The sequence below is a fragment of the Gulosibacter sp. GYB002 genome, from assembly GCF_036577665.1.
GTDB classification, from domain to species: Bacteria; Actinomycetota; Actinomycetes; order Actinomycetales; family Microbacteriaceae; genus Gulosibacter; species Gulosibacter hominis.
In genome coordinates, this window is sequence record NZ_JARBDD010000008.1 from 172683 (window position 1) to 254845 (window position 82163).

Consider the following 82163-nt stretch of genomic DNA (forward strand, 5'->3'; position numbering starts at 1 on the left):
CGCCAGTATCACCACTTCGCGGGTTTTTTCATCGGCGAAGGCAAGCCATGAGCGCAGCTGTTCGGGCAGCGCTTCGGTCTCGTCTGCCAGGGTGTGCGGCACGTGAAAGAGCGACGTGGAGGTTGCCGCCGAAACCCGGGCCCCACCATCGCGCAGCTGCTCGAGCTTGCCGAGCGCGCGGTCAAGATCGGCACGCCAAATATTGTGTCCGTTAATCACTCCGGCAACCAGCTGCACGCGCTGCTCGTTCGCCGCTGCCGCCGGCGCCTCACCGTTAACGAGGTCAATACCGACGGCCTCCACTCCCGATTCCGCAAGCTGTGCGAAGCTCGCTTCGGGAAGAGCTGCATACGAGGTGGCGACAAAAATCGCGGGACGGTCGCTTGCCGCTGCCAGTTCGCGGTACACCTGACCGGCAAGCTTCCCCAGACGCGCCTGGTCGGCACCGAGCAGCTGTGAAACGAGCGCCGATTCATCCAGCTGCACCCACTCGGCACCCGCATCCCGAAGATCGGCCAGCAGTTCGCGGTACACGGGCACGAGGTCGTCGAGCCGGTCGAGCGGATCGAATCCTTCGGGTGCGGCATCGCTCGCCTTTGCGAGCGCGAGGAAGGTGACCGGGCCAACCAGCACCGGGCGTGTCACGTATCCGGCGGCTTTTGCCTCGCGCACCTGTTCGGCGCGCTCTCGATTGGCGTAGGCGAAATTGGTTTCGGGGCCGATCTCGGGCACCAGGTAGTGATAGTTCGTGTCGAACCATTTGGTCATCTCGAGCGCCGGATGCGTGGCGTCACCGCGCGCGAGCAGGAAGGCATCGTCGGTGGTCACGGTTTCGGCATTAATAGCGTCAGCGAAGCGAGCCGGCACCGCACCCACGGTAACGAGCGTGTCGAGCACGTGGTCGTAGGTTGACGAGTCTTCGGGGATGGATGAGTCGGTGCGTTCGAGCCCCGCCGCGGCGAGGGCTGCGCGGGCAGCGGCGCGTACTTCACCACGCACTTGTTCGAGCTCGTCGCGGGTGGTCTTACCACGCCAATATTGCTCGAGTGCGCGCTTGAGTTCGCGGTTGCGGCCGATGCGCGGGTAACCGAGGACGGTGCCGGTTGGGAATGACTGGTGCTGGATGGTCATGCTGTGCTTCTTTCAGATCGTTTTCGGCTGCGGTGCGGTCAGCTACCGCCGGATGCTGGTGGGATGCGCGCTCGGCTCTGTCGCCCGTGGCGTTCAGTGCGAGCGCATCAGCATTCGGAACGCTGCACTCGAGCTCGACTCGGGAACCGGGTCTTGTTTGGCCAGCAGGGCTTCAGCTCGCGCTCGATCAACTGCGCCGACGCGGCAGAGCAGTTCGACCGGTTCGCTGACTCGGTTTTGGGTGTAGAGGTGCAGCCCCGGAGCGCCCCCGTCGAGCAGGTCGTGACACATGGCGGTTGCCTGGGCGATCCCGAGTTCTTTGCGCGCGGCGTCACTGGTGCACGATTCGAGCGCGCGCTGCCAGCGCTGTGGCACCGGTTCACCGCTGAGCTGCGCCATGCGATTCAGTCGCGCGATCGAGGTGATCGGCATGATGCCCGGCAGGATGGGGATGGTCACACCGTGGGCGCGGGCACGTTCAACAAAACGCAGGTAATCGTCGGCCTCAAAAAACAGCTGGGTGATCGCGAGGTTGGCTCCGGCTGCTTCTTTGGCCAGGAGGGTGTTGAGGTCCTGCTGTTCGTCGCGAGATTCTGGATGCCCGGTGGGATACGCGGCGACCGCGATGATGCCGCCGCGGGCGTCCCTGACGCGCCAGCGTCCGTCGGTGGGAGTAACGCGTTCGAGTTCTTCGGGGATGCGGGTGCGTCGCACTCCGCGCACGAGTTGCGCGAGTTCGGCTCCGGTGCGGATTTCGCCGAGCCACTCATCCCCTTCCGCTTCCGCTGGCTTGTCACCGCGCAGGGCGAGGAAGTCGCGGATGCCGCGGTCGATGAATTCACCGATGAGCGCTGAAAGCTCTGCGGTGGTGGCGCCCACGCAGGTGAGGTGCGCGAGGGGACGCACTCCGGCGAGGTCTCGCACCAGTTCGAGCACGCCCAGCGACTCTTTCCGTGATGAGCCGCCGGCACCGAAGGTGACCGAAATGAACTCCGGCCCCAGCGCACCCAATTGGCGCGCAACATCCGGCATCCGCGCCGCGACGGCGGGCGTGCGCGGCGGGAATAGCTCAAATGAGAACGGAACGGCGGTCATGCAGCCACCGTATGGCGAGCCGCATCAGCTGCCCAGCCGAGCTGTCACAAAGCGCAGTTCAGCGTCACGCGACGTCACACTCTGACATCTACTGCGACAAAATGCGAGATGTGCTGTCGCCCTCACGGCAGGATGTTACGCGGCCCCGTCAAACATGCTGGTGACCGAGCCGTCCTCAAACACCTCGTGAATCGCGCGCGCAATGAGCGGCGCAATCGGCAGCACCGTGAGCGAGTCGAACTGCTTTTCTGCGGTGATGGGCAGCGTGTCGGTGACGACCACCTCGTCGATGCACTCGTTTGAGAGCCGCTCGATAGCCGGGCCCGAGAACACGGCATGGGTTGCCGCCACGACCACCTTCGAGGCGCCGTGGTCGCGCAGCGCTTGTGCGGCCTTGAGGATCGTGCCGCCGGTGTCGATCAGGTCGTCTACCATCAGACAGGTGCGGCCCTCGACGTTTCCGACGATGTCGTGCACGGTCACCTCGTTCGCCACCTTCGGATCGCGACGCTTGTGGATAATCGCGAGGGGTGCACCGAGTGCGTCCGACCAGCGGTCGGCGACGCGCACGCGGCCCATATCGGGCGAAACGATGGTGAGGTTCGGGTCGTTGCCGAGCTTTTTGCGGAAGTACTCCATCAGCACCGGCATAGCGAACAGGTGGTCGACGGGCCCGTCGAAGAAGCCCTGGATCTGGGAGGCGTGAAGATCCACCGACATGATGCGGTCAGCGCCGGCGGTCTTGAACAGGTCAGCGATCAGACGTGCCGAGATGGGTTCGCGCCCGCGGCCCTTCTTGTCCTGGCGGGCATATGGGTAGCAGGGCGCAACGACGGTGATGCGCTTGGCAGAGGCGCGCTTGAGCGCGTCCACCATGATGAGCTGCTCCATGATCGCCTCGTTGATCGGGGCGTCATGCGACTGGATCACAAACGCATCCGCACCACGCACCGACTCGCCGTAGCGGGCGTAAATCTCGCCATTGGCGAAGGTGCGGGTTTCGGTTTCGAGCAGCTCAGTTCCAAGCTCGTGCGCAATTTGCTGGGCCAGCTCGGGATGGGTGCGCCCCGCGATCAGTACGAGTCGTTTTTCACCGGGATGCATGATGCCAGACACGAATTACCGCCCCTATTTCGCTCGTCAACTGCAGTTTGCTGTCGTCTGCAAGATTAATAAAACCAGGTTACTCGCTTTATTCGCCCGACGTGCCGGATGCATCCTCGGCAGCCTTGGCAGAGTCGGAACCGGGCCGGTTTTTTGCCACCCAGCCGGGAATGTTTCGCTGCGGGGCCACGGTGATCACCAGGGCGCCGGCGGGCACATCCTTGCGGATGGTCGTACCGGCACCCGAGTATGCGCCGTCGCCAATCTCAACCGGAGCCACCAGCACATTGTCGGAACCGATCTTGACGTGTTTGCCAACCACGGTGCGATGTTTCGCCACCCCGTCGTAGTTCGCGGTGATCGTGCCGGCGCCGAGGTTCGAACCCTCACCAATTTCAGCATCGCCGACATACGAAAGGTGCGGCACTTTTGCGCCGGCACCGATGGCGCTGTTTTTGGTCTCAACGAAGGTGCCTACCTTCGCTCCGGCACCCACGACCGAGTTCGGCCGCAGATAGCTCCAGGGCCCCACGGTCGCCCCCTCGCCGATCACCGAGAGCGTAGCGTCAGTGCGTTTCACCGTGGCGCCAGCGCCAACCTCGCAGTCAACCAGCGTGGTGTCGGGGCCGATCACAGCCCCCTCGGCCACTGTGGTTGCCCCGCGCAGCTGCGTACCCGGCTGAATTTCCACGTCGGGAGCCAGGGTCACGTCGCGCTCAATGATGGTGGTGTCGGGGTCGACAATCGTCACACCCTCACGCATCCAGTGTTCGAGTACGCGACGGTTGTATTCGCGCGCGGTCGCACCCAGCTGCGCGCGGTCGTTAATTCCCTGTACGAGCCAGTTGTCGGTGACCGCCACCGCAGCAATCCGGCCGCCGTCGCCGCGGATCAGTGCGGCCGCATCCGTAAGATATTTTTCGGCCTGCACATTGTCGGTGCCGATGCGCGACATCGCATCCCGAGCCGCGGCTGCGGTAAAGGCATACACTCCGGCGTTGATTTCACGCACAAGCTTCTGCTGCTCGGTGGCGTCACGATCTTCAACGATCTGGGCAAACTCCCCGCTGTCATCGCGCAGCACGCGGCCGAATCCGGTCGGATCGTCATAGATTGCGCTGAGCATGGTGAGATCGTCGCGCCGGCTGCGGTGCGCATCCACCAGACGCCCCACCGTTACCGAGTCGAGCAGCGGCACATCGCCTGAGAGCACCACCACATCGCCGTCAAAATCGGCGGGCAGTGCATCCAAACCGGTTTCTAGGGCACGACCGGTGCCGGGAATTTCATCCTGATCGGCAATGATGGTGTTCGGTGCAAATTCGAGGATGGCTTCGGCCACCCGGTCGCGATCGTGGCGTACCACCGCAACTGTGTGCGCGGCACCGAGCTCTGCCGCCGTGTGCAGCACGTGTCCGATCATTGGCAGCCCACCGAGCTTGTGCAGCACCTTCGGCGTTTTCGACTTCATCCGGGTGCCCTTACCAGCGGCGAGGATGATCACGGCCAAGTTCTGATCGGTCATGTGGCTACTCCCAAGATCGTGTCATTGGCGACGGTACGCGGGCATTGAGTTGTAGCTCCTCCCCCAGGATTCGAACCTGGACCTCACGGCTCCAAAGGCCGTCGTGCTGCCGTTACACCAAGGAGGAATGTGTCGTGCCCGTATAGTCTGCCACGACTTCGCCGCAGGCGCCGAAAAACCGTCGGGAATAATAGAACTTATGTCTGAATTCAGCGGTCGGGATGCGGTCGACCAGATCGTCGCAGAGTGGGCCACCGTGCGTGGCGACCTCGATTTTTCGCCCCTCGAGGTGTTTTCGCGAATCAAACGCATCTCACGCCAGCTCGATGCCGTTCGCCGCACCGCTTTTTCGGCGGCGCAGCTCGAACTGTGGGAGTTTGATGTGCTCTCGGCGCTGCGCCGTGCCGGTCACCCGCACGCACTCACCCCGAAGCAGCTGATGCAAACCAACCTGGTTTCTTCGGGCACCATGACCAACCGCATCGACCGACTCGAACAGCGCGGCCTGGTGCGCCGCAGCGATGATCCCGCCGATGGCCGCAGCGTGCTCGTGCACATGACCGGCGACGGCATCGCCCGCGTTGACGAAGCAATTAAGCATCTGCTCCGGGCCGAGCAGTCGCTGCTCGAGCCGCTATCGCCGGCCGAACGCGAGGTTTTTGCCGACACCCTGCGCACGCTGGCAGTGCGGATCGCACCGAACGACAGCTAGCGCCCGCGATGCCTCCAGCGCGGCAGTTAGCTCCGCCGCGTGCTGTCAGGCAAACTAGACGCCTATGGTTCATCTACTTGGCGCCGAACATCTGCAGCTCGAATTCCCCACCAAAGCCGTCTTCGACGACGTCACCGTGGGAATTGCTGCCGGCGACCGCATCGGCATTGTCGGCCGCAACGGCGACGGTAAATCAACGCTGATGAAAATCATGGCCGGGCGGATGCAACCCGATGCCGGTCAAGTGACCGTGCGCCGCGACACCCGCATCGCCATGCTCGACCAGAGCGATGCGCTCGATCTGGATGACTCGGTGGGACACAGCATCGTTGGTGACCGTGACGAATTTGAGTGGGCCGGGGATGCACACATCCGCGACATAATTGGCGGCCTGGTCAGCGATCTCGATTGGGATGCCCGCATTGGTGACCTTTCGGGTGGCCAGCAGCGTCGGGTGGCGCTCGCGCAGGTGCTCATCGATGATTGCGATATTTTGATGCTTGACGAGCCCACCAACCACCTCGACATTGAGGGGGTTCACTGGCTGGCAAAGCATCTCAACGAACGCTGGTCGCCGAACGAGGGTGCGCTCGTGGTGGTTACCCACGACCGCTGGTTTCTCGACGAGGTTTGCACCCGCATGTGGGAGGTGCACGACCGCATCGTCGAAGAATTCGAGGGCGGTTATGCCGCGTATGTGCTGCAGCGTGTTGAGCGCGACCGGCAGGCTGCAATCGCCGAGCAAAAACGCCAAAACCTGATGCGCAAAGAGCTCGCCTGGCTGCGCCGCGGCGCTCCGGCGCGCACGTCAAAACCGAAGTTTCGCATCGAAGCCGCCAACCAACTGATTGCCGATGTGCCGCCGGTGCGGAATCCGATCGAACTACAGCGGATGGCGGTTGCGCGACTCGGCAAGGATGTGGTCGATCTTGAGAACGCCGCCGTTGCGTTTGGTGATCGGCAGGTGCTGCATGACGTTACCTGGCGGATTGCTCCGGGTGAGCGCACCGGCATTCTGGGAGTGAACGGCGCCGGGAAATCGACGCTGCTACGGCTCATTACCGGTGAGCTCTCACCCACTTCGGGCCGGGTCAAACACGGTAAGACCGTGCGCATCGCCACCCTGTCGCAGCAGCTTGACGAGCTCAAAGAGGTTGCTGACGACCGCGTGTTTGAGGTGGTGGGCCGTCTCAAGCGCACCTACACCGCGGCAGGCGACGAGATGACCCCCTCGCAGCTGCTCGAGCGGCTCGGCTTTACCAGCGCGCAATTGCAGACCCCGGTGCGTGATCTATCGGGCGGTCAAAAACGCCGGCTGCAATTGCTGCTGATTTTGCTTGACGAACCGAATGTGCTCATCCTCGACGAGCCCACAAACGATCTCGACACCGACATGCTCGCGGCGATGGAAGATTTGCTCGACACCTGGCCGGGCACGCTGCTGGTGGTGTCACACGACCGCTACCTGCTCGAGCGCATCACCGACCAGCAGTATGCGGTGATTGGTGGCACGCTTCGGCATCTTCCCGGTGGCGTGGATGAATATCTGCGGCTTTCAGCGCACGGCACCGCACCTGCGGCCCCCCAGGCGGGCGAGCAGGTTGCCGCTCCGGCAGCGGCCGATTCATCCCGGCTCAGCGGTGCCGAGCGGCGCAGCCTCGAAAAAGAGACCGCGGCCATTCAGCGGCGCCTCACGAAACTCGCCGAAGAATTAACCGCGGTGGATGCGAGGCTGGCCGCACATGACCAGTCAGATTACGAGGGGCTCACCGCGATCGGTCACGAGCGCAGCGCCGTGCAGGATGAAATCGATGAGCTCGAGTTGCGCTGGCTCGAACTTGCCGAACGGCTCGAAAACTAGGCTGCCTCAGAGCTCAATTTGTTCCTGCGCGAGCAGGGCTTCTTTGAGTTGTTTACGTGCCCGGTTGAGTCGTGAGCGCACGGTCTGCACCGGCACCTGCTGGTAGTCGGCGATCTGCTCGTAGGTGTAGTCGGCAAATTCGCGCAGCACCAGCGCCACGCGGAAGTCTTCACTGAGCGTTTCGAGCGCGCGCTGCACGCGATCACGCACCGCATTGGCTTCGGCGTGGTCGGTGTCGTCGGCGCGATCGAACACATACTCGGCGGCGTCTTCGTCGACAGTCACCTCTCGGCGTTTGCGGATAATCGCCAGTGCCGAGTTCTGTGCGATGCGGAACGCCCACGTCGAAATTGACGATTCGCCCCGAAACTTCGGCAGGTTTTGCCAGATCGCAATCAGCGTGTTTTGCAGGGCGTCTTCGGCGTCGGCTCGGTGCCCGCAGGTGCGCAGGCATACGGCCCAGAGTCGGTTTCGGTAGGGCTCAAGCAAGAGTGAAAAAGCGCGCCGGTCGCCCTGCTTCGCTTCGGCAAGCAGTTGGGCTTCATTGGCAGCACTCTCCATTGCCACTCCTGTCGTTCGCCTCTCGGCAGCTCAACACAATCGGAACAAAAACTAATAGTTGCGGGTTACGTTGAAAGATTCCAGAGTAAATATCCGTCTAGAGATTGACTCTCAGTCGCTTCTCGGCCAGATGCGGCGCACAGCTGCCTCTCCCGGCCGGTGCGCCTGCGCGGCAGCAGACCGGCCAGAAATATTTTTCGGATGCGGGGAACTTTTGGGTGTGGATGCGCATCCAATCTACGAATCAGCGAAAGCATCCACTACGACTTTGATTCGAAGGAGCAAACAACGATGAGCACCACCGACAGCGGCAACCCGAACGAGGCCTTCTACGGACACGACCCGGTTGCAGAGTCAACGAACCCCGACGGCACCAGCGCCAAGGCGTTCGATTTTGACGGTGACGGCAGCGTTGACAATGTTTACGCCGACACCACCGGCGACGGAAACATCGACACTCGATTTATCGATACTGACGGTGACGGCACCTTCGACTACGCCGACATTGACAGCGATGGCGACGGCATCATCGACACCACCGCCTACGACACCGACGGTGACGGCAAGCTCGATCTGGCTCGTGTCGACATTGACGGTGACGGTTATGCCGACGAAGAACACGCCATCGATCCCTACGGGCCCGACAGCTTCACCGACGCGAACGACATCAACAACCTTCCCGCGCCGCCGAACGAGCAGCCGCTCCCGTCTGACCCCACCGGCACCGGGGATGCCACCGGCGACTCGACTGACGGAGGCAACTCGGGCGAGCCGATCAATGACACCGACGAATCCAGTTACCTCGAAGGCCAGGTCGAGTTCGACACCGACGGTGACGGCCAGCTCGACGGCGCCCTGGTTGACGGCGATAGCGACGGCAACCTCGACACGATGCTGATCGACCACGACGGCGATGGCCTCGCCGACGAGGTGTGGATGGACACCACCGGCGACGGCACTTTTGACTCGGTTGGCCACGCCGACGGTAATGGCGAGATCAACGAGTTGGAAGACTTTGATGGTCCGGAAGTGTCGGATTTCGTCTAGACAATTTCGTAACCGCAATTTTCACAACCGCATCGGGCGCCGGAATTTCTGCTGAGCCGGGAACTTTCCCGGCGCCCGATGCATCACACTCAGTAGAGTCACAGATTTTTACCACCGGCGCGCACTGTAAGAGAGAGAACATCATGTCGGACCCCAATTCACCCCAGCTGGCAGACGAATCGTTCCTCGGCGAGGTGCCTTCGCTCAGCGATGAGCAGTGGGACGGCATGCTTGAGGACGCATTCATCGCACCCCCGGGAATGGCCGACCACCTCGTTGACCTTTTTGATGACCCCGCCGAAAACGACACCGCCGACTACGCCGATGATGCGATCGATCCGGATGTGATCGATAACGACGCGATTTTTGACCACGGACTCGAGTCGGGCACGGCGACCGATGCCGACCCCGTCGACACCGACCAGCGGCCAAGCGACGGCGAACCATCCCCCACGCCCGAGTCGACCGACGACTCGGCAGGCAACGGCTCGCTGCTCGACAGCGTCTTCGGCACTGCCGAGTTCAGCGACGACGCAGCCGGTATCGACACCGGCGAATTTGGCGGCGACCAGGCACTCGACATCGACCAGCCCAATTACGACAGCGCCGACCTTGGCGAATCGCACGACACCGACAACGATTTCGACACTCCCGGCGACGACTCGAACGCCTTCCTCGTCTAGCCGCCGCGACGTCTAACTACTGGCGGCTAGCTACTGACGTTTAGCTACTGGCTATCCGTTGAGGCGCAGCGCCAGGTTGGTGAATGAGCGGTCGAGCACCTGGTAGGCGTTCTGCCGCTCGGGGTATGGCTCAACTACAGCCGCGCGGCGGGCCTCTACCGACCATTTCAGTGCCCGGTCACGCAATTGCAGTGCCGTTGATGATGGCGGCATCGCGAGTTTTTCGGCATCGTTGCGCCCGGCGAGCTGGCGGTCGAGCATCCCAACCAGCGGGTGGTCAGGTTCGACCGCAGCCAGCCGTTCCAGCGCATCCAATTCATTGAGCGGATGCAATTCGGGGCGCAGCCGGGCCTCGGCCACCAGGTTACGCAGCGGTGGCGGTGCCCCGTTCGACCAGGCCAGCCGTTCGAGTTGTTCGAGTGCGCGACGGGTTTTTACATACGAGTAGCGCCCCACATAGCGCACCGCGAGCGCCCGGCGCAGCTGCTCAATTCCCGAGGCCTGCACGAGCCAATCGCTGAGGGCGCGCGCCCCCTGCTGAGCCGGGGCGCGTCCGTGACGCAGCCCATACTCACCGATCAATTCGACCAGGCGCTGCACTTCGCGGTTATAAATGCCCGGGGCGATGGCCGCATCCGGTTCGCCTCCTCGCAATTCGAGGTCGAGGTCATCCGCAGCGGCCAACTGCGCCAGCGAGGTGGCGTCGTCTTCTCGTACCAGCCCGGTGCGTGCCGCCTGCGCCATATTGCCGGCAATCGCCACCACCGTGCCGAGGTTGGCGCCGTGCTGCGAGGCAAATGTTTCGGCGCGTTGACGCGCCAGCTCGATGGGGTCGGCACTCCCCCAGGGTGTGCCGCCGAAGGTGTCGGCGTGGCTGAGCACTCCGATTGCGCGCGCGGCGTCTTCACCTGCTGTGTTGGTGATGCTCCCCCACTCGCGGAGGAATTCGAGATCGTCGCGCAGTGGCATATCCCGAAACACATAGACCAGCGCGTCGGCGGCCTGAGCACCCTCATGGCCGAGGATTTCGCGGCGGGTGGCTTCGGCGTGTTCCGTGGTGGTTGTGGCAAGCCCCGGGGTGTCGATGAGCGTCATATCGCGCAGCACTTCCGACTGCAAATAGACGATCGCGTGGGCAATATGTTCGATGGGTGCCGGCAGTGTGTCGGGCAGGCAGCCGTTTATGAGGTCAAAAGGCAGCCGCTGACCGTTGCGCAGCACGACTTCGCCGCGTTCGGGGCCACCAAAGGTGTAGTGGGTGGTTACTTTGGTACATTCCACGGCGCTGGTCGGTGCCACAACCCGACCGACGAGCGCATTTACCAGTGTCGATTTACCGGCTTTGACACGGCCAACCACCGCCAGTCGAATGGTGTCGTTAAGCGAGCGCCGCACCGAATCGGTGAGCTGTCCGGTGCCGGGGCGATCAACCCGATCAAATGCGTCACACAGTTCGTTAACTGCCCGGCGCATCCCCTCACTGGCGCTGATGGCACTCATGCGCGATCCGCAACCGCCACCGCGGTTGAAACCTTCCGGTAGGTTTTGGGATCGAAGTGGCGCTTCAGGTCTTCGATTTTTCCGTGATTACCGGAGGAGTCGTTGTCGAAGCGCACAAAAATACCGTAGGGCAGGTCTTGATACACGTAGTAATACGAGTAGCCCCCACTTCCCTGATCGAAGTCGCCCTCCCAGGTGGTGCCGCTCGCCTTACCGTCGAGGGTCCATTCACTACCCGAACCGCCGTAGCTGTTTTCGCCGTAGGCAATCGCGGTGTCGGCGCTGTCGAACTCGAGCAGGTGCAGTGATGCGTACGGCTCGTCATACCAGGTGCACTCGAGCGCTGTTTTTGCCTCGAAGTTCGACGAACGGCATGACGCGTCGTCGACCGGCACGATCCATTTGAGGGCTGCTTCCCCGGTGAGGGCTGGACAGTTTTTACCGGCTTCAGCGGTGGAATCGTCCCAGCAGGTGACTTTGCCGCTCGGGGCCGACCCGGCGCTCGGTTTTGAACCGCCGCCGAACAGGGCCACACCACCCCAGATAAGCCCGACGACCACCGCGAGCGCGAGAATCACGAGTCCGATTATGAGCGGCACATTACGCTTTTTGGTGGCAGGCTTTGCGGGCTGCGGTGCCGGTCGCCGATCGGCGGGGCGTGGCGCACCACCGCCAGGATGCTGCGAGGCTGGGCGCGGTACGTTTGGCCGCGGTGCCGGGCCGTTCGGACGCTGCCCGTTCGGTGAGCCGGGGTTCGGTCCAGGCGGTCGGGCTCCTGGAGCTGGCGTTGGCCGCTGGCCGGGCTGGCGCATCGGGCCGGTTTGTGCGGGAGCACCGCCGCCTGCCGGGTTCGGTCGGGTATGCGGCCCATTCGGTCGAGCGCCGCCGGAATGCTGCCGGGTTGGAGGCTGCCCACCGGGACGCTGCGCGCCAGGCCGCGGACCGTTCGGGCTCGGAGCACCCCGTCGCGGCTGTTGCCGGCCCGGAGCCTGCGGTGGTCGTCCGCGGCGGCCGGCGCCGGCCGCGGACACGTAGAGCGCGCCTTCGGCAGTGACCAGTTTGGGGTCGTCAAGCGTGGCGATCTGCAAATTCGTGCGCTCACGAATCATGCGGCTAATCGCCGGGGTGCGTGACGAGCCACCGGTGAGGTAGACGAGTGCCGGGCGTTCACCCGAGACGCGATCGAACACATCCTGAAGCAGCTTTGCGGCACGCTCAATATCGCCGGCAATCAGCCGCTCATATTCGCCACGGGTGATCGTCACCACCGCATCCTCTTCACCCAGGCTCACCGAAATATCGGCGTCGGGACGGGTGGAGAGTTCGGTTTTTGCGGCGGTTACCGCGCTGCCGAGCGCTGATTGTGCGCGCAGCTCGGCCATGGTGCGCGGCTGGTGCAGGCGATCGGCGAGCTCCTGGTGCCCGCGCGAGCGCAGTGTGTCGAGTGTCCAGTCGAGCAGGCGGGCATCAAAGGTGCGGCCGCCGAGCACCGGGTCGCCACCATAGGCCAATACCCGGTAGCCGACCGGTGATTGTGGTGCGCGTTCGAGCACCGCGAGGTCGAGCGTGCCGCCACCGAAATCGAATACCGCCACCCGCGATCCCGGTGCCGCCTGCTGGTTGCGGGCATAGTGTGCGGCCGCGGCGATCGGTTCAGAAACGGTGCGAATCGTGTCGGGCCTGAAACCGGCCGCGATCGCGCCCTTGCGCAGCGACTCGATCTGCGAGGGCGCCCAGGCGACCGGATGCGTCAGCCACACTTCCCGTGGCGGTTCATTGTTTTGCCGACGCAGCGCGGTTTCGCGCACGCTCGAATACACCTCGGTGATCAGATCTTCGGGGCTGACAATTTTGCCGCCGAGCACCACATCGCCACGACCAATCAGTGCTTTGGGGGTGCGCTCAAAGCCGTCGGGGTGTCGCAGCTGCGCGTTGAGCGCCTCGTCACCAACACGAAAGCCCGAGGGCGTCAGCACTACGGCCGAGGGCATGGTGATGCCACCATCAGACAGGCTCACCGGCCGAACCACACCGTTCGCGTCAATAGCGGCGGCGGTGTTCGAAGTACCAAAGTCGATGGCGAGTCGCCAGGTCATCGGCCGACGCTCCTCTCGTCGTTGTTATGGAAGTGGTTGAGTCACGTTGAATGAGCATACGAGGTTTGGATTACGGTTCGGTCTTTGACTGCGTTAGTCGTTCGACTTCCGCAGCTGCCGTACGTATCGCGTCCTGAATCTGTTCGATCTGCGGATTGAGCCGGCCAAGCCTCTGTCTCCGCTCAGATTCACTCGCTCGCCGCGCCGATTCGATGCGGTCAAGCTCGGCTTTCGCGGCGTTGGCGGATGCTTTCAGGTCGCGATCAAAAATTTTTTTTGCATCCGTTTGCACCACCTGCAGTACCCCGCGTACCGCCCGATCGAGCACCTCACGCAACTCAACCGTGGCGTCGTTAACGGTCTGCAAAAACGACTGCCGCTTTGCCTGCCGCCGCGCCAATAGTGCACCGAGGCTGCCCATAATCGACATGCCGACCAGCGCCGCCCCAACCGGTCCGAGTAGCGCGCCGAGGGTCAGTGAACCGATACCCGACCCCATCAGGGCACCCGAAAACAGTGTGCGAGGGTCGAGGGATGCGGCATTGTGTTCAATCGGAGCGCGGGGCTGATCACCCACCTCGGTGATGCGGCGATTGAGCTCACCAAAAAGCGCACGATGGGGATCCATACCGGCATCGGCGTAGAGTTCAGCGAGCAGCGCACCGGCTCGCTGTGCAATACCTGCAAGGGCCCGACGCACGTTCACTTCGAGGTCGGCGGCGAGTTCGTTGCGCAGCACCAGCGCCTGCTGGTCGCTAATTCCCGAACCTTTCGACTGCACCCGCTCACGCCAGTGCGCGGCAAATTCACGAGTGAGTCGGGAGTTTGCCGAGGTCAGTTCAACCCGCACGCGGTCGACCTGCGCGCCCCAGTCGTAGCGCGCATCTTCAAATGTGCGCAGCAGGTTTTCGCGGTGCTCTTTAATGCGTACGGCATCCTCGGGCGCCTCAACCGCACCGCCCAGCGCCTCGCGTTCGGCTTGCAGCGCGACAAGTGGCTGTTCGAGCAACGCCGCTCCCTGCCGCAGCGCGTTCAGTGTGGGTAGCTGGTTTGCGCGCATTAGCGGTGCCCGCAGTGCATCGGCGAGTTCGGGAACCCGGCTGGCCTCAAACAGGCGCCGACGCCGCTCGGGGTCGGCTTCGGCAGCGGCGCGTTCACCCCACGCCCCCGACACTGCGACCATAGGGATATTCGCCAGGCGCGGTGACCGGGCCGCGAGAATCTGCCGGTTTTCTTCAAGAATCTGGGCAGAACTATTGCGATACAGGTCAAGTTTGGTGACGGCCACGACCACCGATTCGACATGCTCGGCACAGTTCATCAAAAAATCGAGTGCGGGTTCGGTGATGCGTCCGGCCGCATCGGTTACCAGCAGCAGCACGCTCGCGTCACGTGCGCGTGCCAGCGCGCGCAGTGCGTAGGCTTCGCTCAGGCCGCCCGAACCGGGGGTGTCGACTATCGTGCATCCCTGCAAAAAACCGGGGCGAACTGCCTGCGATGCCTGCAGTGGGGCCGGATCGGCGTTCATCAGCACCGGCGAATCAAGCCGGATCCACGCCGGTAGTTCGGCAGCGAGGATACGCCGGCGGTTCGGCGGTTGCGGGAACTCGAGTTCGGCTTCTCCCAGCGGAAAATCATCGCTCGCCACCTCGTAGTTCACCGCCAGGGCGGTCACTGCGCTCGGCCCGGTGGGTGCCAGATTTGCCGTCGCCAGCAGCGAGTTCACCAGCGTTGATTTACCGCGGTTCACCTCGCCCACCACAACAATGCTCGGTGGCCGGCCGCGGGAATCGCGGATCATTTGTACGATGCCCGCGAACTCATCCTGGAGCCCCTGCTGTTTGGCCGCCTCGCCAAGTTTCCGAAAGGCAACGGTGGCGGGGTTCGGTTTGCGCGCGGGTTGACCAGTGTGGTTTGCGGCCGACGAACCGGGTTTTGCAGCGTCGGCACTGGAATTCATATCGATCACGCTACTTGGTTTTCGGTTGCGGCCGCTACTGAACGGATGATGTAACCGCTATCGGCCGCAACGATGATTTTGCCGGATCAGTTGTTTTGTGGGTCACCAATTAACAGCATCTGGTTGCCCCTTCGGCGGGGCTCGACACCTGCGCCACGCGGTGTCCGTCACCGCGTAATCGTTCGGCGATCGCGGCCGCGTCCTGGCCGTCGCGGGCGAGGAATGCCAGTGTTGGCCCAGACCCCGAAACAATCCCGGCAAGCGCCCCGGCACGCTCTCCGGCAGCCAGCGCTGCCACAAGCTCTGGTCGCATCCGCAGCGCCGGCGCCTGTAGGTCATTGACCAATTGCGGCGCCAACGCACCTACGTCTCCCGCGCGCAACGCCTGCAGGAGGGTCGGATCGACCTCGGGGGTCGGTGCCGGGCCGAGATGTTCGGCGAACTGGGCGCGATGCTCATCAAGCGCCCGATAGGCGGCCGGGGTCGAAATACCGCGGTCATTAAAACGCAGCACCCAGTGCAATTCGCCGCCAACCAGGGTGCGCGCGAGTTGTTCACCCCGGCCGGTGCCGATCGCGGCGCCGCCACTCACCGCGAATGGCACATCACTGCCCAGCTGTGCTGCCAGCGATTCGAGGTCGGTGCGGGTCAGGTTCGTCCCCCACAGCTCATTGCAGGCCACCAGGGTGGCCGCAGCATCCGCCGAGCCACCGCCCATACCGCCGGCGATCGGAACATTTTTTTTGACGCGCAGCCGGGCGCCGGCCGTGCATCCGGTTGCTTCGGCGAGCAGCTTTGCGGCCCGGATCACAAGGTTAGAGTCGTCGGTTACCAGATCGGCGACCGGGACCGCTGAGGCGGGATCAAATTCAAGCTGCAGGGTGTCTGCCGGCTCGGCGGCGACATACTCGTACAGCCCAACCGCCAAAAACACTGTCGCAAGCGGATGGTAGCCGTCGTCTGCGAGCGGGCCCACCGAGAGCGCAAGGTTGATCTTCCCGGGGGCACGGACGATAACTGCACTCATATTTCCACCCTAGGTGGGTGGCGCTGAGTGAATGGTGCTGCCCTATTCGGACAGCTATTCGCTATCACCCGGCAGCGTATCGATATCAACACGTGCCAGCGCCACATAGTCGTCGATCGTGAGCGCTTCACCGCGAGCGGTCGGATCGATACCGGCGGCCACCAGCGCCTGGCTCGCGGCAGCGGCCGAGCCGAAGCTTTGCGCGAGCGCCTGCCGCAGCATCTTGCGCCGCTGCGCAAAAGCCGCATCGACCAGCTTGAAAGTGCGTTCGCGCAGCTGCTCGTCACCGCGCACATCCCCTGCCACGAATGACACGAGCACCGAGTCGACGTTCGGCACCGGCCAGAACACCTTGCGGCCAACGAGACCCCGCGTCTGCCAATTGCCAAACCAGGCGGCTTTTACGCTCGGGGCACCGTACACGCGCGATCCGGGTTCGGCGGCGATGCGCTCCCCCACTTCACGCTGCACCATCACGACACCCCGGCGCAGCGAGGGCAGCAGCGGCAGCAGGTGCAGCAGCACCGGCACCGAGACGTTATACGGCAGGTTTGCCACCAGCGCCACCGGGTTGCCAACTACCTCGGTGACTTTGAGCGCATCCTGTTCAACAACTCTTAGCCTCGCCGCGGCGTTCGGCGCCATCGCTGCGGCCGTTTCGGGCAGTCGCTGCGCCAGGCGCGGATCTATCTCGATCGCGGTGACTTCGGCTCCTGCAGCTAGCAGCGCCAGTGTCAGCGAACCGAGCCCGGGCCCGATTTCGAGCACGTGTTCGCCCGGCGCAACCTGTGCGAGGCCCACGATGCGGCGCACCGTGCCGTGGTCGTGCACAAAATTTTGTCCGAGCTTTTTGGTGGGGTGCACATCGAGCGCGGCCGCGAGCTCGCGCACTTCGGCGGGCCCCAGCAGCTGCACATCATCGGCAAACTCGGTGCGGTCGTTCATCGGGTGCCTCGTGCGGATGCGGCCAGCCACTTTTTGCGAACCTCGGGATCGAAGGGGCCGTACAGATCGAGCGTGTTTTTCGCGACCTGAGCTGCCAGTTCGTCAGCGTCCATCCCCAGATGCGCGGCCATGAACCGCAGCGTGATGGGGATGAGATAGGGGGCGTTGGGGCGTCCACGAAACGGCATCGGGGTGAGGAATGGCGCATCGGTTTCAACCAGGATGCGTTCCAGCGGCGTCACCTCGAGGGCCTCGCGCAATTGCGGGGCATTTTTGAACGTCACCGTTCCGGCAAACGACAGATACCAGCCCTCATCTGCAGCAAGTTTCGCGAGCTCGGCATCGCCCGAAAAACAGTGAAACACGGTGCCGGCCGGCGCACCCTCGCGTTTTAGGGAGGCGACCACCTCGTCGTGCGCGTCGCGGTCGTGGATTTGCATCGGCAGGCGGTGCCGTTTGGCGAGCTCAATATGTGCCGCGAATGATTCGTACTGGGCGGAAATGCCATCAGCATCGGTGGTGCGAAAAAAATCCAGCCCGGTCTCCCCGATGGCAGCCACGCGCTCGTCGGCAGCGAGCGCATCGATCTGTGCGAGCGCCTCATCGAGGTTGTATCCGTCGGGCATGGTGCCGGCGGCATAACCCGGTGCTTCATTGGGATGAATGGCTACCGCTGCCAGCAGCCGAGGCTCGGCCTGCGCGGCCGCCACCTGCCAGCGGCTGGATGGCACATCGCCAGCAACGGTGATCGCCCCGAGAATATTGGCTTCGGCAGCGAGATCCATATGCTCGGCAACACTCAGGCCCACCTCGCCATCTTCAATCTGCAGGTGCGTGTGATTGTCATAGCAGGGTGTGCCGAGCGGCTCGGGCACCTCGGGGTATTTGAGTTCCCGGTGGTGGCCGGTCTCGGCGATGCTGCTGCGACGAGTGGGCGTTGCCAAAACTAGGCGTCCTGTTCGACGCGGGGGAACAGCGCCGGCAGCTCACCAACGGTGCCGTCCGATTTCCAGTTAAGAGCATCGGCGACGCGCTGGTCGCTGAGGTTGCCCTCAGCGTGCAGTGCCGTCCACAGTTTTTCGGCCGCGATCGGAATCACCGGGTGCAGCAGCACGGCCAGCACTCCGAGGCCCCACACAGCGGTGGTGAGCACCTGGGCGAGACGGTCGCGCTGGGATTCATCCTTGGCGAGGATCCACGGCTGCTGTTCGGTGATGTAGCCGTTAAGCGCATCCACGAGCTGCCATACCTCGGCGATGGCCTGGTCGACCGCGAACCGGTCGATTGCGGCTTCGGACTCGCGGATGCTGTGCTCGGCGAGCTGCTGAATTTCAGGGTCGGCTGAGATACCGGTTGGCAGGGTGCCGGCAAAATATTTGCGCACCATGGCCAGCACTCGCGAGGCGAGGTTACCGAAACCATTGGCGAGTTCGGCGTGGTAGCGAGCGTTGAGGTCTTCCCATGAGAATGAACCGTCCTGCCCGAGGTGGATGGCGCGCATGAAGTAGTAGCGGAACGCATCCGAACCAAACACATCGGTGATTTCGCTGGGTGCGATACCGGTGAGCTTCGACTTCGACATTTTTTCACCGCCGACCAGCAGCCAACCGGTTGCGAACACCCGCTGCGGCGGCTCGATTCCGGCGGCCATCAGCATCGCCGGCCAGATCACCGCGTGGAAGCGGAGGATGTCTTTACCGACAACGTGGTTGGCGGGCCAGTAGCGGTCGAATTTGGTTTCGCCCTCGTCGCCGTAGTTGAGTGCCGAAACATAGTTGAGCAGCGCGTCAACCCACACGTAGACGACGTGTGATTCGTCCCACGGCACTTTGATGCCCCAGTCGAAGCTGGTGCGCGAGATCGACAGGTCGTGCAATCCCGAGCGCACAAAACTGATGACCTCGTTGCGGGCGGCCTGGGGCTGGATGAAGTCGGGGTTTGCCTCGTAGTAGTCGAGCAGCTGCTGCTGGAAATTTGCGAGCCGGAAAAAGTAGTTGCGTTCACTCAACAACTCGAGCGGCTTCGAGTGGATGGCACAAACTTTTTGCCCCTCGTAGGCGTCGGTGCCGTCGATGATTTCGGCTTCGGGTTTGAATTCTTCACAGCCCACGCAGTACAGCGCCTCGAACTCGTCTTCGTAGATGTGTCCGGCGTCGTAGAGGTCTTGTAGAAATCGGCGCACGCGAACTTCGTGACGTTCTTCGGTGGTGCGGATGAAGTCGTCATTCGACAGGTTGAGTGTCTGTAGCAGCGGCTTCCAGGCATCTTCGACAAGCTTGTCGGTCCACTCCTTCGGTGAAACTCCGTTGGCGGCCGCCGACCGCAAAATCTTCTGCCCGTGTTCGTCGGTGCCAGTGAGGAAGAACGTGTCATCACCGCGCTGCCGGTGCCAGCGAGCCAACACGTCCGCCGCCACTTCGGCATAGGCGTGACCAATGTGGGGAACGTCGTTGACGTAGAAGATCGGGGTGGTGACGTAGAAAGATGCGCCAGAAGACATGCTGGCTAGTCTACTGGGTTGCCCGCGGTTCGCCGACAAGTATGACGCCGTACTGCACCGCGCGCCGGGCGCGTACCGGCACTGTGGCTATTCGTCTCGCTGCGCCAGCGCCGCCTGGTAGAGCTCGCGTTTGCTGAGCCCGGTAGCCGCCGCAACCTCGGCCGCCGCATCCTTCAACCGCATCCCCGATGCCGCAACCTCGAGGGTGCGTGCCGCACCGGTATCCAGGTTCACGACCTCAGCCTCGGCGCCAGCGAGCACAATCACGATCTCGCCGCGCACACCCTCAGCAGCCCAATCAGCAAGCTCTCGCAACGTGCCACGGCGAACCTCCTCGTGCAATTTCGTAAGTTCACGGCACACGGCAGCGCGTCGATTGGGCCAGGATGCGGCAAACTCAGACAGAGTTGTGGCCAGCCGGTGCGGCGACTCATAGAGCACGATTGTGCGCGGCTCGCGATCGAGCTCGGCAATCAAGCGAGCGCGTTCCCCCGCCTTGCGCGGCACAAAGCCTTCAAAACAAAACCGGTCGGTGGGAAGGCCCGAAATCGCCAGCGCGGTTGCTACCGCGGTGGGGCCGGGCACGCTCGTCACCGTGGCACCGACCTCGGCGCAGGCCACCACCACCGGATAGCCGGGGTCGCTGATGCCTGGCATCCCCGCATCCGATACCAGTGCCACATCCTGTTCGAGCGCGAGCTGCGCGATCTCGGCGGCGAGTTCGGTCTCGTTGTGGTCGTGCAGGGCAATCAGGCGCGGCCGGTTGCCCGTCTCGCGCAGCGAATGCACCTCGAGCAGCTGCAGCAGTTTGGCGGTGGTGCGAGTATCTTCACAGGCGATCACATCCACGCGCGCGAGCGTTTCGCGCATCCGCTGCGAAGCGTCGGCGAGATTACCGAGCGGTGTACCTACCAGGATGAGCATCCGCTATCGCCACCCCGGCAGCCACATGGTCGTGTACCAATACCACTTGGGAATCATGGCGCCGGTCCAGATCGGCATGAACCAAATCGATACCATGACTGCCGCGATCAAAAACACCAGCACGCAGTTGACCGCGATCGTGCGGCCGCGTCTGCGATCGGTAGGCGACCCGGCGAGCGTTTGCAGCGCAACCGGCGCGGCCAGATACAAAAACGGCAGCCAGGCGATCACATAAAAGTGGTAGATCGAAGTGCGCCCAGTGAGCAGCCACGGCAGGTATCCTGCGGCCACCCCCACGAGAATGAGCACATAGCGCCAGTTCGGTCGCACAAACAGATAGAGCAGCAGGAAAACCACCGCGACCGTTCCCAGCCAGTACATCAGCGGATTCGAAATCGAATTGATCGCCACCACGCACTCGTTCGCGCCGCATCCAGCCTGGCCCTGACTGTAATAGTCGTAAGCAAAGGCGGTGGGGCGCAGCATGAACGGCCACTCATAGGCGGGCGAAATATACGGGTGATCGCCCTGCAGCCCCTCGTGAAATTTCAGGGCCTCGGAGTGGTAGTGCCACAGGCTCTGCAGTGGCAGCGGCACCCAGCCGAACGCACCGGTCCAGGCTCGGTCGGCAGCTTCGCTCGCCCACTGCCGGTAGTAGCCACCCTCGGTGCTCAACCAGCCCCACCAGGTGCACAGGTAAGTCGCCAGCGCCAACGGAATCGTGAGCACGAAGGCGATCGGCGCCTGCTTGAGCACCGCGCCCGAAAGCCAGAAGGTGACGCCCTCGCGCTTGCGCACCGCCGCATCCAAACCAACCGCAGCAAGACAGAATGCCGCCAAAAACACCACGCCCGAAATTTTTACGGCGGTGGCAAGGGCGAGCGTTACCGCCATTGCTACGAGCCACGGCCGGTTCCAGACCACGGGGCCATAGTCGGGGCCGGTTGGTGCCTGCTGCCCTCGTTTGCCGACTGTCCAGCTCCATTTACTGGGCACCGGTTCGAGCGGGATGCGGGGATCTTCCCGGTGCGCCCGCTTGCGCCACTGCGCCATCCGCGCCACCAGTTGCCGCTCGTGGTGCTCGCGGTCGAGCAGCAAAAAATAAAAACCGAGCAGCACAAAAAACATCAGCAGCCCGTCGAGAATCGACACTCGACTGGTGGTGATCGCGTGACCGTCAAGCGCGAGGAACCCAGCGCCGATTGCCGCGAGCCCGATCGACCCCAAAAGTTTCCGACCCACCAGGTACATCAGCGGCACCGCGAGCGTGCCAAAAAACGCGACGGCAATACGCCAAGCCCAAATGTGTTCGGCACCAAAAATCTGCATGCCCCAGCCGATCAGCAACTTACCGAACGGCGGATGCACCACATACGAGGGCGAATCGGGATCAAATCCGTTCACATTGCCGGATGCAAACTGGTCGCGCGCATCCTCGGCGGGATATTCCGACTCGTACCCCGCGTTGACGAGCGACCAGCCGTCCATGACGTAGTACACCTCGTCGAATACGAGCCGCTGTGGCGTTCCGAGCCGAACAAATCGGATCAGCGCGGCCACCACGGTGAGTACTCCGATGATCACCCACTCGGTGCGGCGAGCACGCACGGGGTCAGCGGTGAGGCGAGTCCACAGATCGTCTACCCACGAGCCGGTGCGAACGACCTGGGTCGAACCGGTGCGGCGGGAAGTGCGGGTGGAGCTGGCCAATGTCACCCGGCCATCGTAGGCAATGACGATGAGTAGCGGGCACAAAATGGTGATATCGGGGCAGGATTCATTCTCGCGGGCGAGGGTTTCGGCACTTGCTGAGCCGCCATTCATCCGCAGCCGCGCACAATGGTGACCATGAACAGCATCCCCACAGTTTCGCTTCTTGACGGCAATTCAATCCCCCAGCTGGGCTACGGCGTGTTTCGTATCGACCCCGAAGACACCGAGCGCTGTGTGAGCGAAGCGCTCGAGGCCGGCTACCGCCACATCGACACCGCCCGCATCTACGGCAATGAAGAGGGTGTGGGGCGCGCAATCGCTACCAGCGGCATCCCTCGCGATGAGCTTTTTGTCACCACCAAACTTTGGACCGACGATCTCGGTGCCGGGAAAGCTGCCGCCGCGCTCGATGCCTCGCTTGAGCGACTGCAATTGGATGCGGTTGATCTGTACCTCATTCACTGGCCGGTGCCCGACACCGACGCCTATCTCGAGTCGTGGACCGAACTCATGCAGCTGCGTGACGCCGGCCGCACCCGCTCGATCGGGGTGTGCAATATGAATATCGAGCACCTTGAACGCCTGATTGATGCGGGTGAAACTCCGGCCGTGAACCAAATCGAGCTGCATCCGTTGATGTCACAGCCGCAGCTGCGCCAGTTCTGCCGCGATAACGACATCGCCGTAGAAGCGTGGGGCCCGCTCGCGCAGGGACGCGCCGGACTACTCGAAATGCCCACTGTCACCGACATTGCCCGCGCGCACGGTAAAACTCCCGCGCAGGTGGTGCTGCGCTGGCATCTGCACCTGGGCAATATTGTGTTCCCCAAGACCACCAGCGCTGAGCGGATGCGCGAAAATCTCGACCTGTTCGATTTTGAACTGAACGTGGATGAAATGTCGGCGCTGGCCGATCTCGACCGTGGCGAGCGCGTTTCGGGTGCCGATCCCGAAACTTTTGGCATCAAGCAGTAGCTGCCACTGCGGGTGTCAGCTGTGCAGCAAGTGGCGGCTGACACCCGCATCCGATGCTGAACGCTCGATGCCGGCGCTGTGCTGCCCAACTAGAGCTGTGCTGGCCAACTAGACTTGAGAGGTTATGACCGCTGCGCCCATCCCCCATATGGCCTACCCCGATCTGCCGGTGAGCGCTCGCCGCGACGAGATCGCGGCGGCGATTCGCGACCACCAGGTCGTTATTGTCGCGGGCGAAACCGGTTCGGGGAAAACCACGCAGCTGCCAAAAATCTGTCTCGAGCTCGGCCGCACCTCGATTGCGCACACCCAGCCCCGCCGCATCGCCGCGCGCACTATCGCCGAGCGCATCGCCGAAGAACTCGATGTCGAACTCGGCACGCTCGTTGGCTACCAGGTGCGTTTTACCGACGAGTCAAGCGCGCAAACCCGCATCAAACTGATGACCGACGGCATCCTGCTCGCCCAGCTGAGCCACGACCGGATGCTTGAGCGCTACGACACGATCATCATCGATGAGGCGCACGAGCGCAGCCTCAATATTGATTTCATCCTCGGGTACCTCAAGCGGCTGCTGCCGAAACGTCCCGATCTCAAGGTGATTGTCACCTCGGCCACCATTGACCCCGAGTCGTTTGCGAACCATTTTGCGGATGCGGCCGGAGAACCGGCCCCGATCATTGAGGTTTCGGGGCGCACCTATCCGGTGGAAATTCGCTATCGGCCACTGCGGGCCGATGAGCTTGCCGCAGAGCTCGAGGATGCGGCCGAGACTGATCTCGAAGACGAATACGATCTGGCCGAGCTGGAAGCGCTCACCGCGCCCGATCCTGCGCCCGATCCTGCACCCGCGCCGGCCGCCGCTGCGGCGGTGCAGCTGCCGGCACCGCCCAATACCGAGGGCATGACCCTTTCGGAGCGAGCGCGGGCGATGGCGAAATACCGCCGCGAACGCACCGAAGCCGAAAAGGCGATGTTTGCAGCCGAGCGGGCAGCGCATCTTGCCGAACTGCGGGGCGAGAAGCCGCCGGCGTCGTCAGCGGGGTCTGCGCCGGCCTCTTCCGCGGCACCTGCCGCTGCGGCTGCCTCGGGGCCGGCTGCTACGCCGGCTGCTGCTGCCAAACAGCCGACCGCCACCAAACGGTCGGCAAAATCCCGGCCCGCCGAAGCGCCGCGCGAAGACCGCGATGTCAACGAGGCGATTATCGCGGCGCTGCGTGAACTCGAGGCAGAATCGCCCGGCGATGTGCTGGTGTTTTTGCCGGGTGAGCGAGAAATTCGCGACGCCGAAGAAGCCATCCAGGGCGCCTATAGCAGTGGCCGCAACGACACCAAGGTGCTCCCGCTGTACGGCCGACTCAGCGCGCGCGACCAGCACCGGGTGTTTGAAACCAAACGCGCCCCCGGCATCCGCCGCCGCGTGGTGCTCGCCACCAACGTGGCTGAAACCTCACTGACCGTGCCCGGTATCGCCTATGTGATCGACACCGGCACGGCGCGTATCTCGCGCTATTCAACCCGTGCGAAGGTGCAGCGGCTGCCAACCGAGCCCGTCAGCCAAGCATCCGCCAACCAGCGCTCCGGCCGCAGCGGACGCACCCGTCCCGGTGTGTGCATCCGCCTGTATTCGCGCGAAGATTTTCAATCGCGCCCCGAATACACCGACCCCGAAATCCTGCGCACGAACCTCGCCAGCGTTCTGTTGCAGATGCTCGGGCTGCGGCTCGGCGCGATCGAAGATTTTCCATTTCTCACCCCACCCGACCCGCGAGCCGTGCGCGACGGCACCGAACTGCTGCGCGAACTCGGGGCCCTTCGCGCCCGGCCCGACCGGCGCGGACTGCCGCAGCTGACCAAAGTGGGCCGCGAGCTTGCCCGACTGCCGATTGAGCCGCGCTATGCCCGCATGGTGCTCGCCGCCCGCGACGCCGGCGTTTCCCGAGAGGTGATGATTATTGTCGCCGGGCTCACGGTGCAGGATCTGCGCGAGCGTCCCCTTGAACAGCGCCAGCGCGCGGATGAGCTGCACTCGCGGTTCCGCGATCCATCGAGCGACTTCCTCAGCCTGCTGAAGCTGTGGGACTACCTGTTCGAGCTGCGCGACGAGCTCTCGTCAAGCGCGCTCAAACGCCGAATGAAAGACGAATTTCTCAACTTTGTGCGGTGGCGCGAGTGGCAAGACCTGGTGCGGCAGCTGCGCGAAATTGCGCGGCCGCTGGGCATCGAGGTGCAATTGCGCCGCGAGGGCAATGCCGCCGACCCCGACCGCGTACATCGGGCACTTTTGGCGGGGTTGCTCAGCCATATCGGGGTGCGGGATGAACTCAAACGCGACTACCGCGGTGCCCGGTCGACGCGATTCCGCATCTTCCCGGGTTCGGGGCTCGCAAAATCGCAACCGGATGCGGTGATGGCCGCCGAGCTCGTCGAAACCTCGCAGCTTTTTGCCCGCACGGTCGCCAAAATCGATCCGGCCTGGGCCGAAGAACTCGGCGGGCCGCTCGTAAAAAAACAGCTCGCCGACCCGCACTGGGAACGGAAGCAGGGCCAGGCGGTGGCACTCGAATCGGTGACGCTCTATGGGGTGCCGCTCGTGCGGGGCCGTCGCGTATCGCTCGCGGCAAGCGATCCCGTGCACGCCCACGAACTATTTATTGAACACGCGCTGGTGCGGGGCGATTGGACCGGTCGCTACCCCTTCGAGCGGCGCAATAAACAGCTGCTTGCCGAACTCGAACAGCTCGAACATCGCACCCGCCAGTATGGCCTTGTCAGTGAGCAGCAGCTGATTGATTTTTTTGCCGAACGGGTGCCCGAACGGGTGGTGTCGCAGGCAAGTTTTGACCGCTGGTGGCGCCAGGTGCGGCAGGAGCATCCAAACCTCCTCACGCTGCGCAAAAGCGACCTGATTGATGCCGAGATCGAAACCGATAGCGAAGATGAATTTCCCCGCGAGTGGAAGCAGGGCGACCAGCGGCTGAAACTCGGGTATCGATTTGATCCAGCCGCAGGCGACGACGGTGTCACCGCCACAGTGCCGCTGGCGCTACTGGCCCGGTTGCGCGATGAGGGTTTCGATTGGGGCGTGCCTGGGATGCGTGCCGAACTCATCACTGCGCTATTGCGTTCGCTACCCAAGGCCACCCGCCGCAATTTCGTGCCCGCAAACGATTGGGCGCAGCGAATGCTCGCCACAATTGGCGAGGTGCGTCCCGACCGTGACGAGCCGGTTCCGGGAACGCTTGTCGAGGTGCTGCACGAACACCTGCAGCGTGCCGGCGGCATCCGGTTTTCGGTGTCAGAGTTTGACCTCGACCGGGTGCCCGAACATCTGCGGTTGCGATTCCGGGTGCTGAACGAGCACGGCCGCGAACTCGCCACCGGGCACGACCTCACCGCGCTCCAGCAGCGCCTCAAACGCGAGAGCGAAAAGGCGCTGGCAAGCATCACCGCCACCGCTGCCGCGATGCACGACGCCAAGCGCGCCGCCGAGCCGGTAACGCCAGCAGCCATCGGTGACACCGCGCCGGTAACCGAGCAGCAGGGGCTTACCGAATGGCCAGCCACGCCCATCCCCGAACATTTTGATCTCGGCCGTAAACACGGCGTGGTGCGCGCCTACCCGACCCTGCGGCTCGCTGACCCCGAACATCCCGGGGCCTCACGCATTGATCTGGCGCTGGCGACCACCCCGCAAGATCAAGCCCGCGAGCATCCGCTGGCGGTGGCGGCGCTGCTGGCGCGCAGCGTGCCGTCGCCCGCGAGCTATGTGCAGGCGCATCTCACCTCGGCCGAAAAACTCTCGCTGGCGGCGAGCCCGTACCGCAATGTGGATGCGCTGCTGGATGACACGCTGTTTGCGCTCGCCTATGCTGCGCTGCCCGAAACTCCCGTGCGGTCGGCCGAGTCGTTTGCGAAGCTGCGCGAGACATTCAATGCGGGACTTGTCGACAGCATGTTTGCCGCCGCGAAACTCGTGGCCGAAGTGTTGCAAGCCCACCGCGAAGCCACGCTGGCGGTAAAAAACACGAACGCGCTCGCCCATTTGGCGTCGCTGCAGGATGTTCGTGAGCAGCTGGCTGCGCTGATATTCGACGGTTTTGTATCGCGCACCGGTATGCAGCAGCTGCGCCACCTGCCGCGGTATCTGCGCGCCGCCACGCACCGCGTGGAGCGGCTCGGCACCAGCGCCGCCATCGAACGGGTGGGGATGACCGAATATTTGCAGGCCGCCGAACTGTATCGCCAGGCCGGCGGTGCACTACCGGCGCCGCTGACCGCATCCCCGGGGCTGCTGCGCGTGCGCTGGCTGCTCGAAGAGCTGCGGGTGAGCCTATTTGCTCAGCAGCTCGGCACTGCCGAGACCGTGTCGCTCAAACGCATCCGCAAAGCACTCGCCGAGGTGGAACAATGACCGAAATGCAATGGTTTCGCCATGACGAACGGGCGATGGCGTATTGGCGGATGGGGGAACCCGCCGAGGTGACCTTCGTGCTCGTCCACGGCATCGGCATGGGGCACCTGGTGTTTGCCGAGACCGCCGAGTTTTTGGCTCGCCACGGCGAGGTGGTGCTGGTTGATATGCCGGGATTTGGTGAGTCACCAGAGCCCGAAAAAGCGACTTCAATTAGCGAAACCGGCAAACTGTTGGCGGCGTTTGTTGCCGAGTTGCAGCTGCCGGGCGTGGTGTTGGTGGGTCATTCGATGGGCACCCAGGTGGTGGCTGAGACGATGCGACGCCGGCCCGATGTCGTGGCTGCGGGGGTGTTGATCTCGCCAACCGTGAACCCGAAGCGGCGCAGTGCCTGGCAGCAGGCGGGGCTGCTAATGGTTGACCTGGCAGACGAGTCGCCGCGGGTGCTGTGGCTCGGGCTGCGGTACTACCTGCAGGCGGGGCCGCGGTGGATGATCGGCAAACTGCGGATGATGCTGCAACACCGGATGGCGGGGGTGCTGCCGCATGTTCCGCAGCCGACGCTGGTGGTTCGTGGGCGACGCGACCGCGTGTGCTCGCAGCGCTGGTGCCGGCTGGTGGCCGACCTGCTGCCGCAGGGGCGGTTCAGTGAGGTGCACGGCTGCGGACACGAGGCGATGCTGCGCCGCCCCGAGGCGATCGCGCGGCTCATCCTCGTGCACGCGGGGGCGAATGCCTGATCGCCGCGTGCTTGAGCCGCGAGCTTGATGCCGCGTGCGAATGCCTGATCGCCGGGTGCGAATGCCTGATCGCCGGGTGCCGCCGCAGCCTCGCTGCCTGCGCGGCAGCCGTTGCCTGCGCCTGACGCCCGCGCCCCTGCCCGCCGCTTGCGGAAATTTGTTTCCTGACTGCATCCCGGTGCGGAAATTTGTTTCCTGACTGCATCCCGGTAAGGATTTTTGTTTCCTGAAATCAGAAATCTGTTTTTTTGATGCAAAATAGGCGTTCTGGCCGCTAAACAGCCCGAAACTCGCATTTTTGCAGCCAAAGTTCTGAAGCCAGGAAACAAAAATCTGAGGCCAGGAAACAAAATTCGGCAGGGCTGGCAATGCAGGGCGGATGCAGGGCTGGGGATGCAGGGCTGGGGATGCAGGGAGGATGCAGGGCCAGGCAGGCAGACATCTACAGGAAAGCAGCAAGGGGCCCCGCGTGGCGAGACCCCTGCTGACCAAACCGGATGCGGTTAGAGCACCTTTGAGAGGAAGTCTTGGGTGCGCTCCTCCCGCGGCGAGTCGAAGATGACGTCGGGCGCATCCGTTTCAACCACGACGCCATCAGCCATAAACACGACCCGGTCGGCGACCTCGCGGGCAAAGCCCATCTCGTGCGTCACCAGCACCATGGTCATCCCCGACTCGGCAAGGTCGCGGATCACCTGCAGCACCTCACCCACCATTTCGGGGTCGAGGGCGCTGGTGGCCTCGTCGAAGAGCATAATGTCGGGCGCCATCGCCAGGGCACGCGCGATCGCCACACGCTGTTTTTGGCCACCCGAAAGCTGTGCCGGGCGCGCATCCGCCTTATCGGCCAGCCCCACGCGGTCGAGCAGTCGCTTGGCGCGATCAACCGCTTCCGCACGCGACATCTTTTTCAGTTCGCTCGGCGCCATGGCGACGTTTTCGAGCACGGTCATGTTCGGGAACAGATTGAAGTGCTGGAACACCATGCCAACCTGCTGGCGGATCTTGTCGAGGTCTTTGCCCTTGGCTGCCGCGATGTTGTTGCCCTCGATGAGCACTTCGCCGCTAGTGACGTCTTCGAGCCGGTTCAGGCAGCGCAGCAGCGTCGATTTGCCCGATCCCGAGGGGCCGATGATGGCCACCACTTCGCCGTCGGCAACCTCCATGTTGATGCCCTTGAGCACCTCATTGCGACCGAAGCTTTTGTGCAGGTCGCGCACCACGATCGGAGGGGTGCCTTCGGGGACGGTGCGGACGGGGCGGGTGTAGAGCGCCTGTTTGGCTTCTGCGCTGCGCTCACTATTGGTGTCGTTGTGCGTGGTCATGTGTGCGCTCCTACTTGTTGAACTTCCGGTCGAACCAGTTCGACAGCATGGTCAGCAGCCAGATGACGATGAAGTACATCAGGCCAACGAGCAGCCAGATCTCAAGCGATCGGAAGGTGCTCGCGATGACGATACGGCCCTGGTAGGTGAGCTCGGCGAATCCGAGCACCGACAGCAGCGAGGTGTCTTTCAGGGTGATGATGAGCTGGTTGATGAGGTTGGGCGTCATAATCTTCAGTGCCTGCGGCATCACGACCTTCTGCATCGATTTGCCCCAGCCGAGGCCTAGCGAGCGTGCCGCTTCCATCTGCCCGGGGTCAACCGATTGCACGGCACCGCGCACGATTTCGGTGATGTAGGCACCGGCGTTCAGCGCCAGGGTGATCACACCCGCGGTGAGCACGTCAATGTTGGTGCCGAGCGCAGTTGGCACACCGAAGTAGAAGAAGAACGCCTGCACGATCACCGGGGTGCCGCGGAAAATGTTCACGTATGCCGATGACAGTCCGCGCAAGAAAATATTCGACGAGAGCTTCAGCACACCGAAGATCGTTCCGACGATCAGTGCGAAAAAGATCGATAGCGCGGTGGCCAGCAGCGTGTAGCCAAGACCCTTCATCAGGCCGGGCATTGCGCTTTGCAGCAGCCCGAGAAGGCCGCCGTCATCGGCACCTTCGGCCTTGAGGTAGCGGTCGAGGATGAGCTGGTAGACGCCGGTGTCTTTGGCGTTCTGCAGCCCCTCGTTGAACATTTCGATCAGTTCTTGGTTTTTGCCTTTGAGCACGGCAAAGCCATAGTCGCTGCCGGGCTCGGGGTCGTTGGCGATTTCGAGCGGCACGTTACCGCTGGCGATGCCGTACTGCAGCACCGGGGAGTCTTCGAAAGTGGCTGCCGAGTTGCCGGTGGCGACATCGTTGTACATGTCGGCCGAGTCTTGGAAGGCGTTGACCTTGAAGTTGTGTTTCTTCGACAGCTCGGTGGCGAATTCGTAACCGGTGGTGCCGGTTTTCACGGCCACCGATTTACCCTCGAGATCTTCATAGGACTTGATGTCGCTGTCTTTCGCGACACCCATTTGGATGCCTGACTCGTAGTAGGGGTCGGAGTAGTCAAAGGTTTTTTGACGCTCTTCGGTGATCCCCATCCCGGCCATCACCGCGTCTGCTTGCCCTGACTGCACCGCGCTGAGCGCACCGTCGAACCCGAGCTGACGGATTTCGACCTCAAAGCCCTGGTTGGCCGCGATAGCGCGCAGCAGGTCCATGTCAATACCGACGAGTTCGCCGTTTTCTACGAACTCAAACGGGGCGAAAGTGGTGTCGGTGGCGACCACGAACTTGCCGTTGGTTTTCGGTGTGTCGATGGCGAAATTGGGATGCTCGGGCAGAGTTCCGGGACCGTTGTCGACGATCTGCTGGTTACCGAGCGTGGTGGCACCGCCAGCGAGCTTGGTCGCATCGGGCGCGTTATCGCCGAGATATTCTTCGAGAATGGCCTGGTATTCACCCGATTCGGTGACATTTTTGAGGCCGATGTTAAATGCCGCGATGAGCTCGGGGTTCTGCCCCTTGAGCACTGCGAAACCGTAGTGGTCACCCGATTCGGGTTCGCTGGCAATTTTCAGCGGCACATTGCCCGATTCGATACCAAATTGCAGCACCGGCGAGTCTTCGAATGCCGCTGCCGAGTTGCCGGCGGCGACATCGTTATACATGTCGGCCGAGTCTTGGAACGAGTTGAGTTTGAAGTTGTATTTTTCGCTCAGTTTTTCGGCGAAGGCGTAGCCGGTGGTGCCGGTTTTCACGGCTACTGATTTACCTTCGAGGTCTTCATACGAGCTGATATCGCTGTTGGTTGCGACAGCCATTTGGATGCCCGACTCGTAGTAGGCATTTGAAAAGTCGAAGGTCTTTTGGCGTTCATCGGTGATGCCCATGCCGGCCATCACTGCGTCGGCCTGGCCTGACTGCACGGCTTGCAGGGCGCCGTCGAACCCGAGCTGCTGAATTTCAACTTCAAAGCCCTGATCTTCGGCGATAGCGCGCAGCAGGTCCATGTCGATACCGACAAACTTGCCGTCCTTCTGGAATTCGAAGGGCGCGAAAGTGGTGTCGGTGGCAACGGTGAAGGTTTTACCTTCGGCCGGTCGGTCACCAAAGTCCTGTTGCTGAGATTGGTGGCCGGTGGCTGCTTGCGCGAGGCTTGCCGCGCCTCCTACTGTGAGTAACAATACGAGTGCGACCGCAATATACGACAGCAGCGTGTTGCGATGCTGCCGCAGATTTTGCAACCGAGAGATAAAGGACGACATACGGGGCGTTCCTCTCCGGATCGGTGATGCCGAAGCCTACTTTGGCTCCAGCCGAACATGCACACCGTAGCGAACATTGGTGCACACCGCTATTTATCTGGATGCATCCTAAGTATTTTGTGATTTAACTTGCGGTTGGCAAGATCAGCCGACATAATTCGCGCGCGAGGATTATCCAGTGTCGATATTGTGTGCGGTCGCGATATTGCTCTGCAACAAAACCGCTCCGGTGCATCCGATCAATTTGGATGCACCGGAGCGGTACCAGAATTCGTGTCAGCGAGCTGCCGGCTGGTTATTTTTCAATCGGCAGGTCGGCTGCCACCCAGGCGTTGTAGCTGCCATCGACCTGCGCGACGTCGTAGCCGCGGGATCGCAACGCGTTGGCGGCGACTGTGGCGCGCATCCCCGACTGGCAGTAAAGCAGCACTTTGCCGTCTTGCGGCAGCTGGTTTTGGTTCCACAGCAGCCGGCCGGCGTGCAGCTGCGCGGCCCCGGGTAGGTGCCCGGCGGCATATTCACTCTTTGCGCGCACGTCGAGCAGTTCGACGCGTTCGAAGCCGTCGACTTTGGTGACGGGCACGATTTCTGGGGTGAAGGTGTCGAGGCCGTCGATCGAGCTGAGATAGCCGCGCACATCGTCGATACCGACGCGCACGAGGTGGTCGGCGATCAGCTGCGCGGCGTCGGCGTCAGCCGCGTACACCACGAGGCCGCGCTTGTCGACTTCGGGGTCGAGTGCCCAGCCGCCCCAGGTGGCGATTTTGCCGGGGTCTGGCACCGCGACCGAGCCGCGCACGGTGCAGGCGTTGACCTCGTCGGCGGGGCGGGTGTCAAAAAAGACGAGTTCGCCGGCATCGATACCCTGCTGCACTACGGTGGGGTCGAGTTCGGTGAGCGCGGGCCGCTCCCCCATCACCGCGGGACCCTGCCGGTTTTGGCGTTTCATCCGGCCGAAATATGCGGGAGCGTCGGGCTGCCCGGCGAGCAGTTCGTCGACGAATCCCTGTTCGTCGTTGGAGTCGAGGTATTTTGCCCACCAGGCGAAACGGCGTTCGTAACCGACGGTGGTTGACGGCAGCGCGCCGAGTGCCTTGCCGCAGGCTGAGCCGGCGCCATGCCCCGGATAGACCATGACGTGGTCGGGCAGGGTGAGGAATTTTTCTTTGAGGCTTTGGAACTGCTGCTTGGCACCCACGAATCGGGTGTCGATGCCGCCGGCGGCTTCATCGAGCAGGTCAGGGCGGCCGAGATCGCCTGAAAACACGAAGTCTCCGGTGAGAAAGTATCCGGGCTCATCTGCGAAGGCGCCGTCGGTAACGAGGTATGAGAGGTGTTCGGGAGTGTGGCCGGGGGTGTGGACGGCTTCGATGGTGATGTTGCCAATTTTGATGGTGTCGCCGTCGTGGAGGCGTTCGGCGTCGAAGTCGTACTGCCAGTCGGTGCCGCCCTCGCCCGAGACATATGCGGTGGCGCCGGTGGCGGCAGCGATTTCGCGGGTGCCCGAGAGGTAGTCGGCGTGGATGTGGGTTTCGGCGGCGGCGACCACTTTCATGCCGTGGGATACGGCGAGCTCGAGTAGCGGGGTGAGGTCGCGGCGACCGTCGATGATGATCGCTTCGCCGGTTGCCTGACAGCCGATGAGGTAGGCGGCCTGGGCCAGGTCTTCGTCGTAGATTCGCTCGATCAACATGACTGTCTCCGTTCGTTCTGCCGTGAACTGTTAGGGGCATTGTGGCCGGCCCCGTTAAACACAACCTCACTATACCCCCGGGGGTATCCAATGGGCAACGCTGTTCACGCATCCGGCGTTCGCCGATCCCCCGTGGCAGCAGCGCGGACCGGCGGGCGCCCGAGCCCCGCCGATCTCCTACCGCGCCAGCTCGAGCCGACGAATTTACTGGATGCTTGCCGCCGCTACTAGTCCCCAAGGTATTTGATGAACACCTGACAGGGGTTCCACTCATCCCATAGCGTGGGGAACACTTCGAGTTCTTTATAGCCCACTGATTTATAAAACTTGTTCGTGATGTCGTACTCTTTGTAATACCCAGATTGGACGGTCTTGACTTGCGAATATGAGTAGCCGAGACTTTTCGCCAGCTTTTCGTACTCTGTGTTCAGCTGCGTCGCCGCACCTTTGCGGTGGAACTTCTTTTTCACACCCATCACAAATATGTCGGCACAGTCTGGGCTGGTTTCGTTGAGCACGATGAACCCGACCACTTCATCCTGATGGAAGCACGCCAGGAAGGGTTTGTCTTGTGAGTCGGTTATATATTCTGCCGTGCTTTCAGGCATGCCGAACCATTCCGGCAGATCGTTCAGCACCTCACTAGAGATGCGTTCTTTTTGTTTTTTATCGTTTATTTGTTTTACGACAAAGTTCATGTTGTTCTCCTGCTATCAGGGTTTGTTTTCTAAGGTAGAAAGGAAGCGGGCGCCGTCACACCGCTTGCCACCGTCGCAGGCGTGGCGCGGCAGGCAGGGGTTGCAAACACGCTTTCCAGGAGCGACAGGGTCGCGTGCTGCGAGAGCGGAACGGAGTGAGCATCCGCCCACCACTTGACGCACCGTTCAAGGATGCTGGTCGGCCGCACTATCGACGGTGATAGCGGCTACTTGAGCGCGAGCTCCCGTTCAGTGACAACTCAGGCTGACGTGCGCACGGGACTAGTGGTTCTGCATGCGTTCACCCTACCAGCAGTGTTCGACCCAGCGCTCGTCCCAGCACCCGGTCGGAGCTCGGCCGAAGCCTCGGCAAATGACTCTGAAACTGGCAAATGACCCTCCTACAACAGGGTCATTTGACACTTACAGGGTCATTTGTGCGCGGAGTCGCACCCGGAGGTGCATCTGTGCCCGGGTTCAGGGGCATCTGCGCTGGGAGCAGAGGGGCCAAGGCAACGGGCCGAGACATGCAACAAAGCTGAGTACAGGGTGCCGATACCTGGCAAGCATTCTCTCGATTGCTTGGACTGCTATTTCCGGGGCGAAATCGACGGTGTCGGCAAAGAACTCGATTGGATGCTTCACTTCAATATCAAGAGGCATTAGGGAAGCCGGAAAGTCCCGCAGGTTGTTCGTAACGATGACCCCGGCTCCACCAGACTCAGCTGCCGCTACTACGTGCTCGAGCTTCGGCACTAGGTACATCTCGATCTTGCAATTAAAGTTGCTCACCGACGCGGAGCTCTTCGAGAATCTGCTCGCTCCACAGCGGTTAATAGAGCCGAGCTACGGCAAAAGATAACAAAACGTCGCGTTGCAGACTCGGCCACAGCACACATGTATCGAGCACTGCCCGAAACACTATGCCCCGTTTGCCCGTTCGGCTGCGGCTTCGGCACGCACGCTCTTTAAGAACTCTACAGGGCGAATTTCGGCGTCGAGGTCGCTCGTGGCGGCGCTCGCATCGAATTGCCGAGTTTCGTGGCGCTTTTGATACTCGAGCACGTCGATCAGCAGGATTCGGTGGTGTCTCCCGATTTTGTAGCCGGCAGTTCACCGTCTCGACCAGCCTGACAACGGTTGGCCGCGAGCCTCCCAGTAGGTCGGCGGCCTGCTGCGTTGTTACTCGTTCGTGGTTGGGGCGTACGTGTTTGATTCATGCAGCGCAGACACCGACACGCCCACTTTCGTTTTGTTTGTTTAGCTCGTTCTCTGTGGGCTACCTACATTGTCGAGCACCTCGAAAGCGGGCAGTTCGCTGACGAGCCGCTGGGTTTCGAGCGAGAGCGTCACGAGTGAGCCGATGAGGTCGGCAATGTAGCGCGGGTTGTGCTGTTTGAGCAGCCAGTCGTTGGGGTCGTTGACGATGCCCGAGGCTTTGTCGGTTTTGATGTGGTAGCGGTCGATGATCCATTCGAGCGGGCTGCGGCCACCGATCTGGTAGTCGTTGGCTTCGGCGGAGATGCCGCTGATGGTGAGGTATTCGTTGTATTTCAGCGCGGTTTTCGCGGTGCGTTTGTTCCACGACATTTTTTTGCTGCCGATGCGGTAGCGCTCATAGGCGTCATCGGGCGCGTCGGAGGTGAAGTCGTACTGCAGCGCCTTGTGCGCGGGCAGGTTTTCGTAGTGGATGTGCAGGTCGGCAAGCGCCCGCCCGATACGCGCGTAGTCGGCAAAGCCGGCGCAGTGCGGGATGCGCGGCAACATCTTTTTGAGGTCGGCCGCGTAGCGCTCACGATATTCGGGGTGGTGGAGCAGGGCGTAGACGTAGTAAAAAATGTCGTCTTTGCTGATGTGGTCGTCGCTGTAGACGCGACGATAGCCGGCGAGGGTTTCGTCGGTGATGTTGTCGAGGCGGCGGTAGCCATCGACGATGACTTCATTTTCGGATGCGGCGAGTGCGTCGAGGTTGAACGTGCCGTCATTCGTTTCCAGCGGCTCCCAGGTGTAGCGGGCGAAGACCTGCACGTCACCATGAAGGTGAAAATCTGGCAGCAACGACACGGCGAGAACATGCCCATTCCTAGCATTTACGCCTATAGCCAAATTCTCGTGCGTAGCGGTCGGCCACAGCCTCGGCAGCTTGGAGGTTCGGCAATTCAGCCGCCCAGATTCATCAAAGTAGACAAATTGCTTGATAAATGGCCGGTATATAGATTCGCGCCATTGCCCACCATCCATCGTCGTTACTCGATTGCGGCGGAGATCAGAAAGGTTGATCGCATCCCACGAACCACGCGTACTATCACGGCGAATAAGCTGCTCAGCAGATTTGTCCGCACCGTTATCTATCGCACGGTACGCGCGCTCGCGCTCCTCGTTGAGATAGTCAACATGGGCACGAATATTGCGCTGGAGTCTGTCTTGGTCGAAGTTATAGCACCAGGCATCGCGGTTCGTTTTCAATCCGTTCGAGCTGAGCCCGAACACTGCCTGCTCACGCGGGTCCCTACTCGCAATAGCTTGATAGGTGCCAAAGCGCTGATCACGTTGATTGATCCAGTCGCCCGCCTCGTTCGGGCTAATCTCGGCGAACTCAGTACCCGCAACACTCGCCTCGCGCTCAAGAATCTCGAATTTTTCTTCCCGAGTGAGATAGTCACCAATATCAGAATAGTGAATCTTGGCCGATTCGCCGCCTCCCTCACCGGTTTTCACGAGGAAGGTGATTGCAACACCGGTCATAATGTTAAATACGTTTTGCCCCTCTTTTTTCGCAGCGTCACCCTGCTTGCCGCGAATCGACCCGCGAAGATTAAATACGAAGATTTCGTCAAACTCGTCCTGCCAGGTGAGCCGCACCCCGTCAGCTGCGTTCCCGTCAATGAAGGCGCTGTTTGAAATAAATCCGATAACACCGCGCTCACCAATGCGATCGGTCGCCCAGCGCAGCGCCCGATAGTACGAGTCGTAGAGACCGTTCTTAAGCGTGGCAGTAGACCGCTTTGCATAGGTGTCAGCAATGCGCCCATCCACCAGCGGATACTTCGCGTTCTGGTTATTGTCGTTCGCGCTCTTCTGCCCCACCGAATACGGCGGGTTCATTAAAATCACGCTGATCGCCGCGGCCCGCTGCTGCTCAACGCGCGCCGTGTTTTCGGCAAACACGCCACCGCCAAGGTGATTCTGGCGTTCATCCATCGCGAAAGTATCGGTGAGCGAGATCCCCGGGAAACCGTTGTCGCCCGCATCCAGCCCCGCCTCTTCGCAGAGCTCGCGGTACATTGCCTCGATATTCACCGCCGCAATGTAGTAGCTCAGCAGCACAATCTCGTTCGCGAAAATCTCGCGGTGGAACTTGCGCGACAGGTCCTCGGGCTTGATGACCCCCGAGTGCAGCAGCCGGGTAATGAACGTACCGGTACCCGCAAACGGGTCGCATAACCGGTCACGATGGATACAAGACCCCAGTGCGGAGCAAGGCCATCGAACAGCTTCGATACCGGCTATGAACTGGGATTTCTGACTGGGGCTATCGTTTCGCGATTAGGCTACTGAACCGCTAAGTGTCCGGCACGCCGCAACCCCGACTGGCATCCGTAGAGAGGTGAACCAGTCGGGATTTCGCGCGCAGTAATGGTTTCTATTCTTCCTGAAACTTCGCTTTCAAGGCGTCGAAGATGTCGTCGGAGAAAGCCTGGATGAGCTCCTTTCGGGCTTCTTCCTGGTTGAGTAGGAACTTGTGCCACTCGGTGTTCTGGGAGTATCCAGCGATGAGCGCACCTTGGGTTTGTTCCTCAACAGTGTGCCGGAAGCTGTTCTTGCTGTTGACTCTCGCGCTCTGCTGCACCTTCGGGTCTTTCGCCAAGGTTGCTTGGAGTGCGACCAGGGAGCCTGCGGCGATATCGGTATCGAAGGCAGTGCCGTATCGGGCGTTCCATTCGTGGATGATTTTTGACAGCTTCTCTAGCTGTGTCTCAGTCAGCCCACTACCGGTGCCTTTTGCGATCTTGACCTCGGGCTCTGCCACGAGTGCCTCGTTCTTGTGCTCACCGCTCTTCTTGACTGCGAAGTCCTCGATGGTGACTTTGTCGCTGAGGTCGAAGTCGAGGCCACCGCCGTGCCCGGCATCAATGGCTCGAATGAGGCTGGTACAGAAGTTGTAGTCCATGTGCATGGCTTTGTCTTCAAAGGGCATTACCTGGAGCAGGAAGGTGTATTGCTTGATGAAGTTGCGAACCACGCGCCGTGCCTCGTCAGCTTCTTCCTCTTCCATGTCCCCCACTACGCGAGCCGCCGCGTCGATCAACGACCACATCCGTTGCTTGTCTCGGTGCGCTAATAGCTCTTTAGCGAGCAACTCGTTATATTCCTCGACATCATCGATGTCGAGAATCTGCAGTTCCATCAGCCGCCGATGAGTTTCCCGCACGTCACTGATCGTCAACGGATCGGTAAGCGTCGTCGTCTCATAGTAGGGAGCAAACGCGCTCTGAATGTCCTCGAAGTCGTTCGTGAAGTCTAGGATGAAGGTGCGCTTATCGTAGACGATGCGATTGAGCCGGGAGAGCGTTTGAACCGCTGTGACACCCCGCAGTGTCTTGTCAACGTACATCGCACACAGCTTGGGTTGATCAAATCCGGTCTGATACTTATCCGCAACGATAAGCAGTCGGTAGTGATCGGTGTCGAATTCTTCGGCAGTGAGATCGTCACTGAAGCCGTTTAGCCCTGCCTCGGTCCACGTTTTCCCATCGACGTCCACTTCGCCAGTGAAAGCCACCAGCGCCTGATGCTTGCCGAGACGGGGCATATCAGCAGCTCGCATCTTCTGGTAGGCAAGAAAGTACCTCGCCGCCTGCTCACGTCCGGCAGTGACGATCATTGCTTTAGCTTTGCCGCGAAGTGTTGGGGTGACGACGGAAGTGAAGTGTTCGATCATCACCTGCAGCTTGTTGGTGATGTTCTCCTCCGAAGTGGAGATCATGTGCGCGAGCTTGCGCTTGGCTGCTTTGCTTTCCAGCTCTGGATCATCGTCGACGGCTTTCACGATCTTGCAAAACGCGTCGTAGGTGGTGTAGTTCGCGGTGACGTCAAGGATGAATCCTTCGTCAATAGCTTGGCGCATGCAATACAGGTCGAAGGCTTCGTAGTTGCCGTCTTCGTTGAGCCTGCCAAACTGCTGTAGTGTCCGCCCGGTGGGAGTTGCTGTGAAACCAACCATGGAAATGTTGGCCTGCCGAGACGACGAACGCATCCCTTGCGCCACAAACTGGGCCAGTTCATCAAGAGAGGAGTCTGGCCCGTCCCCACTGGCTAGAGCAGCGTTGATGGAGGCCATGTTCTTGCCGCTGGTCGATCCGTGCGCCTCGTCGATAATCACCACGAAGCGCTTGCCGGAACCAGCCAGCTCACCGGCGGACAGATAGAGGAACTTTTGCAATGTGGTCGCAACGATCCGGTAGCTGCTCTTGCGCCTCGTCGGATCAAGCCCGAGTGCCTTCCCGAGATCAGCCGAGGTCTTGTTCTTGTCCATGACACGGATGACGCCGGAGTCTTTAGCCATATCAACGACCGCGTCTTGGAGTTGTTTGTCCACGACTTTTCGATCGGTGGCGATAATGACCTTGTCATATAGCAGCTCATCGGTTCCCGGCTTGTACAGGCCCGCGAGCTTGTGGGCCAGCCAGGCAATCGTCTTCGTCTTGCCAGAACCAGCAGAGTGTTCGATCAAGTAGTTCAACAGCAGAGGGCTACGCAGCATGTCGCTAGAGACTGAACGCACTGCACGCAGCTGCTGGTAGCGCGGAAAAATCGGGCGCTCGCCGACTTTGCGTCCGTGCTTGTCACGCTTCGTCTCGATATAGATGAAGTCGTACAGCAGATCGAAGATAGTTGCTTTCGTCCAGATCTGCTCCCACATGTAAGACGTGTTGACGCCCTGCGGATTGTGCGGGTTGCCGCCGGTCACGTTATGCGGATCTTCGCCAGCAGGCTGGCCCTGGTTGAACGGGAGGAAGAACGACTCGCGGCCTTTGAGTTCTGCGCACACGTAGACCTCGTTCGTGTCCATTGCAAAATGCGCAAGTGCCCCGATTGTCGGAGAGAGCAGCCGAGTCGTCGCGTCGCGCTCTGTCTGGTACTGGGCGATAGCGTTCCGATAGTCGCCCGAGGCTGAGGTGTTGCACTTAAGCTCGACGGTGAACAACGCCAGGCCGTTCAAGAAGATCACAAGGTCAATGCGCTCACCGTCCTTGTGGTAGACCTCTTCCATGATCGACAGCTGGTTCGCATCGAACAGCTCTCGGGACTTCGCATCGAACCCGGCTGACGGGCGCGGATATACCAGGTCTAGCTGGATGCCGCCATCGAAGTCCACGCCGTTCCAGATCGAACGGATCAGTCCATCGGCAGCGATCTTGTGCATGATCTTGTTGCGAATGGTGGCATCGGCCCCACCGTTATAGGCAGCCCGCAACAGGTCTAGCTTTTCTCCCTGCGTGCGCTCGAGGAACGCAAACAAAAGCTCCTCATCAATCGCCCACACCGGATCAAACACGTCATGGGGACGCTCAAGGTAACCAGCGTTCTCCACCAGCTCATCAATAATGAGCCGCTGGAACGCCCTCTCATCAATCGGATTGCCGACAGCCATCATGCCACCTCACTCACTCGCCGCTTACCGGTCACGTACTCAAAAATCAAAGATGCTCGCTGCTGGTTCAGAATTCGTAGTTGTTCCTCTTTTGAAGATTGGATGAGATTCAGTTTCGCCAGCTGCTCTTGGACTTGCGTAACAATGTGTTGCTGGGTAGGAAGATCTGGTATAGGAAATATTGCTGATCGGATCTCTTGGAATGTGAGAGCTTCCCTGGTTGCGCCATTTTGATTTTGGAAGACCCACTCTTGTCCTACAGTTGACCATAGATAGTGCAAGAACAAGGGTAGAATTTGTGACTGATATGGGCGGATAATGCAAACATGCTGGTTTACGTTTGCCACTCCCACTCCGCCCGGGACAACACATGAACGACCGATAGAAGCACCAGTAATATTTAGCAGCACATCTCCAGAGCGCACTCTCGTAGAATGCATACCTAGTTCGGTGGACGCATCAATACGTACAGCATCGTCGAGATGTAGCTCTCCGTCGAATATATTTTGGCTTCTAATCAGAGGTATTCCTTCATCAACGTATGTATCGGCACCGCCGAGAGGGGTCTTACCACTTCCAACTTTTGTCACCTTGGTCGACAGGCGCGTAATTGACCAGTGTTCTGGGATGTCGCCGATCCAGTCAACGCCGCTGGACCTCATGGGGACCGTGGGATCCAGCCCCTTTGTCACGGCTTCGTAGATTAGTGACTTCTTGAGCTGCTCGAGCGTTTCTAACTCTCGTTGTAAGAGGCTGATCGCCTGGTCAATCTTGGCAGTTTCGGCATCAAGACGGTCTGCAATAGCCTTTTGTTCGCTCATGCTAGGAAATGGCACACGCAGCGCGCCAATTGATTCTGAACTAAGATTGCCCAATCCGATTGTTGCGTTCTGGAGATACTCAAATTGGTCGCGCGCGACGCTTGAGTTCAATACGTACCAATAAAACTTCGGATAGCACTCGTTGCTTACACGCAAGCGCTGCATGAAATTAGAGTAGTAACAATCTCCCCTGTAAGTGTTGTCCTCGAATAAGGATGTCTTGCCAATATGCAAGAGACTTCCGCTCGATTTTGTTATGAGGAGGTCTCCAGGAGCAAGTAACGAATTACTCTTGTTCGAAACGTCTCGCAAATCGCGCAGAGCAGGCTCAGAGATACGCCACCTGCCATCAACGGTTTGTTCAGTTGAACGAAAGACGACTGAGTCTCTGCCGTCATCCTTGGGGTCGTCGCCCCATACGCCACCGTCGTTACGAGAAAGCACCGTCTTGAAACGGCCCGCACTCCAATCTGATGGAATCTCCCCAATCCAGGCAACACCACTGGGCTTCATCTCATTCATCGAAGACCACCCAGCACTTCGCTCAACTCATCCTCAAGCTCGAAGAACTTCTTCAGTAGGGTCTCGGAGGATTCAGGTTGTTCATACTTGTGGAAGTAACGCGTGAAAGGAATCTCCGCACCAGTCTTTACGGCCTTAGCGGTTTCCTCATCTAGCCATTTTGCATCAGGAACGTAAGGCAGAACCTCACGTTCCATGTAGTCCTCCACATCTTCAGAGAGTTTGACGATTTCGATGTCCTTAGTGGCCGGGTCGAGGACGACCTTGCCGGTGCGGTCGTACTGGATAGGCGCAGTCTTGTCGATCTCAGAAAGCCGGTCGGCGACCTTATCCAGCATCGCTTTCGTCTGTGCTGCAGTCTGTTTGACCCGGTGGTCTGGCAGATCCGCCAGGACCACTCGCAGGTGCTTGATGAACTCTTTAGAGTCTTGCCAGGTCCGATCAGTAATGTTCTCTCGCAGCATCTGCAGGATCTGTTCGAAGACTGGTTCGGCCATCTCCAGTGCGGCAAGGGTCTTGTTTTGCTTGGAATCGCGATCTGCTGGGTCGATCAAGCGCAGCTCTTCGAGTTTGGCGGGGTTGTGCATGGTGTCAGAGAACTTGCCTTGAGCTAGATCAGCGATTCGTTCCTCAGTGATACGGTAGTTGCGTTGCAGCGGCTGATAGACGGAGTACTCGTGGTAGATAAATTCGTCTGCCTCCACAATCTTGCAGTTCTCGGTCTCTACGAAGTTCGTGTAGATCGAGACGATGTCCTTAATCTGTTCGTCGGAGATGTATCGCCGTTTCTTACCTAGCGAGCGTCGCATCGGGGTCCACATTTCGGTGGCGTCGATGAGTTGTACTTTGCCTCGCCGGTCGGGCCGCTTGTTGTTCGACAGCACCCACACGTAGATCGAGATGTCCGTGTTGTAGAACAGGGAGCCTGGTAGCCCGATGATGGCTTCAATGAGGTCGTTTTCGAGTAGCCATCTGCGTACTTGTGACTCACCTGATGCGGTTCCGCCGGAGAACAGCGGGCTGCCGTTGGAGATGACGCAGGCTCTGCCCGCGTCTTTTTCCATTTTGTACACGATGTGTTGCATGAACAGCAGCTGCATATCGCCCGAGGCAGGGAGCCCAGCGGGGAACCTGCTCAGCGAGGTGGGTTTAGCGTGCTCGGCTTTCACGGCTTTCTCCACACCGGTAGCAGCATCTTTGCCGCCCCACGGCTGCCCGAAGGGTGGGTTCACGAACTGCAACCGCATGTATTCGCCGGGAAAACAATCCTCTTTCATGGTGTCAGCGAGCCGGATGCTGTTTGCTCGCTGGTTCTTGATCAGCATGTCCGCCAGACAAATGGCATGAGATTCCGGGTTTACCTCTTGCCCATACAGGTACACCGAGGCTTGTGGAGCTATGTCGGCGAGTTCTTCCTTTGCCACAGAGAGCATGCCACCGGTGCCACAAGCCACGTCCGCGACGTTAATGTTCTTCCCCGGCTCGAATAGATCCTCGCTTCCTTCTGCTAGCCCTAGGCGCACAAGGAGGCGAACTACTTCTCGCGGCGTGTAGTGGTCACCAGCCTCCGCGTTCTCAGAAAACCTGCGGATGAGTTCTTCGAACATGTAGCCCATGGCAACGTTGTTGATGCGCTCAGGGGCCAAGTCGAGCTCAGAAAACTTGCGGACAACACCCGTGAGGCGTGAGCCCTTGTGCATCTTGTCGATTTGAGTGAAGAAATCGAGGCCCTCATTCTTGTCGAGGATCATGCGGATGTTCGGGGAAAACGCTTCAAGATAGGTCTTCAGGTTGCGGTGTAGTTGTGCAGGTTCTGCTAGTAGTTTCTCTAGGGTGTAGCGGCTCGTGTTGTAGAACGGGTATCCGCTGACCTGCTTTAGGATCGCGTCGGGTGTGGAGTCGTCTTGCTCGTAGACCGTGCAGACAGCATCTTTCGTTTCTTCTAGGGCGCATTCGAGCCTTCGAATGATGGTCATCGGAATGATGACGTCTTTGTATTTGTCGGCTTGGTATGTCCCGCGTAGCGAGTTGGCGATGCTGAATACGTGATCAACTTGCTTCTTGACGTCAATCTGAGACATGGGGCAGGTTCCTTTAAGCTTCTTCTTTAGGGATGATTGTGACAATGTCGCCGATCTGGCAGTTGAGGACCTGGCAGATGCGTAGGAGCACGTCGGTGGTGACGTTGTCGCCGTTGTTGAGCCTGGCCATCGTGGTGGACGACAGTTTGGCTTCCTCGCGCAGGTCTTGCTTGAGCTTCTCCTTGTCTACCAGCAGCTTCCACAAGGGTTTGTAGGAGGCTTTGACTTGGAGGTCGAACTCTATTCGTTTACTCACTGTCGTTAGCCTTCCTCTTTTTCTTTTTGCTCCACGACCGGCCAAACAGCTCTCGTCCGGGTTCAAGATGGATGAATGCTGACTTAGTCAAGATCTGTCGGGTTTCCTCCGAGTAGCGGCTGATTTTGTCGATCGCGAGGAAAACCTGTTTTCTCTGACGTGCATACACCTGCGCGATTCCGTCGAAGGCTTGGTCTTCGATTGGTTGGACGAGCATCGAATCGTGGGCGACTGCAGGGAGAAGCGTGGTTTCCAGCATTGCTAGATCGAATGAAATCAGGCCGCGTTGGGTAGAGCCCGTTCCTGAGTCGTTCTCGATCTCGTAGGAGTATTTGTCGATCGCTGGGATCTGGATGCTTGGTGGGGTTCGTTCCTCGCGGGTGATTTCCCCATCTAGGCGCTGCATCGCTCCGTTGAGCTTGTATTCGATGTCTTTCAGGATCGATTCGGATGCTTCGTCGAGCGCTTCGGAAGCTTGCTTCTTGGCTTCCCTGAGTCGCTGCTCGTCATGGAAAGCCTTGTTGGCGTTGCGCAGTGATCTGATCTGGCGATCGAGTTCACTGTAGGCACGGATATCGGCCTGCGTTGCCGTGGGCGCGACGGAGAGATCCTCGAGGCGGGCGCTGAGTTGGTCAAGACGCTGCTGAATTCGCCCACGTTCTTCTTCCAACTGCTTGGTTTCTGCTTTGAATTCGGAGTCCAGAACCTGACGGATACTGCGGTGGAAATGCTCGATGCTCTCGATGTGTTCGATATTTGCCCCTGGGAAGAACTCGCGCAAGGAATCGAACTTCTTGGTCAGGTTGACCTCAGATGAGATCCCCTTTGCCTGTCGCATGGAGTTGATCTGTCGACCGATCTGGTTGAAGCGCCGCAGCAAGGGCTCGCGTTCTGCCTGCACCTCGTTGATGGCTGCCTGTTGAGCTGAGGTGTAATCCTTTGCAGTCAATCCTGCGCGGAGTCCTGCTTGGTCGCGTTCGGTCTCGAGGTCTTCGATTCGCTGGGTGTTGTTTTTGACCTCGGTGACGTTCCTTGCTCGGGGGAAGTCGTAGTAGCGCCCGGCGGCATTGAACAGATCAAGCTCTCGAACAGCCTCTTCCTTAGCAGCCATGAAGCCTTGAAGCTTGGTGTACTCATCAAACAGCTTCAGGAGACGCTTGACGCCGTCAGCCTGGGTGTCTCGCGGGTACGCAAGAAGCGGGTGGTCGACATCGGAGTTCTTCCGTTGCCAGATGCGGAAGAAGTTGCTGACTGCTTGACGGAGCGTGATGCCAGTTTCTTGAAGTCCATACTGGGTGCCGACAAAGCCCTTGAAGTCCTCAAGCGTCATGGTGCGCAGTGCTCGGTATTCCTTGTCGCACAAGGTAACCGCGTTGGGGGTGTCAGTGGCTCGCCGGAAGTAGTGCGTCTCGCCTCCGAGAAGGAACGCGAAGCGAATCTCGTGATGCCCAATGTTCTTGACGACATCCTTGGCTTTGTCGATGTAGTCAGAACCGCCGAAGCAGAAGTCGATGGCCAGCAGCGTGGTGGACTTTCCGATTGAGTTTTCAGTGTTTTCCGTGCCGAGAACCGTGTTGAGTCCTTCTTTTAAGCGCAGCGGGCCGGGGCGTTGTTTGTCGTGAAAGAACGCGTCACTGTCAAACTCGACCAACATAGTGGAGCACCTCCTCCGGGTAGAGCGGCTCGATCTGGCCGAGTGCGAATAAACAGTCCAACGTGTCGACGAACTCGTCCACGTCGGCAAACTTTGATTTGACCTTCTTGTATAAGGCAGCGGGACTGAGATCCTGATCGGACAGATGCGTCAGGATCGGTGGAAACTGGCTCAGTGTGGACTGCGAGTAGGGGGTGACCTTGCTAGGCAATCGCATCGAACACCTCACAGTTTTGAACGAAGAAGCACGTCACGATGACCGACGCGCTGAGGTTCACAGAGTCGGAGTTGGTGTGGATCCAATCAGCAACTTGATCGAATATCGCCTGCTGGTCGTCAGTGTGCTGGGACGCCTGGTCGTAAAAGTCGGCGACTTGCCCGGCGATCGCGTCGAATCTGCTGCGACCTCTGACGCCCTCGAGAGAGCGGAACTCTTGCTCGATGATGCGATACCACTTCAAGACATGAATCTTGATCCGCTCGGCGAGCTCAAAATACTCGGGCCTGACCTTTTCAGCGACTCGCACCGCGTCCAACGTTAGCTCCGGGATGACTCCGGTGACGATGCGTTCCCCAAGCGTTTCGATGACAGAGGCGATCGCTGGGTGGAGTTGCGAATCGAGCGCGGTGTCCTGAAGTGCTGTTGCAGCAATCCTACGATTTCGAATGTCTCGGAGCTTGTTTACGACATCAGACACTTCAAGCAACGTGTCATTGGTGGAGACCTGTTTGGCGCACTTGACACACACCGCTTCCCGGTCGGTCTCAGCGCTGCCGTCGCCAATGGTGAAAGAGACAATCTCGAAGAATGGTCGCCGTTCGCCTTTGACAGTTTTGACTAGTCGCTCTTTGCGGCAGACAGGACACAAGTCTCCATTGCGGGCTGCAAGCACGACATCCGCTTCGGTTACGCCATTGTTGGCTCGCTTCTTGTTCGTTCTCGAAATGGCAGATAGGAACGTGTCGGCATAAAAAGACACGTCATCCTGGTCTGCGGTGTACAGCAGGTCTTCTGCGGCGTCGGCACTGACTTCGGGATCATCTTTGATCAGTTCGATCAGCTCGGCTTTGAAGTCGCTCTCGCGCATGGGCGCAATATCTTGGGCGATCTTGCCGAACGCTTCACGTGCAGCCCCACGTAGTCCCGGTTGCTTCAGAACGGGCCCGAAGCCGGTGTGCAGCTCGACGTCCTGCTTGAGTAGCCCACTTACAGTCTTGGGCGTGCGCCACACGTCGAATCCATCCCTGTCGGCAACTGGAGCGAAGTCCTGAATCCAGCGCAAGAGCACCTCTACGACGTAGGCGTCGGTTGAGGTCATCTTTGGTCGCGCCGTCGACGGCTTCTTGGCTCCCTGCCTGGTCGGAGTGGTGTAACTCGCTGCTGGCTGGATGAGCACCTTTTGCAGGGCGCGCGCAAAGGTCGCGAAGCACAGCTGGCTCATCAAAAACCTCCCTCGGAAAAAGAGGACCAAAACAGCACCAAAACCGGGGCAAGGACTTTTTCTCGCCCGATTTTTAGTCTCGAAGTACTTCCGGAGGCGTCCGCTGAGTACCTAGAGATCGTGATCTTAAGTCTACCGCTGATGTCCTTCGAAGGAGTCTAGGACGCTCTGTGAGTGATCTAGACGGCTGCGGGACCTGAGTGGCCACGACGGTTCCGTGACCTACAAGTGCCGCGTGCTGATCACACAAGGCCGTCGACCACCAGGGAGACGCGTAAGAGAAGCAAGTGGCAGGTACCCGACCTACGGGTACCTGCCTTCTCGTTTCTCTGCCCATCTCTTCTGAACCTTCGACACCGAGCTTGCTTACTTAAGCGGGTCTCCCTCCTCAGGAGGGATTCCCTTGACAACACAACCAAATAGAAGGACTAGCGAGCCGTACTCCGTGCGGACCAAGAAGGTCAGCGGCAAGGTCTACACCCAGATCTACGTGCCTTCGACCATCTCGAAGGACGGCACCCAGAACTATGCGTGGATCGAGCTCGTCGACCCACCCGTTGGCGACGAGAAACTTGGCCTGAGTGCCGATGAGGTTCTCTCCTTGCTCTACGACCCGACGTACGTGCCGGAGTGGAAAGTCGCATATCTGCGCACTGCCTACCGCAGTTTTCGTGCCGTTGAGAACGCTCGAAACCGTGGCGACCTCTCCTATAGCGACTGGGAAGTCGAGGTCCACGACGGACCCCAGTATCTGAACGTCTTGGTTCATGAAGACCAGATCGACAGTGAGCTGGTTGTCGATTGGCTGCTGTCTCAGGTCAGCACCAAGCAAGCCGAGCACATCCGCCTGCACGTGTTTGAAGGGCTCTCCTTCGTCGAGATCGCGCGTGAGGAGCTGCCCGGTGCAGGCGAAGCCGACGTGGCCAAGCGAGCGAACAGCATCGGGCGCTCGGTCAAGCGGGCTCTGAAAAAGCTTCGCGAATTCATCGAGCAGGAATGTCCGGATCTAGCTCCCGTCGGGGGCGTATGAGTGCCCGGCCCACATGAAGGCCAGCACAAACCGACGCTCATCTGATTCACAAGGAGGAAACGATGTCCAATCATCGCCTCAAGGTCACGTTGACTGACCAGCCCGAACCTGACGCTGCGGTCTCTACCCGCAAGGTCAGCATCCGAAGCAGGATCGCCCGCAAGCTGCTCGGCAACCCCCAGCAGCTCACCGTTCTCGTGCCGGGCAACCAGGTCCGCTCAGTAGAAATCATCCGCCCAGACGACGATCTCATGGCGCTGGCCCGTGCCGTCGGCGTTACCCAGAGTGGTGGTGATGCCGCGTGAACGTCACCGAAGCGAACCGCTACATCCCGGCGCTGAACCGGATCGCGGAGGGGGTCACGATGCTGGCCTCTGCGATCGAAGAGGCCGCGTGGGAATCGTTCGAGGATCACCCTGGTATGTCGGGGGCTCGCCCGATCGCCGCAGCCCAGCTCGCCCAGCCAGCACTGGAAGCTGCAGCCGAAGAGTACGTAGCGGCTCACCAGCCGCCAGCCCCGGAACCTGCCCCGGCCCCGGTCCCGGAGGTTGTGCGGGTGACGTTGGAGCAGGTCCGCACGGTGCTAGCGCGCCTGTCACAGGCAGGTCATACCGCGCAGGTGCGTGAGCTGATCCAGGCAGCTGGCGCGAACAAACTCTCCGAGATTGACCCGGCCAAGTACGGGTGGTTGCTGGAGCGGGTGGAGGCGATCGCTGATGCCTGACCAGCACGCACTGCTCAGCGCCTCGGGAGCGCACCGCTGGTTGGCCTGCCCACCGTCAGCAACATTGGAGGCCGGGCTGCCGGAGTCCTCCTCGTCCGCTGCCGAGCAAGGAACCGCAGCTCATGAACTCGCGGAGTGGAAGCTGCGCCGAGCACTCCATGACGCACCGACTACAAAGCCGGTCTCGAGCTGGCATGACGCGGAGATGGAGACCCTGACTGACGATTACGTGGCCTTCGTTCAGGAGCGGCTGCGTGATGTGCGGCAGGCGTGTGCTGATCCGCAGGTGCTCATCGAGCAGCGCCTGGATTTCTCCCACGTGGTGCCGGGCGGGTTCGGCACCGGCGACTGCGTCATCATCGCTGAGCCCACGCTTCAGATCATCGATTTGAAGTACGGCCAGGGGGTCATGGTCGAAGCCGAGCACAACCCGCAGTTGATGCTCTATGCCCTCGGCGCGCTACACGCCTTCGGGGACCTGTATGACATCGAGACCGTGGCGGTGACGATCTACCAGCCCCGGCGCTCGAACGTCTCAACCTGGACGATCCCCGTCACTGAGCTGGAGACCTGGGCAGAACAGGTCGTGAAACCCCGTGCGGCGCTGGCAGCCAGTGGGGATGGCGAGTTCGCGCCTGGTGAGTGGTGCCGGTTCTGCAAGCTTGCACCCACTTGCCGGACGCGCGCTGAGGCGAACCTTGCGCTTGCCAAGCATGAGTTCGCACCCCCTGCCGAGCTCACCGATGCCGAGATCGCACAGGTGTTGGCTCAGCTGCCGGACCTGAAGGCGTGGGCTGCCGATGTGGAAGCGCACGCGCTGTCGCTGGCGGTAAACCAAGGCAAGACCTGGCCCGGGTTCAAGCTCGTCGAAGGCCGCTCGATCCGCAAATACGTAGACGAGTCCGCTGTCGCAAAGACAGCTGAGGCAGCCGGTGTCGATGTGTGGGATCGCAAGCTCAAGACCATCACCGCGCTGGAGAAGCAACTGGGCAAGAAGCGCTTTTCCGATCTCCTCGGGGACCTGGTGGTCAAACCCGCTGGTAAGCCCACGCTGGTGCCCGAATCCGATAAGAGGCCCGCACTGGAGATCCAGTCGGCAACAGATGAATTCACATCAATTTCAACCAAGTAAACACAGAAAGGTAAGACAAGAATGTCTATGCAGAATCCGACCCGTGTGGTCACCGGCGAAGTTCGCCTGTCCTACGCCAACATTTTCGAGGCGAAGTCCATCCAGGGCGGCAAACCCAAGTACTCCGTGTCCCTGATCATCCCGAAGTCCGACACTGAGACCCTGGCCAAGATCGAACGCGCCATCGACGCGGCGATTGATGCCGGGATTGGAAAGTTCGGTGGCAAGCGCCCGAACAAGGCCGCCTTGAAGCTCCCGCTGCGTGACGGCGATATTGATCGTGACGATGCGGCGTATGCGAACGCGATGTTCGTCAACGCCAACTCGACCACCCCGCCACAGGTCGTGGGTACTGACCTGCAGCCCATCCTGGACGCCAGCGAGGTCTACTCGGGCTGCTACGCACGAGTGAGCATCAGCTTCTACGCGTTCAACACGAACGGCAACAAGGGCATCGCCTGCGGGCTGGGCAACATCCAAAAGCTCCGCGACGGCGAACCACTCGGCGGCAACCGCATCAGCGCCGAGGCCGACTTCGGAGGCTTCGCAGAAGCCTCGGACGACTTCCTCAACTAGGGAAACGGAGAAGCATCATGAACGAGTGTTATTCAGCAGCGCTGTCAGCAAACACCACCACTCTCGTGGCACTGCTCATTGGCGCTGTCCTCGGTCTCATCGTCATAAAGATCGCCTATGTGATTGCCGAACGGCGGGCTATCCGCCAGGATCGCAAACGCATCGACAAGCTCATGACTGACACCGAGGCCGAGCTCGAAAAGTACCGCGCTAACCACGACCACTAACCCCTCACCCATGCTGGGAGGACACCACGCCCACTTCTGGGGTGTGGCGTCCTCCCAGCACCCATTGTTTTCTAGGAGCTGTCGCGCATGCGTGAACTCTTCATTGACATCGAGACCTTCTCGCCAGTGAACCTGGCGAAATCCGGGGTGTACCCCTACGCCGACCACGACGACTTCGAGCTCCTCCTGTTCGGCTACTCGATCGACGGCGGCCCGGTCGAGGTCGTCGATCTCGCCAACGGAGACCAGCTGCCCGATAAGGTGCTGGCCGCACTCGTCGACCCGCACGTAGTGAAGTGGGCGTTCAACGCCGCGTTCGAGCGCATCTGCCTCTCAGCCTGGCTGGCCAGACAGCATCCAGAGCTCATGGCGGGCCGCAGGCTCCTGGATCCTGCCCAGTGGCGCTGCACCATGGTCTGGAGCGCGTACCTCGGCCTGCCGATCAGTCTGGAGCAGGTCGCCACTGTCCTTGATCTGCCGGTGCGTAAAGACAGAGCGGGTAAGAAGCTCATCCGCCAGTTCTGTACCCCGGCCACACCGAGCGTGTGCAACCAGGGTGGGATGCGTAACCCGCCTGCATCTGACCCGGACGGGTGGGAGCAGTTCATCTCCTACAACCGGCGCGACGTCGAGGTGGAGCTTGCGATCCATGACCGGCTGGCCGACTTCCCGCTCCCAGCGTCCGAATGGAACACCTACGCCCTGGACCAGACAGTCAACGACACCGGCATCCGGCTCGACCAGGTTCTCGTGGATCACGCGGTGGCGTGCGACCGGCAGCACCGCGCCACCACGCTGGCCCGCGCTCAAGAACTCACCGGGCTGGAGAACCCGAACTCGCCGATCCAGCTGAAAGAGTGGCTCGCCGCCCATGGCACGCCTCTGCAGTCACTGACGAAAGACGAAGTCTCCGCCGCGCTCGACACCGCCACTGGTGAGGTGCGTGAAGTCCTCCAGCTGCGCGGTGAGCTCGCGAAGTCGTCGGTGAAGAAGTACGAGGCGATGCAGCATGTGGCAGGTCGTGATGGGCGCGGGCGGGGTTTCCTCCAGTTCTACGGGGCAGGGCGCACCGGGCGTTTCGCGGGCCGCCTCGTCCAAGTCCAGAACCTGCCCCGCAACTACCTACCAGACCTGGCCGAGGCCAGAAGCCTCGTGCGGACCGGGGACTTTGAAGCGGTCGAATTGCTCTACGACTCTGTGCCCGACACCCTCAGCCAGCTGATCCGTACCGCTTTCATCCCCGCCGACGGTCACCGGTTCGTGGTGGCCGACTTCTCTGCAATCGAGGCGCGGGTCATCGCCTGGCTTGCAGGAGAAACCACCACGCTTCACGCGTTCCGAGACGGGAAGGATTTGTACTGCGAGACCGCGAGCCGCATGTTCGGAGTCCCCGTCGACAAGCACGGAGCCAACGCCGAGTTACGTCAGAAGGGCAAGATCGCGGTGCTCGCCTGTGGCTATCAAGGCGGTGTCGGTGCGCTCAAAGCCATGGGGGCGCTGCGGATGGGCCTGACTGAATCTGAACTGCAGCCGCTGGTCGATGCGTGGCGGGCAGCCAACCCCAGCGTGGTGCAGTTGTGGGCTGACATTAATGCTGCCGCCATTGAAACCATCGCCACCCGCCAACCCTCCCAGGTTGGTCCGCTGGCCTTCACGGTCGAGGCCGGGATCATGTTCATCCAGCTCCCGTCAGGGCGTCGGCTGGCTTATGTGAAACCACGACTCGGTGAGAACCGATTCGGAGGAACCTCGATCGTCCACGAAGGCATCAGCACCGGACGCAAATGGGGGCAGCTCGAGACCTACGGCGGCAAACTCACCGAGAATATCGTCCAAGCTGTCGCCCGCGACCTGCTCACCTACGGCATGCACCAAGTTGCGCAGGCTGGGCACAGGATCGTGATGCATGTCCATGACGAAATCGTCGTAGAAACCACCACCGCCACCGTGGAGGAGATCTGTGCACTCATGGCCACCACACCCGATTGGGCTGAGGGGCTTCCACTGTCAGCGGATGGGTATGTGTGCGACTTCTACATGAAGGACTGAAGCATCAACATGAAACGAGCGTGAAGCAATTGTCCGGTTTCACCTGTGTTCATCGGCGTATGCCTGAGAGCACGAAACTGGCCACACCCGTGACCGGTGGGACAACCCTCGACCTGGCTCTCAGAACAGGAGCCAGTCATGGCTACCACCGCTTTACAGGCATTCACCAACGATGCCTTCGGGACTATCCGAACCGTCGAATCTGACGGAAAGATCTACTTCTGCGGCCGGGACATCGCTACCGCGCTGGGCTACAAAGACCCTCTCAACGCCATCAAGCAACACGGACGTGGGGTGGCGTTTCACCACCCCATCACCGATGCACTCGGCCGCACTCAAGAAGCCCGGTTCATCACCGAAGGTGACATGTACCGGTTGATCGCATCCTCGAAGCTGGCTTCTGCACAGGCGTTCGAGTCGTGGGTATTCGACGAGGTGCTGCCTACCATCCGCCGCCACGGCGTCTACGCCATCGACGAACTTCTGAGCAACGATGAGTTCCTCGAACGTGCCATCACCCAGCTTCGCTCCGAGCGAGCCAAGCGGCTGGCAGCCGAGCAAGCCCTGCTAGAGGCCGCTCCGAAAGTGTCCTACTACGACGTGGTGCTGCAGTCGGATTCGCTGCTAAGCACCACTGAGATCGCTAAAGACTATGGGCTCTCAGCGAAGAAACTGAATGCTCTACTCCACGAGGCTGGGGTCCAGTTCAGGCAGTCCGGACGTTGGTTCCTCTACGCGCAGTTCGCTGAGCAGGGCTACACGCAGTCCAAGACCCACGAATACGAGGCCGGTAAGACCCGCACCCACATGTATTGGACGCAGAAGGGCCGCTTGTTCATTTACGACCTGCTGAAAAACCAGCTCGGTGTGCTCCCGGTCATCGAACGAGACGGCGATGCGGTATGAACACGGCGCTTACTGATGTAGGTCTGGGATTTTCACCCCGTAACGATAAAGGCTACCCGGACCCGACCGCATTTAAGGCGATGAAGAAGCTGCAACGCGCCTACTACGGGTACCGGCCCTTGGTCTATATCTGCTCCCCATATTCCGGGGACGTGGAAACAAACGTGGAACTGGCCAGGGCGTTCTGCGCCCACGCAGTCACCCGGTGCAGCATTCCACTCGCCCCGCACTTGTTGTTCCCGCAGTTCATGGACGACACCAACCCAGACGAGCGTGAACTCGCGATGTTCTTCAACCGAGTCTTGCTCTCTAAATGTGAAGCGATTTGGGTGTATACGGCCCGTGTCTCGGCAGGGATGCGCGTAGAGATCGAGTGGGCCCACCACCTCGAGATGCCGATCAAATATTTCGACGCTGACTTTGAGGAGGTTGCCCTGTGAACCCCATGACCATGTACACCGCCACCGTGGCTGGCCAACACAACAACGCCCACTACCCAAACCAACACACCGTCGCTACGGCGGATGAACTTCAAGCAGTAGCTCGCCTGGATCATGTAGCCGCCCAATACGTAGAAGGCAGGCGGTCAGCAGCAAGCTTCGTGACGTCGAACTGTCTCGTCCTGGACGTCGACAACTCACACACCGATGACCCATCAGAGTGGATCACCCCAGCGACACTGGCTGAGCAGTTACCGGGGGTGGCGTTGATGACCGCCACCAGCCGAAATCACCTCAAAGCAAAGGGCGCCCAGTCAGCCAGGCCGCGCTTCCACGCCTACTTCCCGATCACCCCAATCCAGGACGCGAACGAATATGCGAGGTTGAAGAGACACGTAGCTGCCCAGTTCGGGTTCTTCGACCCCAACGCAGTGGATGCGGGCCGGTTCATCTACGGCCACGATACGCCTGAAGTCACTGCGGTCGATGGCGCACAGAATATCGACACCTGGATTGAACAAGCAGTCGATGAGGACCTGTTTGCGCAGTGGGATGAAGCCACCCAGTCCATCGAGGAAGGCTCCCGCAACGCCACCTTGTCGAGGTTTGCTGGCAGGCTGCTCATCCGGCTGGGCCGAACTGCTGAGGCACGGGCCCTATTTGACCGGAAAGCCGCCCGCTGTAACCCGCCGCTGCCCGAGGCGGAGGTGGAGGCGATCTGGCGGTCTGCCACACGCTTCGCCAAAACGGTCGAGAACACGCCAGGCTATGTGCCGCCAGAGGACTATGAGGCGAGCCTAGAGTCCGTTCGCCCCACCGACTATTCCGATGTCGGGCAAGCCCAGGCACTATGTCAGGTCTACCCGGACACGCTCCGATACTCCGAAGCCACCGACTGGCTCGTCTATTACGACGGGGTCTGGTACGAATCCGCGCCAGCAGCCCAAGCCGTCGCACAAGAACTCACCGAACGGCAACTCACCGAAGCCAAGGAGCTGCTCGAGGACGCCAAAGACCAGCTCGCCGCCACGGGCGCTGCCATGTTGTTGGCGTCGATGTCGAAGGCGAAAGCCCAGGCCATGTTCTCCCCGGCCCAGCGTGAGGCGTTCGCTGCCTTCGAGGATGCGAAAACCTATGCGTCCTATGCGCTCAAGCGTCGAGAATCACGCGGGATCAGCAACTGTCTGAAAGAGGCCCGACCCATGCTGCTCACCACCCCTGAGCAGCTAGATGCCGACCCCTACCTGCTCAATACGCCATCTGCCACCTACGACCTTCGGGTCGGCCCGGCCAGTAAACGAGACCACGACCCTGCCGATCTGCTGACGAAGCAAACCAGCCTCAACCCCAACGAGGACGGTGCGGACTTGTGGGAGGAAGCACTGGCGGTGTTCTTCCAAGGCGACCACGAACTGATTGATTATGTGCAGCGCATCGTCGGACTCGCGGCGATCGGGCAAGTGCTCGTCGAGGCACTGGTCATCGCTTATGGGGATGGACGTAACGGTAAATCAACTTTCTGGAACACCATCGCCCGCGTGCTGGGTAGCTATGCCGGGAACATGAGTGCTGATGTGCTCACGATCGGTGGGATGCGCAACGTCAAACCCGAACTCGCTGAAGCCAAAGGCAAAAGGCTGATCATCTCCGCCGAGTCCGAAGAAGGCGTGCGCATGTCCACCTCCGTAGTCAAACAGCTGGCCTCCACCGACCAGATTTATGCGGAGAAGAAATACAAGGCACCCTTCGCCTTCACGCCCTCTCACACCCTCATCCTCTACACAAACCACCTGCCCCGTGTGGGTGCGATGGATGCAGGCATCTGGCGCAGACTCATCGTCATCCCCTTCGAAGCCAAAATCGAAAGTTCCTCGGATGTGAAGAACTATGCCGACCACCTCTACAAGGAGGCAGGCGGAGCGATCCTTACCTGGATCATGGAAGGCGCGCGCCTCATCCACACCGAGAACTACCGGCTCAAGCAACCAGCCCGTGTCACAGCGGCATCAGCAGCGTATCGAGAAGAAAACAACTGGTTCGCCCAGTTTCTTGACGCCCATTGCGATATCGACCCGGCCGCATCTGAGCGAGCCGGGGACCTCTACCAGACCTACCGGGCGTGGGCGATGTCGACATCCGGGTGGGCTCGCCCCATGGTCGATTTCAACGCCACCGTTGAACACCACGGCTTCGTCCGTAAAAAGATGAAGTCCGGGATCAGAGTGTTTGGCCTCCAACTGAAAAACGAGTTTGACCAGCAGTAATAGCGCTGGGTGCAGCCTGGTGCAGACCCATATGTGAGTTTTCTATAGGGCATAAAAACTAGCCCTATAGAAAAGTCCAAAACGACCCTGCACCAGGTTGCACCCCAGGCACAACGCCAAGGACGTGTAACCCATGAACGAACGAAACATCGAACAGCATTTGAAGCAGGCCGTTGATGCGATAGGTGGCCTGTGCTGGAAGTTCACCAGCCCCGGCACAGCAGGAGTACCAGACCGCGTCTGTATCAACCGTGGACGAGTCATCTTCGTCGAGCTCAAAGCACCCGGACGCCTCCCACGCCCGATCCAGCGACGCCGCATCCAGCAGCTACGCAACCACGGCATCAGCGTCGAAATCGTTGACTCCCTCGACAAAGCTCAGGAGGTGGCCGATGCACTACGAACCGCATAGCTACCAACGACTGGCCACCAGGTTCGTTGAAGATCACCCGCAGGCAGCGATTCTGCTCGGTATGGGGCTAGGCAAAACCGTCATCACCCTGACCGCGATCTGGAACCTGCTGCTGGACTCCTACCAAGCCCGCAGGGTCCTCATCATCGCCCCACTACGGGTCGCGAGAGACACCTGGCCAGCCGAGGCCGCCAAATGGGACCACCTGGCAGGACTCACCGTCGCAGTCGCCGTGGGATCCAAGCCCCAGCGGGTGGATGCGCTTGCCGCCGAGGCGATGGTGACCGTCATCAACCGGGAGAACATCCCCTGGCTGGTGAACCACCTTGGCAAGTCCTGGCCGTTCGACATGGTGGTGATCGACGAGCTGAGCTCGTTCAAGAACCATCGAGCCCAACGGTTCAAAGCACTCGCAACAGTCAGGCCGCTGGTGTCTCGCATCGTGGGGCTCACCGGCACCCCCGCAGCCAACGGGCTAATGGACTTGTGGGCTCAGTTCCGTCTCCTCGACGAAGGTGAGCGCCTCGGCCGATTCATCACCCACTACCGCAACCGCTGGTTTGAACCAGATAAACGCAACGGGCAACAGATTTTCTCCTACAAACCCCGCGCCGGGGCCGAGGAAGAAATCTATGAAGCGATCGGTGACATCACACTGTCGATGCGCACCACAGATCATCTGAGGCTTCCAGAGCTCACGGTCACCACCCACACCGTAATCCTCGAGCCCAAGGAGCAGCAAGCCTACGAGCAGTTACGAGATGAGATGGTGCTCGACCTCGACGGACAGGTCATCGACGCCGCGAACGCCGCAGCCCTCTCAGGCAAGCTACTACAGCTGGCCTCCGGTGCGATCTACGACGAGGACGGCCAGCCGCTGGTAGTGCACGACCGCAAACTCGACGCACTCGAAGACCTCGTAGAGGCAGCCAACGGCCAGCCGCTGCTCGTGGCCTTCTGGTTCAAACACGACCTACAGCGAATCACCGAACGGTTCCCTTATGCACGTGAGCTGACAACCAGTACCGACATCACAGCGTGGAATAACCGCCAGATACCACTGGCGCTGATCCACCCCGCCAGCGCCGGTCACGGGCTCAACCTCCAGCATGGAGGCAACCTCCTGGTCTGGTTCTCCCTGACCTGGTCCCTGGAGCTATACCAGCAGACCAACGCCCGCCTCTACCGGCAAGGACAAGCCAACCCCGTCACGATCATCCACCTCGCCACCGAGGACACTCTCGATACAGCGGTGCTGGCCGCACTGAACAACAAAGACACCACACAGGCCGCACTGATTAACGCGGTCGCTGCAACTCTTGGAAAGCAGGCACACTCATGAACGATCACCCCATCTGGGACTATTTCGACTACCGCAAGGCCGCCATCGGCGTACTCCAGGACTACGCAACCCAGGCTGTCATCCTTCAACAAAGCGGAAGCTACACCGAAGAACTCAAAGCCTCCCTCACCTCTACCGGCTCACCCAGGATGGACGGCATCCCCCGAGCCAACGATCCCCACGCTGGTGAGTCACGGGTCTGCTCCATCCTCGATAACCTCGACGCGCTCAAAGCCCGTAACCGCAGAGCACAGGCGTATATGGCGTGGTTCAACCCGGCGTGGGAGAGCCTCAGTGACGAGGACCGGCTGGTGCTGGAGACGTTCTTCCTCGATGACCTATCCGCAGAGGAAGCAGCGGTGAAGATTGCTGAGCATTTCTATGTCGAACGCAAGAGTGCTTTCGCTAAGAAACAGCGCGCCCTTGCCCGTTTCGCACGCCTCCTATACGGCAGGGACTAATTTTCGCGCGCACGAGTGTCGCAAACAGGGTATGACTTCCAGGGATTGCCTGTCGCATGATGTAAGTGGTTGAAAAGTAGGTCCCGACCCCCAGACGAATCTTGGTAGCCCGTCTGGGGGTCAAACCATTTCTGGAAGGCGGTGAGCCCGGTGCCGAGAAAACCTCAGCGACCATGCTCACACCCGGCCTGCCCTGAGCTGACCGACACCAGATTCTGCCCGGCCCATGCCAAGGAAGATGATGCCCGCTACCGGAACGATGCGAACAAAGACACAGGTGTTCTTGAACGGGAGGTGCGCACGCTGGTCGTCGCTCCCGCTATCGAGGCGCATCTGCCTGGTGCCACGGCTGAGCGCGTGTTGGTCAACCCGTCGGGACGGTTTGTCACCGGTGGTCCCACCGCTGACACCGGGCTGACCGGGCGCAAGCTCATGGTCGACACCTACGGTGGGCTCGGCCCGCACGGCGGTGGCGCGTTCTCGGGTAAGGACCCCTCCAAGGTCGACCGGACGGGTGCGTACATGGCGCGCCTGATCGCGAAGACCGTGGTGGATGCGCGCCTGGCCGAAGAATGCCACGTCGCTATCTCCTATGCGATCGGTAAGGCCGACCCGGTCGCGTTCCACATCGACACCTTCGGCACCGGTCAGCACCCGGACTGGCTGCTCACCGACGCCGCCCAGGCGATCTTCCCGCTGCGCCCGGCCGCGATCATCGAACGCCTCGGCCTTAAAGCTCCCATCTACGCGAAGCTTGCCACCTACGGGCACATGGGACATGGCGTGAGCGAGTGGGAATGGACGCTGCCGTTTACCGACAAGCTCAAGACGGAGGTGAAGTGCCGTGCTCATCAAGCAGCTACCCATCAGTGAGCTCAAGCCCGCCGACTACAACCCGCGTAAGGACCTAAAACCGGGAGATCCAGAATACGACAAGCTCAAGCGCTCGCTGGCGGAGTTCGGGTATGTCGAGCCGGTGATCTACAACCACACCACCGGCCACGTCGTCGGCGGCCACCAGCGCCTGAAAGTGCTCGCTGATCTTGGCCACACTGATGTTGACTGCGTGGTCGTCGAACTGGACGAGACCCGTGAGAAGGCCCTGAACGTCGCATTGAACAAGATCAGCGGCGACTGGGATGACTCCAAGCTGGCCCTGCTCATCGCCGACCTGGACGCGGCCGACTTTGATGCCGAGCTCACCGGCTTCGACGATGACGAAATCCAGGCGATGATTGGTTCCCTCGATGATGACGAGGTCACCGATGACGGCTTTGATCTCACCGCCGCTCTCGAGGCCGCATCGTTCGTCCAGCGCGGGGACATTTGGACTGTCGGCAGGCACCGGCTGGTCTGCGGGGATGCCACCAACGCAGACGATGTTGCGATGCTCATGGATGGCAAGAGCGCGAACCTGGTGCTTACCGACCCGCCCTACAACGTGGCCTTCGAGTCCTCCGATGGGCTCACGATCAAAAACGATGCGATGAAGGCCGACTCCTTCTACGAGTTCCTGCTCGCCGCGCTGACCAACATGGCGGGTGTTCTCGACAAGGGTGGCAGCGCGTATGTGTTCCACGCCGACACCGAAGGGCTGAACTTCCGCAGGGCTTTCATCGACGCCGGGTTCAAACTCTCCGGCTGCTGCATCTGGGTCAAAGACTCCCTTGTCCTGGGACGCTCGCCGTATCAGTGGCAGCACGAACCGGTGCTCTACGGGTGGAAGCAGGGAGCCAAGCACAAGTGGTTCGCTGACCGGAAACAGACCACGATCTGGAACTTCGCCAAGCCGCGTAAGAACTCCGACCACCCGACGAGCAAGCCGCTGGACCTGCTGGCCTATCCGATCCGCAACTCCACCCAAGCCAACGCAATCATCCTCGACACCTTCGCTGGCAGCGGTTCGACCCTGATGGCCGCCGAGCAGACCGACCGCATCGCCTACCTCATGGAGTTGGACGAGAAGTACGCCTCGGTGATCCTGCGCCGCTACGCCGAGGCGACCGGGGACGCAGCCGGGATCACCTGCCAGCGAGGCAACACTCAGTACACGTATCTGGATCTGGTCAAACAGGTCGACCGCGACCGCGAATAAAACCCCACACTATGCAGGGAAAACAGGGGCGTGAAAATGAGCCGTTGATGAGGGAAAAAACGACTGGATAAGCGGAAAAACGTATGGCTGTATGTACATGACCGAAAGCACCCCCACCCCCGGGGAACCGAGCGAAAAGGACTGGTCATGAGTGAATTACACATCGAAATCAGCGAGCTCATCGCAGCCGGAGTCAACGTCTACGACCCCGAGGAAACCCTGCGGGTTGCCAGAGCTCGCGGCTACCAGCTGGTGGTGCGCGTGATCGAATACGACCCGACGCGTTTCCTCAGCATGGTGGCCGCCTGGTTCGAGAAGGAGGTCGTGGCATGAGCATCCTCGCCTTCACCCCGCACAAAACGGGCAGGAAAAAGCTCGCCCAGCTTCTCGCCGATCACCTTGGCACCGAGGCCACCTATCTGGGCACGCCCTCGTTTGCCTACCAAATCGCAGACGCCACGCTGGATCGGGACTGGACCCTCTACCTGCCAGATGGTATCGAGGCGCAGGCCGTGCTCGAGTCCGCACACAAGGCGGGCTTTGAAACCGCCGACCCGGGCGAGGTGGCGTTGACGGTCACGATGCCCACCACCGGGTGGAGTGAGCGCACTCGCGCCAACCTCGAAGCACTCCTGGCAGCCAAAGGGCCACTGATCGCCAAGGCCCTGGGCATCCCGGCCACACCCGTGCAGTTCAACGATGACGAGACCGTCTCGTTCCCGTGGTGTGAGTCGATTACGCCGGAGACGGCACGCGAGGCGGTGATCCCGCTTGTGGCAAAGCTCTGCCAGCGCGCCCAGGAGGCAACCCGGATCCGATCCACGCCGCCTGCACCGGGCAATGACAAGTACACGATGCGCTGCTTCCTGCTCTCCCTGGGCTTCATCGGCCCCGAACACAAGCAGGCACGCCGCATCTTGCTGGCAGGCCTGGAAGGCGACGCCGCCTGGCGCACCCCGGCAAGCAGGAAGGAGAACTGACGCATCAATCGCAACGCCTGACCTGCTGGCACCCGGAAACCCTGCCACGAGCGGGGTTTCCCCTCGTCACAAGCCTTGATTCTCCACGGTCTCCGAGTGCTGTAGATCCCAAAAAATAGTGCCTGATCTGGGCAAATACGACTGGATAAGCGCCCGCACCTATGGCTGTATGTACATGACAAAAGAACACCACCTGAGACAAGGACCACAGCCATGAACACCACCGAGAAGCTCACCACCGAAGCCCTGCAGATGCGCGTCGACTCCTACGGGGCGATCCTCGCACACGGCGACTACACGCTGGCCACCTTCGCGACCTGGACCAAGAAAGACGGCTACGGCAACAGCGCCCAGGTCTACCGCCTGACCGAAGCCCCGATCGATGGCTTCGGCCCGAACGCACGCGGCCGCAGCGAATGCGCCCTGGAGCTCATCGCCGAGGCCGACCACCTTTTCGCAGACGCCGGGCACGCCATCGCCTGGGCCCTGACCCAGATCTAACCCACATCCCACCAAGGCCAAGGAGGACCCGCGATGGACGCCACCCGGGAGCTGGTCACCAACCACCTGGAGATCCCCGCCGACGCCGCCCCGCACGGCGAGATCCAGGCAGCCGCCGAGATCCCCTTCAGCGTCCTCGACGAGCTCGCCGAGGAGGTCGGGGCCGAGAAGATCCCGGTCCACACGCTCAGCCGCATCGGCTGGCACTACACCAAAGCCGATCAGATCATCGCCCTGGCCAGGCAGCGCGGCCTGTCCGATTGGCGCTACGGCGGCTTCGACACCGACCAGGTCATCGCCGACTTCCGCGCCACCTACTGCTAACCCCTCGCACCGTCCCGACCCCCAAGGATCAGGATTTGCCCCACACTCTCCGTTTCGCCCCACCCCACACGGTTGGGGCTTTTCTTATGCCCCGAGGAAGGAGCTGCCGCCACGATGACGAGCACGTATCAGCCAACCCGGTTCATGGCCGACGGCTCCACCTACAACCAACGCAAAGCTGATTTCGCCGTGGCGTTCATTCAGGCGCTGCGCCACACCAAGGGCCGCTGGGCAGGACAACCGTTTAAGCTCCTGGGCTGGCAAGAACAGATCGTGCGCGACCTGTTCGGCACCATCAAGGACGATGGCTACCGCCAGTTCACCACCGCGTATGTGGAGATCCCCAAGAAGCAGGGCAAGTCCGAGTTGGCTGCCGCGATCGCGCTGCTGTTGACCTGCGGGGACGGTGAGCAAGCCGCTGAGGTGTACGGGTGCGCGGCAGACCGGCAGCAAGCCAGCATCGTCTTCGAGGTCGCCGCCGACATGATCCGCCAATCACCGGCTCTGTCGAAGCGGGTGAAGATTCTGTCCTCCCAAAAGCGCATCATCTACAAGCCGACCAACAGCTTCTACCAGGTGCTCTCCGCTGAGGCGTACTCCAAGCACGGGTTCAACATCTCCGGTGTTGTCTTTGATGAGCTGCACACCCAACCCAACCGGGCCCTGTTCGACGTGATGACCAAGGGCTCGGGTGATGCGCGCACCCAGCCGCTGTACTTCCTCATCACCACCGCAGGTACTGATACTCACAGCATCTGCTACGAGCAGCACCAAAAAGCGCGCGACATTCTGGCGGGCAAGAAACACGATCCAACCTTCTACCCGGTGATCTACGGTGCGGATCTGGATGATGACTGGACGGATGAAAAGGTCTGGCACAAAGCCAACCCCAGCCTTGGGGTCACGGTGCCGGTGGAGAAGGTGCGCGCGGCGTGCAACTCGGCTCGCCAGAACCCCGCCGAGGAGAACTCGTTTCGCCAGCTTCGGCTCAACCAGTGGGTGAAACAGTCGGTGCGGTGGATGCCCATGCACATCTGGGACGCGTGCTCGGACCCGGTGGACTTGGGCGAGCTGGAGGGCAGGCCTTGCTATGGCGGGCTGGACTTGGCTTCCACGACGGATATTACCGCGTTCGTGTTGGTGTTCCCGCCCTACGGGGATGACGAGAAGTACCGGATCGCCCCGTGGTTTTGGATTCCGGAGGACAACCTTTCGCTGCGGGTGGCGCGTGATCGCGTGCCTTACGACCTGTGGCACAGTCAAGGTTTCTTGGAGACCACGGAGGGCAACGTGGTCCACTACGCCCACATCGAGCACCTCATCGAGCAGCTCGGCGAGAGGTTCGATATCCGCGAGATCGCCTTCGACCGGTGGGGCGCGGTGCAGATGAGTCAAAACCTCGACGATGCCGGTTTCACCGTTGTGCCGTTCGGGCAGGGCTTCAAAGACATGAGCCCACCGAGCAAGGAGCTGATGAAGCTCGCACTCGAAGGCCGCTTGGCTCACGGGGGCCACCCGGTGCTGGCCTGGATGGTCGACAACATCCATGTACGCACCGACCCGGCAGGAAACATCAAACCCGACAAGCAAAAGTCCACCGAGAAGATCGACGGGGTCGTCGCCACCATCATGGCCCTTGACCGCGCGATCCGAGGCGGCAGTAGCGATACGGGCACATCCGTGTACGACTCGCGGGGGCTGCTCGTCCTCTAACGCTCACGACAACGCAAAGGAGGCCCCTGTGGGACTTTTCGACTGGCTTCGCGGCACCAATTCCCGGCAGGTGTCGAACCACCAACTGTCGGCGAGCTACAGCTTCCTGTTCGGGCCCACCAGCTCCGGGCGCACCGTCACCGAACGAAGCGCGATGCAGATGACCGCGGTGTATTCGTGCGTGCGGATTTTGGCGGAGGCGATCGCGGGCCTGCCCCTGCACGTCTACAGAACCGAGAAGGACGGATCGAAGATCAAAGCCACCGACCACACCCTCTACCGCCTGCTGCACGATGAGCCCAACCCGGAGATGACCAGCTTCGTCTTCCGCGAGACGCTGATGACGCATCTGCTGTTGTGGGGCAACGCCTACGCGCAGGTCATCCGCAACGGTCTCGACGAGGTCATCGGCCTGTATCCGCTCATGCCGAATCGGATGAGTGTGGGCAGGGATGAAAATGGCAGGCTCTACTACGAGTACCAGACCACCAGCGACGAACCCGCTGGCCAGTGGTCTCGCATCCGGCTGTCGCCTGCTGACGTGCTGCACATCCCAGGGCTCGGGTTTGACGGGCTCGTGGGCTATTCGCCGATTGCGATGGCGAAAAACGCGATCGGCATGGCCATGGCCACCGAAGACTACGGCGCGAGTTTCTTCGCTAACGGGGCTGCCCCTGGCGGGGTGTTGGAGCATCCGGGAACGATCAAAGACCCCTCGCGGGTGCGTGAGTCCTGGCAGCAAACCTTTGGTGGGGCCCGCAACAGCAATAAGGTCGCGGTGTTGGAAGAGGGCATGAAGTACACGCCCATCTCCGTCTCCCCGGAGCAGGCGCAGTTCTTGGAGACCAGGAAGTTCCAGATCAACGAGATCGCCCGGATCTTCCGCATCCCGCCCCACATGGTGGGAGACCTGGAAAAATCGAGCTTCTCCAATATTGAGCAACAGAGTCTCGAGTTCGTGAAATACACGCTCGACCCGTGGGTCATCCGCTGGGAGCAAGCCCTGACCAAGACGCTGCTCGCAGCGCGCGAGAAGCCGAGCGTGTTCGTGAAGTTCAACCTCGAGGGCCTGCTGCGTGGCGACTACGTCTCGCGCATGAACGGCTACGCCGTGGCCAGGCAGAACGGGTGGATGAGCGCCAACGACATCCGCGCCCTGGAAAACCTCGACCGCATCAGCTCCCGCCGATGGCGGCGACTTGTACCTGGTCAACGGCAACATGCTGCCGCTCTCCATGGCCGGGGCCTACGCCACCACCCAGCACACGCAGCAGGACGCACCGCCTGGAGAAGAGCAGCCTTCGGTGGAACAACGAGTTGAAAGGAGGAGCCGGTGAGACGGTTCTGGAACTGGGAGCCACCCGCTCCCGACATTGATAGCCCGGCAGGTAGTGATACCAGCCGGGTTTTGCGTATCAACGGGGTGATTGCTGAGGAGTCATGGTTTGACGACGACATCACCCCGGCCCTGTTCGCCTCCGAGCTGGCGGCAGGGTCCGATGATGTGACGGTGTGGATCAACAGCCCCGGCGGCGACGTCGTCGCGGCAGCCCAGATCTACAACATGCTCATCGACTATCCCGGACACGTGAAGGTGTGCATCGACGGGATCGCGGCCAGTGCCGCCAGCGTGATCGCCATGGCAGGTGAGGTCGTGGCGATGAGCCCGGTCTCGATGCTCATGATCCACAACCCGGCCACCCTCGCCGTCGGTGACGCCGACGAGCTGGGCCGGGCCATCGACATGCTCGCAGCGGTCAAAGAATCCATCATCAACGCCTACGAGCTGAAAACCGGGATGAGCCGCGCCAAGCTCGCACGCCTCATGGATCAAGAGACCTGGATGGACGCGCGTGCCGCCATCAGCATGGGCTTTGCCGACGACTACCTCACCGGCAGCCGCACCCCACCCGACCCAGACGGGGACGAGGACGACGACGAGGAGCCGGACAAGCAGAAACCGTGGCCGCCGACGTCACGAAACCCCGCCCCGCTCGCCGATGCCGCCAGCGGGGTGTGTTTTGCCCGCAAGCCCGCCGAGCAGCGCCTCGTCGCACACCTGACCGACACGCCACCTGACCACCCCGCCACCAGCCCCAGAGCCCACGCGGCCTGCGGGGCGAAAAGTGGTGGACCTGTACGCCGCCCTGATCAATCACACCCACCAACCAAGCAAGGAGAATCTTTCCCATGTCCACGATGACGATTTCTGACCTGCGCACCCGCCGCGCCGACACCTGGGAGAAGGCCAAGGCCTTCCTCGACGAGCGCCGCGACACCACCACCGGCTGCCTGTCCGCCGAGGACGACCAGACCTACGCCCGCATGGAAGCCGACATCGAACAAGCTCACCAACGAGATTGCCCGCGCCGAGCGCGCCCAGCGCCTGGACGCTGATCTGGCCCGGGCCACGAATGCGCCGCTGACCTCGATGCCCGGCCAGACCGGCGAGGAGACCGAACCGAAGACCGGCCGCGCCACCGCCTCCTACAAGCGCGCCTTCTGGGATGCGATGCGCCTGAACGCCTCCCCCATGGAGGTGCGAAACGCCCTGTCCGAGGGGGTTGATTCCGAGGGCGGCTACCTGGTGCCCGACGAGTTCGAGCACACCCTCGTGCAGTCCCTGGCCAACCAGAACATCATGCGAGGCCTTGCCAACGTCATCCAGACCACCAGCGGGGACCGCAAGATCCCGGTCGTGTCCACCCACGGCAGCGCCGGGTGGCTCGATGAGGGCAAGCCCTACACCGAATCCGACGAGACCTTCTCCCAGATCACGCTCTCGGCGTTCAAGCTCGGCACGTTTTTGAAGATCAGCGAGGAACTGCTCGGCGATTCGGTCTTCGACGTCGAGGCCTACCTCGCCGCCGAGTTCGCCCGCCGCATCGGCGCCGCCGAAGAGGAGGCGTTCCTGGTCGGTGACGGCAAAGGCAAGCCGACCGGCATTTTCGACGCCACCGGTGGCGGCATCTCGGATGTGACCACCGCGAAGGCCACCGACATCACCGCCGATGAGCTCATCGACCTGCACTACAGCCTGCGCGCACCGTATCGGGCCCGGGCAGTGTGGCTGATGAACGACGCCACCGTCAAAACCGTGCGCAAGCTCAAGGACAACCAGGGCCAGTACCTATGGCAGCCAGCACTCACCGCTGGTGCCCCGGACATGATCCTGGGCAAGCCGGTGCACACCTCCACGTTCGCACCCGAGATCAAGGCGGGCGCGAAGACCGTGGCGTTCGGTGACCTGTCCTACTACTGGATCGCTGACCGGCAGGGACGCTCCTTCAAGCGCCTGAACGAACTGTTCGCCACATCCGGCCAGGTCGGTTTCCTCGCCTCCCAGCGCCTGGACGGCAAGCTCGTCCTGCCCGAGGCCGTCAAGATCCTCACCCAGAAGGCCGGAGCCTAAAACCCCCACACGCAACGAATAGGAGGTGGCAGCCATGAACCACCAGCTCATCGACCAGGTCAAAGCCAACCTCATCCTCGCCCACGACGACGACGACGAGCTCATCGCCAACCTGGTGGCAGCTGCCACCTCCTATGCCACCACCTACCAGCACCTACCCGACGACTACTACGAGGCTCACGAGATGCCCGGTTCGACCCGGCAGGCGATCGTGATGCTCGCCAGTCACTTCTACGAGTCGCGTGACGGGTCCACGGCAGGGTTCTGGTCCGACAAACCCGATGCCGCCAAGGCCATGTGGGGCGCGGTGAACACGCTGCTGCGCCTTGAGCGCGAATGGAAGGTCTAACCCATGGCAGGCATTGGCAGTATGCGAGAAACCATCGACCTCATCACCCCCGTGGCCCGAAGGGACGCTGCGGGTTTCACCGCTAGCGCCGAGCAGGTGGTCGCCTCGGTGCGCACCTACAGCCAGATGAGGCACGCCAGCTCAGCGTGGGTCAACCGTGCCGCCTACACGCAGGCCACCGTCTTATTCCGCATCCGCACCATCCCCGGGCTCACCGTCTCGGAGGTCATGCACATCGCCGCTGCCGATGGCCGCTACGTCATCGACACCGTCGAGCCCATCGGCGGCTACATCGAGATCCTTGCCCACCGTCTGCAACCCGAAGGAGCCCATCATGGCGCGCGTCCAGATCCGACTCCCCAATAAGTACATAGACGCACTCGAGGCCACCTCACGCCTGCTGGACACTGCAACCGACGAAGTGCTGACAGCTGGCGCGAACGTGGTCGAACCACGCATGAGAGCCAACCTCGCAGCCGCGATCGGGCAGGCGACCACCACGCCGTCGCGCTCAACCGGCCAGCTCCTCGGCGCCCTGGGTGTCACGAGCGTGAAGGTCAACTCACGAGGCGATCACAACGTCAAAGTCGGTTTCGCCGAAAACCGCCGCGACGGCAGGTCGAACGCGCTCATCGCCAACGTGCTAGAACACGGCAGAAGCAACCAGCCCGCACGCCCGTTCCTGGCACCGACACGCTCCCAGACCAGACGGGGCGCGATGGAGGCGATGAAAACCGTGCTTAAAGCCAAGCTCGACGGGATCACACCATGACCATCCCGCTTTTGGAAACCCTCACCAAGATCGCTGACCGGCTTGATCTGCCGATCGCGGTGAGCCTGTTTAGCGCCTCGCCCGCACCGGACACCTATCTGGTGGCCACCCCGATCGCCGACACGCTGGAGGTGTTCGCCGACAACACCCCGAGCGTCGAAATCGAAGAAGTCCGCCTCGGCCTGTTCACAACAGGCAACTACCTGACCTGGCGAGACACGATCACCCACGCGCTCGTCGACGCGGGGCTGGTGGTGACCGCCAGACGCTACATCGGCTTCGAGGACGATACGGGCTACCACCACTACAGCTTCGATATCAGCTGCCACCACCCGTTTTAACGAAAGGACGAATCACCCATGGCCACGATTGGTCTTGACAAGCTCTACTACGCCACGATCACCGAAAACCCCACCACCGGCGAGGAAACCTACGCCAGCCCGAAGCCACTGGCCAAAGCGATCTCAGCGGAACTCTCCGTCGAGGTCGCCGAGGCGATCTTGTATGCCGACGATGGGCCCAGCGAGATCGTCAAGGAATTCAAATCCGGCACGCTCACCCTCGGCGTGGACGACCTAGGAGCAGAAGCCGCAGCGGCACTGACCGGTGCCACCCTGGATGCCAACGGGGTGCTCATCTCGTCCTCGGAAGACGGCGGCACACCGGTAGCGATCGGGTTCCGTGCCGCCCGCTCCAACGGCACCTTCCAGTACTTCTGGCTCTACCGCGTCAAGTTCGCCCTGCCAAGCACCACGCTTGCCACCAAGGCCGACTCGATCACGTTCTCCACCCCGAGCATCGAGGGCACGATCCTGCGCCGCAACAAGCCAGACGCGAAGGGCCGCCACCCGTGGAAAGCCGAAGCCACCGAAGGCGACCCCAAGGTCAAGGCCGAGATCATCACCGGCTGGTACCAGTCCGTCTACGAGCCCGCCGCCACCAGCCCCGGCAAGTAAAGGAGCCCGCTCATGACAAACACATCCTCGATTGATGCTGCCGGGCGCAGTGCGACCGTGACGATTGGTGGGAGCGAGTACGAGCTGGTGCTCACCACCAAGGCCACCCGGCTGATCGCCGAGCGCTACGGCGGGCTGGACAAGCTCGGAGCCGCGTTGGAGACCTCCGAGGACCTCGGCCAGACACTGACCGAGGTGATCTGGCTGATCACGCTACTGGCCAACCAGTCAGTGCAGATCCACAACCTCATCCACCGCGACAACCCGCGCCCGCAGTTGACGGAGGACGAGGTGGAGCTGCTGACGGTTCCTGCCGATATCGCCGACTACCGGGGTGCGATCGCTGAGGCACTGCAGCGAGGCACCCGCCGCGACATCCTCACCGAGCCAGCCCCAAAAGTGAGCCCGGCAGCGGACGGATAGTCGAATCCGACCGGGCAGTGTTCACCCGCCTGACCTACATCGGTTTAGCCCACCTCGGCCTGAGACAAGACGAGGTGGGCCTGATGGTCTTTGGTGAGCTCCTTGACCTGGTGGACTGCTGGCGGATCGAGACAGGACGAGCGAAACCAGCACGGGTGTGGTTCATCGACGACATCATCCCGCCCGGGATCTAACCCCACTGACAGGCAGGTGAATCCTCATGGCTGACTCATCGTTTGGTCTCAAGATCGGTCTGGAAGGTGAACGCGAGTTCAAGCGGGCCATCACCGACATCAACCGTGAGATGCGGGTGCTGGGCTCGGAGATGAAACTGGTGGCCTCCCAGTTCGACAAGAACGACAAGTCCACCCAGGCACTGGCCTCCCGCAACCAGGTGCTGACCAAAGAGATCGAGACCCAAAAGTCCAAGATCGAAACACTCAAGGCCGCGCTGGAGAACTCGGCCGCGTCGTTCGGGGAGAACGATTCGCGCACGAAAAACTGGCAGATCCAGCTCAACAACGCCGGTGCCGAGCTCAACGAGCTGGAAAAAGAGCTCAAGGCCAACAATGATGCGCTCGGCGAGTTCGGTGACGAGGCCGACGGTGCAGGCGATGATGCGAAAGACGCTGCCAAGGATGCCGGGCATTTGGAGGACGCGGTCGATGATCTCGGCGACGAGATGGACGACACCGGGGATAAGACCCGGATCTTCGGGGACGTGCTCAAAGCGAACCTGGCCGCCGAGGCGATCGTCGCTGGTGTCAAGGGCATCGGCAAGGCGATCACGAGTATCGGCCGGGGTATGGCCGATGCGTTGAAGGACGGGGTGGAGTACAACGCCCGCATGGAGCAGTACACCACCAGCTTCACCACGATGCTCGGCGATCAGGCAAAAGCCCAACAGCTGGTCAACGACCTGAAAACCCAGGCCGCGAAGACCCCGTTCGGCATGGAGGATTTGGCGAAGAACACCCAAACCCTGATGGCGTTCGGTATCAGCGCCGACGAAGCTACCCGCAGACTAGGCCAGCTCGGTGATATCTCCCAAGGTGACGCGCAGAAGATGGAGTCACTGACGTTGGCGTTCGCCCAGATGTCCTCGACAGGCAAGCTGACTGGCCAGGACCTCAACCAGATGATCAACGCCGGGTTCAACCCGCTGGAGGAGATCTCCCGCAAGACGGGCAAGTCCATCGGCGAGCTGAAAGAGGAGATGGCCAAGGGCGCGATCAGCGCGGACATGGTCGCTGACGCGTTCGCTTCGGCAACCGAGGAAGGCGGCCGTTTCCACGGGGCGATGGAAGCCCAGTCGAAAACCTTCACCGGACAGCTCTCTACCATGCGCGACGGCATCGACAACCTCAAGGGCCTGCTCGCCCAAGGTTTGACCGACGCGCTGGCTGGCACGGTCATGCCGATGGTCAACGGGTGGATCGATGAGCTCACGGCAGCCTTCGAGCAGGGCGGAGCCCCGGCATTGATCGACAAGCTCGGCGAGATCCTGCAAGAAGCACTCGCGTTCATCGCCGAGCAGCTGCCGATGGTCGTCGAGACCGGCATGGCGATTCGCACCGCACCGCTGGAACCGCACTCACCGGAAGGCATCATCGAGCCGTTGCCGTCGCCGAGACGAGACGAGCGATGATGCTCATCGTCGCACTAGTCGAGGCGATCATCGAGGCGCTGCCGTCACTGTTGGAAGCAGCCCTGCAGATCATCGCCACCTTGGTCACCGGTATCGGTGAGGCACTCCCGGAGCTCATCCCGGCGGCCGTGGAGATGATTGTCGCCCTGGTCCAAGGGCTGGTCGATGCGCTGCCAATGATCCTGGATGCCGCGTTGCAGCTCATTTTGGGGCTCGCCCAGGGCCTGCTGGAGGCGATCCCGGTGCTCATTGAGGCGCTGCCGCAGATCATCACCTCGATCGTGGAGTTCCTCATCGGCGCGATCCCGCAGATCATCGAGACCGGTATCGCGTTGTTGACCTCCTTGGTCGACGCGCTCCCGGAGATCATCACCGCGATCGTGACGGTGCTGCCACAAATCATCACCGGCATCATCACCATGCTGCTGTCGGCCCTGCCGCAGCTCAACGAAGGCTGGCGGCAAAACCACTCACCGCCCTGATTGGGGCGCTGCCGCAGATCATCAGCACGATCGTGGCCGCGCTGCCGCAGATTATCGCAGCGATCGTCTCGGCGATCGGTGGGGCGATTCCGCAACTGGTCATGGCAGGCGTCGAGCTGCTGACCGCGTTGATTACGAACCTGCCGCAGATCATCTCGACCATCGTGGCGGCGATCCCTCAGATCATCACCGGGATCGTGGGCGCGGTCGGTCAAGGGGTCGGCCAGATGGCCTCTGCTGGCGCGGACCTCGTGCGCGGGCTTGTGGAAAGGCATCCAATCCCTAGCAGGCTGGCTCTGGGACAAGGTTACAAACTGGTGCTCCGACATTTGGGACGGCATCACGGGCTTTTTCGGCATCAACTCGCCGTCCAAGGAAATGGCGTGGGTCGGTGACATGCTCACCCGAGGCCTGGCCGGAGGTATCGAAGACACCGGAAGCCGCGCAGTCGCAGCCGCCGAGGACGTCGCCGCAGACACCCTGAAGGCCATGAGCGAGCTCACCAGCGGTATCGACGTGCCGATCACCACCAGCCTGGAGCCGGTCGATCTGACCCCAACCCACCTGCAACCACCGCTTGCAACCACCAGCCACAGCGCTGTCGGCCAGGAGGAAGGGCGCGCAGGAGAGGTGGCGGGCATCGTCGACCAGACCGCCCGGGCACTGCTGGAGGCCATGGACATCAAGGTCGTGCTCAACGACGGCGCGCTGGTGGGCAAACTCGCTCCCGGCATCAACCGCCAGTTGGCTCGTATCAACTCCCACCACACGGTGCTCGCTACAGGAGGAGGTGTCTGATGCATGGTTTCACTCTCGACAAAACAGTGTCCTCAACGTCGCTGGGCCTGAGGCTCACCGGCCCGGTCGACCTACCTGTCGCCGAGCGGGTCACAGACGATATTGAGGTGGCGGGCAGGGCCGGGACGCTGACCCGCCTGGGCGGCTGGCATGACACGTCGATCACGTTGCCGCTCGCGATCAAAGGCAGCCTGGCCGCCTACCACAAAGCCGCACTGGCGCTGACCCGGGCGGCGACCATTCACCTGTCCCACCAGCCCGGGGCGTTCCACAAGATCAAACACGCCTCCATTAGCCCGCTGCGCACGGACATGTCCTCGTGGGGATTCTTCGAGGCGCACCTGGTGTGCGAGCCGTTTAGCTACCTGGATTCTGGGCTGACCACCCACACGCTCACCGCCTCCGGGCAGATCACCAACCCTGGCCTGGTGGATGCGGCACCGATCATCACGATCAGGGGCACCGGGGCGTTGACGCTGACGATCAACGGGGCCGCCTATCGCGTTCAGTCACCGGCAGGGCAGATCACCCTGGACTCGGCGCGGCTTGTCGCGCACGTGGCAGGCCGGGTGCAAACCGACGCGCTGACCGGCACGTTCCCGATCCTTACTCCAGGGGTCAACCGGGTCACTTTGGGTAGTGGCATCTCCAAAGTCGAGATCACCGGGAACTGGCGAAACCCCTAACCCGGCCCATCTCTTTGCTCTAAGTGCGCCCGTAGCCGTTTCTTTGGCTGCGGGTGCACGTCTGCGAAAGGAACACCACCGATGCTCACCGTGCATGCCCCGACTGCCACCACGTTCACCGCCACCGGCGAGGGTGTCCTCGACCCTGAACTCATCGACGCCCGGGTCGTTGAGGAACTCGGCGGAGCCTACCAGCTGACCGTCACCTATCCAGCCGATGGGCCGCTGGCCTCAAAGCTGGTAGTCGAGGCGATCATCGCAGCCCCTGTTCCCGGCACCACCATCCGGCAAGGGTTTCGTATCCACGAGGTCACCACGAGCCTGGACGGGCTGTTGGAGGTCACCGCCTTCCATCTGTTCTACGACCTGGCAGGCAACTTCATCGCCGACACCTTCGTGGTCAACAAAACCCCCAAGGCAGCCCTCGATCAGCTCCTTAGGTCTGCGACCACGCCGCACCGGTTCACCGCGACCAGCTCCGATACGGCCACCAGGGCCTCTGCGCGCGTGGTGCGGATGAACCTTGCCGCCGCGATCATGGACCAGGCCTCGGATAACACGTTCGCCTCCCGGTGGGCCGGAGAGCTCACGCGCGATAACTGGCACATCCACCACGCCGCCACACGCGGCGCAGATCGTGGGGTCGTGATCCGCGATCGCAAGAACCTCACTGGTTACACCTCGACCATCGATCTGACGAGCGTGGTCACCCGGATCGTGCCGGTCGGGTTTGATGGGATCACCCTGCCCGAGCTCTACGTCGACTCACCACACCTGAATGCCTACGCGATCCCGCATATCAAGGTGATGCGCTACCCGGACATCAAAGCGATCGCCGACGCAGATAACCCCCGCGAGGACGAAGTACCTCTGCCGCAAGCACACGCCCTTCTGCGTCAAGCCGCTAAGACCGAGTTCACCACCAACCACGTCGATACGCCTGCCGCGAGCTACACCGTCTCGTTCGTTGATCTCGCATCGACTGCCGAGTACGCCGACCTCGCCGAGCTGGAGACCGTCCTGCTGGGAGACACGGTGACGGTACAGCACGCCGACCTGGGCGTGTCCCTGTCAGCGCGGGTCGTCGGCTACGAATACGACCCGCTCCAGCAGGCGTATGTCTCGGTGGAGCTCGGGTCGGTTGCAGGGAAGTTCACCCAGATCACCCGCCAGATCACCACCGCGCAGACGGCCGCCCAGATGGCTGCTGATCTTGCTGGCGTGGCGCTGGCATCAGCAGACGGGAAATCCACCAACCATTACGGGCCGAAACAGCCCGCTGCCGCCCGCCTCGGGGACACGTGGTTTAGGGACAATGGCGAGAGCATCGAGATCTGGATCTACCAGCTCACCGACACCGGCGAGCCCGGCTGGGTTGCCCTTGCCACGGACCTCAACCATGCTCAGGTCAGCGCTGAGCTCGCCGAAGCTCGCGCTGAGGTGGAGGCCGCGAAAACCGCTGCTGACGATGCCCAAGCTGCCGCTATCGCTGTCGCTGCTCGCCTCACCGTAGCCGAAGCCGAGATCGGCCAGGCGCGCGAAGCAGCCAGCCAGGCCGAAGCCACAGCACGGGAAGCTGAGGCTGTAGCCGGTGAGGCTGGCATGAAGGTGACCGGGCTTGAGAGTTCAGTCTCCCAAGCACAGCACCGTGCCGATACGGCCTACGAGACGGCACGGCAGGTTCAAACCAGCAGCGAGGCCCGGTTCACTGAGCTGACGAACGCGGATAACAGCCTAGCCTCGTCGCTTTCAATGATGGCCAGCGACCTGAACCTGCGTGTGCGCTCAAGCGAGATCGTCTCCCAGATCAACATCTCACCCGAAACCATCTTGATCGCCGGTGAGCGCATACACATCACCGGCCGAACCAGTATCGATGACGCCACGGTCACTACCGCGATGATCGCCAACGCGGCGATCACGGACGCCAAGATCGCTAACCTGTCGGCTGCCAAGATCACCACCGGTACGCTCGCGGCTGCCAGGATTGCGGCAGGCTCTATCACCAGTGACAAGCTCACGATCGCTGATGGGTTCATTAAGACGGCGATGATCGCGGACGCGGCGATCACGGACGCGAAAATCGGCTCGTTGTCGGCATCGAAGATCACCACCGGCACCCTGTCTGCGGCGAGGATCGCGGCCGGGTCGATCACGAGCGACAAGCTCACAATCTCCAACGGGTTCATCAAGACGGCGATGATCGCGGATGCGGCGATTACCTCGGCGAAGATCGGTGCGCTCGACGCGGGCAAGATCACCACTGGTGTGCTCGGCGCCTCGCGTATTGGGGCGAGGTCGATCACTGCTGACAAGCTCGCGGCGAACGCGATCCAAGTAGGACTGGCGGGCTGGACGAGTTCGATCCGGATTACGCCAACACAAATCTCGTGGTACTCCGGATCCTCGTTGGAGGGGACGATCACGTCGTCTGGTCTGCGGTTTTGGTACGGGACGCGTTACATCGGTGAAATGGCCCGCCGGGCGAAAAAGGATGCCACCGATATCCAAGGCATCGTCAACCAGTTGGCCTACCGGGGGGACTACGTCGCTTGGACGTATCAGACGACCTCCACCGGCGACTATTTCACGTGTCTGACGTTGGATCCAAAGGGCAAGTTCTATGGGCGGGCAGGGATCCACCTGGGCGCTGACCTGCGGATCAACGGGAACAAGGTCTACACCTCTGACACCCGCTACGTCATGTTTCAAGACGTAGCTTTCAGCGGGAAAGGCACCTACGCCACTTTGTCGGGTTCCAGCGGGCTGGCACGGATCGGGTTCCACACCTACGACCTGCTCATCACCACGAATGGCACGTTCTACAACATGTCGCGGGCCTTCGACCGGCTCAAAGACCTGATGACAAGGGTCAACGAGATCATCCGCCGACTGAACTACGGCTGGATCGTCTCCATCTCCGGCTCCGGGTCGAACATCACCTGGACCAACTACAACAACACCGGCTTGTCGGCCATGTCCACCAGCCTCGTCTAGAAAGAACCTTTACGCATGCGTGTACTGATCGCTAACCGTCACCTCGGACCCATCCACGACCTTCTCGAAACGATGTCCCTCAAGCCCGCTCAATCGCGGGCGCGCTCCAAACTGCTCAAGTTGGTCAAGAACGCGCAGTTGCGGTTCGGCCAGGACGAATACGACCTCGTCACCACCCACGCCATCCTCGACGAGGAAGGCAAGCCCGTCATCAGCGAAGACGGCACCTTTCAACTCACCGGTGGCACCGACCTCGCCGAATTCCTGACACTGCGCGAGCAGCTGTTGGACTCAGTGGCTGAGGTGGATGGCCCCACTTACGCCACCCACCTCACCGATATCGCACAGCTGCTAGCCGACTACGACGAGCCCTTAGCCGGTGAGCAGGCGGAGGCATACAACGTTCTGTTCGACGCTGTAGAAGCAGCCCAACATGACGCAGTGAGGACAGCGGAGGTCGATGACACCGATGAGTGAGAAAACCTCAGCCGAAGCAGGTGATGGCGAGGAAGTGGTGATTCACCCGATCGAACCAGCCCAGCCCGACCCGGTGCCTGTCCCACCAACCGAAAACAGCCCCGAACACGTCGAGGAAGTCGGTCCGTCGACCGGCAGCCTCGACCTAACCGACACAGTTTTGGACGTCCTCACTAGCCCCAACCTGTAAACCACATCTGGCTTACACGGAAAGCCCGTACCCCGACCACCTGGGTACGGGCCTTTGTCGTGTGCCCACAAACGGGAAGGAACCCACTTTCTATGTCGCTCAAAGCTATCTGGGCCACGATCCAAACCGGCCTGGCCGGGGTCGGGGCCGTCATCGGCGCGTTCCTCGGAGGCCTCGACGGCCTGGTATACGCGCTCATCGCCTTCGTCGTAGTCGACTACATCACCGGCGTGCTCGCCGCGATCGCCGAACGCCGCGTCTCCTCAGCCATCGGTTTTCGAGGGATCAGCCGCAAAGTCGTGATCTTCACCCTGATCGGACTTGCCCACCTGCTCGACGTGCACGTCATCGGAACACCTGGGGCGCTACGCACCGCCACCGTCGTGTTCTACCTGTCCAACGAAGGCATCTCCCTGATCGAAAACGCCACCCGCCTCGGGCTGCCCGTACCAGACCACATCCGCCGCGCCCTGGACCTGATCACCCGTGACGTGACAGGCAAACCCGACCTCGAACACCACCCCAACCAAACCACCACCTCAGCAGAAAAGGAGAACCTCTGATGAAGAACTGGGCCACCCTCGAAGCCGACGAAAACCGGCTGATGAACAAGCACTACAGTGCCGGGCGAAGCGGCCGGAAAATCAACAAGGTCATCATCCACCACAACGCAGGCAACCTCACCATCAAGTCCATCTGGGACGTGTGGCAGACCCGCCAAGCATCCGCCCACTACCAGGTCGACTCAGGCGGCCGGATCGGCCAGCTCGTGTGGGATCGCGACACCGCCTGGCATGCAGGCAACTGGGAAGCCAACACCACCTCCATCGGTATCGAACACGCCGACATCTCCTCCAAGCCCTGGCGTATCTCCGAGGCCTGCCTCGACAACGGTGCCCACCTCGTCGCCGCCATCTGCCACTACTACAAGCTCGGACGACCCGTGTGGGCAAAGAACGTGTTCGGCCACAAGCATTTCTCTGCCACCGAATGCCCGGCCTCGCTGGCAGGAAGCCAGCATGCGGCCTACATGGCACGCGCCCAGTACTGGTACGACCGCATGAGCGGCACCAAGCCCGCCCCGACAGCACCGGCAAAGCCCACACCGCCCGCACCCAAGCCCTCCGCCAACATCGACGCCCTCGCCGACGCGGTCATCCGAGGCGAGTACGGCAACGGGGACGAGCGCAAGCGCCGACTGGGAAGCAACTACGCGGCCGTGCAGAAGCGCGTCAACGAGAAGCTCACCGGAGGAAGCCCCGCCAAGCCCTCTGTCAACATCGATGCCCTGGCTGATGCGGTGATCCGTGGAGACTATGGCAACGGCGAGGAACGCAAGCGCCGCCTCGGCGGCAACTATGCCGCTGTGCAGAAGCGCGTCAACGAGAAGCTCGGCATCAGCTAACCCACGCGAAATCAACCCTTGGCCCCGTCATCACCTTCATCGAGGTGGTGGCGGGGCCTTTTGTGCGTTTGCGGAGCTGGTGTTTACCGCAGGTCGTCGAACGGGTCGATGACGGACTGCACTCCACAGCTCGGGCAGATGAACGCGATACGGATGCCTTCACCTTCGCCTGTAACAAACGGGTCAGGGACACAATCTGAGCCGCATTCTGAACAGGTTCGGTACGACTGGTCGTCGACAAACACCGGGAGTTCACGGTCGTCGTCAGTCATTTTCACCCGCCCTTGCTCTGTCGCGGTTCACACGTCGATCGGCCCGCATTGTGAATTGAGCAAAGAATAACTGCCTTATCTGAATAGAGGCGCAGATCCCAGACATGGGTGCGAACGCGGCAGGGAGCTTTGTTTCTGTTGTCCGGTTTCGTCTGGCGTGACCGGCGTATGGGCGACCACCTTTCGCCTCGTTGCCAGGAGGGCCTGCTCATGGCTCTGAACCAGACTGATCGCCATCACATTCAGATGATGCGCGCTGCGGGGGTTGCCTACTCTCGTATCACCGCGCACCTGGATCTGAACGCCAACAGTGTCAAGACCTATTGTCTGCGACACGGCATCACCGTCGATCCTGCCGTTGAGCAGGTCACGGATCCAGTTGGAGTGTGGTGTTTGCACTGCTGCAAGCCAATCGAGCTCCGGCAAGGATCGAAGTTCTGTTCCACTGCCTGTCGACGAGCCTGGTGGGCCGCCCATCGCAGGGTGGTCACCGAAGAACTGGTGTGCGCGAACTGCCACCGACAGGTCACTGTTGCTCGCACGAGCCAGGTGAAACGCAAGTACTGCTGCCACCCGTGCTACATCCAGCACCGCTTCAATACCCGTGGCGGTAAACGATGAACATGGCAGCCGAGCTGACGGCTCATCACCAGCTCACGCAGGTCAAGAAGCTTCTCGAACGCGGCATCCTCACCCCACGCGAAGCCATCACCGTGTGCCAGCGCCTCGACGCCCCAGATGCGCCGCTAGCCGCCCTACAAAGAGCCAGTTTCGTTGACTATCTCGAGGGTTTGAGTGATGTATGGATACAACCTGAAACCCTGTCTGACTAGGAGAAATACCTTGAAGAGAATGGAGCAAATCACCCCGCCACCGATCAGCACTTCTCCGCTTGTGAAAGTGGCAGCGTATGCCCGCATCAGCATGGAAACCGAACGCACACCGCTGAGTTTGTCCACCCAAGTTTCCTACTACCAGCAACTCATTCACGACACTCCTGGCTGGACGTTCGCCGGAGTGTTCGCCGATTCTGGAATCTCTGGAACCACCACAAATCGACCCCAGTTCCAAGAAATGCTGGCCCTTGCCCGGGAAGGGGCAATCGACCTGATCCTCACCAAGTCGATCTCGCGCTTCGCTCGCAACACCGTCGACCTGCTCGAAACCGTTCGCGAGCTGAAAGACCTCGGGGTGGAGGTGCGATTCGAAAAGGAGAACATCTCCTCAACCAGCGCTGACGGAGAACTCATGCTCACCCTGCTGGCGTCTTTCGCGCAGGCAGAATCGGAGCAAATCAGCCAAAACGTGAAGTGGCGCATTTGGAAAGGCTTCGAAGAAGGCAAAGCGAACGGCTTCCACTTGTACGGTTACACCGACTCCGCTGACGGCACCGACGTGCAGATCATCGAAGAAGAAGCAGCCGTGGTGCGTTGGATCTTCGCCCAGTACATGAAGAAGACCTCGTGCGAAAAGATGGCCGCGCAGCTCATCGCCGACGGTAGGGTTCCGCACCTGGCTGATAACAAGATGCCCGGCGAATGGGTCCGTCACATCCTGAAGAACCCGCACTACACCGGCGACCTCCTGTTGGGCCGTTGGTCCACTCCGGAAGGCAGGCCTGGACGAGCAGTGCGCAACACCGGCCAGTTGCCGCAATACCTGGTGGAAAACGCGATCCCCGCGATCATCGACCGCGACACCTTCGTCGCGGTTCAAACCGAGATCGCACGCCGCCGTGAACTCGGGGCCCGGGCGAACTGGTCCATCGAAACTGTGGCGTTGACGTCGAAGATCAAATGCGTGTCCTGCGATTGCTCGTTTGTGCGCAACGTACGCAATCCGAAAACCCAAAACTCGATCTCCACCGAGCACTGGATCTGCACCGAACGCAAGAAAGGCCGCAAAACCGGATGCGGCACCTGCGAGATCTCTGACACGGCACTCAAAGGCTTCATCGCGCGAGTCCTGGGTATCGATACCTTCGACCAAGAGGTGTTCAACGAGCGTATCGACCACATCGAAGTGCAGGGAAAAGACCATTACACGTTTCATTACACCGATGGCACCAGCAGCTCGCACACGTGGCGACCAAACCTGAAGAAGAGCTCGTGGACCCCAGCAAGAAAAGCCGCCTGGGGTGAACTCTTGC

At 61.2% G+C, this 82163-nt stretch carries 79 protein-coding genes and 1 tRNA gene (1 of these 80 only partly in view); 51 read left to right on the top strand and 29 right to left on the bottom strand.

The window, feature by feature from the left end; genetic code table 11:
• The 5 genes from metE to PV375_RS05250 all read right to left on the bottom strand — a co-directional run.
• Window positions 1-1131, bottom strand: the 5' end (the start) of a protein-coding gene (metE, locus tag PV375_RS05230) for a 5-methyltetrahydropteroyltriglutamate--homocysteine S-methyltransferase (RefSeq protein WP_332106428.1). It extends 1203 nt beyond the left edge of the window; the window shows 1131 of its 2334 coding nt (coding positions 1-1131); it begins with the start codon at window positions 1129-1131; its stop codon lies off the left edge, out of view.
• A gap of 93 nt (window positions 1132-1224) precedes the next feature.
• On the bottom strand, window positions 1225-2226 hold the full coding sequence (locus PV375_RS05235) for a methylenetetrahydrofolate reductase (protein WP_332106429.1): 1002 nt from the start codon (window positions 2224-2226) through the stop codon (window positions 1225-1227).
• A gap of 135 nt (window positions 2227-2361) precedes the next feature.
• Window positions 2362-3330, bottom strand: a complete 969-nt coding sequence (locus PV375_RS05240) for a ribose-phosphate diphosphokinase (RefSeq protein ID WP_332106495.1) — start codon at window positions 3328-3330, stop codon at window positions 2362-2364.
• A gap of 88 nt (window positions 3331-3418) precedes the next feature.
• Entirely contained in the window at window positions 3419-4855 is a 1437-nt protein-coding gene (gene glmU / locus PV375_RS05245; RefSeq protein WP_201613801.1) for a bifunctional UDP-N-acetylglucosamine diphosphorylase/glucosamine-1-phosphate N-acetyltransferase GlmU, read from the bottom strand.
• Between the two features lie 55 nt (window positions 4856-4910).
• A tRNA-Gln gene (locus PV375_RS05250) sits at window positions 4911-4982 on the bottom strand.
• 72 nt (window positions 4983-5054) lie between these two features.
• On the opposite strand from PV375_RS05250, the gene PV375_RS05255 reads away from it, so the two are divergent.
• Together PV375_RS05255 and PV375_RS05260 are read left to right on the top strand one after the other, a co-directional pair.
• Entirely contained in the window at window positions 5055-5567 is a 513-nt protein-coding gene (locus PV375_RS05255) for a MarR family winged helix-turn-helix transcriptional regulator (RefSeq protein WP_332106430.1), read from the top strand.
• 64 nt (window positions 5568-5631) lie between these two features.
• Window positions 5632-7428 carry an ABC-F family ATP-binding cassette domain-containing protein gene (locus PV375_RS05260; protein WP_332106431.1) on the top strand — a complete coding sequence of 599 codons (1797 nt, stop codon included), beginning with the start codon at window positions 5632-5634 and terminating at the stop codon, window positions 7426-7428.
• A gap of 6 nt (window positions 7429-7434) precedes the next feature.
• Here PV375_RS05260 and PV375_RS05265 read toward each other — a convergent pair whose 3' ends face one another.
• Window positions 7435-7989 (bottom strand): RNA polymerase sigma factor, encoded by a 555-nt coding sequence (locus PV375_RS05265; RefSeq protein WP_332106432.1) that lies wholly within the window; start codon window positions 7987-7989, stop codon window positions 7435-7437.
• Between the two features lie 291 nt (window positions 7990-8280).
• Between PV375_RS05265 and PV375_RS05270 the strand changes: the two genes are divergently transcribed.
• Both PV375_RS05270 and PV375_RS05275 read left to right on the top strand, forming a co-directional pair.
• Window positions 8281-9036 carry a hypothetical protein gene (locus PV375_RS05270; protein WP_332106433.1) on the top strand — a complete coding sequence of 252 codons (756 nt, stop codon included), beginning with the start codon at window positions 8281-8283 and terminating at the stop codon, window positions 9034-9036.
• Between the two features lie 143 nt (window positions 9037-9179).
• A complete protein-coding gene (locus PV375_RS05275; protein ID WP_332106434.1) occupies window positions 9180-9719 on the top strand; it encodes a hypothetical protein in 540 nt (179 codons plus the stop codon).
• 51 nt (window positions 9720-9770) lie between these two features.
• On the opposite strand, the gene PV375_RS05280 is transcribed toward PV375_RS05275, so the two are convergent.
• The 9 genes from PV375_RS05280 to PV375_RS05320 all read right to left on the bottom strand — a co-directional run bounded on the left by PV375_RS05280 (window position 9771) and on the right by PV375_RS05320 (window position 22495).
• Window positions 9771-11219 carry a dynamin family protein gene (locus PV375_RS05280; protein ID WP_332106435.1) on the bottom strand — a complete coding sequence of 483 codons (1449 nt, stop codon included), beginning with the start codon at window positions 11217-11219 and terminating at the stop codon, window positions 9771-9773.
• Window positions 11216-13315, bottom strand: coding sequence for an Hsp70 family protein (locus PV375_RS05285; RefSeq protein ID WP_332106436.1), 2100 nt, complete (start codon window positions 13313-13315; stop codon window positions 11216-11218). Before PV375_RS05285 ends, PV375_RS05280 begins: the two co-directional genes overlap by 4 nt.
• 70 nt (window positions 13316-13385) lie before the next feature.
• Entirely contained in the window at window positions 13386-15275 is a 1890-nt protein-coding gene (locus tag PV375_RS05290; protein WP_332106437.1) for a GTPase, read from the bottom strand.
• Window positions 15276-15384: 109 nt separating this feature from the next.
• A complete protein-coding gene (locus PV375_RS05295) occupies window positions 15385-16302 on the bottom strand; it encodes a 4-(cytidine 5'-diphospho)-2-C-methyl-D-erythritol kinase (protein WP_332106438.1) in 918 nt (305 codons plus the stop codon).
• A 54-nt stretch (window positions 16303-16356) separates the two neighbouring features.
• Window positions 16357-17247 (bottom strand): 16S rRNA (adenine(1518)-N(6)/adenine(1519)-N(6))-dimethyltransferase RsmA, encoded by an 891-nt coding sequence (gene rsmA, locus PV375_RS05300; RefSeq protein ID WP_332106439.1) that lies wholly within the window; start codon window positions 17245-17247, stop codon window positions 16357-16359.
• Entirely contained in the window at window positions 17244-18191 is a 948-nt protein-coding gene (locus tag PV375_RS05305) for a TatD family hydrolase (RefSeq protein WP_332106440.1), read from the bottom strand. Before PV375_RS05305 ends, rsmA begins: the two co-directional genes overlap by 4 nt.
• A gap of 2 nt (window positions 18192-18193) precedes the next feature.
• Window positions 18194-19747, bottom strand: a complete 1554-nt coding sequence (metG, locus tag PV375_RS05310; protein WP_332106441.1) for a methionine--tRNA ligase — start codon at window positions 19745-19747, stop codon at window positions 18194-18196.
• Window positions 19748-19834: 87 nt separating this feature from the next.
• Window positions 19835-20671: a 16S rRNA (cytidine(1402)-2'-O)-methyltransferase gene (rsmI, locus tag PV375_RS05315; RefSeq protein WP_332106442.1), complete on the bottom strand. Its 837-nt coding sequence runs from the start codon at window positions 20669-20671 to the stop codon at window positions 19835-19837.
• A gap of 3 nt (window positions 20672-20674) precedes the next feature.
• Window positions 20675-22495, bottom strand: a complete 1821-nt coding sequence (locus PV375_RS05320) for a dolichyl-phosphate-mannose--protein mannosyltransferase (protein ID WP_332106443.1) — start codon at window positions 22493-22495, stop codon at window positions 20675-20677.
• Window positions 22496-22510: 15 nt separating this feature from the next.
• Between PV375_RS05320 and PV375_RS05325 the strand changes: the two genes are divergently transcribed.
• The 3 genes from PV375_RS05325 (at window position 22511) to PV375_RS05335 (ending at window position 28513) form a co-directional block, all read left to right on the top strand.
• Window positions 22511-23359 carry an aldo/keto reductase gene (locus PV375_RS05325; RefSeq protein WP_332106444.1) on the top strand — a complete coding sequence of 283 codons (849 nt, stop codon included), beginning with the start codon at window positions 22511-22513 and terminating at the stop codon, window positions 23357-23359.
• Window positions 23360-23483: 124 nt separating this feature from the next.
• A complete protein-coding gene (gene hrpA / locus PV375_RS05330) occupies window positions 23484-27773 on the top strand; it encodes an ATP-dependent RNA helicase HrpA (protein WP_332106445.1) in 4290 nt (1429 codons plus the stop codon).
• Window positions 27770-28513 (top strand): alpha/beta fold hydrolase, encoded by a 744-nt coding sequence (locus PV375_RS05335; protein WP_332106446.1) that lies wholly within the window; start codon window positions 27770-27772, stop codon window positions 28511-28513. The genes hrpA and PV375_RS05335 overlap by 4 nt, the downstream gene beginning before the upstream one ends.
• Before the next feature lie 503 nt (window positions 28514-29016).
• On the opposite strand, the gene PV375_RS05340 is transcribed toward PV375_RS05335, so the two are convergent.
• From PV375_RS05340 to PV375_RS05400, 13 genes are all read right to left on the bottom strand, one after another.
• Window positions 29017-29838, bottom strand: a complete 822-nt coding sequence (locus PV375_RS05340; protein WP_332106447.1) for an amino acid ABC transporter ATP-binding protein — start codon at window positions 29836-29838, stop codon at window positions 29017-29019.
• Between the two features lie 10 nt (window positions 29839-29848).
• Window positions 29849-32149: an ABC transporter permease subunit gene (locus tag PV375_RS05345; RefSeq protein ID WP_332106448.1), complete on the bottom strand. Its 2301-nt coding sequence runs from the start codon at window positions 32147-32149 to the stop codon at window positions 29849-29851.
• Window positions 32150-32444: 295 nt separating this feature from the next.
• Window positions 32445-33842 (bottom strand): MBL fold metallo-hydrolase, encoded by a 1398-nt coding sequence (locus PV375_RS05350; protein WP_332106449.1) that lies wholly within the window; start codon window positions 33840-33842, stop codon window positions 32445-32447.
• A 227-nt stretch (window positions 33843-34069) separates the two neighbouring features.
• Entirely contained in the window at window positions 34070-34540 is a 471-nt protein-coding gene (locus tag PV375_RS05355; RefSeq protein ID WP_332106450.1) for a GNAT family N-acetyltransferase, read from the bottom strand.
• 921 nt (window positions 34541-35461) lie between these two features.
• Window positions 35462-35605 (bottom strand): hypothetical protein, encoded by a 144-nt coding sequence (locus tag PV375_RS05360; protein ID WP_332106451.1) that lies wholly within the window; start codon window positions 35603-35605, stop codon window positions 35462-35464.
• Window positions 35606-35800: 195 nt separating this feature from the next.
• Window positions 35801-37840: a type ISP restriction/modification enzyme gene (locus PV375_RS05365; protein ID WP_332106452.1), complete on the bottom strand. Its 2040-nt coding sequence runs from the start codon at window positions 37838-37840 to the stop codon at window positions 35801-35803.
• 343 nt (window positions 37841-38183) lie between these two features.
• Entirely contained in the window at window positions 38184-41198 is a 3015-nt protein-coding gene (locus PV375_RS05370; RefSeq protein ID WP_332106453.1) for a type I restriction endonuclease subunit R, read from the bottom strand.
• Window positions 41195-42538 carry a restriction endonuclease subunit S gene (locus PV375_RS05375; protein ID WP_332106454.1) on the bottom strand — a complete coding sequence of 448 codons (1344 nt, stop codon included), beginning with the start codon at window positions 42536-42538 and terminating at the stop codon, window positions 41195-41197. The genes PV375_RS05370 and PV375_RS05375 overlap by 4 nt, the downstream gene beginning before the upstream one ends.
• Window positions 42535-44619, bottom strand: a complete 2085-nt coding sequence (locus PV375_RS05380; RefSeq protein ID WP_332106455.1) for a type I restriction-modification system subunit M — start codon at window positions 44617-44619, stop codon at window positions 42535-42537. The genes PV375_RS05375 and PV375_RS05380 overlap by 4 nt, the downstream gene beginning before the upstream one ends.
• 13 nt (window positions 44620-44632) lie before the next feature.
• Window positions 44633-44875, bottom strand: coding sequence for a helix-turn-helix domain-containing protein (locus PV375_RS05385; RefSeq protein ID WP_005295494.1), 243 nt, complete (start codon window positions 44873-44875; stop codon window positions 44633-44635).
• Window positions 44868-46529 carry a DUF2326 domain-containing protein gene (locus tag PV375_RS05390; protein WP_005295496.1) on the bottom strand — a complete coding sequence of 554 codons (1662 nt, stop codon included), beginning with the start codon at window positions 46527-46529 and terminating at the stop codon, window positions 44868-44870. Before PV375_RS05390 ends, PV375_RS05385 begins: the two co-directional genes overlap by 8 nt.
• Window positions 46513-46746 (bottom strand): ABC-three component system middle component 7, encoded by a 234-nt coding sequence (locus tag PV375_RS05395; RefSeq protein ID WP_042379415.1) that lies wholly within the window; start codon window positions 46744-46746, stop codon window positions 46513-46515. The genes PV375_RS05390 and PV375_RS05395 overlap by 17 nt, the downstream gene beginning before the upstream one ends.
• On the bottom strand, window positions 46733-47971 hold the full coding sequence (locus tag PV375_RS05400) for an ABC-three component system protein (RefSeq protein ID WP_005295500.1): 1239 nt from the start codon (window positions 47969-47971) through the stop codon (window positions 46733-46735). The genes PV375_RS05395 and PV375_RS05400 overlap by 14 nt, the downstream gene beginning before the upstream one ends.
• Before the next feature lie 445 nt (window positions 47972-48416).
• Here PV375_RS05400 and PV375_RS05405 point away from each other — a divergent pair, with 445 nt between their 5' ends.
• From PV375_RS05405 to PV375_RS05605, 41 genes are all read left to right on the top strand, one after another.
• Window positions 48417-49001, top strand: coding sequence for a hypothetical protein (locus PV375_RS05405; RefSeq protein WP_005295504.1), 585 nt, complete (start codon window positions 48417-48419; stop codon window positions 48999-49001).
• Between the two features lie 62 nt (window positions 49002-49063).
• Complete coding sequence (locus PV375_RS05410; protein ID WP_005295507.1) at window positions 49064-49306, top strand: hypothetical protein; 243 nt, start codon at window positions 49064-49066, stop codon at window positions 49304-49306.
• On the top strand, window positions 49303-49725 hold the full coding sequence (locus PV375_RS05415) for a hypothetical protein (RefSeq protein ID WP_332106456.1): 423 nt from the start codon (window positions 49303-49305) through the stop codon (window positions 49723-49725). Before PV375_RS05410 ends, PV375_RS05415 begins: the two co-directional genes overlap by 4 nt.
• The gene (locus tag PV375_RS05420) at window positions 49718-50857 is read left to right on the top strand and encodes a DUF2800 domain-containing protein (RefSeq protein ID WP_274732694.1); all 1140 of its coding nucleotides are present in this window, start codon (window positions 49718-49720) and stop codon (window positions 50855-50857) included. Before PV375_RS05415 ends, PV375_RS05420 begins: the two co-directional genes overlap by 8 nt.
• Window positions 50858-50878: 21 nt before the next feature.
• The gene (locus PV375_RS05425) at window positions 50879-51433 is read left to right on the top strand and encodes a DUF2815 family protein (protein ID WP_274732696.1); all 555 of its coding nucleotides are present in this window, start codon (window positions 50879-50881) and stop codon (window positions 51431-51433) included.
• A gap of 17 nt (window positions 51434-51450) precedes the next feature.
• Window positions 51451-51660 carry a LapA family protein gene (locus tag PV375_RS05430; RefSeq protein WP_311497480.1) on the top strand — a complete coding sequence of 70 codons (210 nt, stop codon included), beginning with the start codon at window positions 51451-51453 and terminating at the stop codon, window positions 51658-51660.
• Between the two features lie 87 nt (window positions 51661-51747).
• Window positions 51748-53709, top strand: a complete 1962-nt coding sequence (locus PV375_RS05435; RefSeq protein ID WP_332106457.1) for a DNA polymerase — start codon at window positions 51748-51750, stop codon at window positions 53707-53709.
• 138 nt (window positions 53710-53847) lie between these two features.
• A complete protein-coding gene (locus PV375_RS05440; RefSeq protein WP_332106458.1) occupies window positions 53848-54615 on the top strand; it encodes a phage antirepressor in 768 nt (255 codons plus the stop codon).
• On the top strand, window positions 54612-55055 hold the full coding sequence (locus tag PV375_RS05445) for a DUF7768 domain-containing protein (RefSeq protein WP_332106459.1): 444 nt from the start codon (window positions 54612-54614) through the stop codon (window positions 55053-55055). Before PV375_RS05440 ends, PV375_RS05445 begins: the two co-directional genes overlap by 4 nt.
• A gap of 5 nt (window positions 55056-55060) precedes the next feature.
• Complete coding sequence (locus PV375_RS05450; RefSeq protein ID WP_332106496.1) at window positions 55061-57319, top strand: phage/plasmid primase, P4 family; 2259 nt, start codon at window positions 55061-55063, stop codon at window positions 57317-57319.
• Between the two features lie 133 nt (window positions 57320-57452).
• Window positions 57453-57731, top strand: a complete 279-nt coding sequence (locus PV375_RS05455; protein WP_332106460.1) for a VRR-NUC domain-containing protein — start codon at window positions 57453-57455, stop codon at window positions 57729-57731.
• The gene (locus PV375_RS05460) at window positions 57712-59073 is read left to right on the top strand and encodes a DEAD/DEAH box helicase (protein ID WP_332106461.1); all 1362 of its coding nucleotides are present in this window, start codon (window positions 57712-57714) and stop codon (window positions 59071-59073) included. The genes PV375_RS05455 and PV375_RS05460 overlap by 20 nt, the downstream gene beginning before the upstream one ends.
• Entirely contained in the window at window positions 59070-59534 is a 465-nt protein-coding gene (locus PV375_RS05465) for a hypothetical protein (protein ID WP_332106462.1), read from the top strand. The genes PV375_RS05460 and PV375_RS05465 overlap by 4 nt, the downstream gene beginning before the upstream one ends.
• Before the next feature lie 294 nt (window positions 59535-59828).
• Window positions 59829-60407 carry a methionine adenosyltransferase domain-containing protein gene (locus tag PV375_RS05470; protein ID WP_332106463.1) on the top strand — a complete coding sequence of 193 codons (579 nt, stop codon included), beginning with the start codon at window positions 59829-59831 and terminating at the stop codon, window positions 60405-60407.
• Window positions 60379-61629: a site-specific DNA-methyltransferase gene (locus tag PV375_RS05475; protein WP_332106464.1), complete on the top strand. Its 1251-nt coding sequence runs from the start codon at window positions 60379-60381 to the stop codon at window positions 61627-61629. The genes PV375_RS05470 and PV375_RS05475 overlap by 29 nt, the downstream gene beginning before the upstream one ends.
• A gap of 147 nt (window positions 61630-61776) precedes the next feature.
• Window positions 61777-61962 (top strand): hypothetical protein, encoded by a 186-nt coding sequence (locus PV375_RS05480; RefSeq protein ID WP_034375438.1) that lies wholly within the window; start codon window positions 61777-61779, stop codon window positions 61960-61962.
• Window positions 61959-62609 carry a hypothetical protein gene (locus tag PV375_RS05485; protein ID WP_014320309.1) on the top strand — a complete coding sequence of 217 codons (651 nt, stop codon included), beginning with the start codon at window positions 61959-61961 and terminating at the stop codon, window positions 62607-62609. Before PV375_RS05480 ends, PV375_RS05485 begins: the two co-directional genes overlap by 4 nt.
• Window positions 62610-62822: 213 nt before the next feature.
• Window positions 62823-63110, top strand: coding sequence for a hypothetical protein (locus tag PV375_RS05490; protein ID WP_014320308.1), 288 nt, complete (start codon window positions 62823-62825; stop codon window positions 63108-63110).
• A 33-nt stretch (window positions 63111-63143) separates the two neighbouring features.
• A complete protein-coding gene (locus PV375_RS05495; RefSeq protein WP_332106465.1) occupies window positions 63144-63434 on the top strand; it encodes a hypothetical protein in 291 nt (96 codons plus the stop codon).
• A gap of 114 nt (window positions 63435-63548) precedes the next feature.
• Window positions 63549-65147: a terminase large subunit gene (locus PV375_RS05500; RefSeq protein ID WP_332106466.1), complete on the top strand. Its 1599-nt coding sequence runs from the start codon at window positions 63549-63551 to the stop codon at window positions 65145-65147.
• A gap of 28 nt (window positions 65148-65175) precedes the next feature.
• Window positions 65176-66468, top strand: a complete 1293-nt coding sequence (locus PV375_RS05505) for a phage portal protein (protein WP_332106467.1) — start codon at window positions 65176-65178, stop codon at window positions 66466-66468.
• Between the two features lie 12 nt (window positions 66469-66480).
• Window positions 66481-67350 carry a head maturation protease, ClpP-related gene (locus PV375_RS05510; protein ID WP_332106468.1) on the top strand — a complete coding sequence of 290 codons (870 nt, stop codon included), beginning with the start codon at window positions 66481-66483 and terminating at the stop codon, window positions 67348-67350.
• Complete coding sequence (locus PV375_RS05515; RefSeq protein WP_332106469.1) at window positions 67338-67544, top strand: hypothetical protein; 207 nt, start codon at window positions 67338-67340, stop codon at window positions 67542-67544. The genes PV375_RS05510 and PV375_RS05515 overlap by 13 nt, the downstream gene beginning before the upstream one ends.
• A gap of 1 nt (window position 67545) precedes the next feature.
• The gene (locus PV375_RS05520; RefSeq protein ID WP_332106497.1) at window positions 67546-68559 is read left to right on the top strand and encodes a phage major capsid protein; all 1014 of its coding nucleotides are present in this window, start codon (window positions 67546-67548) and stop codon (window positions 68557-68559) included.
• Window positions 68560-68593: 34 nt separating this feature from the next.
• Window positions 68594-68908 carry a head-tail connector protein gene (locus PV375_RS05525; protein ID WP_332106470.1) on the top strand — a complete coding sequence of 105 codons (315 nt, stop codon included), beginning with the start codon at window positions 68594-68596 and terminating at the stop codon, window positions 68906-68908.
• A gap of 3 nt (window positions 68909-68911) precedes the next feature.
• Window positions 68912-69274, top strand: a complete 363-nt coding sequence (locus PV375_RS05530) for a phage head completion protein (RefSeq protein WP_332106471.1) — start codon at window positions 68912-68914, stop codon at window positions 69272-69274.
• Complete coding sequence (locus PV375_RS05535) at window positions 69243-69680, top strand: HK97-gp10 family putative phage morphogenesis protein (protein ID WP_102217284.1); 438 nt, start codon at window positions 69243-69245, stop codon at window positions 69678-69680. The genes PV375_RS05530 and PV375_RS05535 overlap by 32 nt, the downstream gene beginning before the upstream one ends.
• Window positions 69677-70021 carry a hypothetical protein gene (locus tag PV375_RS05540; RefSeq protein ID WP_332106472.1) on the top strand — a complete coding sequence of 115 codons (345 nt, stop codon included), beginning with the start codon at window positions 69677-69679 and terminating at the stop codon, window positions 70019-70021. The genes PV375_RS05535 and PV375_RS05540 overlap by 4 nt, the downstream gene beginning before the upstream one ends.
• 18 nt (window positions 70022-70039) lie before the next feature.
• The gene (locus PV375_RS05545; protein WP_005295596.1) at window positions 70040-70636 is read left to right on the top strand and encodes a major tail protein; all 597 of its coding nucleotides are present in this window, start codon (window positions 70040-70042) and stop codon (window positions 70634-70636) included.
• Window positions 70637-70648: 12 nt separating this feature from the next.
• Window positions 70649-71059 carry a hypothetical protein gene (locus tag PV375_RS05550; protein ID WP_100622304.1) on the top strand — a complete coding sequence of 137 codons (411 nt, stop codon included), beginning with the start codon at window positions 70649-70651 and terminating at the stop codon, window positions 71057-71059.
• A 17-nt stretch (window positions 71060-71076) separates the two neighbouring features.
• Window positions 71077-71253 carry a hypothetical protein gene (locus PV375_RS05555; protein ID WP_007000817.1) on the top strand — a complete coding sequence of 59 codons (177 nt, stop codon included), beginning with the start codon at window positions 71077-71079 and terminating at the stop codon, window positions 71251-71253.
• Window positions 71254-71279: 26 nt separating this feature from the next.
• On the top strand, window positions 71280-72707 hold the full coding sequence (locus tag PV375_RS05560; RefSeq protein ID WP_332106473.1) for a tape measure protein: 1428 nt from the start codon (window positions 71280-71282) through the stop codon (window positions 72705-72707).
• Window positions 72704-73189 (top strand): phage tail protein, encoded by a 486-nt coding sequence (locus PV375_RS05565; protein WP_332106474.1) that lies wholly within the window; start codon window positions 72704-72706, stop codon window positions 73187-73189. Before PV375_RS05560 ends, PV375_RS05565 begins: the two co-directional genes overlap by 4 nt.
• Window positions 73190-73221: 32 nt before the next feature.
• Window positions 73222-73584: a hypothetical protein gene (locus PV375_RS05570; protein ID WP_332106475.1), complete on the top strand. Its 363-nt coding sequence runs from the start codon at window positions 73222-73224 to the stop codon at window positions 73582-73584.
• The gene (locus PV375_RS05575) at window positions 73568-73987 is read left to right on the top strand and encodes a hypothetical protein (protein ID WP_332106476.1); all 420 of its coding nucleotides are present in this window, start codon (window positions 73568-73570) and stop codon (window positions 73985-73987) included. The genes PV375_RS05570 and PV375_RS05575 overlap by 17 nt, the downstream gene beginning before the upstream one ends.
• On the top strand, window positions 73987-74673 hold the full coding sequence (locus PV375_RS05580) for a hypothetical protein (protein WP_332106477.1): 687 nt from the start codon (window positions 73987-73989) through the stop codon (window positions 74671-74673). The genes PV375_RS05575 and PV375_RS05580 overlap by 1 nt, the downstream gene beginning before the upstream one ends.
• A gap of 81 nt (window positions 74674-74754) precedes the next feature.
• Window positions 74755-77670 (top strand): phage tail spike protein, encoded by a 2916-nt coding sequence (locus PV375_RS05585; protein WP_332106478.1) that lies wholly within the window; start codon window positions 74755-74757, stop codon window positions 77668-77670.
• 15 nt (window positions 77671-77685) lie between these two features.
• Window positions 77686-78147, top strand: coding sequence for a DUF1617 family protein (locus PV375_RS05590; protein WP_332106479.1), 462 nt, complete (start codon window positions 77686-77688; stop codon window positions 78145-78147).
• Window positions 78140-78337, top strand: a complete 198-nt coding sequence (locus PV375_RS05595; RefSeq protein ID WP_317586630.1) for a hypothetical protein — start codon at window positions 78140-78142, stop codon at window positions 78335-78337. Before PV375_RS05590 ends, PV375_RS05595 begins: the two co-directional genes overlap by 8 nt.
• Before the next feature lie 92 nt (window positions 78338-78429).
• Complete coding sequence (locus PV375_RS05600; RefSeq protein ID WP_332106480.1) at window positions 78430-78900, top strand: phage holin family protein; 471 nt, start codon at window positions 78430-78432, stop codon at window positions 78898-78900.
• Complete coding sequence (locus PV375_RS05605) at window positions 78900-79742, top strand: N-acetylmuramoyl-L-alanine amidase (RefSeq protein ID WP_332106481.1); 843 nt, start codon at window positions 78900-78902, stop codon at window positions 79740-79742. Before PV375_RS05600 ends, PV375_RS05605 begins: the two co-directional genes overlap by 1 nt.
• Before the next feature lie 83 nt (window positions 79743-79825).
• Here the strand turns inward: PV375_RS05605 and PV375_RS05610 are convergent, their stop codons facing one another.
• Window positions 79826-80014, bottom strand: coding sequence for a hypothetical protein (locus PV375_RS05610; RefSeq protein WP_332106482.1), 189 nt, complete (start codon window positions 80012-80014; stop codon window positions 79826-79828).
• 210 nt (window positions 80015-80224) lie between these two features.
• Here PV375_RS05610 and PV375_RS05615 point away from each other — a divergent pair, with 210 nt between their 5' ends.
• The 3 genes from PV375_RS05615 to PV375_RS05625 form a co-directional block, all read left to right on the top strand.
• Window positions 80225-80635, top strand: coding sequence for a hypothetical protein (locus PV375_RS05615; RefSeq protein WP_332106483.1), 411 nt, complete (start codon window positions 80225-80227; stop codon window positions 80633-80635).
• Window positions 80636-80637: 2 nt separating this feature from the next.
• Window positions 80638-80847 carry a dihydroorotase gene (locus PV375_RS05620; RefSeq protein ID WP_236587407.1) on the top strand — a complete coding sequence of 70 codons (210 nt, stop codon included), beginning with the start codon at window positions 80638-80640 and terminating at the stop codon, window positions 80845-80847.
• Window positions 80848-80866: 19 nt separating this feature from the next.
• On the top strand, window positions 80867-82163 hold a 1297-nt coding region (locus PV375_RS05625), incomplete at its 3' end, for a recombinase family protein (RefSeq protein ID WP_332106484.1).

Coding starts and splice junctions, on each gene's coding strand:
- PV375_RS05395 (WP_042379415.1), bottom strand. CDS start 46,746: ATGCGATTGCCTAGCAAGGTCACCCCCTACTCGCAGTCCACACTGAGC.
- metG (WP_332106441.1), bottom strand. CDS start 19,747: ATGTCTTCTGGCGCATCTTTCTACGTCACCACCCCGATCTTCTACGTC.
- PV375_RS05525 (WP_332106470.1), top strand. CDS start 68,594: ATGAACCACCAGCTCATCGACCAGGTCAAAGCCAACCTCATCCTCGCC.
- PV375_RS05515 (WP_332106469.1), top strand. CDS start 67,338: ATGTCCACGATGACGATTTCTGACCTGCGCACCCGCCGCGCCGACACC.
- PV375_RS05485 (WP_014320309.1), top strand. CDS start 61,959: ATGAGCATCCTCGCCTTCACCCCGCACAAAACGGGCAGGAAAAAGCTC.
- PV375_RS05480 (WP_034375438.1), top strand. CDS start 61,777: ATGAGTGAATTACACATCGAAATCAGCGAGCTCATCGCAGCCGGAGTC.
- PV375_RS05580 (WP_332106477.1), top strand. CDS start 73,987: ATGCATGGTTTCACTCTCGACAAAACAGTGTCCTCAACGTCGCTGGGC.
- PV375_RS05260 (WP_332106431.1), top strand. CDS start 5,632: ATGGTTCATCTACTTGGCGCCGAACATCTGCAGCTCGAATTCCCCACC.
- PV375_RS05440 (WP_332106458.1), top strand. CDS start 53,848: ATGGCTACCACCGCTTTACAGGCATTCACCAACGATGCCTTCGGGACT.
- PV375_RS05410 (WP_005295507.1), top strand. CDS start 49,064: ATGTCCAATCATCGCCTCAAGGTCACGTTGACTGACCAGCCCGAACCT.
- PV375_RS05355 (WP_332106450.1), bottom strand. CDS start 34,540: ATGAACTTTGTCGTAAAACAAATAAACGATAAAAAACAAAAAGAACGC.
- PV375_RS05420 (WP_274732694.1), top strand. CDS start 49,718: ATGCCTGACCAGCACGCACTGCTCAGCGCCTCGGGAGCGCACCGCTGG.
- PV375_RS05450 (WP_332106496.1), top strand. CDS start 55,061: ATGACCATGTACACCGCCACCGTGGCTGGCCAACACAACAACGCCCAC.
- PV375_RS05270 (WP_332106433.1), top strand. CDS start 8,281: ATGAGCACCACCGACAGCGGCAACCCGAACGAGGCCTTCTACGGACAC.
- PV375_RS05590 (WP_332106479.1), top strand. CDS start 77,686: ATGCGTGTACTGATCGCTAACCGTCACCTCGGACCCATCCACGACCTT.
- PV375_RS05535 (WP_102217284.1), top strand. CDS start 69,243: ATGGCGCGCGTCCAGATCCGACTCCCCAATAAGTACATAGACGCACTC.
- PV375_RS05540 (WP_332106472.1), top strand. CDS start 69,677: ATGACCATCCCGCTTTTGGAAACCCTCACCAAGATCGCTGACCGGCTT.
- PV375_RS05585 (WP_332106478.1), top strand. CDS start 74,755: ATGCTCACCGTGCATGCCCCGACTGCCACCACGTTCACCGCCACCGGC.
- PV375_RS05430 (WP_311497480.1), top strand. CDS start 51,451: ATGAACGAGTGTTATTCAGCAGCGCTGTCAGCAAACACCACCACTCTC.
- PV375_RS05605 (WP_332106481.1), top strand. CDS start 78,900: ATGAAGAACTGGGCCACCCTCGAAGCCGACGAAAACCGGCTGATGAAC.
- PV375_RS05615 (WP_332106483.1), top strand. CDS start 80,225: ATGGCTCTGAACCAGACTGATCGCCATCACATTCAGATGATGCGCGCT.
- PV375_RS05240 (WP_332106495.1), bottom strand. CDS start 3,330: ATGCATCCCGGTGAAAAACGACTCGTACTGATCGCGGGGCGCACCCAT.
- PV375_RS05495 (WP_332106465.1), top strand. CDS start 63,144: ATGGACGCCACCCGGGAGCTGGTCACCAACCACCTGGAGATCCCCGCC.
- glmU (WP_201613801.1), bottom strand. CDS start 4,855: ATGACCGATCAGAACTTGGCCGTGATCATCCTCGCCGCTGGTAAGGGC.
- PV375_RS05290 (WP_332106437.1), bottom strand. CDS start 15,275: ATGAATTCCAGTGCCGACGCTGCAAAACCCGGTTCGTCGGCCGCAAAC.
- PV375_RS05320 (WP_332106443.1), bottom strand. CDS start 22,495: ATGAATGGCGGCTCAGCAAGTGCCGAAACCCTCGCCCGCGAGAATGAA.
- PV375_RS05370 (WP_332106453.1), bottom strand. CDS start 41,198: ATGATGGCTGTCGGCAATCCGATTGATGAGAGGGCGTTCCAGCGGCTC.
- PV375_RS05595 (WP_317586630.1), top strand. CDS start 78,140: ATGAGTGAGAAAACCTCAGCCGAAGCAGGTGATGGCGAGGAAGTGGTG.
- PV375_RS05490 (WP_014320308.1), top strand. CDS start 62,823: ATGAACACCACCGAGAAGCTCACCACCGAAGCCCTGCAGATGCGCGTC.
- PV375_RS05380 (WP_332106455.1), bottom strand. CDS start 44,619: ATGTCTCAGATTGACGTCAAGAAGCAAGTTGATCACGTATTCAGCATC.
- PV375_RS05275 (WP_332106434.1), top strand. CDS start 9,180: ATGTCGGACCCCAATTCACCCCAGCTGGCAGACGAATCGTTCCTCGGC.
- PV375_RS05565 (WP_332106474.1), top strand. CDS start 72,704: ATGATGCTCATCGTCGCACTAGTCGAGGCGATCATCGAGGCGCTGCCG.
- rsmI (WP_332106442.1), bottom strand. CDS start 20,671: ATGCTCATCCTGGTAGGTACACCGCTCGGTAATCTCGCCGACGCTTCG.
- PV375_RS05530 (WP_332106471.1), top strand. CDS start 68,912: ATGGCAGGCATTGGCAGTATGCGAGAAACCATCGACCTCATCACCCCC.
- PV375_RS05325 (WP_332106444.1), top strand. CDS start 22,511: ATGGTGACCATGAACAGCATCCCCACAGTTTCGCTTCTTGACGGCAAT.
- rsmA (WP_332106439.1), bottom strand. CDS start 17,247: ATGAACGACCGCACCGAGTTTGCCGATGATGTGCAGCTGCTGGGGCCC.
- PV375_RS05340 (WP_332106447.1), bottom strand. CDS start 29,838: ATGACCACGCACAACGACACCAATAGTGAGCGCAGCGCAGAAGCCAAA.
- PV375_RS05425 (WP_274732696.1), top strand. CDS start 50,879: ATGTCTATGCAGAATCCGACCCGTGTGGTCACCGGCGAAGTTCGCCTG.
- PV375_RS05295 (WP_332106438.1), bottom strand. CDS start 16,302: ATGAGTGCAGTTATCGTCCGTGCCCCCGGGAAGATCAACCTTGCGCTC.
- PV375_RS05235 (WP_332106429.1), bottom strand. CDS start 2,226: ATGACCGCCGTTCCGTTCTCATTTGAGCTATTCCCGCCGCGCACGCCC.
- PV375_RS05285 (WP_332106436.1), bottom strand. CDS start 13,315: ATGACCTGGCGACTCGCCATCGACTTTGGTACTTCGAACACCGCCGCC.
- PV375_RS05445 (WP_332106459.1), top strand. CDS start 54,612: ATGAACACGGCGCTTACTGATGTAGGTCTGGGATTTTCACCCCGTAAC.
- PV375_RS05375 (WP_332106454.1), bottom strand. CDS start 42,538: ATGAATGAGATGAAGCCCAGTGGTGTTGCCTGGATTGGGGAGATTCCA.
- hrpA (WP_332106445.1), top strand. CDS start 23,484: ATGACCGCTGCGCCCATCCCCCATATGGCCTACCCCGATCTGCCGGTG.
- PV375_RS05610 (WP_332106482.1), bottom strand. CDS start 80,014: ATGACTGACGACGACCGTGAACTCCCGGTGTTTGTCGACGACCAGTCG.
- PV375_RS05435 (WP_332106457.1), top strand. CDS start 51,748: ATGCGTGAACTCTTCATTGACATCGAGACCTTCTCGCCAGTGAACCTG.
- PV375_RS05460 (WP_332106461.1), top strand. CDS start 57,712: ATGCACTACGAACCGCATAGCTACCAACGACTGGCCACCAGGTTCGTT.
- PV375_RS05390 (WP_005295496.1), bottom strand. CDS start 46,529: ATGTTGGTCGAGTTTGACAGTGACGCGTTCTTTCACGACAAACAACGC.
- PV375_RS05345 (WP_332106448.1), bottom strand. CDS start 32,149: ATGTCGTCCTTTATCTCTCGGTTGCAAAATCTGCGGCAGCATCGCAAC.
- PV375_RS05400 (WP_005295500.1), bottom strand. CDS start 47,971: ATGAGCCAGCTGTGCTTCGCGACCTTTGCGCGCGCCCTGCAAAAGGTG.
- PV375_RS05560 (WP_332106473.1), top strand. CDS start 71,280: ATGGCTGACTCATCGTTTGGTCTCAAGATCGGTCTGGAAGGTGAACGC.
- PV375_RS05545 (WP_005295596.1), top strand. CDS start 70,040: ATGGCCACGATTGGTCTTGACAAGCTCTACTACGCCACGATCACCGAA.
- PV375_RS05280 (WP_332106435.1), bottom strand. CDS start 11,219: ATGAGTGCCATCAGCGCCAGTGAGGGGATGCGCCGGGCAGTTAACGAA.
- PV375_RS05455 (WP_332106460.1), top strand. CDS start 57,453: ATGAACGAACGAAACATCGAACAGCATTTGAAGCAGGCCGTTGATGCG.
- PV375_RS05620 (WP_236587407.1), top strand. CDS start 80,638: ATGGCAGCCGAGCTGACGGCTCATCACCAGCTCACGCAGGTCAAGAAG.
- PV375_RS05600 (WP_332106480.1), top strand. CDS start 78,430: ATGTCGCTCAAAGCTATCTGGGCCACGATCCAAACCGGCCTGGCCGGG.
- PV375_RS05575 (WP_332106476.1), top strand. CDS start 73,568: ATGGCGTGGGTCGGTGACATGCTCACCCGAGGCCTGGCCGGAGGTATC.
- PV375_RS05500 (WP_332106466.1), top strand. CDS start 63,549: ATGACGAGCACGTATCAGCCAACCCGGTTCATGGCCGACGGCTCCACC.
- PV375_RS05255 (WP_332106430.1), top strand. CDS start 5,055: ATGTCTGAATTCAGCGGTCGGGATGCGGTCGACCAGATCGTCGCAGAG.
- PV375_RS05350 (WP_332106449.1), bottom strand. CDS start 33,842: ATGTTGATCGAGCGAATCTACGACGAAGACCTGGCCCAGGCCGCCTAC.
- PV375_RS05550 (WP_100622304.1), top strand. CDS start 70,649: ATGACAAACACATCCTCGATTGATGCTGCCGGGCGCAGTGCGACCGTG.
- PV375_RS05335 (WP_332106446.1), top strand. CDS start 27,770: ATGACCGAAATGCAATGGTTTCGCCATGACGAACGGGCGATGGCGTAT.
- PV375_RS05265 (WP_332106432.1), bottom strand. CDS start 7,989: ATGGAGAGTGCTGCCAATGAAGCCCAACTGCTTGCCGAAGCGAAGCAG.
- PV375_RS05465 (WP_332106462.1), top strand. CDS start 59,070: ATGAACGATCACCCCATCTGGGACTATTTCGACTACCGCAAGGCCGCC.